Genomic DNA, 87254 nt, shown 5'->3' with positions numbered 1-87254 from the left:
GAATACTGTCCAATTTTATTGTTGTGCTTCCACCAGTAGAGCCGGATAACCTCCATGCTACCGTCCGGCCTTGCGGCAGAGCTGTCGTTGATGAACAGGGTGCGCAGACATTGCTTGATTGTTTCGGCGTCCTCTTCGGTGAAGCCCGTCTTCTCAGCCAGCTGCACGTTGATGGCACCCTTGATTTTATACAACCCGAACTCCACCATATGCTTGGCACCCATGGTGTCGGAGCTCTTTTTACCGTCATCGGTCGGTTCGCTGTTGACACTTTTGGTAATCTGCATGCTGTTGATATCCACGGGCGACACACTAATCGCCTGATGAATGGATACCGGCCCCCGAACGCCCACCGATACGCCGTCCTTGTCCTTGCCTTTTTTATAGGCGAAAACTTGACCGAAAGCTCTAACATCAAACCACTGCGCGCAGGCCTGTGCGGCGTATTCATCCTTAGAGGCGTAGGAGGTGATAGTTTGGGAGGCACGTTCGCTTAAGCTGCCGAAACCGTCATCGCGGCGCTCATCAGACTGGACGAAAATCTGCTCGCCCATGTCCTGAAGCCGATTGCGCAGCTTCCTTTTAATGCAAACGTCGGAAATTTCGCCGTTTCCGGTGTAGGTGGTGCGCGGACGGTTACCGTTTAGGGGGTCTCCATTTGGGTTAGCGTTAACGACGGATACAAGCACGACAAAGTCAATTTTATTTTCAAGCGCTTTCATAATTATTGTTCCTCCTTATTATTTTCATCCATATTATTTTCATCCTTGCTTTTGTAGTGGTTAAGCGCCGCCCGTTGCAGATAGTAGCCAATGAGATAGAGCTCTTCGAGCGGACGGTTGAGCTCCTCGGGTTTGTACTGCGCCCCGAGCTTTACCACTATTTCGGACAGAATATCTTTGTAATATTTTCTTGAGCCGGGCTTCATCCGCTGAAAATACGGGTTTAGATTGCCCTCAAGTATTTGCCATGTGCTCATAGGGTGGTTGACATAGGCGCTTTGCAGGCGGATGGCATTAGGCTCGCGTGTTTCGCCCACCGTATAGGTGGAGCGTTCCGCCTTTTCGAGCACGGCCAGCAGCCTGCCAAAAAGGTAGCTTCTATCGTTGTTATCATAGTCCAGCGTCATGTTGATGCTCACTCCTTTTGCTCTGTCATGGTGATATTTCGCGATTAGCGCACAGGTCGTTGAAAGAATTTGCTCGCGGTTGCCGCGGGAATAGGCCAGCGGTGTGGAGGCACGCAGCACCGCCGCATGCATAATATCGCGCGGGAGAGGTTTTTTATCCAGCATGCAGTACAAAATGCGTTGGTATTGTTCTTTCATGACCTTATCATCGGTCTCAAGAAAGTTATTCCGCTCGGTGCCAAACGCACAGCGCACAATCTGTTTGTTCAGCGGCGTCAGTTCTGTTGTGTAGGGCTTTTTGTCAAGCGTAAAGCGCGTAAAGTACCAGGAGCAGGTCAGCCCCCAGTCGGTAAGGCGATCGTAAAAATCTGAGGCCTTCAGCTCGTTATAGTAGATGATTGAAAGCCGCCCGGTCGTCGCGGCATCCAGCCCGATGACGACAATATCGTCGTTGCTGTCCAGTTCACCACGAAAGCCGTTTATCGCTTTTTTCAGCCGCACTTTATATCCTTCTTCGGTGTAGGAACTCGGCTCACTGTCGTCCTCAAGTGCCAGAGGACCGTCGAGGTTGACGACCTTTTTGCCGTTGGGGTTCCAGCAGATGTAGGTGCGTTTGTCCTGCGTGCCCGCAACGATGCCCTGCCGGGCAGCCAGCCACGACAGCGCATTGTGCGCTTTTTGGGTAGCTTCATAGCCGACGGCGCTGGCCTGATCGGCTGTTGCAAACCGTCCGCGGAAAGTAAAGTTGGCGTTATCGTTCGCCGAAATCAGCTTTGCGCCGTAATTGGCGGCAACAATGCCCTTCGGGTGATTGGTTGATATCGCATCTGCCTTGCCGGTTAGGTAGCAGATATCCTTTTCGCCGTCTTGCAACGCAGCATAGTACTGGATGTAGCTGTTAAACAGTGTTTCATCCTGCCAAACAGCATTGGGCTGGCTGTCAATCACCCGAAAACACACAAGCGCCTTTTCATAGACAGTACCGGATATCTTTTTATCCAGCAGTTTTCCTTCGGCAGTTTCCAAAATTCCTGCGGCAATCAGATCCTGCGTCATTTGCTTTTTGGAAATATAGGCATAAACGGCCTGCACCTTCGGGTGGGTATACGGCGATTGTGTCCAGCTTTGCAGCGCGGCGAGGTGCTTTTCAAATTTTCGGGCTGCCTTATCGGCGGCTTTTTCGTCCGAAAGATACTGTGCGAAATCCCCTGCGACATAGGAGAGCGTATCGCACAAAGCGTGCGGCGCATCACCGCTTGAACGCGAAGCCGACGCCTCCGTAACCGGTATAATGACTTTGCCGTTTTCTTTTTTTAGCTCGACGGCGCCGCAAAAGCAGCCTTCCTGATTAATCGAAATTTCAATCTGTGCATTGGCGGTCATGTGTGCCACCAGCGACAGCGGCACGCCCTCCACCGGCCTTCCGGCCATCTGGGCATTTGCCTCATAGGTTTGATACAGCTTGGACATCCATGCCATTTAAACCACCTCCGACTCTACCGGCGCAAAATTACCGAACGTTTCGCCAAACGGCTTGATCTCCATCTCCCGCACTGACCGATGGATGCACTGCTCCGGCGGGATAAACGCAACGATGCCCTGCTTCATGACTGCGCGCCACAGCCGTACTGTCATTTTGTCGCGCGTTTCATCGGAATAGGCCTCATCGGCGTAGGTGATGCCATGGTACATCACGCCGAAGTCGAGCTGCGGCGTGTTTTCATAAAAGCTTTCGCCCTCCCCGAAACGGCAGGGCTCAACATAGGCCTGACATTCCCGCGTGCCTAAAAAAACATCCCGCCGCCCGCCGCGTTCAATCATGCGTGTGGCAATGTTGTGGTGCTTGTGCTCGTTGCGGTCATCCTGCAATTCTGGTCGGTTATCGTTCCAAATAAAATGCGCCCGCACCTGATAGCGGCAGTCTTTCAAATAGGTGTAATAAGACAGGTCGTTTCCGCCGCCGGTGTACTTAATCGGGCGAATGCCCTTGGTTTCGGTCTGTATCTGATTCATGACGCGAACCGAATCAATGATCCAGATGAGCGTCGGTTTCCAGTAGATACTTTGCAAAACGCCCTTTACCGCCTCATAGGTGGGGATTTGGTAGGTGAATTTTTCGCCTCCCACGCGTGTGATGGGGTCGGAAAACAAGGCGTAATCTCCGCTGACTTCAAATTCCACGATATTGTTGTGCTGCAACTTGAATGCCTCCTTTCAAAAAATAAAATTTTCAATGGTTAAGCCGGTTTCGGCATGATAACACTGCTTGTCCAACACAATGAAGCGTCTTCCATCGTCCGGTGATAGCATCCCCTACTCTCGCAGTTTTTTGTGCTGATATTCAAAAATCTGCACGGTGTAAGGTTTTGCCTTTTCGATACAGGTTTTTAGAAAGCCAAAATCATAGGCTGCCTTTTGAGAAAACAGGTCGGCGATGATTTCATCCGCCTGTGCATTGTAGGGCACGATTATTTCGGTAGTGCTTTCGTCAAAGACCTCAAAAAGCTCTCCGGCGGTTTTAAACGCCTGATTTAAAAAATATCGGCCTTTAAACTCCGGACGTTCGAGATGCCTGAGATTATCCGCGAGAAGATCGAACAAATTTTCGGTTGTTCCGATGGGCAGCTTTTTCGGAAAATCAAATTTGCCCTTGATGTCATGGTCGCTAAATAGCAGCCGATAGTATTGCGCAATGCTTTTTTCACTGAGCAGGTCGCTGTCATAGGCTTTTGGGTTCTGCGCAAACTGCTGCAAAAGCTGATTGGCACACCGCTGCGCCGTCGCAATTTCCTGAAGCATCCCTAGCTTTTCCGCATCCTGTCTAAGCTTGACGATGTAAACGCGGCATATGCCGCTAAAGTCGAAGCTGCGGTTGCAGCGTCCGGCCGCCTGTGCGATATTATCCAGCCCCGCCGCTATGCGTATCACACTTTCGAAAGAAAAATCCACTCCTGACTCTACCAGCTGGGTTGAGACGCAGAGTATCTTTTCTCGGCGCTTTAAGGTACTGTTAATGGACGCAAGTGCTTCGGCCCGGTGCGCTGGGCACATGGCGGCTGAAAGGTGAAAAATCGTGCAGTCGCCGCAGCGCTGTTTTAACTCTGTGTACAGCTTTAGGGCGCTTTCTTTAGTGTTGCAGACAATTAGCAGAGAGGAGACGTCTTCCAACAAACCGGCCGAAAAATCGGCCAGATCTTCCACCGACATGCCGTAGGGAGTGGTCTTGTCGATGACAGTGGCTCGCTGAAACACATCGAAGAGTGCTGGGTCATAGGGCACAATATCCGCCGATTCGGAATACCGAATTGGCTTGGCGGTCTCATCAAAGCAGGGCTGTGTCGCTGAGGAGAGGACAATGGTCGCGCCGCAGCCATAGGCCAGAAAATTCAGCGCCATCGTGAACATACTGGTCGCCTTTTTGGGCAGCGACTGAATTTCATCAATGACGATCACAGCGTCAGCCAATGCGCTCATGCGGCGCACGGCAGTGGTTTTACCCGAGAACAGCGTGTTCAAAAGCTGAACCAGCGTGGTAATAATAATCGGCGATTCCCACGTTTCGGTGAGCAGTTCATAGCTGTCCAGCCTTTCGGGCTCTTCAAAAGTTTTAATGATATTGGAATGATGCTCGGTCAAGATGCTCTCATCCTGTATGTAGCTGCGGATAACGGCACTGTTCTGCTCCAAAATGCTTAAAAGCGGAATGGCAAAGATAATTCGCCTTTTGCCGTGCGCCTTTGCATGGTGCAGTGCATACCGCAGTGCCGAAAGCGTTTTGCCCGCGCCAGTCGGTAGCGTCAGCCGGTAAATGCCGTCGCCGTGCTTTGCAGCAAAATCCCGGCACAGGTCTGAGAAGCGGCTGCGCGCCCGGTTAATAGGCGTTTGTGCATTAAAACCCGCAAGCTTTTGTTCAAAGAAATCGATCTGTGCCGCCCACAGGTCTTGAGAGCCGCCGCGGTAACAAAGCTTTGTGCCGCTCATAAACTCCGCCGTGTCCCGCCGATCGCCGTCAATGACGGCTGATAAAATCATTCGCGCCGTCAATCCCGCCAAAAAGTGGACTTGGGACTTCTTTTTTTCAAAGCGGACTGAAAAGGCTTTGAGTAACGTGGTAATCTCGTCTTGCGCCAGAGAGAACAACCGGTCAATTTCGTCGCTTGAGGCACATTCTGACAGGAAGCTTTTCACTGCCTCGTCATAGCCGATTTCAGCTGCGTCCGTGTTTAGGCGGTGCTCAAAGCCGCTGGTGTTTTCAAGCGTGACGCAGTCAAACTGCCCGTGGTGCGCGCCAATTGCGTATACAAGAATCTCGCAGGTCATGGTGTCAAAGCCCTGTGGCCTGCCGGTGTGATATCTTTCAAGCAAATAAATACAGCCGCAGAAGGTGTGGTTCACGCTGCCGCGAACAACATCTTCTCCACGGGCTGCGCGTTTTAGATAATCCTGATATTTGGCAGTACATTTTCCCATATCATGCAAAAGTCCGGCAAGGTACGCTGTGTGGTAGAGATTTATGCACCCGAGTTTGTTTGCCGCATAATCCGCCACATGGAAGGAGTGGCTCGCGATTGACTGCACCATTTCCTCGCCGTTGATTTCAGTAATATGCGCCAGATTCTTGACCATACAATCACGTTCCTTACTTAATTTATCTTAAATAAATTATTGCAGCCAATAATCTAATGGGGCGTATTTTAGTCGAACAGCAAAATCCCAACATCTCTAAATTGTTATTTGTACCATAATTGACAGTTCGGTTATAACCATAATCCGCGCTTAGTTTAGGCTTCTTATTGCGGCTCTAGGCTGATGTTGAGCGAGCTTTGCCCAATTGCTATAACCAGCAGTTGAGAATTCCGCGTTATTGTTAATATCTTAATCAGATTTTATGATACGCAAAGGTTTCGTCTCAGCAAAAGTATGCATAATACAACTATAGCATCTACCCACCCCCAAGTAAATGTCTTATCTTCCAAATATATACAACGAAATTCCACATGTAACGCTGAAGAAATAGAGAAGGTAAACATTGCTTTCTCTTTTTTTTTCCCATTAAATTTCAGTTATATTCCATACCAAACAGTTTCCTTCTGCTCTGGGCTGGCTGCGCCCTATGCAGTTTGAAATACAAAGCTTTTAAATGCCTAACTTGGTATCCAGTTTTTCTTGACCTTTTCAACACCTTAATATATTACATTGACTATTGAATGGGTATATGATATTATGAATGCAAATTTAATAAAGTGTATGATTTTCTGAGGAAAAACCGAAGGAAATTAAAAGGGAATCCGGTTCGAATCCGGAGCAGCTCCCACTACTGTATTTGATGAAGAAAAGCAAAACCATTGGATTTAATCTGAGAAGGTGCTTTTTCACTGCACAGGCATTGCTGTGTATAAGTCATAAGTCAGGAGACCTGTCATACACATAACGATTGCCGTTGTCTGGGAGAGGGAAGGCGCAGCCGTTATATAATTGTTGTATATTGGTACAATGTTCAGTTGCTTCTTTGCCTGCCATACCACAAATTATCATAACCTATCAATTAAACTCTCGTTTTTACGGGAGTTTTTTAATGTAAAAAACAAATTAGCTTTTTTGATTTTACAAAAAACACTACAAGAAAGAGGAAAAAACATGAGAAAAACAAAGCTTAGCCTATTGCTGCTTGCGTGCATTTTGGCAATTACCGTATTTACAGGCTGCCAGAAATCTGCTGACAATAACAGCGATACTTTTGCGGTTGTCGATATGACAGGACGCGAAATTAGCCTTGATGCACCTGCGACTAAAATTGTAGCACTCTCCCCTTCCGACTGTGAAATTATATATGCGCTCAATGCCGGTGAAACCATTGTGGGTCGCGGAGAATACTGCAATTATCCCCAAGAAGTGAGCAACGCCCCCATTGTACAGTCCGGCTCTGAAACAAATGTTGAAGAAATTATTGCACTTAAGCCGCAGGTCGTAGTCATGAGCAACATGGCACAAACCGACGAGCAGGTAAAGGCACTTGAGAATGCTGGAATTCAGGTGGTTATCAGCGATGCTCAGGATATAAACGGTGTTTACACCGCCATCGAGCTGATGGGCAAGGTTGTTGGAAACGAAAAAGAAGCCGCAGCACTTATTTCGGATATGAAGAAATCTTTCAAAGAAATTACGGACAAGGTTACCGAAAACTCAGGTAAAACTGTATACTTTGAAGTATCGCCTCTGGAATATGGGCTGTGGGCTGCCGGTAAGGGTACGTTTATGGATGAAATAGCCACAATGCTTGGTGTTACCAATGCCTTTGCAGACGTTGAAGGCTGGGCAGAGATTTCAGAGGAGCAGATTATTGAACGCAGCCCCGATTATATCGTAACAATCACAATGTACTTTGGCGAAGGTACCCCTCCCGTTGATGAAATTAAAAATCGTAAGGGCTGGGGCAGCATAAAAGCCATTGCAAACGATAAGGTGCTTAACGCAGATTCCGACAAAATATCAAGACCGGGCCCTCGTCTTGCAGATGCAGCAAAGGAGCTCTATGAATTTGTCTATGAAGAATAAGCGTGAAGGCTTTGGTGTGCTCCATTATATCATTATGGCAGCAGTGTCATTTGCTGTATTCATATTGTGTGTGTGCGTCGGCAGTGTCACCATACCCGCCGGGGATACGCTCACCGCAATTATCAACACAATATTTGGTCTGCCGATACCGGAGGGGATTTCCGGCCCGATTATTCTATTCGTTCGGCTGCCGCGCGTGTTAAATGTAGCCCTTGTGGGCGCCTCGCTTTCGCTTTGCGGGGGTGCCATGCAGGGGCTGCTCAGAAATCCGCTTGCAGACGGCTCCACGCTTGGTGTGTCATCGGGTGCCTCACTTGGCGCAGTGCTTGCGATTGCACTGGGGCTGACCATTCCCGGTTTTACCGGCGGCGGTATTATGCTGATGGCGATACTTTTTGCATTTGGTTCGCTTATGCTGATGCTGTCGTTGGCACATAAGCTTGATTACTCGCTTTCTACCAACACCATCATACTGATTGGTACTGTTTTCTCTATGTTTGCTCACAGCCTCATCAGCTTGATTATTGCCTTTTCGGGCGAAAAGGTTAAAACCATTACGTTTTGGACAATGGGGTCGCTGGCAAACACAGGTTATATCAACGTTATTGTGCTGCTCGCCGCACTGATACTATTCGGTGCGCTTATTTTACGTTATTGCCGTGAACTGAACGCATTTGCCGTAGGGGAAGATAATGCGCGCCATGTGGGCGTAAATGTAAAAAAAGTAAAGCTTGTTGTTCTGGTTGCCGTGTCGGTACTGATTGGAGTTTGCGTTTCAATCGGTGGTACAATCGGCTTTGTTGGTTTAATTGTTCCGCACATGACCCGTATGGTAGCCGGCCCCAACCATAAACGTCTGCTGCCGGCATGCATGTTTTCGGGAGCGGTGTTTTTAATGCTTGCCGATTTAATCAGCCGCACCATTCTAAGCCCTATCGAACTGCCGATTGGTGTTGTAACCTCATTTGTCGGCTCGGTTGTATTTGTCTATATTTTTTACAAGTCGAAGAAGGTGAACTAGATGCTTGAAGTGAAAAATGTTACCGTTAAATACGGTTCTCTTACCATTATCGACGATGTCAGCTTCACGCTCGGGGAAAACCAGTGGCTGATGATAGTAGGCCCCAACGGTGCGGGGAAAAGTACCGTTATCAATGCAATTTCACAAGGTGCGCCCTATACGGGAACCATACTTTTTAACGGCACAGACATATCACAATGTAAGCCATCAAAGCTGGCAAGAAATATTGGTGTTTTAATGCAAAACCATTATGTAGGTTATTCCTTTACCGTTGGTGAAATTGTTCGGCTTGGAAGATATGCCTATTCGTCGGGAATTTTCGGATCGACCTCAGATGAGGATGACGACCTGATAAAAGATGCGCTTGAGCTGACCGGTATGAGCAAACTGGCCGACAAATCGGTTCTGACGCTTTCGGGCGGCGAACTTCAGCGCACTTTTCTGGCGCAGCTGTTTGCACAAAACCCGCAAATTCTTTTGCTTGACGAGCCCACCAATCACCTCGACCTTGTGTACCAGAAGCTGGTGTTTGGGCTGATACGTGACTGGATTGATAGAACGGGGCGCTCGGTTATATCGGTTGTTCATGACTTAAGCCTCGCACGCGCATATGGCACCAATGCAGTTTTGATGGATTGCGGTAAAATTGTTGCATCGGGCACCGCCGAAGAAGTAATAAACCAGCCGCACCTCAACGATGTATATGCAATGGATGTTGGCAGTTGGATGCGCAGTATGCTTGCCCAGTGGCAGTGAGAGGTACGGTGAATATGATTTTACATACCTTTGAAAACGGTGATATACTGCAAAGACGAGGCGATGCCATCATAGCCAAGCTCAACGGTATGCGCAAGGTGCTCAGCACTGCGCCGCATAACGGGGGGTATAAAAGCTCCCTAAAATACATATTCAATCATGGCCTTGAAACGTCGGGTGAAATGAAAGCGCCTACTTATGCGGAGCATATTGCCGCTATTGCAAGCGAGCTTTCGCTTGACCCTTTCTATACCTGTGGAATGAGCACCGCCGCAGACGTTGAAAATCTTTCACTCATAACAGAAAGCTTTGAAGATTTGAGTGTTACTGCTGCAGTAACGGGCGGAATAGACATCAATGCGGGACGTGCCGGAGACCCCGCATTTTGGAACGAAAGCAGCGGTATATTCACATATGTGGCGGGTACCATTAACATCCTGCTGTTTATCAATAAAAACCTAACAGACGGCGCACTTGCACGTTCTCTGGTCACCTGTACCGAGGCAAAAACTGCGGCAATCGGTGAGCTGCTGCTGCCCAGCTGCTATTCAAGCGGGCTTGCAACAGGTTCAGGGACAGACGGTACCGCCATAATTGCAGATGCGGAGTCTGCTATAACCCTAACAGATGCAGGAAAACATACCAAGCTCGGTGAAATGATTGGAAAATCCGTAAAAAGTGCCGTAAAAGAGGCATTATATCTGCAAACCGGAGCCTGCCCATCGCGCCAGTTTGATGTTTTTCGCAGAATAGACCGATTTGGAATAACAGCTAAAAACACAAAGCTTAAAATGGATGTTCAAAATAAGCGTGAACTGGTCGTCTTCACCTCGCTTTATGTTCATCTGCTCGACCAGCTTTCGTGGGGGCTTATCAATGAGCAGGATGCTTTATCTGCGGCAGAAAAGCTTCTTTTGCTGATGGGGATATGCCCGCAAAGACTTAGTGATTCCCATGCTGTTGGCGGTGCCATGCAAAAAATGCTTGAGGCCTATAAAGCAGGAATTGAAAATGATCTAGACTCATCTATGCCGTTATAAACAAGGTCCTCCCTTTGCTATTTTTTGTGCAGTTAGCAGACCGCACTTTTATTATAGCAAAGGGAGTTTTTTTGCCCTCCTCTCCGCTTAAGCTTTTTGAACCACTCGCCTAGCGAGTGGTTTTACTATACAAAAAAGTGCCATCGTAATCGATGGCACTTAAGCAACAAAATATAAATAGCCTCCCACAAGTGATTACAGTTTTAACCATAACACGTAATTTTCTTGCATTGAATTTTACTACACGCAATGTTCATACCTAGATATTATTCTACTTCTCTCAAGCGTTCTACTATGCTCTGTTTAACAAGGCTCTTATATCCTAGATGCGGAACAACATAAGAAATGAACAACATAAACGGTATACAAATCAAAATGGGTAACACCGTTAATCGATATGAAAAAAACCAAAAAACACTTTCAAAGGCGGCACCTAAAAGTGGACCTGTTGCTAAGCTCAGTATCAGGCATAGCGCCACGGCGCCTATGGTGTAATACAGACTTTCCCATATCAGCATAATTTTCAACTGTTTACCAGTCATTCCGATGGATTGCAGCATTGCGAATTCCTTTCTGCGGGCAATGATGCTGGTTAAAACTGCATTTAGGAAATTCAAAATACCAACTAGACCAATCACAAAGCTGAGAACACTTCCAAGAAGTAGAAACATATTACGGAAGCTCTCAAATTCAGCCCTATAGGTTTCCTTACTCTCATAATCATACTGTGCTCCCTCACTTTGGGTATATTCAGATAAAAACTTCTCCATTGCAGGGATAGATTCTTCAGTGGTGTCAAAAGCATAATACATGGTGGTATTGGAGCCTGTATCCCTGGTGAAGATTTCTGCGCCCAAAACAAATGCATCTGCACCGTAATATCGATAGCTTAAGCTATGCGGTATTACCACCAGCGCTGCAACTTCATATTCAACATCACGGTATTCCAAAATTCGCTCCTTAAAGTCAGCACCTTCCGGAATAATACTCTCATATACTTCCCCTGTATTGGGATTATAGTATTCCATTTTATCAATATGTCGAATTGTTACTTTATCCCCTAGCTTTGCCCAATGGCTGTCAAGCAGTGGATTTCCGTAATCATCCTCAGAATAAACAGCTGCGATATAGTTTCCCGATGAGTCGTTTAGCTTTTTAATGTCCCCATTAAGGGTAGTGATTTTTTTCAAAATAAAATCTTCCATACCATACAACTGTATACGGTCTGATATTTTTCCATCGGGCAGCCTTTCCGCCCGCTTAATAAGCAAATCCAGGTTTTCCGGTGTAGAATACACTCCGTTTTTCTCTCGGTAATACTCTTCTGGTGAAAACTCAAGCATGGGCGAAACTTGGCCGTAGACGCGCCCTCCATCTACAATTTCTCCTTGGCTCTGGAGCAGTGAAATGGTATCCTCCTCCACTGCCACGCCTCTCCAGCCCTGTGTTACCTGAAAATATCCTGCCTCGGATACAGTAAAATCCACTACAACATTACGAAGATATTTATCCATATCGAAGCCATTCGTAAAAGTGAATGTAAGGTTTAGTAAGATAATGGCCAAAGACAGCGAAATAACGGTAATTACTGTTTTTACGCGGCTGCGGCCCAAATTTGCAAGCGCCATTTTTGTTAGAGAAATGCCTGCGGTGCTTTTACGGGTACCCCTTTTACTCTTTGTTCCCTCTGCATACCGAACAGCTTCAATGGGTGACACATTGGCTGCTATCTTTCCCGGCTTAGTGCAGGAGAGAAAGACCGTCAGCAGTGCAAACAGCGCAGAGCCAATAAAAATCAGTGGGCTTGCACTCTTTGTATTCACAGTTACACCGTTTAGCTGTGCAAAAATTACCGGTGTGAGCGTAACGCCAACCAAATACCCTAAAAGCAGTCCAATGGGAATTCCAACTGCAGAAAGAGCAAGTGCCTGCTTTCGGATAATCCGTTTAAGCTGCTTGGGTGTCGTCCCAATAGTCTTCAAAAGTCCATAGAAGCGAATATCCCCGGCTACCGAGATCTGGAATACATTGTAGATAATCAAATACCCGGTAAAGATAATCAGCAGAATCAGCACTGCAATACCTGCCACCGTTACAGGGTCTATGCTATCAGCAAGCTGTGCACCGGTATATCCCCAGTTTACCCCTGTGGCAATATAGTTGGGTTGGCTCTGGTCTTGGTCCTGATAACCGTGATTTGCCAACACTTTTTGGACATTACCCTCGATGTTCATGGAGTTTTTGAACATCACATCCATATTCCACGTGCCGGTCATGCCATCTTTACCGATAGTTCCCAGATTTTTAAATATTTCTTCCACACGACTTTGCGGAATCAACACGTGATTGGCAACAATGGCCTCATCATATTCCCAGAAGCCACTAAGGGTAAAGGTTTCGGTCGTTTCCTTTCCATCTACATCAAAGGTCATGGCAAACTGCGTGCCAACCACAGGCTCGATTCCTAGCAAAGATAATACCTTGGTGTCGGTGGCAGCCTCATTGGTACCCTCCTTAGGAAAATTGCCCTGGATGGGATCTAGATACATCCACTTTCTTTGATTCTCATCCGAGTAGCCTACCTCTACATGGGATTTGTTAAAAGGAACGTCGGATGGCATTCCTACAAAACGGCGTAGCCCGTATTCTTTGATCAGAGGATCATCCTTAAACTCATGAAACTGCTCCTCAGTGAGATACTTAAAGCTGCCGTGAGCATATCCACCAGCCTGACGAAAGTTTGCCTGCTGAAAAGCCTCGTTAAAGGACATCCCTATGGTAAAAACAGTTGTAAAAAGCATAGCGGTTAAGGCGACAGCAATAACAGCAATGACATTGCGTAGGCGATTTGCCTTTAAGGCTTTTATTGCAATACGATGAACTGTTTTTTTGTTTTTCACCTTATGCATGGGGGCCACCTACAATCTGTCCATCCTCGATGCGGATAATGCGGTCTGCAAGCTGGGCAATTTCCTCATTATGAGTGATCATCACAATGGTTTGCTTAAACTTTTGTCCTGTGACCTTCAGTAAGCTTAAAACATCCTGACTGGTTTTGCTGTCAAGGTTGCCTGTCGGTTCGTCCGCTAAGATGATCGCCGGCTTAGAAGCAAGAGCACGAGCAATAGCAACACGTTGCTGCTGCCCACCGGAAAGGTTATTGGGCAAGTTTTGCAGCTTGGCTTCCAGTCCAAGAGTTTTGATGATGTCGGTGACATATTCGCTGTCTACCGTATTGCCGTCAAGCTGAACGGGCAGAACAATATTCTCGTAGACATTCAGCACCGGTACAAGATTGTAGCTTTGAAACACAAATCCAATCTTTCTTCGGCGGAAGATGGTCAGTGCCTCGTCCTTCAGGCTAAAAATATCCTGACCGTCCACAACTACATTGCCCGAGGTGGGGCGGTCAAGCCCTCCCAGCATATGCAGCAGTGTAGATTTACCGCTACCTGATGTACCTACGATAGCGACAAACTCCCCATTTCCCACAGTCATGGTTACCCCATCCAAAGCATGAACGGCAGTGTCGCCGCTGCCATATATTTTCTTTAAATCTCTGGTTTCAAGAATAGTCATATTAATATCCTCCATGAAAATAGTCTGTATCATGTTTGCATAATACAGACTATACACGATAAATCTTTCGAGAGCCTTTCTAAACTTCTCTCAAATCTAACAGTTTTGAAAGATTTTAGCTTTCAAGAGGAAGGAAAACGGAAAAGGTGCTGCCCTTGCCAAGCTCGGATTGCACTTTTAGATACCCACCCTCATCGGAGAGGATTTTTCTTGCAAGATATAGCCCTATGCCCACGCCTTCCTCGTCACCGACTGTTGGAGAGCGATAGAAGCGGGTAAATATTTTTGCTGTTTCTTCTTCGCTGATACCAATACCCGTGTCTTTAATGTCAATTCTGGCAAACAACTCATAAACAGCTACGCTAATACAAATACTGCCACCCTGCGGGGTGTATTTGACAGCGTTATCTACAATGTTATAAATAGCCTCTGCCGTCCATTTTGGGTCAAATGCAGCATATGCTTCCCTGTTCTCGCAGGCGAGAGCAATACCCTTACACTGAGCCTTCGGTAATGCTTGGCGCATCACTTCATCCAAAAGCGACTGTATATCGCTTCGCTTAGGCGACACTGCAATGATTCCCGTTTCCAGCCGTGATGTTTTCACCAAAGAAGCGATGAGAAAGTTCAGCTTTTCTGCCTGCCCTACTAGGGACTGCACACATTGTCTTTCTTTCTCGGGAAGAACACTTTCCTCTAAAATTTGAGCATAGAGCAGAATATTAGCGATAGGTGTTTTAGTCTGGTGTGAGATATCCGAAATCAGTTCATTTATCTTTGCTTTTTCCTCGGCCAGCTGAGCTTTAGTCGCACTATTTGCTGCAAGATAATGGGATAGCTTTGTTTCCAATGCCGACGTTTTTGTTTCATCAAATCCATTTTCAATTGGTTTTCCCTCTATAGCGTTGTCGATCATCTGATTTAGGCGGCTTATGGTTTTGTCCGTCTTAAATATGCTCATTCACTTCACCGCCCATGTATAACCGATTCCATAAACGGTTTTGATATACTGGGGCTTTGCAGGGGTGTCCTCCAGCTTACCACGGAGCCGCTTAATTGTGACAGATAGAGCATTTTCATCTACATATTCGGCACCATCTGTCCAAATGCGATCGACTAATAAACTCCTCTCAAGGGTGCTGCCCCTGTTATCCACAAGTACACGAAGAAGTTTTTGCTCTGTTTTGCTCAACTCAATAGGAACGCTTTCTTTAACAAACTCCATTTTATCAAAATTAAAGGCAAAGCCGTCCTGCTGGAAGCAGTTTGTATTGGCTACTGTTTGCTTTCGCAGCTGGGTATTCACCCTCGCACGAAGCACAGCAAGGCTAAAGGGCTTCGTGATATAGTCGTCGGCACCCATTTCAAGGCCTGTGACAATATCGGTTTCCATATCATTTGCTGTCAGCAAAACAACAGGGATATTACTGCTTTTCTTAACTTCACACAGTAAATCCAATCCACTTCCATCTGGTAGGTTAATGTCTAAAATCAGCAAATCCACGATGTCTTTTGCAAGGCTGCTTCTTGCCGTTTTAATATTGTGGTATTGCAAAGTATTAATCTCATTATTTTGTAATGCAAGCGCAATCCCGTTAGACAATGCCTTGTCGTCTTCGACTATCATAATTTGTTTCAAAAGCACAACTCCTTCAAGTGTAGTCTCCATAAACAGCTTGTCCACATAACTTTTTTATCGCGTTGTGGTGTGAAATAAACACACCAGCTAGCTCTGTAAATATTATAAATCAAAATGTTCAGCTAGAAAAGGGTATAGCAAATAAACCAGGCCATTACTTCTCCTATTGTAAAATAATGCTTGCACTCTATTTGTACTATAATACACCACAATACTATCTTTGCCAAATTGCTAAACTTCGCATTATCTATGTAACAAGCCCTGGGCCCCTAGGCTTTTCCTTTGTTGGAGGAGGCACCATACAGTGCCCAGCGGGCTTAAAAAAAGGTGAAGGCACGCTGTATCTGTCAGTTATCCGTGGCCTGTTTGATGGCAGTATCGTTGTCTATCGCACCAGCACGCTTCAAAATTGCAAACTGGTGTTTGATGGCTTTCCATATTCTTCTGCCAATTCTTTTCTTGTAGCACCTGCTTTGTGCCACGCTAGTCTATCATCTAATATCATGTAACCATTGCAAATAGTTAAGCATAGAATACTAAGGAGATGTAGCCCGAAATATACTCTCTCTAAATTAACTAAAAGGAGAACAAAAATGAATCTCATAAAGACCGATGAAGAAGTTGTTCTGCAAGCAGCACCAACCTGTAGTACAGGGCTGAACCCGAATTGCGGAGAGTGCTGTAGCATCTTTACAGATACCGCAAAAAGAGCTGCTTTTGGATATCAATTGGAGGCCGCTGCTTGCGAGTGCCATGATATTTGTGTCGAGGATGTTAGAGATATCTGTGTAAAAACCAGAACACTAACGTCTTGCATACCTTGTAATCCTGATGGAACCGCAGGTTGCAGGGGAGGATTCTTACCGGATGGACCACCGACCGTACAAAGTTTCCGCGTTTTGTGCGCGGAGGAGCGCCTAAGCCCTGCTACCGGCTGTGACCGTATCATTAATGACGTTGAGTTTGAAGTAGTATTGCGGTTTGGAAGCACCTTTGTTGTGGTTACTCCAAAAGATACCTTCAATTGCTTCTTTAATGAATTTGCCAGATTCCCAAGTGGTACGTTCTTCCCCAATGACAATACTGGGCTCAATCAATTTAGAAATGAGCTGGCCCTTATTGATGGTTCTTGCAAAGTAATTATCATTGATAATGTAAGAGTAGCCACATCAGGAAATGATTGCTTACTGGTAATTGACTATAAAGTAGTCGATAAATTGTGGAAGCATGAAAACCTCCTGGTATCGGCAATCAAACCTTATGCAGAAAACGTTACAGTTAAGCAAGAATTCGCCCAAGGTCATACAATCGGCGCTTGCACAGGCAGCGGCCCTTGCACGGGAATCGTCGTATAATAAGCTTAAATAAAGCTGTTTGAATATTTCTTTGAATTGTCATTTTCTTTGCCACCCTATTCTTCTTTGATGGATATTGCAAACAGTAGGAGGCTCCCCTAAAGGGAGCCTCCTACTTGCTTTTACTTTTCTAATAAAGCTTCAATTTTGGTCAGCTTTTCTTCTATTCTTTGAAGGCACTCAATCATTTCTTTTTGATGAGACTCCTGTTTTACTTCATCCATAGTAGTGGCTTGCTGATGCCAATACGTGCTTTTTTTATATGTTTGGTAATTAGGGTCTCCCAATTTCTGGTTTAAACCTTTTATTTCTTCTAAAATATTAACGTTTTGCTCAGCGGCTGTGGCTTCCTGCTCCACAGGCAATTCATCAGGCTCTACATTATTAACGCGATCATCCATCTCTCTTCGTTCCCCTTCATAATTTAATAAAAAATAACAACAATTCCTTTATGCAGCATCCATATAACTTAATTGCTGTAACACAATATGTATTTTAAAAATATTATATGATTAGATGAAGGCGTAGGCTTGCCATAAAATGAACTTATTTGCAATAACTAAAAAAGAAAAATCGAAAAAACTTTATATGGAAGAAGCAACTATTTATAACTTATATCAGAGGTTACATAAATTAGAAAATGAAGCCGAACCATTAAAATAAGCTTTATATTCTACAAAAACAATAAATAGCACGGGTAAACAGCTTATAATTATCCGCGCTTTTTATTTTTCACTCGGGCTAATATGCAACATTTTTGACAGCTATTTAGCTTATTGGACAGGCTTATACGCTTAATAACGTTTTATAGAAACTGACATATATTATAGAGAGAGGAGAGGGCTAAAAAACGGCATTTCTCACCAAAGTCAAATTAAAACATCAACAATGATTCATCAGTTATTTTTGATTCATAATTATAAAAGGAGCATTTAGTAAGTATGTTAGAACATCAAGCACAATCATTAGGCATAGCCCTTAAACCATTTGAAAACAGTGCAACAGCGTCTGGTTTTATAGTTGTAAATACCGGTGAAGACCCCTGCCCTATCCAGGTTACCAGTAATGTTATTACTACAGATGTTGTTAAGGTAATCATTGATAACACTTCGGATAAGGAGTTTGCTGAGGCTGGTGATAAGATTAAATATACCGTTAAACTTATCAATAATTCTTCTGTTGACATATACGGAGTTAAAATCGTAGATACAATATCGCCTAAAACTATTTTAGTCCAGGACTCAATTGTTCCCGTTCCGCAGTCCGACGAAACGTTAGAAACAGGCGTTACTGTAACCAGTTCCGGTGAGGTTACGGTTGGCAGTGTACCCAAAGGGAAAGCAGCAACATTGGAGTACAAGGTAACTGTAAGCGAAGGAGCAACCGGAGATATTATTAACAGTGGATTTGCTACACTTAAGTTTAGAGATTACAAAGGAAATGAGTATTCAGGCAGTACCGATCCAAGCACGGCAATTACTAGTGTTGCTGCAGCGGGCCTACAAATTGTACAATCGGCAGATAAGACCTTCGTAGCAGAAAATAATGAAGATGTTTTATATACCCTTATCATTAAAAACACCGGTACCATCAAAATTGCTGATATTACAGTAACAAACGCTATTCCAGAAGGAATGAGCTACAAGCAGAACTCAACATTAAAGAATGAAATACTTCCATTGACGGATGAAAATCCTGCTGATGGTATCTACATTGGGGATCTTAACCCCGCAGAAACATATAAACTTCAATTTAGTTTGACTGCATCGTTATAAACCAGATTTATTCTTAAATAGATTTACTCCAGGGAGATGTTAGATTGACAGAATTTATAAATGTGGCCCATGCACAGGGTGTGTATAGTGGCAAACCAATTCGTGCAATAAGCAATCCGTGGAAAATAACAGTACAACGTAAGCGCTACTGTGTTTGTAAGTGTATACACCAAACTTTCTACGTGAGTGATTTGTTTTGTAATACTAAATGTTATGTATATTACAATGGTGTACGACCGTTTCAATTGAATGGCAGGTCTTATATTCGGGTCGGGTATGGAGTCTGTATAAAATATAAAGATTGTGATGGAACTAAGAAAAACGTAACCAGAGAGGGCAGCGTATTGTTTTTCGAACCCACGAAACCGTATAGTGGTAACTATACGGTACATATTCCCAACCTGCCTTGTTTTAAGATTTGTGGAAAAACAATTACAGCAGACTTCTCCATTGTATTGCACGATTAAGTATTATGTTCATATTGCAGAATAAATTCAAGAACGATAAAGCTCAGATAATACTATCCTAGAATAGGATAGTATTATCCTTTCAGTTGCAGTAAAGTAGGTAACTGCCCCTCGGCTTTTATAAAAATGGCGGGTACATCAAAGTACCCGCCATTCAACTTATATTTCTTAAAATTATAGATCTCCATTAATGAGTTTGTTATATGAATCGGTTCGTTACCGCGGTGTGGAATAGCAGCGCCATGACGGAAGTTTTCTATTATGGCAAAAAGAATTGCAGCGTTATTAAATCATATTTTACTTGTCTTTTTCATTATCTAAATCTCGGCATCCTCACAAAATACTCGTATGATATCAGGATCAAATTGTGTTCCGGCACACCTTCTTAATTCATTAAAAGCATCTTCTTTGCTTATCGTTTTCCTATAAGTTCGCTCAGCTGTCATTGCTTCATACGCATCTGCTATAGTGATAATTCTTGCGACAAGTGGGATTTCTTTGCCTTTTATGCCCCGTGGATATCCGGCCCCATCCCAGCGTTCGTGATGGGCTAACACATAATCTGAAATGCTCGAATATGCATCTGCCGATTTTAATATGTAGTATCCGATTTCTGTATGTCTTTTTACCACTTCATATTCAGAATTTGTCAGCTTGTCAGGTTTATTAAGCAGATTGTTATCAATAGCAATTTTTCCTATATCATGTAAAAGGCCTGCCATCTCAACTTCGTGCAAAAGCTCCTGATCAAAATTTAGTGCTTCACCAATTTCCCTGCTTATCTTGCTCACATTTTCAGAATGAATTCGTTCCCTTTGATTTGTTTCATTTAAAGTTTTTAGGATAACCTGAATGGTTTTATTTCTCATGCTTTGGCTTTCAATAAGTTTTTTCCGATACATACTTTCTTCAGCCTTTGCATAAATCTCCATAATATTTTGTTCATTGGAATTCTTGGTTTCCCATCCAGCAGAGACAGAAATAACAATTTCATTAAGGCTGATTTGTTCAAACTTACGATAAATGCGTTTTACTATAGTCTCGGTCTCTATATAACTTGTTTTTGGCAAAAGCACGACAAACTCATCGCCACCTATACGTGATAGAATGTCATCCTCTCTGCAGCTATTTTTTATCGTTTCTGCAACAATCTGCAAAAGTTTATCTCCCATCTGGTGGCCAAAGGCATCATTCGTTAGCTTCAAGCCATTTACATCGAACATAGCCAACGACAAGGGTAAGTAGTGCTTTGTATCCAGTCTTTTTAATTCCTCTTCAAAAAAATGCCGATTGTACAACCCTGTTAATGGATCATGATAGCTTAAATATGAAATCTCTGCCTGCTTTTGCTTTTTATCTGTATAATCCCTAAATACGATTACTGCACCCGTTATGTTCCCTTCGCTATCTAAAATTGGAGCAGTACTGTCTTCAATTGGTATCTCGTCTCCATTTTTGCTTATCAACACCGTATAATCATCTAGCTCATTGATTTTACCATTTTCAAAAGATTTTTTTATCGGACTTGGGCACTTTTCACGGGTAAACTCATTGATAATATTAAAAACAGTTTCAAACGGCAATCCGTGCGCATCATTACTCGTCCATCCAGTTAAGTTTTCTGCCACCTCATTCATAATTTGTACATTACCGTTTTGATCTGTCGATATTACACCGTCACCGAGAGAATGAAGTGTTGTTTCGAATAATAACCGCTCCGAATTTATTACTTCTTTGGCATTGAGCAATTCTCGATTCTTTTCTTTCAACTTTGAAATATAACTTGAAATGTGATTTAACATAAGAGTAATTCCTTTAGACAGAATTCCAATTTCATCATTTCTTTCTAAATACCTTTGTGGCAAAGAAATAGAAATATTGTTGCTATAATCCTCCATTTCTTTACAAATTTTAATTAAAGGGTCAGAAATACGGGCACTTACAATATATGTTATCACTACCCCAATCACACCGGCGCCCAGAACAAATACCCAGAGCATCTTGCTAAGTGTACGGACATTCCCCAGAGCCTCAGCCTCCTCAAGTCCGTAAGCAACAATCCACTGTGTGTCTGCGATGGGTGCATAGCCCACAATTTTTTTAACCCCATTATAGGTATATGTACCGCTGCCAACCGCACGGGTGGTCATGCTCTTGGTAAGCTCCCCAAGCTCGCGTAGGGACTCATCGGTTTTCATGTTTTCGATATCATTATCCTGTGCCAAGACCAGATCGGTGTTCTTATGTGCCACCGTAACACCCTGATTATTGACCATGTAGGCATAGCCTGTTTGCTTGTAGCTTACTTCGCTTATAATCTCGCTCAGCGCATGTCCATTCCTTCTGCCGTAGATGACCCCTACCACTGCTCCCTGCTTATAAACGGGTGCAGCAAAGATAAGCACCAGTTCCCTGGTGGCACTGCTGATAATTAAGTCTGAAACTGCTGGCTCACCATTTAAGGCGGTTTGAAAATAATCGCGGGAACTGATATTAGTGGTTTCACGCTTGGCATTAAAAACAATGGCATCACCGTTTTTATCGGCAAATGCAAAAGCGAGATAACCTGTTCTTTTGGCCTCTGCTTCAAAAAAAGCTGTTTTTTCCTTCAAATGTCATACTTTCGTCCAGTAAAATTGGGTTTTGGGCAAGAGAGCTGATGTAGGTTAGGCGCTCGTTCACCTTTGCATGGATATACTGTGCTTCCTGCTGCGCCATATCCATTAAGTCTTCGTGGGTATCTTGCGTAATATCCCCCGTGACTCTAAATATGAATAGTCCGCCCAACCCTGTCAACATGGCAAGAATCACTGAGGTAAATATCAGTACCAGCCTGCTTTTAATTGATTTCATGATTTACCTCCTCCTTTACAATTGACCAATATAAGGATATGCGCACCTTGACCATAATCACGCAGTTTGAATCTTAATTGTAGTTACATTTTAACATAAATACACTTAAAATAGAAGATATTTTGTAGAATTTTGTAGAATTTTTAATGTAGATAGCACTGCTTTAATCTCTTTTCAGCTCACGAAAAGGTCTACCGCATGATACTGTTGCCTACCACCAAAGTGGAAAGTACCGTTATTGCGGCACCGGAACACAATACGTACAGGCCCCGAATGAAGCAAACCCCTTTTTGTCAACCTGTAATTGGCAGCAAGGCACATACTTTACAGATTGTTGTACCTTAGTTGACATTTTGTGTTATAATTGTACACAATCATACGCATAGGGGGAGGAGCAAGCCATGGCGGAGCAACTCAAACACCAAAAGAGCAAATTCCAGCTGCAGCTTGAAAAAGAGGCAATCAAGAACCTGCTCGTGCTGGTTACCGTCGGTTGCGCCTGCTTTTCGATCGCCATCTTTGGCGTTAACCTCCTCAACGCCAAACTAAACGCCGAACGACACCTTGAGGCCATGAACCACACTGTGGAGTCGGTGTACGAGTCGGTGCAGGGCTACCTTGACGATGAGGCGAACCGCTCAATCCTTGTACGGGCAGTCACAGAGCGTCAAGGCGGCCGGGAGGTGCAGTATTCGCTTAACCGGTACAACGTCTCCGCGCCAACCACGCTCGAAATAATCCTGAGCGACGCTGATAACCGGGTTGTTTTCACCAGCCTGGCACAGGAGGCGCTCAACCCCCACCGGCTTGCCTTTAACCGTATTGTCAGCGATAACGCCCTGCGCGGCGGCGAGGGGATATACAACACGGTTTATTACTTTTCGGGTACACGTTCCGAGTATGTTTTTGCCATGCCTCTTTATCAGGATGGCAAGCTATGCGGCTTTGTCCAGCTCTACCTTGACTCGGCCGGGTGGGCGCAGCTGCTGGACAACTACCAGTACGATGCCATCATCACCGCGCAAAATGGAGCGGTCATCTATTGTTCAAGCGCCCGCTTCCTGCCCGAGCGCAGCAGTAACCGCTTTCGCGGCAATCAGAACACCCACATGATCTCGCTGCGCGGCGTACGGTATCTTGTGTCGTCGCGTTCCTTGCGGGAGCGCGGCATCATCCTCTATTCGTTCATCTACTACCCCAAGAACTATCTTTACGTTGGCATCGGCGTACTCATCATTATTCTGCTAGGCGGCGTATGGTTCAGCCTGTCACTCAGGATGTCCGGCGACATGGCGGCCAAAAACGCCCGCTCGGTCAACCTGCTTGTCGATGAGATGCGCATTATCAATCACGGAGACAGCGGGCACATCATCGTGTTGGATACAGGAGACGAGTTCGAGGAGATTGCCAACAGAATCAACGGCATGGTGCGCAGCCTGGGAGAGCTGCATGGGCGCAACACCGAGCTGATACGCCTAAACAGCAGTATCGAGATGCGCAACCTGCAGGCGCAGCTCAACCCACACTTTATCTACAACACGCTGGAAACGATTAAGTTCCTCATCTTCAGCGCACCTGACAAGTCCGCGCATCTCATCGAAACCTTTACACATATTCTGCGTTACAGCATCAACAACACCAAGCAGGATGTCCTGCTACGCGAGGATATGATCTATATCAACGACTACCTGTACATACAAAGCACCCGTTTTGCCGACAGGTTCATCTGCACCACAGATATTGAGGAGCAATGCTACGGCTGTATGGTGCCCAAGCTGCTATTACAGCCGTTGGTAGAGAATAGCATCAAGTATGGTTTTATGGGCCGCATGGAGGTAACGGTCAGGATACGTGGCTGGATGGAGGAGGGCTATCTGATGCTTACCGTAGAGGACAACGGCATGGGCGTATCTGCGCCTGAGCTGGAAATCTTGCGGCGAATTATCTCCGATTCGGGGGTGGAGACTGAGCACAACGGCTTGCAGAATGTCGCGCGGCGCATCGCCTTGCAGTACGAGGCAGACAGCAGGCTGACCATCGACAGTGTGTCGGGGCAGCATTTCAGAGTCAACATCAAGTTGTATGCCAAGGGAGGGAAATCATGTACACCGCAATTATTGTAGAGGACGAGGATATTATACGCAGTGGGATACGGCACTCGGTGCCATGGGAGCAATCCATGGTGACGATTGTCGGGGAGGCGCGCAACGGTGAGGAGGGTATCGCCCTAATCGAGGAGCTTAACCCCGATATTGTGGTCACCGATATCAATATGCCGATTGTGGACGGTTTGAAGATGATTGCCCAAACCAAATACCGCTATGACTATGTGGCGATTATTCTGACCGGCTACTCCGACTTCCAGTACGCACGCGAGGCAATCAAGAACGGTGTCTCGGACTATGTGATGAAGCCGTTGTGCATCGGGGAGATGCAGGAGGCGCTGGAACGCGCGGTGCTAGAGTGCAGGAATATACGCATCCTGCGTCGGCGCAACGAGACTGTACAGGAGCTTCGCAGTATATCGCTGCTGACCGAGGATGTTGACAAAGAGCAGCTCGACCCGGTCGCTGAACAAATTATGGACTACATCACACGCAACTACGCCAGCAAGATAACCCTTGCCGACTTTGAGGAGGCGCTGCACTACTCAGAACGCCACATGAACCAGCGGTTCCAAAAGGCGATGGGCACAACCATCATCGAGTACCTCAACCGCTACCGTATTCAGAAAGCGCTTGCCATGCTGTGCCAGCTTAAGGATTTTTCGATTACCGACATCGCCGCAAGCTGCGGGATAGGAGACTATAAATACTTCAATCAGGTCTTTCGCAAGTATATGGGCTGCTCCCCCAAGGAGTACCGCATCAACATCAGTGGGTAGCAATGGAGAAAATCCCGAGCAAGGAGTTCGGGATTCTCTCCATTTGTTCGTTTATATGGGTATTTTTTTTATTAATATTTGCTAAAATTTAAGTAAGCATTATGCAATATACAACTGTAAAAGGAGGATTTGTAAAAATGAAAAAGATTTTGGCTACTTTACTGGCTCTGACAATGGTAACCATGGCAGGCTGCGGCGGTGCGCCGGCGGCACCCGCCTCCGAGGCACCCAAGCAAGGAAGCGACAAGCTGGTCGTCTACTCCCCGAACTCCGAGGGACTTATCAACGCGACGATACCGCTCTTTGAGGAAAAGTATGGCATCAAGGTAGAGCTGATTCAGGCAGGTACGGGCGAGCTTGTCAAGAGAATCCAATCCGAGAAAGACGCTCCCTACGCGGACGTACTTTTTGGCGGCTCATGGTCGCTGATGTACGACAACAAGGATTTGTGGGAGCCCTATGTATCGGCAAATGATGCGGGCGTTTTCGATGCGTACAAGAACACCTGCGGCTTTATCACTGGCAACGTTCTGGACGGCAGCTGCATTATCATCAACACCAATCTGATTGGCGATATTAAGGTCGAAGGCTACGGCGACCTGCTCAACCCCGCGCTTAAGGGTAAGATTGTAACCGCCGACCCGGCAAACTCCTCCTCAGCCTTTGCGCAACTGACCAATATGCTGCTGGCAATGGGCGGTTACGAGAACGAGACTGCGTGGAAGTATGTCGAGGATTTGTTTACAAACATTGACGGCAAGATCGTGGAGAGCTCCTCCAAGGTTTACAAGGGCGTTGCCGACGGCGAGTATCTGGTTGGTCTGTCCTACGAGGATCCCTGCGCGCAGCTGGTACGCGACGGCGCTCCCGTCAAGATTATCTACCCCAAGGAAGGTGCCGTTTACCTGCCCGCTTCGGCGACCATCATCAAGGGCGCCAAGAACATGGATAATGCCAAGCTGTTCATGGACTTCATCCTCAGCGAAGAGGTTCAGAACATCTGGGGCACCACCCTTACCAACCGTCCTGTCCTCAAAGGCGCCAAGACCAGCGACTTCATGCTGCCCATGAGCGATATCAAGGTGATTGAGGAAGATATCCCTTATGTCAGCGCCCACAAGAAGGATCTGGTTGCCAAGTACACCGATATCTATACCGATATTGCTTCCAAATAGTCATTTCAAACGACAATAATTAGGTTGATGGAGGATAAAGATGAGTAGAATATCTGTTAAGGACGCTGTAAAAAAGTATGATAATGTCACGGTCATCCATAACCTCAACGTCGAGATTAAGGACGGAGAGCTCTTTACCCTTCTTGGACCCTCTGGCTGCGGTAAAACTACTCTGCTGCGCATGATTGCGGGCTTCAATTCCATTGAAGCCGGCGACATCTGCTTCAACGACATTCGCATTAACGACATGGACCCCAGTAAGCGCAACATCGGCATGGTTTTTCAAAATTATGCGATTTTCCCCAATATGACGGTGCGCGGTAACGTTGCCTTCGGGCTTAAAAACCGCAAGCTTGACAAGGTGACTATCCAGACCGAGACTGACAAGTACCTGAACCTCATGCAGATTATGCAGTATGCCGAAAGAATGCCCAGCCAGCTTTCGGGCGGACAGCAGCAACGTATCGCGTTGGCGCGCGCACTGGTCATTACTCCCGATGTACTGCTCATGGACGAACCGCTCAGCAACCTGGACGCCAAGCTGCGCCTTGAAATGCGCTCGGTCATCCGTCGCACCCAAAAAGACGTGGGCATCACAACCGTATACGTCACGCACGATCAGGAAGAAGCCATGGCAATCAGCGATACCATCGCTGTTATGAAGGACGGCGTCATTCAGCATATCGGCACGCCCAAGGATATTTATCAGCGCCCCCGCAATGTGTTTGTCGCAACCTTTATCGGGCGCACCAACATCCTGCCCGCGCAGGTCGAGAATGGCGAGGTGGTGTTCCCCAACGGCTACCGTATCGGGATAGAGACGCTTGCATCGGTTCCGAATCAGGAAGTGCAGTGCTCGGTGCGTCCCGAGGAGTTTGTGATCACAACAAGCGACAGCAACGGCATAAAGGGCGTCGTCAGGGAGTGCACCTATCTGGGGCTGAATACCCACTACAATGTCGAGATTGATAACGCCGCCACCGTCGAGATTGTATCGGAATCCACCATTTATGATGAACTGCGCCCCGGCCAGCAGGTTAAGTTGCAGGTCAAGCGCGAGAAGATCAATGTTTTCGACAAGAACGGCGACAACAACCTAGTGCGAGGTGAGCGCAATGAAGGATAACAGCAAGTTCCGTCTGGACATATGGGGAATTATCACACTCGGTGTGATTGCCGTGTACGTGCTGTTCCTTATCTATCCCATGGCGCACCTTATTCGTCAATCGGTGATGGATCCCGATACAGGGGCGTTCACCCTGGATTACTTCAGCAAGTTTTTCTCCAAGAGATACTATTCCGATACGCTTATCAACAGCTTCAAGATATCCTTTGTATCAACGCTGGTGTCTATAGCAATCGGCACGCCTCTGGCGTACCTCTTTTCCATCTACAAGATTAAGGGCAAATCGGTGCTCAATATTCTGATCATCGTGGCATCGATGTCCGCGCCTTTTATCGGAGCCTATTCGTGGATACTGCTGCTGGGACGCAGCGGCGTCATCACTACATTCTTCAAAAACATCGGCATCGCTATACCCGATATCTACGGCTTCACCGGTATCGTGCTGGTTATGTCGCTGCAGCTGTTCCCGTTGGTATTCCTCTATGTCAGGGGCGCGCTTAAAAATATTGACAACTCGCTGATCGAGGCTGCAAACAATCTGGGCTGCGCGGGTGTCCGCTGCTTCTTCAAGGTTGTTGTCCCGCTGATCATGCCCACGCTACTTGCGGCAGCGCTGTTGGTGTTCATGCGCAGCTTTGCCGACTTCGGCACGCCCATGCTCATTGGCGAAGGCTTCCGTACCTTCCCGGTGGTACTGTACACCGAGTTTATCAACGAGGTCGGGGGCAACGACGGCTTTGCCGCTGCAATTGCCGTTATCGCCATCCTTGTGACCACTGTCGTTTTCCTTGCGCAGAAGTACGTCTCCAATAAGAACACCTTTTCGCTGAACGCGCTGCATCCCATTGAGGAAAAAGAACCCAAGGGTGTCGCCAAGGTGTTTACCTACCTTGTCAGCTATCTGATTATTGGTGTGGCGATCTTACCGCAGGTGTACATCATCTACACCTCCTTCAAAAAGACCGAAGGAAAGCTCTTTAAAGACGGCTACTCGCTGAATAGCTATGCCTCGGCTTTTGGTAAGCTGGGCAGCAGCATCCAGAATACAATCATCATCCCCATGCTTGCACTGATTGTTATCGTCCTGCTTGCGGTGCTCATTGCCTATCTGGTTGTGCGCCGTAGGAACGGCCTCACCAACACAGTGGATATCCTCTCGATGATACCCTACATCGTCCCCGGTACCGTGCTTGGTATCGCGTTGCTCACCGGCTTCAACAAGCCTCCGCTGCTGCTCTCCGGCGGTATGCTGATCATGGTTATCGCATTGGTTATCCGCCGTCTGCCCTACACCATTCGTTCCTCAGTTGCCATCCTGCAGCAGATTCCCATGAGCATTGAGGAAGCTGCCATATCACTGGGTGCCAGCAAGATGAAGACTTTCTTCAAGGTTACGGTACCAATGATGACGGCGGGAATTGTCTCTGGCGCAATTCTAAGCTGGGTCACAATGATCAGCGAGCTCTCGACCGCCATCATCCTGTTTACGGGACGCACCAAGACGCTGACCGTCGCGGTATATACTGAGGTCGTACGCGGCAACTACGGCATAGCCGCAGCATTATCCACCATACTTACCATACTTACAGTGCTCTCGCTGCTAGTGTTTAACAAAGTCAATGGCAGCAAGGAGTTTAGCCTCTGATTCACGCATAAAAACGACGGTATGAGATCTGAACATTTTTATTGAAATGTCCAGAATCATACCGTCGTTTTTATGCAAGTTTTTACATTATTTACTTTGGAGATAACAGTATTTGTTAAAATAAAATAATCTTACCGCTAGCACATGGGCACCTCCTATGAGAGATCGCCCTTTCTGTTCATACGAAATAATGGAGGTACATTTAGAGCCGGTTGGCTGCATATGTTCTTTGTGATATAAGCTCTATCCGTGCAGACGGCATGCCCGTGAATAACAAGAGAGGCATGGTGTTTATTTTTATATTTTATGGAAGCACATCCTTCAACCGTTTCAGCTCCTTAATTTTATTGACGTCTTTCATTGTTTATCAAAACCTCGGCAATACCATTTCAGCCTATGCAAAACGACCGGAAAAGTAACTTAAACAGATCTGAAAATGATATAACAGAAATAGTCGTTTGTAGTATATTAACAATATTTTAATAAACTGTTGAAATAATATACACAAGTGCTATAATGCTGCTATAGGAATCTAACGAAATGGGGAAGAAAATCATGAATCCAGCGGATAGCAAGTATAAAAACTACTTGCAAATATTAAGAGAGGAGCTCGTACCCGCCATGGGGTGCACAGAGCCGATTGCGATTGCCTACGGAGCTGCCAAGGCAAGAGATACTCTGGGCGGTATTCCTGACCGTGTGCGGGTAGAGGCAAGCGGCAATATCATTAAAAACGTAAAGAGTGTAATCGTGCCGAACACTAATCATTTAAAAGGAATTGAAGCGGCGGTCGCTGCCGGTATTGTAGCGGGAAAATCCGAAAAAATTTTGGAAGTGATTGCCGATGTCAGCGAGGAACAAAAGCTGGACATAGCCAGGTACATAAAAGACCACAACATTGAAGTTACAAATGCGAACACCGGTCTTATTTTTGATATTATCATTACTTTGTACAAGGGCACGGAATATGTAAAGCTACGAATCAGCCATTACCATACCAACATTTCACTTGTAGAAAAAAACGGGAAAATTCTGTTCCAAGTCGGCGATGTGGCTGCCAAAGAGGAAGGGCTTGCCGATCGAAGCCAACTCAATATCGAGGATATCATTGATTTTGCCGACACGGTGCTACTGGAAGACGTAGATAAGCTGATTGGGCGGCAGATCGATTATAATTATGCCATTGCCCAAGAGGGTTTGCGGGGTAATTATGGTGCCAATATCGGCCGTGTGATGCTGAATACCTATGGAAACGATATTAAAAATCGCGCAAAAGCGATGGCAGCGGCCGGGTCGGATGCCCGCATGGGCGGATGTGAACTGCCGGTTATTATTGTTTCTGGCAGCGGCAACCAAGGTATGGCGGCTTCTCTCCCGGTAATTGAGTATGCGAAAGAGCTGAATGTCGGTCGGGAAAAGATGATCCGGGCGGTGCTGCTTTCCGATTTAGTTACAATTCATCAAAAAACAGGAATTGGGCGGCTTTCGGCTTATTGCGGCGCAGTGAGTGCCGGATGTGCCAGCGCTACAGGCATTGCCTATCTGATGGGCGGACGGTATGATGAGATTGCTCATACACTGGTGAATTCGCTGGCGATTGTTTCAGGAATTGTATGTGACGGTGCAAAGGCTTCCTGTGCGGCCAAAATCGTTTCAGCGGTTGATGCGGGAATTTTGGGCTATTATATGTATGAAAACGGGCAACAGTTCTATGTAGGCGACGGAATCGTTACAAAGGGGGTGGAGAATACCTTACGCAATATTGGACGGCTTGGAAAGGAGGGCATGAAGGAAACCGATAAGGAGATTATCAAAATCATGATTGGAGAGTAAAACAGAAATTCCAACTAGCGATGCGATTATTAAATGTGGCTGGCTAAATCAGTCGAGCCCGACAGAGGAGTTTTAGTATGAAAAAAATTTTATCAAGTTTGCCTTTTAAGCTATTGGTAGGTGTTGTTCTTGGTATTGTGATTGGCCTTGTGGCCAACGAAGGCTTTATGAATTTTATAGTGGCCATAAAATACATACTGGGGCAGGTTATTTTCTTCTGCGTACCGCTAATTGTAATAGGCTTTATCGCGCCATCAATCACCAAGCTTGGAAGCAGCGCTTCGCGGATTCTGGGTGTGGCGCTGGTTCTGGCATATGTTTCGTCGATTGGCGCGGCAATCTTCTCTATGTTTGCGGGATACGCACTGATTCCCAACCTTTCGATTGTTTCTCAGGTCGAAGGGCTCAAGGAGTTGCCGGAGCTTATTTTCGAACTAAATATTCCGCAAATCATGCCGGTCATGAGCGCGCTTGTGCTTTCTGTTTTGCTCGGTCTCGCCGTTACCTGGACAAAATCGAAAACATGGATATCCATTTTAGATGAATTCCAAAAAATCGTATTGATGATTGTCACCAAAGTCGTTATTCCTATTCTGCCTGTGTTTATCGCAACCACCTTCTGCGGCTTGGCCTATGAGGGGACAATTACCAAACAACTGCCGGTCTTTTTAAAGGTCGTCTTAATTGTCATGGTTGGGCATTATATCTGGATGGCTTTGCTCTATGCACTTGCCGGCGCATATTCCGGTAAAAACCCGATGAATGTCATAAAGCATTATGGCCCAGCGTATATTACCGCTGTTGGCACCATGTCATCGGCGGCTACCTTGGCCGTTGCATTGCGTTGTGCTAAAAAATCCGATGTACTACGCGGAGATATGGTAGATTTCGGCATACCGCTTTTTGCGAATATCCATCTGTGCGGGTCAGTTCTTACCGAGGTCTTTTTTGTAATGACGATATCACAAATCCTATATGGCAGTCTGCCTTCAATCGGTACAATGATTATGTTCTGCCTTTTCCTTGGGGTTTTTGCTATTGGTGCACCGGGCGTTCCAGGTGGCACGGTTATGGCTTCGCTCGGCCTGATTGTCGGGGTGTTGGGTTTTGACGCTACCGGAACGGCCTTGATGCTGACAATTTTTGCCCTTCAGGATAGCTTTGGCACAGCTTGTAATGTAACCGGAGACGGTGCGCTTACACTTATGCTGACCGGGTATGTGGAAAAGCATAAAATTCAGGATCAGGTTCACGCGATTGACTTATAGGTACTAACGTTTTCTCTGTTAGATCAAAGAAGTGGTCGCCATGAAAACGAACCAATTGACCGATTTCTATTTGATGTTTATTGCCAACATCTAGTTTTGCTCAAGTAGAGAAAACCGGCAGATCAACGACATGCCGAAGTGATTGAGCGAAACCAATTATGCGGCCTTCATTGTCCAATTGCAAAAGATATTGGGGATATACCCGTTCAATGGCTACGCATATTTACCAATTCCCTCAAAATGCAAATACAATATTACTTAACCAAACCCTCGTTCGGATGTATACTGAACGAGGGTTTGGTCGTTTAAAGCGTGAACCGGTCGATGATAGTTGAAATAATAAACATATCGCTTAAGGACATTGGCCCCGCAACTTGAATCACGCAATCCAAAATCGAGAAACCGCTCTTCTTTCATCCAACCATTCGTTTGAGTGTTTCTATTAGATTATATGAATTATCGGAAGTTCATCTAAGACTTTGAGCATCTCATTATGCTCACAACAGGTAATTATGCCTGCCCATTAAATTGGAATTTATCAGACGACTAACATTTCAAATGGTTGTATCTCGGGAATCAGGTCAGTTCTTTGCACACTATAAAGAGGAACAGGTGTCTTAATCAGACAACTGTTCCTCTTGTTTATTCGCAATGAGATAAGCATTATATTTGGCATATCTGCCTTTTAACATTTTCATCTTCAAACCCTATGGTGACAAACCAAGGAAGAGCAATATGGGGGGTAGCATAAACATCAAAATCAAATATTATATAGCTTTTCAAGTGATTTAGGTGTCCTGTTGGCAATGGACGGTACTTCTGTACTCCTGTGGGGTTAAGCCTGCGTTCTTTTTAAAAACAATACAGAAATATTGTGGAGTGGTAAACCCAAGGTTTTTTGCTATATCGCCTAGCTTCATTGGTGTATCTTTAAGGAGAACTTTTGCACGTTCTATCTTTTTTTCAACAATATACTGCATAAGATTTTTGCCGGTCTGCTCTTTAAATATTCTAGAAAGATAGCCCTTGTGCACCTTCATTTTATCTGCAATGTCGCATAGTGAAATATCTTTTTCATAGTTTTTTCCCACATGTTTTTTTGTTCTTTCGACCAAGCTGCCAGCATCCTCTTCCATTTGACTCTCACAATTAAGAAGATACTGAAAAACTTGAGTAAAAAGCGCCTGCATTTCTTGCACTGTCTCCAGTGATTCCATCGTTTCAAAATCCAAATTTGCGCCTATAGTAGCTGCCTCAAATTGCTCCGCATAACCTTGTGCCAAACTAAATAGACGGTTGTTCAAATATTTAAAATAGTTAATTTCCATAAAACCATCCATTAAATTAATTGAATAAAGACTATTAATGAGAGGCAGGCATTGCTCATCTCTTGCGTACAGTAATTGTTTGATGCGTTTAATCTTTTTTTCTAAAATCTGTTTGTCAAAAATCTTCACTTTATTTGCAATAGTGCTGTAGGAGATATTGCGGTTTAAACCAATTAACACACGCATTGAACAAGCTTTTGTTGCTTGCTCAAACAGGTCGGAGATCGGCTGTAATTTTTTACTGGGGTTGGATATCCCTATGCTTACGGATGAGATACCGACCTTTTTTGACAGCATTCGGATAAAATTAGCCTGCTGCACCATGCTATTAAGCATATTTAGCGTGCTATAGCTGTTTTCAATTTGCGTAACCACCAAAAAACTGCCTGCACGCACGCTAACTGCGGGCAAATCATTCTTGCGCAGCTCCTGCAGAAAATTGTCTATCATCGCAAGCCATTGGTAGGTGCCTTTTGATGCCTTGTGCTTGCTATAATTCATTTTCCCCTCACCTTTGCATTATATCTGTGAATGTATTCTCCTAATGCAATTACATTTTCGATGCTGCCATTCGCAGGTAGAATGTCACCTACATTTAAGATGGCACGCCCGCCAAATGCCTTTATAATTCTGTCTGCGTAACTGTAAAGCGCCTCGACAGGTGTACCGTCGCAAAATAGTGCGGAAGGTACGCCCACAAACGCCACCATGTTTTCACCCAAACTGTTCGCAAGCTCTTCCGGCTCATAATTAAACATTGGTGCAGGGGTACAGCCATCGAGCACATCAAAGCCGGTATCTTTCATTAGTGGTAACAGGCTTTTCAGGTTTCCGTCCACATGAGTAGAAATCATTTTGCCTGCTTTTCGCAGTTTGTCACCTGCTGCTTGATAGAACGGAATGCAATACTTCTCATACCATTCGGGCGAAAACAGGGTAGAATCGGCATGGTCGCAAATAAGTACCAAAGAACACGATGATTGGCATGCGAGCTCAATCAGTTCCATATCTTTTGCTGTTTGAATCTTTTCATATTGCCGATAAGCGTCCTCATCGTCATACAAAAAATAAGTTGTATTTTCAAAACCCAGATGCTCGTGCAAAAGCTTTCCGAACGGAGAACGGTTTACCACTATATCCGCCTGTCCTTGTTCCCCGATTGCTTTAATCACCCTTTGGATATTATCATCTCTTAAGCGAAAATGTGTTGCTTTTAAGACTTCAAACAAAATTTCCATCTGCTCCACATCATCCAGCATATAATCTACTGAGCACCAACTTCCATCAGCGGCAAGCCTGTAAGTTCTTCTTAATACGCCTTTTGAAGTTGTAAAGGTAACGGTTTTTGTGTCTTTTGCAATTTGCTCATCATAGGTTACTCCATCTGAATAATACTCTTCGTACCAATCCCGAATGTGGGCATGCATCCCCCAGTTGTATTTTTTATAAAGATCCATTAGACTCAGCCCGTAAAACTTATCGGGAATACCGATTCCTCTTTCTAATTTGATCGGGTCATCGTCAGGGATGTAGACGCCCGGGCCATACTTCAGTGACTCACCTGGGTTGCGATGTTGGCCTAAGTACCAGTCGGTCACATCCGGAGCAAATGGTATCTGCTGTGGGTGCTTCAAGTTACACACATCAAAAAAAAGCTGCCTATGTGTCATATCTATCATCCTTTTTAATCATAAGGTTCTGCCTTTTTTATTTTTCGGACTGATTTTATTTCCAATATCTTTGGTTGCGACCGTCATGGTTTCACATCAACTTTACCTTCCGCAATGCTTTTTGCAGACGCGTTTGTAAAAAGGGCACAAGGGCGATTGCAACCAAAAATGTTGCGCCTATCACTGCCTACTGTCACAGACGTTATATTATGGAGAACCTATATCACAAGCTGGTATAGGTTCTCCGTTTACATTATTCGGTCTATTCAGCTTGATCCTTCATGATTTCTTTGTAAACATCTTTGGTTACCATTACAGCGGGAGTTCTGAAGTCCGCGGGAATTTCTTTGCCATTTACCAGATATTCCATCATATTCTGTGCCGAGTAGGCACCGACATCCTCATAGTTGATAAAAGCGGTGGCTTTGAATGCGGAGCCTTCCGGCTTTGCAAATTCAAGCTTTGCAAGATATCCGCCAATTCCGCAGACAACAGCGTCTTTCTCTAAGCCTGCTTGCTCCAGTGCACGTGTGGCACCTGCTGCTCCTTCATCATTAATTGCCATAACAACCCACTTTTTAATTTTTGGGTTAGCAGTAAATGTAGCAGAAGCAGCATCAAAGGCTTTTTCCTGAGGGCCGTTGTAATCTACACGAAACATTCTTTCTGCCGGCCAGTCAGGAAATGCTTCCATCCATTTTTCTTTTGCTCCGTCTGTTCTGGGTACACAGCTGGAAATTTGATCTGCAGCCAACAGCAGCACACCAACGTCTGTGTCAGTCATGTTATTATCTTTTGCATATGTGGCTGTCCATTCTCCACAGGCCTGCCCAATTGCAAGTGCATCAATACCTACGAACGGAGCGATAAACTTGCCGCTTTCATCCATCAGTGGGTCATCACAAGCAATAACAGGGATACCCGCATCCTGGCATTTCTGAACAGTTATTGCAGAGAGCTTTTGGTCGGGTACACACACAAGAATACCGCTGGCGCCCTGTGTAATGGCATTGTCTATTGCTTGCAAGTAAAGGTCGGGGTTCATTTTAGCATCAATAAACATAAAATCTTTCGCGCCCATTTCAAGACATTTTTGCTTTGCTGCTTCACCCTCACCGATAAACCACTGCTGATCGCCAGATTTATAAATACCCGCAATCGTAATGTCTTTTTTGGGTGTAGCCTCCGGCGCAGACGCTACAGCAGAATCTGCTGGTGAAGAGGCCGCACTGGATTCAGCCGGTTTTGAAGCGCATCCGAACATGCTCAAAGCAATTGCCGCAGAAAGTACAAGTGTCAATGCTTTTTTCATTTGAAAATCCTCCTAATAATTGATTATTGAATCAGGCTCCTGCCTAACAGAAAACAATTATAAATATGCCGGATAGTAGTTAACGCAGTTCTATTTGCGCGCTTTCTGGAACGCAGATAATCGAACGACAATGCCAGAAGCAGCAACGCGCCTTTTGCAACATTTTGCCAGAAAGACTGAACATTGAGCATGATAAGACCGTTGTTAAAGCCTTGTAGAATAAACAGGCCAATGAACGCACCAAAGATAGAACCAAAACCACCACTCATAGCAACACCGCCTAAAATTGCCGCGGTGATTCCATCAAATTCCAAGTTTGTGCAAGCCTGAGGTTGTCCTGTGTTCATACGTGCCGCCAGTATCATACCGCCCACTGAAGCAAGTACGCTCATATTGACGAAAAGCTTGTAGGTCGTTTTCTTAGTGGAGATGCCCGCCAGCCTCGCCGCGGTTGGGTTGCCGCCAACTATGTAAATTTCTCTGCCAAAGCGGGTCTTTTTCAGCACAATGCCAAACACCACAAAAATTAGCAGCATAAAAAAAATAGGAAAGGTTAAAAAGCGTACACCAAATATTTTTAATGTTCCCATTTTCAAAAACATAGAGTTGGTAATCAGTACACCTTCACCGTTTGAAATAATAAAGGCGAATCCACGCACTATGGACTGCAACGCCAGCGTTGCAATAAATGCACTGATTTTAAGCTGTGTAATAAAAAATGCATTACAGCATCCAATAAACACGCCCATTAGTATAATAAGCAAAATAGTTATTGGTGCAGGAATCCCTGCCTGTAGCAGTAGTGCAGCCGCTACCCCTGCAAAAGCAGCAGTAGAACCAGGGGATAAATCCATGTATCCTCCAATAAGCAGCATCGACTCACCCACACAAATCAAACCGGTAAGCGACGCGGATGTTAGGATATTCACCATGTTTCGGTCGGAAAAATAGTTTGGGTTTAAAATAGAGAACACTAGGACGATGGCAAAAAACGCAATGATCAAACCAATGTTTTCTGACTTCATCATACGTTTTAGGCCTAAGGTAAACTTTGAATTCTCTTTCTCAATTGTTTGGGTTGGCATTAAATAGCCACCTCCTTTTTAATTTTATGCTCATCCACCATAGCAAAGCTTAGGATGCCCTGTTCGGTAGCATCTTCACGTTTGATGTTGGCTCTAACTTCTCCGTCCTTCAATACTATTATCCTATCGGATATCCCGATGACCTCGGGTAACTCGGAAGAAATCATGATAACTGCAACACCTTGTTTTGCGGCGTTACACATCATTTGATAAATTTCAGATTTCGCACCGACATCAATGCCTTTTGTTGGCTCGTCAAAAATAATTAATTTAGGTGTCATGGCCATCCATCGTGCCAGAATAATCTTTTGCTGGTTGCCACCCGACAAGTTAATTGCTTTTTGCTCCATATGAGGTGTTTTAATGTTAAAGTTTTTGATAGCAGTCTTGGTGAATTCCCGCTCTTTTTTAAAATTTACAAATCCGGCTTTGCACAAGTCATCTAAAATTGCAAGAGACGTATTCTCTCGTACCGGACGAATAAGTGAAAGCCCCTCCAATTTGCGATCTTCCGGACAAAGCGCCACTCCCATATTCATTGCATGACGCGGGCTTTTCGGTGCAAATGTGTTTCCGTTTAATAGCATTTCTCCCGAGCTGATTCGATCTACGCCAAACACGGCACGAGCTATCTCTGTTCTGCCTGCACCTGCAAGGCCGGACAAACCAACAATCTCACCTGCATGCACCTTTAGACTAATATTTTTCAGGTAATCTGTGTTAATGTCCTTTAATTCCAGTACAACATCACCGATTTTATCATTTCTTGACAGCGAATTGAACACATCACCCAAATCTCTGCCCACCATTAGTTGAATTAATTCTTTGGTATCAGTTTCCACCGTCTTTTTTACAGCCATCAGCCTGCCGTCTTTAAACACCACTACCCGATCGGTAATTTCAAAAATTTCATTCATACGATGTGAGACATAGATAACGACCTTACCTTCGTCCCGCAGCTTTTTAATAATTTTAAATAAAATTTTGATTTCCGATTCGGTAAGCGGAGCAGTGGGTTCATCAAAACAGATGATTTGGGCATTTCGGTTGTACGCCTTCATAATTTCCACCATCTGCTGGTATGCAACCGATATGTCTTTCACCTGAACATTCGGTTCGATGGGCAGCCCAAATTCATCAATAATAGCCTTTGCTTTTCGGTTGAGCTCCTTAAAATCAATAAACCCATTTTTCAGCGGCGGATTCCCCATGAAAATATTTTCGGCCACTGAAAGATACAATGCCAGCTGTCTTTCCTGATAGATGACACTGATCCCCGCCTTGATTGCCTCATTTGGGCTATGGAAGGCCACCTCATTGCCATTTATAAAAATTTTACCGCCTGTATGATGATAATCTCCATTCAATATCTTGAGCAAAGTCGATTTCCCCGCTCCGTTCTCGCCAAGAAACGCTACAATTTCTCCTTTATCCACACCAAAGCTCATATCGTCCAGTGCTTTCACGCCCGGAAATTCCATACATATTTTTTCAAATTGCAGGTATTCCGACATTTTAATCCCCCCTTATTACTTTAAAACATTTTTCAAGACCTGCATAAAACCAAATCTGTTTACGTTTTACGCTTTCCCTTCGCTTCATACATTATAAACTGCTTCGAACTCTCTGGGAGTTATAAAATTTTCACTTTTCATTATAAAATATTAACTATTGCCTTGTCGATGTTATCATCTCCTCTTGCTTTTTTGACAGCCTAATACAAAGCATTGCGGAGAATTCAACGATTATTTTGTTTTACTGCTTCCCCTTCTGGAGCACCGCTTATCCGGGCGTAGGAGATGTGCTTGGTACTGTAATCATACGACAATGCATTAATAGAATTTTTTTTGCACGTTAAAAAAAGAGCACGTTCAGGATGCCAATTATGGCAATCCTCAACAAGCTCGGATGATTATTTTCAAGTATATTGAAACCTATTATAGCACCAAACGCTTTCATTATGGCCGGATTTAGGGGGCAGGTCACCTTCAAATCGCTTTTTAATTCGCAATTACAGGTATAAAAAATTAAAAAATGTTAAAGCCCCCGAATTCTCATTTGGAGAGTCCGGGGGCTGAGGATTAAAAAACTATTCACTGATTTCTTCTATGCACTTGGCATACTTAATCTTTGTACTCAAGAGCTCGGTTTTAACCTCATGAGTTCATCTTCGACTTATATAGGTGATGGATAAATAATATGGGCTAAAACTAAATAACAAAAAAGCGGAGCTGTTCAGCTCCGCTTTTTATTAAATTCTTTCTATCGTGGCTTTACTAGCCGTATCTAAATCAACTTTTGCATCCATTTTTAGAATAAAGATAGCTATACAGGATTCCATGTCTAATTTCATCTGTAATGATTTCTGTTAGCATGTTAATATGGGTACGATTTTGCATAGCATAAAGAATCTTACGATATTTCTGTACGGCATTTTGTTCGCCCATCAATGCACGACTTAATCCTTCACAATAGGTGTTGGGCGGAGTGAATTCTTCTCCCTGTGCCTGAGGAATCATATTACCAGTTAGTTCATGATATAGTTGCCGAAATAAACCATAATGGCCAATTTCATCGTCCCGTATTCCCATTATAATTTGACTATCCTCATAGGAAGGCGATTTTTCAATTAACCAAGAATAAAACAATCTGTCCTCATTTTCTCCGGTAATGGCCTGTTGTATTAGCATAAGTGCATTTGGCAGATTTTGTGGATATATAAAAATATTATTATTTTGCACTGATGGAGCTGCCATTGTTGGCACAGCCATCATTTGCCGTACATACGGATTACCTTGCATATAAGTATTAAAGTATCCGCTATCATCGCGAAAGCTATTGTTCATTGCATCATCTCCAGAATAGTATTCTCTATATTATATGAACCTTTTGCCAACTTGCTCCTGAAATTACATATGAAAAAGCGAAGCCGAAGCTTCGCTCTTATTATGCGCCACCTCTGTGGTAGTGCCTGCACTTCCAAACGCACCCTTTGGATAAAACTGCATACACTTTCCACAGATGATACATTTTTCAAGGTCAATCAGATAGCGGGACATTAGTGATTTTGTGGATTCTTACTTTCATTCACCGCAATAGTGTTCCTTAATAGCTCCAATCAAGGCTACCACGCGCTCATCCAGAATTTGGTAAACCACGTTCATGCCCTGCTTCTCGGAATCCAGAATTCCCGCTATTTTTAGCTGGTTCAAATGCTGAGATAATGCAGAGGCCGTGATATTCGGAGTGAATTTATGGATTTCCCCCACGGTAAGCGGCCTCTGAATCAAGGCGCACAGGATGAGCAGCCGGTGTTCGTTGGCTAACATTTTAAGCAATCCTGCTATCTTCTTTGCCTGTTCTTCCACAGCCGACGCACTCCTTTCCTTGTTTGAGTTTACAAATCCCCTGTGTCATCGTTCCCATCGGGCAGTAAACGCACCACGACCGGGGACGGAACAGCACCATCGTGGCAAGGCCCAGCACAGTGGATGTCAGCATCACGCCGAAAAAGCCGAAAGCAAACTGTGCAATCCAAGGGGCGACCATGCCAACCTCAGCCCATTGCCAGGGCAGCTTAAACATCCACAGAAGCGTTACCGTCTGCCGCAGCGGTGCTCCGGTAAAAACTTGATAAGTACTGAACAGCATTAGGCCGAACATAGCCATGAAAAAAGTCATAAAGCCATAGCGGAACCAGCGGCTGCGCAGAAATTTTGGGGGCGGTACGTTGCGGGATAGCTTTAGTTTGCCGCCCAGCACACCGAACAGTTGCCCGCGTCCGCAATAGCGGTTGCAGTACGCCTTGCTGCCACCGATGACAGCCACCAACAGAGGAATCACAAAAAACAGCATCCCCATCCATGCGAAAAGGATATTGCAGAGACCAAGCGTCAAATAGAGCAGCTCGGCGATCCAAAGATAGTCGTACCAGCGTTTTTTCATACCGCCGCCCTCCGTTCCACGACTGTGATCACAGCGGCGGGACATACCTTGGCACATTTACCGCAGCCAATACACGTTTTGGCATCAATACGGGCGATCACGCCTGATTCTATTCGGATTGCTGCTTTTGGGCAGACTGATACGCAGCACCCGCAGGCCACGCATTCTCTGCCGACTTGTGCAACTCTAAATATTGCTTTCATAGATACCTCCAACAATAAAGCATTTAAGATGTTACTAATATACTTCATTATTGTGTGCTTGTCAAGGTATCACCGATCAAAGAAAAAGCGACGAATCGGAGTGAGTGTTCCTGCTCACAGATTCGTCGCTTTTTCTCTATCGGTTTTTACATTATGGCATCACGGTGCTTCAGCCTCTTCGCCAGTTTCACCAGCTCATACCAAAGCACCGAAACCGCTGCGAGGCCCAGCGCCGTCAATAGTATGGGCAGGGGCAGCGCGACCAGCTTCAAAACACCGGACAGCGGCGTGTAGAGGATAAACCCCAACAGCGCCAGTGTACCCAGGTTGACCGCCCACATCACACCGTCCTTGGCGAGGCGGCGGGCAGACTGAAAGACAAAGTCATGGTCGGAGCTATTGACCTGCACTAAAAACAGGTTTGCCAGCATAATAACGGCAAGCCCCATAGAACGGGCCACAGATGCGTTGGCGGGATTACCCGCTAACATCGTGAAATAAGCCCCAAAGGAAGCCACGAACACGGCCAGCCCCTGCAAAACGCTCTTGCCCAGCAGCCCGGCGGTGAGCAGCTTTTCCTTGGGGTCACGGGGGTGGCGCTCCATGATGTCACTCTCGGCTGGCTGGCGCTCCAGCACGATGGAACAGGTAGGGTCAATCAGCACCTCCAGCAGCACCACATGGAGCGGCAGGAGCAGCAGCGCGGTGGGCGCGATGCCTAGGAACGGAGCCAACAGGGATGCCAAGGCGATAGGGATATGAATGGTAAAAACGTAACCCACCGCCTTACGGATATTATCGTAAATACGGCGACCATCCTTGACAGTTTCCACGATGGTGGTAAAGTTATCATCCATCAGGATGAGGTCGGCGGCTTCGCGGCTGACCTCGCTGCCCCGCTTGCCCATGGCGATGCCAATGTCGGCGTATTTGAGGGCGGGCGCGTCGTTGACTCCGTCGCCGGTCATGGCGACGATTTCGCCGTTTTCCTTAAATGCCTTGACGATGCGCATTTTATGCTCTGGTACCACACGAGAGAAGATGAAAACATGCTTGACAGCCTCCCGCAGTTCCTCGTCGCTCATGGCATTCAGCATATCGCCGGTAATAATTTCATCCCCGTGGGGCAGGCCAATCTTCTTTGCTATTGCCGACGCCGTGATGCCGTTGTCGCCAGTAATCATGACCACACGGATGCCCGCCCGATTGCAGACGGCAATATCAGCTTTCACACTCTCGCGCGGGGGATCCGCCAGACCCACAAGCCCCAGCAGTGTCAGACGGCAATCTGTAATGGAGGCCGGAACCTCCGCTTCACTCTTCGGCTTGGCCACGGCGACGGCGATCACCCGCAATCCTTGCCCGGAGAGCTCCAAATTTTTGTGCTCCGCTTTCGCACGTTGTTCGTCGGTCAGTTCACATACGGTGAAGATACGTTCCGGGCTGCCCTTGGCCGCAATGAGAATTTCCCCGTCGTGATGCCAGACGTGGCCCATCATTTTCAGCTCGTTGGTAAATGCATACTCCGTCAGAAATCCACTCTCCTCAAAAAGGTGACTGTGCGTGATACCATGGCGTTCGCAACAGGAGAGCATCGCCTTTTCCATGGGGTCATAGGTATCGGTTTCACAACCAAGGCCCATCGTCTCCACCATCGACTGCTCGTCACCGGAGGCCACCCACAACTCCTGGACGGACATCTGATTCATGGTGATGGTGCCGGTCTTATCCACGCAGAGGATGCTCACCGCACCCAAGGTTTCCACGCTGGGAAAATTGCGCACCAGCGAGTGCTTTTTGGCAAGCCGCCACGCGCCCATAGAGAGGAACACCGTAAGGATGACGGGGAATTCCTCCGGTATCATAGCCATGGCCAACGTCACGCCGGAGAGGATACTCTCCACCAACCGATCCATAAAATTATGGTTGGGAATATCCATCCAAGTGAATACACCCACCAGCACGAACAGTACACCCGCGATGATGGCGCAGGTTTTGACCAGCTTGCCGGTCTGCTTCTGGAGGGGGGTCTCTTCCTGGGGCGCGGCGGCTACGTTCTGGCCGATTTTGCCGTATTCTGTGGCCGCGCCGATTTTATCCACCCGCACGGTAGCGGTGCCCTGGGTCACCAGCGTTCCAGCATAGCAGTAGTCCTTTCGCCAGTAGTCGCCCATCGGCTCGGCGTTTTTTTCCGGCACCTTCCAGACGCCTTCGGCTTCGCCGGTGAGGGAACTTTCGTCCACACACAGGTCGGCGCACTTGGCTACCACGCCGTCGGCGGGAATCTTCACGCCCTCACAGATCATCATCAGGTCGCCGGGGACGAGATCGGCGCTGGCAATGGTCTGCTCTGTGCCGTCCCGGATCACGGTGATATGGGGCGCGGATAAATCTTTCAGAGCGTTCAAGGTCTTGTCGGTTTTCCACTCCTGGACGACATCGATGCTGATGATGCCGACCACAAAAACCAACATGATAAGGCCATCCCGCGGCTCGCCCAGCACGAAGTAGATGGTTGCCGCCACCAGCAGCAGCAAAAACATGGGCTCGCATAGAATATGGAGTACCTTTTTAAAAAAGCGCTCCTTTTTTTGTGGCGTCAGCTCATTTCGACCGTACTGCTCTTGGAGGCGCTTAGCCTCCCCGGCGGTCAGCCCGGTCAGATTTGTGGATGTGTTTGTCATAAAAGAATCCTCCGTTTCCTGCCGCGCAGTGCGACAGTGTCTTGATTTCTCCTATGGCACTCCATTTCAAAAGTCGGCTGCTCCGTCAGGGTATAAAAAAACACACCTGCGGAACATACCACTGTCCCACAGATGTGTCGATACTCCATCTGCTGCCGCCTGCAAAAGCGGCCCGGCCCCACGCCCTTTCGGGCATCGCCTGCTCAGTTTGTACTGTTGATCTTGCATCCCGTATCGGAATGTAATGCAGTGCAAAGAGATTGTATTAAATTATATGCAGCTATGGGCGATTTGTCAACTGACATTTTGAAGGATTGTGACTAATACATTCTTTTATTATTAACGATACTATCTATTATCATTAGATAGAGGTGACAATATGGACAATAAATTTATTTGTGATAGAATCAGTGAGTTGCGTGTGCAGAAAATTATAGCCAATTGTCTTTATGCTGGAGGCACTTATTCTTTCGAATGCTCATCTTAGTTGCAACGGCAATTTCGTAAATCATTCTTTTTTCATAACTGGTACAGTCCTCTACAAGCTGTATCAGTTCTGTCTTATATTCTGCAGGATCGTTTTCCTGATTACCGTTTAACAGCTGATCTACTGTTATTCCAAGAGCATCCGCAATCCTTATCAGTGTTTCTAAACTTGCGTGCTTTTTAGCCGTCTCGATATGACTTATGTATGTCATCGACATATCGATCCATTCTGCTAAAACTGCCTGGGAGATTTGCTTTTGCAAACGGATTTCCCTTACCCTTTGGCCGATAATTATAAAATTTAACGCCATAAATTACCCTCCTATTATGTAGAATACTGTCATATTTTACATAATAGGCTATTGCCTGCCATTTCATCTATATCTCCGGTGATTTGTATTGCCAGAAGGTTAACATCTAATAATAATTGAATTATTTTGCTTTGAAAATGAACCACAGGTCTACCTGTTGACCTGTGGTTCATTTTCTTTTTGCCCTATACCTTATATAATTTTTTAAATACCATATTTACAGGAGAGATAGGCAATGAGAGAAAACGAAGCACATCTAACGGACAGTGAAAGCCAAAAAGCACGAATACGTGCACGATATAAAGGAATTGATCTGGAGGAACTTGATATCATCCCAGCTGCACCAAAAGATAATTTCTATGAGGACACAGCTGAAAAGAGAGTGGCCATATATGCACGAGTCTCTACGAATGATCCGCATCAGACATCTTCCTATGAACTTCAAAAAAACCATTATACATATGTTGTCAACTGTCATCCAGGCTGGAATCTAGTCAATATTTATGCTGATGAGGGTATCTCTGGCACATCACTCCAACATCGTGACGCATTCGTAAATATGATAACCGATTGCCAAAATGGAAAAATAGATCTGATTGTCACGAAAACAGTAGCGCGTTTTGCACGAAATATACTGGATTGCATTGGCTGTGTACGTCAGTTGGCCGCCATGCAGCCGCCCGTCGGTGTCTTCTTTGAGACGGAAAATATCTACACCCTTAACAGCGACAGTGAAATGCTTTTATCCTTTATGGCCACAATGGCTCAGGAAGAATCACATAATAAAAGTGAAATTATGAATTCCTCTATCGATATGCGGTTCCGCAGAGGCATCTTCCTGACTCCTCCACTGCTTGGCTATGATCAGGATGAAGAAGGAAATCTTATTATTAACGAAGCCGAAGCCGAAACAGTACGCTTAATCTTCTTCATGTACCTCTATGGATATACATGCGCTCAAATCGCCGATACCTTGACCAAGCTTGGACGCCTCACCAAGAAAAACTATTCATCATGGTCGCCAGGCTCTATTCTGCAGGTTCTGCAGAACGAGCGGCATTGCGGCGATGTCCTTGCACGAAAAACATGGACGCCGAATTACCTTGACCATAAATCCAAGAAAAATAAGCAGGATAGAAATCAGTACCGTAAACGAAAAATTATCATGAAGCCATCATTTCCAGAGATGATTTCATCGCAGTTCAGCGCCTAATCAGCAATGCTCGCTACGGCAATAAGGGAATTCTTCCTGAACTGAAAGTCATCCCTGAAGGTGCCTTAAAGGGTTTTGTATCCGTAAATCCCCGATGGGCGGCCTTTTCTGCTAATGACTACATATCTGCATCTGAGAGTGTTTATGAAAACAGAGATCAGCTGCCAGCAGAGGGGCTTCTGATTAAAGTACAGTCCGGCGATTTTGATCTGTGCGGATTTGAAATTGCACGTTCTCAATTCTTTGACACTGCAAGAAAACTATGCGTCACTTTTTCTGCTGACGGTATTGTATTCAGTACAGAATGCATCCGGAAATTCGAAAAGACACTGTACATAGAAATGCTTATTCATCCAGGCGATCATCTACTCGTAGTCCGCCCTTGCACAAAAGAAACCAGAAATGCTGTGCGCTGCGCGAATCTCAATGAAGGGCAATATTATTCCCGCCCCGTCAGCTGTGCGGCATATATAAAAACACTGTATGATCTTTTCGGCTGGAAATCAGGCTGTAAATATCGTATGAGAGGCATCCACCGACGTAAAGACAATGAGACGGTCGTAATCTTTGATATAAAGGAAACGGAAATATTTATACCGCAGGATACATAAAAACACACTGCATTCCATCGGTGATCCTGAGCATGTATTGCTGCTGGTAAATCCAGAAGAACGAACACTTGCGGTTCTTCGCAGTGACAACTCTGATACACGGGCTCAAAAAATTACACAGACATCACCATCGAATCAAAAATCAATTGAACTGTACAGCCGGTCTCTTGTTAAAAACCTGCGTGATTTGTGCAACTGTTGGCAGGAGAATCAATCATATCGCCTGTATGGCGAAATAATTCCTAATGAAGGAGCAGCTCAGTTTCACATGGACGAATCCGTCCTGATCGATCGGGCTAAATCATAATACCATGGGAGAACAATGTATATATAAATTAAAAATCGACTCATTTTTCAAACAACTGATTCCGCCGCTGCCGACGGAAGGACTTCTGTGCCTGGAAGAAAGTATTATTCGCGATGGATGCCGTGACCCGCTGCTTGTTTGGAACAGCACTATTCCGGATGGCCATAACCGTTATGAAATATGTACAAGCCTTACATTAACCATCCCATCCTGGATCAGCTCTATTAATCGTACCCGTTCTGCGTCCGATTTCAATGATGTCACTGATAATGCGTGCCGTAAGCAGTTGAAAACTTTGATTTACATCAAATCAACCCCGTAAAAGTCAGCCGCCGCAATGGCATTAACTATGTTTTTAATGGCCAGCATACGATAGAAATTATTGCAATCGTATCCGGAACACGCGAAATTCCGGTTTGGTGTATGATTTATAATGATCTGGAATATACCCAGGAGGCAGATATATTTGCGAACCAGTTAAAGTATGTAAAACCGCTGTTGCCCTATGAAATCTTCATGGCAAATGTTGAAGCCGGCAACGATGACCAGCTTATCATCAAATCTCTGGTAGAATCATACGGTTCATTTATTTCAAATAATAAAGTTCCCGGAGGTATTTGTGCGGCTTGGAGTACATTTATCGAAAGTTTGGATTCCACGTGTTAGACCGTACTCTGCGTCTTTGTATTGGAACATGGGAAGGTGACTACAATTCACTTTCTTCAAATATGCTGAAAGGAATTGCTCAGTTGATTGTTGCTTTTGGTGACCTCCTTAAAGACGATATTTTCAAGAAAAAAGTCGGTGTTTTTTTCGCAAAAGACATTGGGCGGACAGCAAGGGAAAGAAAAGCAGGTTCTCTTGGTTATTCCGAATCAATGCTTCTTGCATATAACAAAAAAATGAAAGCTCCGCTAAAGTGGTCAAAATTATATACAGCCAAATCAGCTATGGCTGATGACGGCTATGACACAGCAGAAGATGAAGTCCGCCTTGGCGAAGACGAACCCATAGATAAAAATTGAACAGGAATATGCCAATTGATGTTTCAAAAGTCTTGTACAAAGGTGAATAAATCCCGCCAATAATAGAAGAACAGGCGGTACATTTTGTACCGCCTGCTTCTGCTTTAATGGTTTGCCTCTCCGGTGTTGTCGGAATCACGGTTTCGGGTTCTGTTGATCCCTGCACTTCAATGTTCTGTAAAAATAGCAATCCACAGAAGGATACCGCCCCGGATGCGTTCTCCTAATCGTTGGCCATTTATCTAAGTCATAGGAGCTATAAAATAGCTGTTACTGTATTTGATAATTGCTCAAATCCACATTCTGAAATTCCACGCGGGTATATTTTTCCGCCCGCGGCAGCGGACAGGTGCAGTCGAATCCCATCTTGGCAGCCATTCCATCCTTTACAACAGGGTTCAACTCGTGGCCGAACGCATTGGGAATGATGATAATATCCTTTGCGGGATCACAGCGGGTTACCATCGCCCGTTCCACATCTTCGGTGTCATAAAGATTCACATCACTGTTGACGACGGTTACCATCTGCAAAGCGGGAAAAGCTGCAAATGCAGCCAGAATAGCGTTTTTGGCCATGCCGTTCTGTGGCGGATCCATCTGAAGGATGGCATGATAATGGCTACCGCCATGGCTGAGATACACCTTTTTTAGCCCCGATACCTGCTTGCCTACCGATTGGAAAATACCCGCCTCCGCAGTAAGTCCCACTGAATTCCAGACCTCTTTGCCGGGATGCAGCATATGGATCACAGGATCTTTCTGCATGGTGATCTCCTTAATCTTCACCACCCACCGGTCATCCTGCGACGCATAGTACCCGCTCACCTCGCCGAACGGTCCTTCCGGCTCGCGGATATGGGGCAGAACTTCCCCTTCCATAATCAACTGGGCATCTGCGATTCCCTCGGGCGCCACCGTGTGGCTGCAGCAGAGGCGCGCCGGCTCTCCCAAAAGGTGGGAAGCAACTGCCAACTCGTCAACCTCAAGCGGCGCGGCTGAGCTGGGCGTGGTTGCTGCCACGTAATAAGCCGGATGTACACCATTGTTGATGGTAATTTCCAGAGCCTCTCCCCGTTCCTGCGCCCGTTCGTAATAATTACGCAGGTGCCGCCCGGTGTCCATCAGGATACCAAGCCGATCCTTTCCAGTCACCATGAGGCGGTGAATCGAGGTGTTTCTCACACCGGTATCCGGGTCTTTCGCAATGATGATGCAGTTGGAGAAATAGGGACCGCCATCCAGTAGCGCCAGCGTGGGAATCGGCAGCTGTGTCAGATCGGGCTGTTTCATCCGTTCCTGCTGCGCGGGCGCGTCTTCCACCACCACAGGTGCCACCGGCGCGGAACTCATGCTTTTTACCGCGTCTGAAAACAGAAACGGCAGCTTTTCCGCAGTGGTGTCAAAAATGGCGGCGAGGTTATCTCGGTTCCACCACATCCCGCTCACCACAGGATATTTCTGGCCTTTCAGCCGATCGAACTGGAGCACCTGTTTTCCTTCCAGTTTGGCACAGATACCAGCCATCTCGTGCTTGAGATCAACCTCTGTTATGACATGCGCCAGCCGCCCCGCCTGTTCGAGCTTATTAAGACATGCTTTTAAATCCATTGCCATCGTATCTTCCTCATTTCATCTTATCTTGGTCTGCCTGTATTCCGATAAGCAGCGTTTCAAAAACCTTTTGTGCATTTTCTTGCAGCCACAGCAGGTCATCATTCCGCGGCTGGTCGATATGGATTCCCATCGTAACACAGACGACACAGTTCAGCTGTTTCGCAGCCGCTATCGCAAATTTGCGTGCAAGCAGATCATCCCGGTGTCCCGGTGCGGTCAGGGTTCCTGCGCTTGCAAGCCCGTTAACAGCCGAAGGCAGGCCGAGCGCACTCGCTCCGATATGCGGCGCCTCTCCCCCATAAATTGCCATAAGCAGATCATTCCCAATAAAGGCAGCCTGGCCAGAGATCTGAAAACGTCCTGTTCCCACGTGGTGCGAAAGAAATTTCATTATGCGCCTTCCTTTCCGGCTGAAACGGTTCCCTTCCATGCTTGAAAACCCTGCGGATGCAGGCCGAACTGCAGCAGCGCCTTGCCGAGCACATGATCCACCTGATCCTCTAGCGTCTGCGGAGTGTTGTAGAAGGTAAGCATCGGGGGAACGATCGTACAGCCCAGCTCGTTTGCCGTGAGCAAATTTCGCAGATGCACCTTCCCCAGCGGCATCTCGCGCGGCACCAGAACAACCCTCCGGTTCTCCTTGAGACATACATCCGCCGCACGCAGCAGCAGATTGTCCGCGTATCCGCAGGCAATCCCGGCCAGAGATTTCATGCTGCACGGTGCGACGATCATTCCATCGGTTATGAAGGAGCCGCTAGCAATCAGCGCGCCCATATTCTGCGGATCATACGAGTAATGCGCAAGAGAGGTCACATCATCAACCGATAGCTCCGTTTCTATCCTCAGGTTGCACACCGCGCTGTCGGTCATGACCAGATGCGTTTCTACTTTTGGGAAAGTCCTAAGGATTTGCAGCAGACGGTAACCAATCCATACGCCACTTGCGCCGGAAATTCCCACAATAATACGCTTCACCGATGCCAGCCTCCTTTTTGAATATAAAACCGGCCGGTACCTGCCGCGGGTCGCCAGTTGCGGCTCGCAGCCAGATCCGGCCGGTTGGTTTGTATTGTTATTCGGTAAGCCCGATTGAAGCATCCAGAATCTGCACCTGATCCTCATAACAGATGATCGGGTTAATATCCAGCTCCTGCACCTCCGGGTGCTCCGCCAGATAGTGGGAAACAGCAGATACGATGGAAGATAATTCCTTCAGATTAACCGGGGTGCGGCCTCTTGCGCCGTCAAGCATCGGAAATCCCTTGATTGAACGAATCATACGCAGTGCTTCCGCCTCGTCGATCGGCGCCATGCGGAACTTGATGTCTTTGAATATCTCGACAAACACGCCGCCGATTCCAAACATCACCACTGGGCCGAACTGCCGATCCTGCAGACCACCGATGATGCATTCGGTACCGTTTGGCACCATGGGGGAGATTAGAATGCCATCAATCACTGCATTGGCGTTATACGCTTTCGCATTGGCCAAAAGCTGGTCATAAGCGTCCTTTACTTCATCGGCGTTCATGATTCCCAGTTTGATTCCCTTGGCTTCGGTTTTATGGATGATCTGGTCGGAGACGATCTTCATGACCACGGGATAACCGTATCCCTCGGCGGCTTCCACCGCCTGCTGCTGCGATGTGGCAAGGGTGAAATCTCCGGTTGGTAAGCCGTAAGCCTGCAGCTTCTTTTTGGATTGGTATTCATTCAGAAACTTAGACATTCTGCAGCCCTCCTGTTTCCTGCTCCTGCAAAAATTTCAGGCGCGATATCACATTTACCATTGCCTTGGCCGCTCTCTGCGGCATCTCAAAGGTCGGGATTCCCGCATTTTCCAGCATACCGCAGGCTTCTCTGACCCAGTTCCCGGCCATGAAACAGGAGTAGACGGGCTTGCCCAGCTCGCGGGCGATCGGCATCTTTTCACAAACCACACGCGCAATCTCATTGGGCACTAGGAAGGTGGGGGGCACGCTGAACAGTAACACCGCGTCAACATTCTCGTCTCGCAGAATTGCTTCAAGCGCATCCGCATGCTGCGGGCCGTCCGCTCCGGCGGTCATATCCACATATCCGTCGGGATGGGAGATTAGTGCCATGGGCGGCAAGATCTCCCGCAGCTTCGCTTTGGTTTCTTCGGAGAAGTGTGCCAGCTGCGCGATTCCGCCCGAATTGCCGATGACATCCATCGAGATGACACCCGGGCCGCCCGCCTCGGTCAGGATGGCGATTCGGTTGCCCTTGGGCATCTGTGCCATCGAAAATGCCTTTGAGGTATCAACCATCTCCTCGATTGTATCTGCACGGATGATGCCTACTTGCTCAAACGTGCCATCAAAAATATTGTCGGAACCGGCCAGCGAGCCGGTGTGAGAAGCGGCCGCCACCGCACCAATATCGCTGCGTCCCACCTTGAGGACGATCATCGGCTTTTTCTTCACGACATCCTTCGCAGTTTCAAAAAAATCACGTGCGTTGGTCATTCCCTCCATATACATAGCGATAACCTCAGTGCTCAGATCGTCCTTGTAATAACGCAGAATCTCCTCGGTGGTAACGTCACTCATGTTGCCGACATGTCCCCACTTGTTAAAGCCCATTGGAACCGGCTGGTCGCACACAAAGCTGAGCAGTGAAGCGCCGACCGAGCCGCTTTGTGAGATAACACTCATGCCACCCGGACGCTGCGCAATATCCGCCGCGAAGGTGGTGTCAAGATGATTCTCGGTGTTCATTACACCGACGCAGTTGGGCCCGATCACCCGAATACCGGCGCGTTTTGCGATCTCGAGCATCTTGCGTTCCATTTCGATGTTTTCCGGAATTTTTGTCTCGCTAAAGCCGGACGCCATGACGATGGCAGCTTTGACATCGCCGCGCTTTTCTGCCTGCTCAAAAATCTCCACGCAACCCTTGGCCGGAATGGAAATTTCGATCAGCTCCACCGGCTCGGGAATGTCTAGCAGCGATTTGTAGACGGGTTGGCCTAAAATTTCGGTCTCCTTGGGGTTAACGAAAAACACCTTTCCCTCAAACCCCAGCCGAATCATATTGTTAGCAACCTGGCAGCCCGCTTTGTAGATGTTGTTGGACGCGCCAATAATTGCAATGCTTTTGGGATAATAAAAGCTATCTAAAGACATTCAATCTCCCCCAGTTTCATTAGAGTTTCATATCGTTTTTTCGCCGCTTCGGTGATGGACGCGATCGTCTCGGGATTAATACGGTTAAACCTTTTCTGCATTCCGATATAAGTCGAGACTGCACCCCAGTCGGTCGGTTTTTGATTGATGGTAATCTTTCCGTCTTCCCGCTCAAACTGCAGCCACATACCGCATTTAACTGCCAGCTTAGCGACCTGAATCGCCTGCTCGGTTGGGAATTTCCAGCCGGACGGACAAGGCGTCATGATATGTATAAAGCTTGGCCCGTCCTTCGCGGCCGCTTTCGCGATCTTGCGCTTTAGATCTTTCATATTGGCGACAGAAGCGGTGGCCTGATAGGCCAGCGGCGTGTGCAGCAGCATAAAGTCAATATCTTTGGCCACTTCCTTTTTGCCGGTGGGGGTCGTTTTTGTCGCAGCACCCAGTGTGGTCGCGCTTGAACGCTGGTTTCCGGTGTTCATATACGCCTCATTGTTATAGCAGATAAACAGTGCCTTGTGGCCGCGCTCAATAGCGCCGGAAAGCGCTTGCAGACCAATGTCGAAGGTACCTCCGTCGCCGGCAAGCCCCATCACAGTAACATCATTTTTACCCTGAATTTTAAGCGCCTCTGATACGCCCGACGCAAACGCGGGCAGACTCATAAGAACGGTCTGAACAGAAGGGATACCCCATCCAGTTTCATCGCCGCTTCCGGTTAAAATTGCTGAACAGCTGGGCGGCGTCATGGTGATGGTTTTTGGTCCCAGCACCTCCATGGCCGCGCGTCCGATCAGTTCCAGCGGACACCCCTGACAAGTGGTTAATCCTTTGCTTAACAGATCCAGCTCAGGCATTCTCAGCACCTTCTTCCTTTAAGTCAATCCAGATGGGATTACAACAAGGCACACCCTGCGCCGACAGTTCTTCTGCCTTCGCAAATACATCTTCTACCGTTTTCTCCCAGATATCGCGTCCACCTAATCCAGCGACAAAATTATAGGTGTTGGCGTTGTTGCCGCTCATCTTCATGCAGGCCAGCACCTCTTCAAACAGCGGACCAAACGAGCCCATTGCGGAAACACGGTCGATTACCGCCACATTTTTAATGCCTTTCAGTGCGTTTGCCATTTCCTCCTTGGGGAACGGGCGAAACGCTACTACACGCACTATGCCGACCTTTTTGCCCTGTGCACGCAACTCGCGCACCACATGCTGCACGGTTCCGGCCATCGAGCCCATACAGACGATTACCGTGTCGGCATCTTGTGTGGTATCGCACATGACGCGGCCGTAGCTGCGTCCGAACACCTGTGCAAATTCCGCGAACCGTTCGTCCAGCACAGCAGCTGAGGCTTCCATCCCCTGCGCCTGCGAATGCTTCAGTTCGGTAAAGATAGCCGGAGAAGTAAGGTTATCCATCGCGTAAGGATAATCGGTGTCTAGATGTAAGTTAACTGGCTGGAAGGTACCAATAAAACGCTCGGCTTCCTCCGGGTCAGGCACATCCACCGGTTCGGTCAGGTGAGAGCAGAAAAATCCGTCAATATCTACCATAGTAGGGGTCAGCGAGCGCTCGTCCTCGCTGGTGCGGTAGGCGATCATTATAAAGTCCAGCGCTTCCTGCGGGCTTTTGGCAAACAGCTGAATCCAGCCTTGATCTCGCTGGGTCATGATGTCCGAATGGTCGCACCACAGGCACATCGGGCCGGGGATTGCGCGGCTGACGACCGCCATTACCACCGGCAAACGAGAGGCAGAGGTGACGCCGGTGACCTCGTGCATCAGCGCGAGGCCGTGGGATGCGCTGGCGGTAAAGGTACGTACACCGGTGGAAGCCGCACCGATCACAGCGCTGAGCGCCGAATGTTCCGATTCCACGTTGATGTAGGTCGCGTCGTACTGCTTGGTATCAATCAGGGAGGAGATCGTCTCTACAATTGGGGTCTGCGGGGTGATGGGATAGGCGGCGACCAACTGCACCTTAGAGCGCATAACTCCATAGGCGATGGCGGCGTTGCCGTCAAGCGCTTTTATCGTTCCCATTACTTCTTCTCCTCCTTATAATCAGATTCAAGAACAAAATCAATCGTTTTCTTGGGACACTCCACCGTACAGATGCCGCAACCTTTACAGTAGGTGTAGTCGATGACCATTTTGCCATCCCGCTTTTCCACAACGCCGCAGGGGCAATATTCCGCACAGATGCCGCACAAAATGCAACCTTCCTGCCGGATAACAGGGCGGCGATAACGCCAGGTTCCGGTTTTTACATCGGAAATTTTAATAGAGTAGGGACCCACCAACTTGGGATGGTTTTCAAGCATTTTCATACGCTGCTTTACAAGTTCTTGCATTCAATTCCCCTGCCTTTCCTGGAATTCTCATTTGAATCGCTTTGGTTAGGCTTTCAATGGAAACACAGCCCGTGGCCTTAGCCAAAGCACCCAACATCGCCATATTCGGCGGAACCTCGCCCACCATCTCATGGGTGATTTTATCCGCATCTACGAATACGAGGGTGGAGAAGTTCTCATGCTCCAGACATTTTTCAGGGGAGTTTGCCACCAGAACGGAATTCGGGCGAATCCCTTCGGTGACATTAATACCCAGATCGCCCAAGCTGGGGTCAAAGCAAACCACGCAATTCGGATGGTAAACATAAGATTTGACGTCGATCGTGGTATCCGCAATGCGTGCGTAAGTATAGACGGGCGCGCCCTTTCTTTCCTGCCCGTAAGAGGGGATAGCCTGTCCGAATTTCCCCTCCAAGATCGCGGCATTAATTAGTATTTTCGCGGCGGTGACAGCGCCCTGTCCCCCGCGGGAATAAAACTTAAATTCCCACATTTGTTTATTTGCCTCCTTACAAGGAGATCAACTTCTAATCTCCGTCACTGTATCTGGCAAGGTAGGAATTGGTTTTGTACTGTCTGATGAGGATATGTGACTGAATACTTTTGACGCCGTCGATGGAATAGATATTCTCCTCCAGATATTGAGAGAGATTTCCGATGCTGTCGATGTAAGCGTGTACATGAAGTCCGGTCAGCCCGGTATGCTGCGAAACGATGGCGATTTCTTTCATTTCTACCAGTTGTCTCGCAACACTGTGTAGCTTGTTCGGCTCCACCTCGACATCCAAAAAGATGGATGCAAATTTCTGATATGCTTTGGCGTCGATCACAACAGTAAATCCGCGGATGATGCCGCTTTTCTTCATGCCGATGATCCGCTCCCGGACAGCTACCCGAGACAGGTGAACCTGCTCGGCGATGTCCGAATAGGAGCTTCTGCCGTCCGCTTTCAAAATCTCTAAAATCTCGTAATCTGTTTTATCCATCTGATACATTGAGATACCCCTCTTTCATATGAACACTGGTTTCGCCCAGATTAAGTATCTACAGTATACCTTTCTTCATCAGCAAAAAGCAATTCTCCTTACCTTTGTCTTGTAGTTTTCGATTAACCAAGCAATCCCATTCCCGCAACCATTGTAATCCACAGGGTGCTGACAACAATATATCCAACCGTAATGATCACGCCGCTTCCCATCATGTCCTTAATCCTCCAGTAACCACCCGAATAGGTGGTGTAACAGGTGGGGTCGATGGGGATCAGCATCAGCATGCTGGTGGACATACACACCGGCATAGCAACCACAATGGGATTGAGCCCTAACTCGATTGCCAGCGCCCCCACCACTGGCAGACAGAGTCCGACCAGAGAGACGCCCTGCGGCATGGGATAGTGTCCGACCGCCATCATAATATTGATCACCAGCAGCAGCACCATCAGCCCCATTCCGGCCACTTCGGATAGGAACAGATTCGCCAGAATACCGCTCAGCCATTCACCCGAACCCAGATTGGAGACCACGGCTGCGAGTGCAGTGGCCGCACCGCAGATTAAAACGGTCGACCAGTCGATGTTTCCGTTAATCTCTTTCCAGTCCACCATATCCATTCCCGGCATAGACATTACAAAGATGCCCGCCCACGCGGTCATATACATATTGATACCAGTGTATTTTGGAATGAACCAAAGAATCACCATAACGATAAAAACAATCGTGAACTTCAGCTCTCTTCCACGCATAGGGCCAATGCTTTTTCTGTCCTCTTTCAGAGCATCCAAGCCCTTAACTACATCAATTTCTGATTTGTAAAACGCAGTCAGAAACAGCCATGCCAAAACGGTGCTTACAATCGCTACCGGAACGCCGACCACCGACCATTGGGTAAACGTAATCTCCACCCCGCAGATGCTTTTCAGCAGCGACATGGTGATTGCGTTCATGCCGCTTCCGGCGGGTGTTCCAATTCCGCCCAGGGCGGATGCAATTGGAATCCCCAACATCAATGCTCGCCCATACTTGGATTGCCCCGGCACGCAGCCGTTTTGCTCCAAAAGGGGTGCACAGATGCCGAAAAAGATGAGTGCGGTCGGAATATCAGCCAAGAACATTGAGACGATACAGGTGCCCAGCATAACGCTGAGCAGTACCATGTTCGCTTTGTTTCCCAGTAGCGGCAGTATGTAGAGGGAAATACGCTTGCCCAGCCCGGCTTTGGTAAAAATCTGGCCGATAATCATAGCCGCTAGCAGGAAGAATACACCGGTACCGGAGAATCCGGACAGAATCTTTTCCTGACTCTCCACCCCCATCCATGCCGCAAAAAACAGCACAAACACAGAGGTAACCGCCATCGGAACGGCTTCGGTCAGCCAAAGGAAAACTGCTACGAATAGAACCAGAAATCCATCCCAGCTTGCCTGGTCCAGCCCACTGGGCACAAAATTGTGCATGATTGCAAACCCGCCAAAAATCAGGATCAAATAGATAATTCGCTTGAGATTCATCACCTTGGGAGTAGTTTTTGTTATCATTGTTATGACCCCCTATCTTATATTTGGGTGCCTTTTTGTTTGTTCCGCTGTTATGTGCGGTGCCTTGAAAGAATGCGCGGTCCTTTCAAAACGTCACCTTGAAACTTTAAAACCCGATATCGCGACATTTGGATTTAGTGTTATCAGTATAGCATATCAATCTCTTTCATTGTGGATGCAATCTGTGCAAAAAAACAACAAAACGAATTTAGAGGAAAATTCACCAGACTGTATAGACTACTTGATCGCGATATATCCATTTCTTACAAAACAAGAAGGTTTTATAAAAGGAAATACCAGCAGATATGCTGTTTATTTGTACTTCATGCTGTTTCACATATAAAAGAAGTTGCAGTCAAAACTTCCGCTTCGGAATCTTCGGGTGTGTAAGAATGTGATTTAGGGGTACACTCGTAATATATTTGCTACATATCAAAGGTGTTGCAAAATGGTTATTGCATAAATAGCTTGGTGTATGGATGGGGCAATGCCAACAAAGGTAGCTAGCTTTTTCAGCTCTGGGAATCGGGATATATCACCAATTTTGCCGAGAATCGAAACACCCAAAACTTTCCCCACTTGAATAAATGGCACAAAAGCAGCTGTAGAGCTAATATGTGCTATTAAGCACTTGGCTTAAATCTACAGCAGTAATTCTTCCACTGTAGCAAGCACTGTAACCTGCTGATCTCATCTCCCTTAAATAGTTTATACAGGTTAATGTAAACATGTTTGATCCCAAATTTTCGCCACGTAGAGGAAACAACATCACCTTGCCGTTTTACTTTTTATACGCATATTATTGTTTATGCTGCCTCCTCTGTATGTCTATATTGAAATTATCGTAGTAGATAATCTCTCCCACTAAAATCTTTATCCTTAAGCTGGATAATAATTTCCGGTAAGGCCTCCCTCGGTCTGGCTATCTACCACCCATTGGCTGCCCATACCTTCGCATCCGTTTTCTTTTGCGTAGCTGTATACTGCATCCTTTAAATCGGGGCGTGTGGGCATAAATGTACAGGTCACGGCACGCACGACAAGCTTTTTGCGGTGGTGCAAAATTTTCAAATCGCCTTCGAACTGAAAGTTGTAACCCTTTCGGTATGCCTTTTCCTCCTAGGAAGCGTCAATTCTATTTTTTTCTATATAGTTATTGACAAAGGCTGCATATAGGTAATATAATACCTATATAGGGAATATATTACTTATCATGGAGGGGCGCCGGTGTACGATTTTGATACGATGGATAAAAGACTAATAGTATTTGGGTATCTGTTTCGCGTTGCTAATCGTCTTCAAAGCAAAATGGATTCGCAGATGAAAGACCTAACTGCCAAGCAATGGTTTGTAATTTTGGTATTGGGATTATTTGAGCAGCCACCCACGCTAAAACAACTTGCAGCAGCTTGCGATACTTCTCACCAAAACACAAAGCAACTTGTTGTGAAGCTGGCCGAAAAAGGCTTTGTGACAGTCCATAACGACGAGAAAGACGGCAGAGCCATGCGGATAACAGCAAGCGATCAATGCGAGCAGTGGGACAAAGATAATGAACAAATTGCAACGCAGTTTATTGACAGCATGTTCTCTGGCATGAGCATGGATGAAATTACTGATTTAAGCGGTTCGTTAATGAAAATATTTGAGAATTTAGATAACATAAACGGAGGGACAGCGAATGCCTAAAAAGATTTTAGTGGCGTACACATCAAAGTACGGCTCAACTCGCAAGTATGCTGAATGGATTGCTTCGGCACTGAATGCAGATTTATTTGCAGCTCAAACGGTTAAACCAAAAATTCTAAGTCAATACGATGCAGGTGGTATCGCAGGTGTAAAACTGGTTACTCAAAATCCCTGTAAAAACCATATTGTATTTACCGTTGGATTAGCCGATCCCAACTCAACAGACTACAGTGCAATCATAAACAAAAACTTTACGCCGGAGCTTTTCGCAAAAACGAAATTTTTTCATCTACGCGGGGGGATAGACTACAAAAAACTTGGTCCTGTCCATAAAGTCATGATGGCTATGATGAAAGGTATGATTCAAAGAAAGCCTGAATCTGAGCGAGAAGCTGATGACAAAGAGTTTCTCGATACTTATAATTCAAAAGTGAATTTTGAAGATAAGCGAACCATAGATTCGATAATCGCCTATGTGAAGGGCTTATAAAAAGGGGCTACTCAGTACGGGGCAACCGCGTCATCATAGTCTTTTTAATTTGTGCCCTACCCTGTAGCCGCTGTCATCAACCCCGAGGGATTATCAGCACAAATTGCATCACATGACGGCTACACTTATGTATAAATGTGGCCGGATCGATATCCGATCTCTGCGAAAAATTCTCGGCCATGAAAGCATTGAGGCAATAGAAATATATACACATGTAGATGACGGTCAGTTGCAGGCTGCAGTTAATGCAAATTCTTTAGCCATGATGTTCAGCTGAGCATCATGGCTAGTCCTTTTTAACATTATAGAAAATCAATCTACTACAGCTAATGCTCATTTTGTTCTTCATAAGTTTGATTAGAGTTATCTAAGCTCATGTATATTACATAGGTATACGAGTATATCAGCGTCCAAGCCAGCTATTGATATATCTCCGATATAATAACCTCTGCCGCGAATCCATAAAATTTATTTTTTAGAATGTATTAGGGTGTCATGGTTAGACACTATCGAATAATATGACTATAGTTAATCATTTTAATAAATATAATATAAAGGTGGAGATGGAATGGTATTTTCCATGTCAAATGCAGTAAATAACAGCATTGTTGCTATTAAGCGAGATATGACGGGAATGCTATCCGATGCTGAAGTCTATATGACACATGGTAATGGTACTGGCGAACCAACTGTAGATCCTTTAGGGTCTCAAGGATCGGTTATCCTATCAGGCGATGGTCGCTTTTTATTTGCTGTAAATGCAGGTAGCAATAATATCAGCAGCTTCCTTGTGCAACAAGACAGACTTATGCTCGTTGATGTAGCCTATTCTGGGGGAATCCGTCCAAACAGTCTTGCCGCAATTGACAATTTTCTTTATGTGACCAATTCCGGTGATGCTACCCACCCTTCCAATGTAACCGGTTTTCAGGTAAGCGCAGATGGTCATCTAAGCCAGATAAGTGGTGGGACTATGCCACTGAGCGCAGCGAATGCTGGCCCCGCATGTGTTGTTATCAGCAATTTGGGGCATAAGCTCGTTGTCAGTGAAAAGACAACCAATGCTCTCAGCATCTATCAAGTACAAAGTGATGGCACATTATTGAGTCTGAAAATATACCGTTCTATCGGTACAGTCCCCTTTGGCTCTGCTTTCCTCAATAATAATCTTTTGTTCGTCAGTGAAGCAGGTCCCAATGCTTTGTCATCTTATAATGTTGCAGCAGACGGAGTTCTCACTGTTATCAGTGGTTCTGTATTAAATCATCAAAAGGCGACCTGTTGGGTTTCAGTTGATTCAAAGGGAAAACGCGCATATACATCAAACGCAGGCAGCGGGACAATAACAAATTACTTAATTAGTAATGACGGAAGTCTCACTGTTGATGGAAGTATTCCAAGTACTCGGCAAGGAACAGGCGCTCCACTGGATAGCGCAATTGATAGATCGGGCCAAAATTTTTATGTTCTAAATGGCAATGAAGGCTCAATAAGCGTATTTGAAACTAGGAATGGGCATTTATCTCTATTGCAGGTCTATAAGGATACAAAACTACCACAGGTAGGCGCTCAAGGACTGGCCGTATTATAGCAATTTATTAATTTTCGGCACATACAAAATTATTGCTCTTAGGCACATCTCGAATAAATGAGTTCATCTTCGACTTATTTAGGTGATGAGATAAATAATATAGGTAAAAATCTAATACTGTCTAAGTTTTAAGCGTGAATAAACATATCCGGCATTAAAAATAGCATACTAAATACGGAAAAGTGTGTAATATTGAGTAACATACGGTAAATTAAGATCAAGATGAAAAAAGATAGATGAGATAAGCTCGCCTATCTTTTTTTGTTATGTGCAACAGCATATAATCTGTTTCGTAATCGTTAAAACACTGATTTGAGATGAGAGGATGACCAGCCTTGTCCAATACACATGCTGTTCCCATAGCAGCCGCATAACTATTTTGAGGAATACCTTTTATCTATGCCACGTAACAAATTATAAACTACTTGCCCAATAGTAGCACAAGCTCCTGCAAAAACAAGTGTTTTCCACCATGCAAAGCCACTACGATTCCTAAAAACCAACCAACTGAAATCGTTGTCAGTGCGACCAAACCCTTAACTAGTGTTTTCATAAAAAGTCCCCTTGCACGTTCGATTATGCAAAGCATTTTTTAAGTATGATACAGTAACGGCAACACAGATAATCGAAAGGCAGGAAATCATTATGAAAATGATCGCAGTTGGAGATAATGTAACGGATTGCTATATTGACCAAAAAATATACTATCCCGGAGGTAACGCAGTAAATGTGGCGGTAAACTGCAAGCGCAACGGATTTGATGAGGTTGCTTATATCGGCGTGTTCGGCAACGATGAGAACGCTACCCATATCAAATGGGCACTCGACCAAGAGCAGGTCAGGTACAATCATTCGAGAACTATTTGCGCACAAAGTGGAAAGCCGGAGGTTTCTCTCAATGAGGAAGGCGACCGTATATTTATAGGAGGACCCAAAAATACCGCGCAGCATATTGTACGCCTCCTTCTCACGCCGGAAGATCTCCTCTACATCCAAGGCTTTGACGTATGCCATACAAGCTGTTTTTCCAGTATTGAGCCGGAGCTTGCCAAGATGCAGAAGCACTGTCAGATTTCATTTGATTTTTCGGAGAGAAAAGATATAAATTATTTAAAAACTGTTTGCCCGCATATTCGTTTCGCCTTTTTTTCAGGCTCGGACATGACAGAAAACGAGGTGTACGCTTTAATGGATACCTGTCACCAGCTTGGCACTGAAATCGTTGGTGTAACACAAGGTAAACAGGGTGCAGTGTTTTCCCACCAGGGAGTACGTTTTCATCAAGGCATTAAGGATACTACGGTTGTAGATACTATGGGTGCGGGGGACAGCTTTATTGCCGGGTTTCTTACTGAGTTTGTCCGCAGTGAGAAAATGACTCAAGCACTGGATTTTGCAGCAGAATGCTCCGCAAAAACCTGCACTTTCTATGGTGGCTTCGGGTATCCCCATCAAATGTAGAACAAGCCTACAAAAAGGTTTTCAATTACCATAATCTGTGTATTTCTTCATTGACAAACGATAAGAATATGTTAAGCTAAGAATAGAAATTGGTAGCCGTTGCTATTACAATATTGTAAAATTATAAACGTCTTGTCAAAGGAGACCACTATGCTAGAAGCTAACCATGCGACTCCACTTTATGAACAACTTCAAATAGCCATTAAAAATGATATTATGAGCGGAGTCTATTCTCTTGGCGAACGAATGCCGAGCGAAGCAGAGTTGGGAGAGCATTATGGTATCAGCCGGATTACGGTTCGGCGCGCTGTTCAAGAGCTGGAAAAAGAAGGCATGCTAGAACGCAAACAAGGGAAAGGTACTTTCGTAAAACATAGTAAATTCGAGAATAAAATAGATTCTATTTTAGGATTCACTGACACATTGAACCGGATGGGGCGTAAAGTAGTCCGAGTGATTCACTCAAAGAAGATTGTTCCTGCAGAAGACTGGGTTGCTGATGCACTAAAGATTGAAAAGGATTCTTCCATCATAGAGTTGAAACGCACCATGTATGACGACAATCAGCCAATCCTGTACGATGAGTGCTATTATCCGTGTGAACGCTTTCCTGGAATGTTTGATATGATAAGTGAAAATATCTCTACCTATCAACTGATTAAAGAGGTATATGGTGTGCACTTACCTCGTGCCCATAAACGCTTTAACGTAGAAATTGCTGATGTGATGGTCAGCCAGCGTTTACACTGTTCACCAGGTGATCCGCTGTTTTCCATTTTTAAGCTCACTTTTGATGAAAAAGACAAGCCAGTTCAGATTTCCAAAAGTTTGGTACTTGCTAGCCGGGCGACCTATATTTTAGAAGTTGATGAACGGAAGAAAACTTCTTCTCTGCATTTACAAATGAAAGAGAGCAATAGTAACTTGGATTGAAGTACCAAAAACGGACAGAGACAAAAGGGGTCTCCTATCGTAGAATCGAAACTATGATAGGAGGCCCTTGCTATGCATAGACAAAAAGGAACGGCTCATACGTCCCAAAGCATTATAGCTAAAATTGCGGAGCGACACCGTCAAGGAATTACAATTAAGCAGCTATTGTAAGAATACGGTAAATCATTCAAAATGATAAAAAACCTGTGTACAAGAGAAGGCAATAAAGTACGAGGAAGAGAAGCTCATCTGCTACCGAAGATATGCGGATAAAAACCAGCGGCTATATTGCAGGAATACAAATATGAGACCAAGCGGTTAAAGATAATAGAAAACTAATAAATTGCTTTAAAGGGTTTGTCTATCTTTGTGTGCATTATGATTTTAGTTAAACAGCAAAAACTCAAATCTTTTTCAGGCACGCTCTAATAATATACCTTCTTGTTCAACTAAAAAATAAGCCGGCACCGCCTTGTTGCGGTGCCGGCTTATTTAATCGAGTGGCTCCGTATTAAAGAGTGTCAATTAGCCTATTTGCAGCGAAGATGCAGTGCAAATCCGCCTACCTCTTCTTTAAAGTAGATGGCAATCAACTTACCTGCCGCGCCGCGCACTGCGGTGCTGTGGTCGATCTCCACGCCGTTGCGCTCAAAATAAGCGACTGCACGGTCAATATCGTTGGTTTGAATGGCAATATGCCCCATTGCACCGAGGAATTTACCCTTAACCACTTCGGCTGTGCTGCCCGCAAAATAGGCGCCTGGGAACTCCTTCACCTCTTGGAGGAAGAGGTCGCCCAAACGGTGTGCCACCGTGCAGGCATCGTCTGCATCCTTGGTGTTGATACCGACGTGAAGCAACTGGAAGCCCATCTGTTTTTTCACCGTCTCTTTACACAGGGCGGTAATCTCATCCCATTTCTTAGAAGCAACCAGCTTGTAGGGGGCCATAAAGCTGCCGCCAACTGCAATTACGTTAGGCAGCGAAAGGTAATCGTTCATGTTATCGGCCGAAACACCGCCAGTAGGCATAAACTTAATGCCCGCATAGGGGCCTGCCAGGGACTCTAATGTTTTTATGCCGCCATATGCTTCTGCGGGGAAGAATTTGCAGATCGAAAGGCCAAAACCCATTGCCTGCTCCACTTCTGCCGGTGATATAACACCGGGCACCACGTCGACTTTATTGTCTACACACCAGCCCACAACCTCGGGGTTGAAGCCGGGGGTAACTACAAACTTAGCACCGGCAATGACGGCCTCTTTTGCCTGCTGCACCGTATGTACCGTACCTGCGCCCACAAGCACTTCGGGTACCTCTTTGGCAATCTTCTCTATGATTTCTTTTGCCGCCGCAGTACGAAAGGTGACCTCTGCCACCGGTATGCCGCCGGCCTCCAGAGCTTTTGCAAACGGCACCGCGTCTGCGGCATCCTCTAGCACGATAAGCGGCACAAAACCGATATCACTTATTTTTTTCATATTATCTGTCATCAAATAATCCTCCTTTTTGCCCTTACAGCGTCTGTAGACCCATAAATTTGGCAAGCGCTTCACGGCCTGGCAGGCCGTCGTTGTCGCCACGGCTCATCACCTGAATCGCGCCTACCGCGTTGCCGCGAAGCACCGCATCCTTCAGTTTTTTACCTTCCATCAATGCACTGATGGTGCCAGCCGCGAAGCCGTCACCCGCGCCAACGGTATCGATTACTTTTTCGACCTTAAAGCCCGGCACCATGATACGCTCTGCTGCAGTTGCAACAAATGCCCCCTTGCTGCCCACTTTGGTTACAACTGCCTTTGCACCGAGACGCAGATAGAAGTCACTGATGGCCTCAGGGTCACGGCTACCGCAAAGAATTTCACCCTCTGCTTCACCGGGAAATACAATGTCTGCTTTTGCAGCCAGCTTGTTAATCACTTCAACCATCTTCTCTTTGCTCTCCCAGAGCTGAGGGCGCAGATTTGGGTCAAACGAAACAGACAGACCGTTTTCACGCGCCTTTTCCACAAGGTAGAAAGTCGCCTCACGGGTGGACGGGGTGAGTGCGGGGAGAATACCGGTCAGATGTAAAAAGCTGTAGTTGCTGAAATCCACTGCGTCCACATCCTCTTTCGAAAGGGTGGAAGCCGCGGAATTTTTACGAAAATAGAAGATTTCAGGATCGCCCTCGCTTACCATGCTCTTAAGCATAAAGCCGGTCGAGCGTTCATTCGAATAACGAACAAACTCGCTACCAATCTTGTTTTGGCCCAGCACGCTAACAATCAACTTACCGAATGGGTCGTTGCCGAGCTTTGTGAGATAGGTAACGCCGTGCTCAAGCCGAGCAAGCCCCACCGCTACATTGAACTCTGCCCCTGCAACAGCCAGTGAATAGCCTGTTACCTGCTCCAGCGCGCCCTCGCTCTGTGCAATAAACAGCCCCATCGGCTCGCCTACCAGCATAACTCCTTTTGACATATACAACACATTCTTTCTATGGTTTTATAGCTTTTTCAGTAACGAATTAAAAAACAGGCGTTGGCGACCGCCGTGCAAACGGCTTTCCCAAACCAATATCGTACAAGGCGAAAGCGGGTTTTTAAACCCGCTTTCTTTTGCTGATAATCCGGCTCAATTAGCCAACGATGGTTTTAACATAAGCCGCAAGAGCCTCGTCTTTGCAGTTTGCAAAGAACAGCTCTTTGAACTGTGCACCACCCAGTGCACCTTTCAGCAGCTCTTGATCAATACCTTTGAGGCAGGTGATGAGATCCTTGAAGTTGTTGGCACGTACTACGTCAAGAATTTGTTTGTTTTGGCGCTCTACCTGCTGCTTCTCTTTTGGGTAGCCGCCGCCGCTCTCACAACCAAACAGTTTTTCAAAAACATATTCGAGGTTGCACTCGGCGCCCCACCCAAAGCCCTTGGCAAAAGGCATAGAAATAGCGTTACCGTCGTTGATCTGAGCAAACATAAAGGCATCGCTCGGGTCGACAACAAGGCCGCAGACTACGCCGGGGAAGCTGTTGAGGGCAATCATAGCGCCTTCACCGGTGCCGCAGCCGGTAATAACATAGTCCGCCGCACCGCTGTTGAGCAGTACTGCTGCCAGAATACCGTTCTGTACATAGGTGAGCCATTCTTTATCTTGCGCGGTGTACATACCGTAGTTGTATACGGTGTGACCCATCGGCTCTACTACTTTCTTCAGTACACTGCAAATCAGCTCATTTTTAGATGCCTGACTGTTTTCATTAATTAATGCAATTTTCATGGTAATATCTCCTTATTTATACCCTGCCATGCTTATAAAGGCGCCGACAAGGATTATTTGTTACAATATGGTACGGATGCTGTTCAGCACTGAATTGGTATCAAGGCCGTATTCAATCAGCAGATCCTCCGGCTTACCAGACTGGCCGAACCTGTCTTGCACGCCAATTTTTTTGAAGGTAAAATCGCCTTTGCCAATCAGCACGTCGGCGACTGCATCGCCTAGCCCGCCAATGACGCTGTGCTCTTCGATAGTGACTACCTTTTTGCAGTGTTTTGCATGTTTCAGCACACACTCCGCATCGATGGGCTTAATGGTATGCACGTTGATTACCGCGACCGACACGCCTGATTTTTCCAGTTCATCGGCGCACTCAAGTGCAGTGCCCACCATAATGCCGCAGGCAAACAGCACAACATCGTTGCCCTCGCGCAGCACATTTGCCTTGCCGATTTCAAACGGCATTTCATGTTCGAATACAGGTGTAGCGAGGCGCGCAAGCCGTAAATAAGCGGGTCCCTTCATTTCAGCCACCGCGTTTACCGCACGGCGGGTCTCGTTTGCGTCACAGGGGACGATCACGGTCATGCCGGGGATCACGCGCATCAGCGCGATATCCTCGATGGCCTGATGGCTGCCGCCGTCCTCACCAAGGGTAACGCCCGCGTGAGTCATACCGAATTTAACATTGAAATTGGGGTACGCCACGCTGTTGCGCACCTGCTCGTAGGCACGCCCTGCGCCAAACACTGCAAAGGTGCTGCAGAATGGGACATAACCCATGGTGGAAAGGCCGGCTGCCATCGATACCATGTTTGCTTCGGCAATGCCGGAATTAAAAAAACGTTCGGGATATTTTTCTGCAAATCCCTGGGTCATGGTTGCGTGGGCGAGGTCAGCATCCAGCACCACAATTTTATCGTTTCTGCCGCCGAGTTCTACCAGTGCTTCACCGTAGGCGGCGCGTATTGCTTTTACTTTACTCATTGCCTCAGCCCTCCAATTCTTTCAGCGCGGCATCCCGGTCAGCAGAGGATGGTGCTTTGCCGTGCCAGCCCACCTGATTTTCCATAAATGAGACACCTTTCCCCTTAACGGTATGGGCAAGAATGCATTTTGGTTTACCGGGCGTTACAGGGCGTTCCAAGGCAGCAATAACCTGATCGAGGTCGTTGCCGTCTGCAAGCTCAATTACATCAAGGCCGAATGCTGTGAACCGTGCATGCAGGTCACCCAGTGACATGACCTCGTCATTCGAGCCGTCGATCTGAAGGCCGTTGTTGTCAATCATAATAGTGAGGTTGTCCAGTTTATAGTGGGCAGCTGCGGTGCAGGCCTCCCACACCTGCCCCTCCTGCAACTCACCGTCGCCGAGAATGGTGTATACTTTTATATCGCTTTTCGCGGTTTTTGCACCCAGTGCCATACCAACCGCAATCGAGACACCCTGCCCGAGCGAGCCGGTGGAAGCATCGATGCCCGGTACCTTTTTTGCGTCGGGGTGCCCTTGTAAAATGCTGTGCAGCTGGCGGAAGTTTTTAAACTCTGCCTTATCAAAAAAGCCTAGCTCGCCGAGTACTGCGTAGTAGCAGGGAGCTGCATGCCCTTTACTAAGCACAAACCGGTCCCGTGCGGGATCCTCTGGGTTTTTCGGGTCGACCCGCATCTGGGTGTAATACGTTGCGGCAATCAGTTCTACCATTGAGAGCGAGCCGCCCGGGTGACCGCTGCCGGCCCCTGCAATCATTTCGATAATATCACGGCGTAATTGTTTGCATTTTACCGCGAGTTGCTGTCTATCCATCTGTTTTCTCCTTTAACAGGGCTGATTGTTTACTTTTTCAGGGAACGTGCCTTTTTCAGGTAGTCGATGTAAACTGCACCCAGAATAACAATACCTTTGACTACAAACTGCCAGTAGCTGTTGACTTTAAGAAGGTTCATACCGTTGTTGAGCACACCAATAATGAGCACACCGATGATGGTGCCGCCAAGGGTACCGATACCACCGTTGAAGCTGGTGCCACCGAGAACAGAAGCCGCAATAGCGTCACGTTCAAAGCCCTCACCAACAGCCGGCTGACCGGAATAAAGGCGTGCTGCGAGCACAACGCCGGCCAACGCAGCCATCACACCACTGATCATAAAGACACGCATCTGCACCCATTTTGTGTTAACACCGGCATATTTTGCCGCTTCTCTATTACCACCGATTGCATAAACATGGCGGCCGAAGGAGCTACGGTTCATGATGAAATACAGAATAACCATCACGAACATTACCAAGATTACCGGAATGGGGATGGCAAACAAGCTGCCGGTGCCCAAATAGTTGAAAGCCTCATTGTTACATTGAGTAGGCTGTCCGCCGGTGAGCACATAGCTGATACCGCGTACAATGATCTGAGTTGAAAGGGTAACAATGAAGGGGGGCAGGGTGGTATGCGAAATTACATAACCGTTGAATAGGCCAAGCAGTGCACCGAACGCAAGCGCAACCGCAATGCAGATGAGCACCGGCAGCCCGAAGTTTGCAAGACGAACCGCGATAACGCCCGCCGCAGCCACTACCGAGCCGACTGAAAGGTCGATACCGCCCGAGATAAGTACACAGGTAATACCGAATGCGATAAAGGCGTTTACACAAACCTGACGCAGCACGCTGAGCAGGTTTTTAGAAGCCATAAAGGTATCGGTTGTCAGTGTGAGCACCACGCACAGAAATGCCAGCGCGATGACGGCTGCCAAATTGCGTTTAATCCAGATCAAAAGGGGATTTGTCTCCCAAACAATTTTATTTTCCGCGGTTGCGGTTGGACTTTTTGGTTTTGCCATTATTCATTTCCTCCCTCTACTGCATAGGACATAATAATTTCCTGCGAGATTTCGTCCACGTCAGGATCCAGTATCTTAACAAGCCGACCTTCGCTCATAACCGCGATGCGGCTGGAGTTGTTGATGATTTCAGGTAGTTCGGACGAGATCATAATGATTGAGACACCCTCTTTGGTGAGGTCGTTCATCAACTTGTAGATCTCAGCCTTCGCGCCAACATCGATACCGCGGGTGGGTTCATCCAAAATCAGTACCTTCGGCTTGGCTGCCAACCATTTTGAAATAACGATCTTCTGCTGGTTACCGCCGGAAAGCTCACCCGCAAGTTGTTCTACAGACGCCATACGGATGGAAAGCTTATTCTGATATTCGCTAATCAGTCCGCTTTCTTTTTTGCGGTCAATCTTTAAATTATGAATAAACTCGGGCAGCACCTGGAAGGTGAGGTTGGTTGCAATGCTGTGGCTAAGGAATAACCCCTGCCCTTTGCGGTCTTCCGGAACCAGCGCAATACCTGCGCGGATTGCATCTGCGGGGCAGTGAATCGACACCCTCTGACCATCGATGCATATCTCGCCCGAATAAATCTTGTCGATACCAAACAGTGCGAGCGCTGTCTCGGTGCGCCCTGCACCAACAAGGCCCGCAAAGCCGAGTATTTCACCCTTTTTGAGATCGAATGTAACATCTTTAACCGCTTTACTGGTTAGGTTCTTCACCTGCATTACGGTTTCGCCGCCAATGGTGCGCTCATTGCCGTACATACTTTCGAACTCGCGGCCTACCATCATGCTGATCAGCTCTTTGTCGGTAGTTTCTGCGGTGTTTTTCGTACCGATAAACTTGCCGTCTCGCAGTACGGTTACCGAATCACAAATGCGGAAGGTTTCCTCCATGCGGTGAGATATATAGATAATGGCTACATTTTTTTCTTTTAGCAGTTTGACCTGACGAAATAGGTCATCTACCTCGGCATTTGCCAGTGAGGCAGTGGGTTCATCCATGATGATGATTTTTGCATTCTCGTTAATTGCACGGGCAATTTCAAGCATTTGCTGTTTTGCAATGGAAAGACCATCAATCAGCCTTGTAGTGGGCAGTTTAATGCCCAGCACATCCAGTGCGGCCCGGGCTTCACGGTGCATGCGTCCGGTATCCACAAGGCCCAATCTGTTTTTTGGCTCACGGCCAAGAAAAAAGTTTTCGGCAATGTTCATGCTCGGAACATTACTGATTTCTTGATGAATAAAGCTGATGCCGTAACGGCGCGCGTCATCCACCGAATTAATTTGTACCGGTTCGCCGTCAATCTTGATGCTGCCCCCGTCAGCGTGGTAGATACCACCGAGAATCTTCATCAGGGTTGACTTGCCGGCACCGTTTTCTCCCATCAGAGCGCGTACCTCGCCCGGCTTGACCGCAATCGTCACGCCCTCCAGAACATTATTGAGTGCAAAGGATTTGACGATATCGTTCATTTCCAAGATATACTCAGCTGGCATTAAATCACTTCCTTTTATTACCTGCCGCTCTATGGGCGGCGTTTGTAATGGTGGGCAACAAAACCCTCCATAAAAGAATAAACGGAGCAGAGCAGAGCTCTGCCCCGTTTGTTTGTGTCACAGATTAACCGTCAACGTTGCTGGAGTCGATGATGGACATCGGGATAATGACGTCCTTTTCTACTGTTTCGCCGGCAAGCAACTTGTAAGCAGTCTCAACAGTGGTGCGGCCGATGCGCTCAGGATCCTGTGCAGCGGAAGCAACCATCTCGCCTGCGCGGATAAAGTCTTTACCCTCATCAGAGCCGTCAACAGAAACAACTTTTACTTTATCGATCAAATTTGCTTCTTTCAGTGCAGCGATGGCACCGCGAGCGGTGGGGTCGTTGATGGTGAAGACACCGTCGATTTGGGGGTTAGCGTTAATAAAGTCGACCATAATGGGCTGTGAGTAGTCAGATGTTGCTTTCTCTACGTCTTTGGCCTGAATGATTTCAATGTCGGGGTAGTTTGCTTTAATCTCATCCTCAAAGCCCTTCTGGCGAGCGTAGCAAGTGGTGGTGGTGCTGAAGGTAATTTCAACAACTTTACCTTTGCCGCCCAGTGCCTCAGCCAAAGCTTTTGCGCACATATGGCCGGACTCTTCGTTATCGGAAACAATTGTAGAAGCGACGAGCTCGGGATTCTTTACGCCGACATTGAAGGCAATAACCGGAACGCCGGCCTCTTTGCATGCCTCAAGAGTAGCGCGTACACCATCGGAGTTAATGGGAGACAAGCCGATGACATTGCAGCCCTGGCTGATCATGTCGGCAACGTCGTTCATCTGTTTGTTCTGGTCGCCGTTTGCGTCCATAATAACAACCTCGTCATTGGGACCAGTGAGAGCTTCTTCAATACCCGCTTTGATTTGCAGGAAGAAAACGTTGGTCATGTTGGGAACCGAGATTCCAATTTTCAGCGGCTTTGCATCAGCAGAGCTGCCCGATGTTGCAGGGGTGCTGCCTGCCTGAGAAGAGGAGGTACCGCCGCAAGCGGCCAGAGAAAGAACCATCGCTAGAACTAAGACAATTGCTCCAATTTTTTTCATCATTTTTCTCCTTTTAATTTCTTTTTATCCTTTCAGTGCCTTATGGCCTGAAATACAAGATTTGGAGGGGTATTAGCAGCCTAAATAGCCGCCGTCCACGGGAATGACTGCACCGCTTAGGTAATCAGACGCATGGGAGGCCAGAAAAACCGTGACCCCTTTAAGATCCTCCGGAGTGCCCCAGCGACGGGCCGGAATACGGTTTGTAATCTCGGCGTTGCGGGCCTCGTCCTCAAGAATTTTGGTGTTCATGCTGGTAGCCATATAGCCCGGGGCAATTGCGTTGACATTGATACCCTCGCGTGCCCACTCGTTAGAAAGAGCCTTAGTCAACTGAGAAACGCCACCCTTGCTGGCCGCGTAGGCCGGTACGGTGTAGCCGCCAAAAAAGCTGAGCATTGACGCGATATTGATGATCTTACCGCTTTTCTGCTTGAGCATCTCGCGTCCGGCGAGCTGGCAAAGCAAGAATACAGCAGAAAGGTTGATGTTAAGTACTGCGTCCCAATCCTCAAGTGTAAACTCTTCAGACTTATTGCGGCGCTGTATGCCGGCTGCCGGCACCAGAATGTCAATTTTTCCGCCCAGTTTTTTGAGCGCTTCGTTAAATGCACGGACCAGTTCAGTACGGTCACCGAGGTTGGCGCGCACGCCGTGAGCTTTAAAGCCGCGGCTGCAAAACTCTATTGCGGCCGCCTCAGTGTTTGCCGAAATGTCGATGATAACGACCTCGGCGCCTGCCTCCATAAGGCCCTCGGCTATGCCATGGGAAAGACCCGAGGCAGCACCTGTGACAATTGCTTTTTTGCCTGTCAGATCAAATGGATTCATGTTGGTTCCTTCTTTCTTTTGCTATAAGGTTGGACTATTGTATCGTAATCCGATTATTTGTTGACAACATTCCGCAGGGGCTGATCCAGAGCACCGCGTGCAGCCTCTTCTGCTACTTTACGCTCCAGCTCCAGTGCGGATTCTTCCGAATACCAGGCAATGTGCGGTGTGGCAAGAAAGTTATCAAGCTTCAGCAGCGGGCTGTCTTTCGCAACAGGCTCAGGGCTAAACACGTCGCAGGCGGCTCCTGCAATTTCACCGTTTACAAGCGCCTCGTACAGGTCTGCTTCATTGATGATGCCTCCACGGGAAACGTTGACAAGATAAGCATTTTTCTTCATCTTCTTCAGCTGGGGTGCTGCAATTAGGTCGCGGTTGCCATCCAGTGGGCAGTGAACCGAAATGATATCGGAGCGCTCAAGCAGCTCGTCAAGGCTTACCATTTCCATATAGTCCTGAGTTTTACCCGCTTTTTGTGCATATTCGTCATACGCCAGCACCTTCAGGCCAAAAGCTTTTGCACGCTCGGCAAATGCAGTGCCGATACGGCCAACTCCGATGACGCCCACTGTCTGGGTAGAGAGACGGTAGATAGGAACCGACTCCTGATAGTTCCAAATACCGCTTTTCACCTTATCGTTGGTGAATACAATTTTACGAGCAAGTGCGAGAACCAGTGCCATCGCGTGGTCGGCTACCTCATACATACCGTAGTCGGGCACGTTGCAAACCTTTACGCCATGTTTAGTGGCGGCCGCAAGGTCGACGTTGTCTACACCTACGCCATAACGTACAATTACCTTAAGGTCAGGCAGTGCCTCAAAAACCTTTGCGGTAAAGGGCGCATACTGGTTGATGACAGATTTAAAGCCTTTGCAATCCCGGATGAGATCATCGTCGGTTTTACAGTTAAACCAAGGAGCCTCCAGCCCAGAGGCTGCCAATACGCCAGCCTCTACATTAATATCGTCATGATCACAGTCTGTGATCGCTACAAGATTTCGGTTCATTTTTGTTTCTCTCCTGCCATAAATTAAATTTTAAATTTAAAATCTCTTGCTTTATTATAAGAAATGACGTAAAATTAATCAATAGTATTAATTACTGATAAAATTTAAAAATTGTGTACATTATTGCTAAAAATATTGTGAATATATAAACAAATTGCTATTTGTATTTTTATTAAACCCTGATTAAGGTTTGTAATATTTCTCAAGGCATATGCAATTTTTATAGTTTTCCGTCTTGCGTCTTAACTTTTTAAGGAGGTATTTATAATGAGAGAAAGGCCAGTATCCCTCTTGGAATGGGCGTATAATGAGATAAAGCAACAGCTTTTTATCGGCAAGCTGCAGCCGGGGGAGAAAATTATTGTAGGGCAGCTTGCTGAAAGTTTGTCCATCAGCCCAACTCCGGTGAAAGAAGCGCTCAATCGCCTGGTTGCAGAGGGGCTTATGATCACATTGCCCAGACGTGGCTTTATGGTAAAGCAGCTTACGATGAAAGAGATCCATGATATCATGAACTGCCGTATTATGCTGGAAGTCTTTGCTGTTAAACAAGCCGTGCACAACTTTCCAAAACACCCTGAGATTAAAAAGAATATGCTTGACGTCTTAAAAAAGCTGGAGAATATTCAGACTCACGATTATGTTGAGGCTACCCAGTTGGAACAGGTTTACCATGGTGCTTTTATTCAGCTGACTGAAAACCAAAAACTGATTGAGTTGTACAACATGCTCTTTGGCGTTGGTTTTGCATTCTATGTCTATTCTTCCTCCAATCACCCGATGGAACGCCACCGTATCGCCTTAAACGAACATAAGCTGATGTATGAGTATTTAGAAAAAGGTAATAGCGACGCACTTGAAAAGCTGCTGCGAACTCATTTAGAAAAGACCATGGAGTTTTACGAGACGTTTTTGCCTGCCTTCGCACTAGATGGAGAGCAAGCATAAAAGTAAATATTGTTTTAGAACGTAAAAGGAGACAATCATGAAACTTGCCGAAAATATTACCGGAATTCAGCATATTGGTATTCCCACTGCGAGTGTGGAGGAGAGTGTGCATTTTTACGAGGACCTTGGCTTTGTAGAGGTACTGCGTGAGAAAGGCCTCCGTGGCCCTGTCGTTTTTATGCAGTTGAAGAGCCTTGTGATTGAGTTTTACGTACCGGAGGCCTGTGCGGGCAGAGCAGGTGCGGTGGATCACTTTGCACTGGATGTGCAAGACATTGAGGCGGCGTTTGCCGAGGCCAAGAAAAACGGTTACCATCTGCTAGATGCGGAGATCGTTTCCCGTCCATTCTGGGAAAATGGTATGCGCTTTTTCAACATAGAGGGACCGAATGCTGAAAAGATTGAATTCTCACAGAAGCTATGATTTGCAGCTATTCCCGATTGGTTCGACATGTGCCGTTGTGTGTAGCTGTTTTACGCTTCTATTTTAGGCATGAAAAGATATTTAGATGCAAATCTGTGGGTTGAAATAAGATTAATGATCAATGGGAAACGAAAAGATGTAGCTTTTGCAATTAAGCAAAAGCTACATCTTTTTTCATGTACTGGATAGATATGGGGAAGAATGGCGAATGCCTAACGCTGTTGCGGAAAACTCATTGCGGTCAGATATCTCTCTTGCGCACCTGCCCAGTTGACCACTTTAAACCAGTTATCAATATATGTTTCAAGTTGCGCGGGATAATTTAACCAATATGCAGGTTCCCACACACCCAAAGCTAAAATACTACTTACATTACGAAAAGTTAATAAATTGCTTTAAAGGGTTTGTTTATCTCGCGTGCATTATGATTTTAGTCAAATAGCATAAACTCAGATTTTTTTCAGACACGCTCTAAGTAAAGCAACTATTGGAGATACCAAAAGAGCCATGAAGAGTAACCATTATATCAGCCTATCTAAACTCACGTTACTGATCGGTTGAGAAGCATCTCCTGGGATCAGCAAAATCATACTTATATTCCAAATTATGTCTTATGCTGCCTCCCCTGTACGTCTATATTGGAATTATCGTAGTAGATAATCTCTCCAACTGTCTTAAAACGATAGCCTTTGTCCTTAAGCAGTACAATAATTTCCGGCAAAGCTTGTACAGTGTTCTTCTTTCCCACATGAAACAGCGTAATGCTGCCGTTTTGCACACTGCTCACCATCTTCTTTGTCATCTCATCGGCAGGCGGGTCTTTCCAGTCACGGGAGTCACTATCCCATACAAAGTCCAACTGTTATAAACTTTATAAACCCAATGATATCGTTATTAATCTGTTCTCCCAACTTGGAATCATATATTTAATAATTGAAAGCACAGAAAATTTAATATAAGCATCCCACGTTAAATAGCACCACTTCTGCTAGTGCAGAGGCGGTGCTATTGCCTCTACAAGCTTGTCGCCTGTTTCGGGGTTAGTTGCTGTTACTTGCTATCGCATTCACTGCCTCCGCAATTGGGCTTTCGCTGAGGATGTAATCGGAGCAATAAGTGATTGTGAATATCACCCAATCGTTTTCATCCACCTTGACCCCCTACTGTCCCTCTTCCATTCGGTTTTACGCCGCGCCAAAGTAGTAGAGATTCAGCGTTTCGCCTGCTTTGCCGGCGACTAGAATACGCATTGTCACCTTGCCTGAAAGCTCGACATGGTAGTTGAAGTGCAGCGTGGTTACTTCCACTCCACCAGTGAGATTCGTAATTTTTTCGGCATCCGGCGAGCTATTGCTGATGGTGGTATCAAACCGCACGATGCTCGGCATGTCATTAAGCATTTCCGTGCCTTCAAATATCCATTAGTACCAACCACTGTCCAAGGTGATAGTCTAATCCTTGTTTTCTAGCAAGATATAGAGGGACCTTGTGGGCATTTTATTTTCTTCCTCCACATTAACACTAACTGTGCCGTTTTCAGGCGCACTTTCAATATTATCTCTTGTATTGGAAGCCCCTATTGCAAAAAAGAATAACCGGCATCCTTCAGAATGACTGTGCTGCCATATTCTTTTGTGATGTAACTCAGTGTAATCATTTACTTATCTTCCGTTTTCAATGAGGCCATTGTAACAGTAAGGGCATAAAATCCATGTTAACGCAAAATCATTTTCTTAAAAAAGATTTTATCCGGGTATGCTATAATAACCTTAAAAATATCGAAGTTTTTATTTTGTCCATAGCTTAAGCTTTTTCATCTCCACCAGCAGAGCTGGTGGTTGATCTGTAAAATACATAAGCAGGCGGTCAAAAATGTACCGCCTGCTTATACAAAGAAAAAAACTGATGGATTATCCGCGTGTATATGGAAAAACTTAATAATCCTTTAAACACTGTAACTATTCTATTTTAGTACTTATTACATCTGAATTGCCTGTGCCAATACGGATTCCGTAATTTCATCACCGCGGTCACGTCGCAGCTCTGCTGAAACTTTACCCTCTCGAATTATCAGCACACGATCGCACAACCGTTCAAGCTCATCCATCTCTGAAGAAACCAATACGACACCGCTACCACCATCGGCAATATCACGAATCAGCCGGGCAATACCCGCTTTTGCCTCAACATCAATTCCCACTGTGGGGTCATCCAGCAGCAAAATTTCCGGGTTTGTGAGCATGCTCTTTCCAAACACCACTTTTTGCTGATTGCCACCTGAAAGGCTCTCTAGTTCCTGCTCAATGCTTGTACATTTGATATTGAGCTTTTCACTCATTTCGGTGGCGAGTGCCATAGATTTTTTCTCATCGACGAGCATTCCTTTTTTCATCTTTTTCCAAATAGGAATAAGCATGTTCATCTTAATAGAATGGATTCCGATAATTCCGCTTTTTCTACGGTTTTCCGGTACAAACATAATACCTTTTTCGATTGATTCCCATGGCTTCCCATATGGTATGGGGGTTCCCTTTAATGTTATTTTTCCGCTGTCAGGTTGGAGAAGCCCATAAATACATTTCATCAGCTCGGTGCGCCCGCTACCTAATAGCCCCGCAATTCCTAAAACCTCACGCGGAAAAATTTGAAACGACACGTCATTGACTTTATTTTCCCATTTTAAATTGTTAACTTCAAGCAGTGGTTTATCGTAGATAATTGGCTGCTTAGATGCAATATAATCACTGGAGAGCTTTCGTCCAATCATCGCCTGTACCATGATAGGTATTGACATTTTATCAATAGTTTCATTCATCTCTACAGTACCGTTACGTAATATGACAACCCGGTCACAAATCTGCATAATTTCCTGCATGTGATGAGAAATAAGAAATACTGCAATATTTTGTTTTTTTAAACGGTGGATAAATAAAAATAGCAGCTCAATTTCTCTATGGGTGAGTGAAGCGGTCGGCTCGTCTAGGATAAGCACTGAAGGTTTTTGCATGAGGGCTTTGACAATTTCAACCAACTGCTGGTTTCCGATGGACAGATCCTCCAACACTGCGTTTGGGTCAATATCAATACCAAATTCGCGCAGAGCCTCCTGCGCTTGGCGATAGCACTCTTTATCATCAATTAAACCATTTTTCTTAATCTCTCTGCCTAAAAATAAGTTTTGCATCACAGTAAGTGTTGGAATTACAGAGAACTCCTGATAAACCATTGCAATGCCATGTTTTCTTGCATCCAGTGCATCTTTTAAAAAGACATCGTTACCATTAATGCGAATCTTCCCGCTATCCAGCCGATAGACACCGTTGACAATTTTCATTACAGTAGATTTTCCTGCACCGTTTGAGCCAAGCAGCCCCAGCACCTCGCCCTTTTCAATTCCAAAGGATACTCCTTTTAGAACCGGATTGTTAAAAAACGCCTTGTGAATATCAACAACCTCCAGGGAATAGTTACTCTCGTTTACCATTCCGGCCACCCCACAGTCCTTCCATCCGTCGAAAATATGCCTTCAACCTTTGGTTTTTTGCTGTGAATACCACTAATGGGTACCATGTAAGCGCGCGTAACAAAAGCTTGTGTACGAAAGCCAAATACCACACTATCTCCCACCTTGACGCTATGTCTGGTCTCCGGCTGCAAAATACCGTAGTAATCAATTGCTGCGGGTGATGGAATATCACAGGGAATGCGCTGCGCAAGGGCCTGCTCTGCTGTGGAACCAACACAAGCCTTTACTTCATAACGGTCAAACACAGGGTCGATATACATCCCACCGCCAAAACAATAGGGTTTGCCGCCATATATGTGAGAAACCTCCGAGATATATGCAATTGCCGGTTCTTCTGCAAGGTCTCTAAATGCATGCAACGGCGTAGTACCTGTAAGCCCATGCCCCGGTTCCACCTGTGTAACCCCGGACGCTGCAAGTTCTTCGAATAGCATGCTGGAAGTGGTACCCGGTGCGTTGACCTCAACCTCACTGTAACCTGCTTTGCGTAGAACTTCCGCTGTTTTTAGTAGGGTTTGATAGTTATGTGTATGCTCAACCGACATCGTTTTATAGTTGAAAAGCTGCGCAGGAAAGGTGGCAATGCCCGCAAATTCAATGCCTTTAAGCCCGTTCAACTCATTGACAGTCTGTAAAATATGCTCCGCTGAAAATCCACCTTCGTGCCCTTTATAAAAGCTATCACCTTCACCATAAATACGTGCCATAACTTTTTGCACTTTCCCCTCGGGCATTGCTTTGGAAATTGCCTGTGCTTTTTCAAGATTATAAACCATCCAATAAAGAGGATTCATTTTAATAGCAGCCTCTGTCTCAGCAGTTGGCACCTGAACCAGATGGCCCAAATGACCAATCTTCAAACCATTCGCATGAACAGGGCGTGCATCGTTCATATCCACACAAACACAAGAATCAATGCCGACTGATTTTAGTGCCTTAAGTGCAGCAGGGTTTCGCCCGATCTGCTTGGTCATGGCAAATACTTTTAAATTGTTGCGCTTGCCTGCCTCTGCGATCACTCTCGCATTTTTAGTGAAAGTATCCATATCAATCACATAACTGTTCGCAGGAATTTTCCCCTGCTGATGCAATTCGACTGAAGCCTCAATCAATGCTTTATTTCTTTCAAGAATCTTATTTAAAAACATTGCGTATTCTCCTTTCTACCTTTTATCAATTAATCATTTCTTGATTGTCTTAGACTTAGCGATACCGCAAGAATGATGATAATGCCTCGTGCTATCATCTGCTCAGATACGGAAAGGCCCATCAGCAGTAAGCCATTGTTTAGCATACCAATAACGATAGAGCCTATAATCGTTCCTATAATTGTTCCCTTACCGCCCGTAAAGCTGGTACCACCGATTACAACAGCGGCGATGACAGACATATTATCATTTTCACCAAGTGTATACCGTGCCCCATGCAAGCGGCCGGCGTACAGTATGCCTGCAAAAGATGCCGCAAGTGCGCTGATTGCCATAGCTGCAATTTTAATGCGTTCAACTTTGATACCAGAAAAACGTGCTGCAGATTCATTTCCGCCAACAGCAAGCACCGCCCGTCCGAATGGAGTTTTACGGTAGAATACATGGCCGATGAGCATTACTACAATCGTCCAAATAAATAATGTTGAGATAGGTCCGATGTCACCGGCGCCAAAAATAAAGTTGAATTCAGGATTTGTTATCGGTACCGCCTCAAGGTTCGTCATAGTTCTGGCAATACCTGCAAATACACTGCTGGTGCCCAATGTGACCAAGAACGCGGGGATACGTACTTTTGCAACAATAATGCCATTGATAAGGCCGCATATCAAACCAACTCCCAATCCCGAAAACAACGCCGGCAGCCAACCTGCATTGCGCAGTACTATAGAAGCGGTAAGTGCAGACATTGCCACCACAGCACCTGTGGAGAGGTCGATTAATCCTGCAGAAATTGCAAAAGTCATACCGACTGCCGTAACCGAAATCATTGCAGTCTGCCGTAAGATGTTCATCATATTACTGTAAGATAAGAAGCCCTTGTCTTTTAGAATAATTGAAAAAATAATCAGAACCATCAAAAAACTGATATACACTATATATTTTTTATAATCGATTTTTTTAATTTTATTACTCATGATTTTTTCCTCCTTTTCGGTTGTAGCTGATCAAAATCTGAAAATAAGATATGATACTTCGCAGTCTGTTCGGAGGATCATATCCGACTTCCAGACAGCTTGTTTGGAAAAAAGCGCGGTGCCCACAAGAAAAGCGGGCACCGCACCATTTACCCCCAATTTATAAAACTCATTTATCCAGTGCCTTGAGCACATTTGCATCGGGATCTTTATTCAGAGACGCTCTCCAAGCTTCTGCCATGTTTTCTTTTGTCATTTCAACTGTTCCGCTTACCACATAAGCCGGCGTCTTTTCACCAAGGATATTTAAAGCCGCCAGTTTTGCCATGGTCGCACCAATTTGATATGGCATATCTGCTACTTTGCCATATACGTTGCCACCCTGCGCCATATCAAGATCATTGTTGCCTCCAAGATCGATTGTCACTACTTTAACATCTTTTTTACCGGCTGCACGAAGCTCTGCAACTACGGGCTCTGCTGCAACATCCCATGCAACATAAATTCCATCCAGATCGGGGTGTTGAGTGAGCATGGTTGCTGCCACATCACCTGTTGCACTCTCTTCAGAGAACCCGGTGATCGCAGCTATTTCAATATCGGGGTAGTTTTTCTTAATTGTTCTAACGAACTCATTATCGCGGTTATTGGTGACAAGGAAATCAACATCATAGAAGATAACGCCAATTTTACCTTTACCGCCGATGGATTCTGCCATCAACTCGGCTGCCGCTCGTCCCATTCCATATTGGTCACCTGTCACAATAGAAACATATTGTTCATCCGCCTTATAAGAATTAACACCGTTATCAGCAAATACAATTTTGGTACCTGCATCAACAGCAGGCTGGTAAGCTCTGGTACCGGAAACTGGATCTACCGGCAAAGAAAGTAGGATGTCGGGTTTAACTGCCATTGTAGTTTCGATGTCGGTTGCCTGCTTGGCCGGGTCAAACTGTGCGTCGGAGATTGCAACGATCTCAATGCCCATTTTTTCAAACTCAGCTTTTGCTCCATCAGTCATTGCATTGTACCATTCGCTCGCACCCGCCCATAGCATTGCTGCTTTAAGTTTTTTCTCTTTGATCTGCGCATATTGCTCCTCTGTGATGGTGACTGTATCTGCGCTCACCGCAGTTTCTCCATTTGGGCCTTTTGCGAATTCACCCTGCTCATTTGCATATCCCGGGATTGTAGTCAATACAGGGTCTTCTGTCGGTGTCTCATTGGATGAACTTTCAGAAGATGCTGAAATATCTGAAGGTTGAACCGAGGGAGCATTGTTTGCCTTGCATGCAGTTAGTGACATCGCCAAAATAAGTGAGAGTATAAAGCTAACAGTTCTTTTCATAATAGCCTCCTAAAATATTTAGATAAAGCAATTTGCTTTATTTCAAACTTTGGATCATTGTAGAAATTTATCTTTTGCCAAACGAATACCGCTCTCGGCGGGGCTTTCATTAAGTGTTGAAAACTTTAAATTGTTCTTTGATACACCTGCCTTTATATTGTTTTGAAAAGCATCTGAAAATGCGTTGTTACCAAAGATACCTCCGGTGGTAACCACTGTGACGCTTTCCTCCTTCGCAAAATTCAACTTTCTATATACCGCTGTAGCAATTTCTGCTACATGTGCCGCAGCCCGTAGAGTTATCCCCTTACAGAACAAATCTCCCGCCTCTGCTTCGGTCATTACTATGACAGCTGAAGAGGCAACCTCTGCATTGTTGAGATTTGCAATTTGAAACGGCATCTCTTCAAAGCTTTCTGCTTGAAAGAATACGCGTAGTTTTTCATAAACTGGTTGGAACTCGCCATGTTTGTCACAGTAACGAATCAGAGATTTGAGCACCTGCGCCCCAATCCAATATCCAGAGCCCTCGTCACTTAGTGGGCTGCCCCAGCCTCCACAACGTATTGTCTCGCCATTTTTTGTAAATCCCACTGCAATAGAGCCTGTACCGGATACTACGCAAATACCGGGAGGATTTGCTATTGAATAAAAAGCAAGCTCAGAATCATTGCATATGTAAACCTTCTGCTGCGGGATATTCATAGTTTCTATAATGGAACGGTAAGTTTTGTAATCTTCCGGGGCATCGCAGCCTGAAAGCCCCAGTACCAAGCCGATAATTTCCTCTACTCCAATATTCATCTCACTACAGATGCTATGAAATGAATCTACTATATTAAAAACAGCTTTTTGCATTCCTGTCACTTTATAATTAGTACTTCCAAATACAAAACATCTTGTTTCTTTGCTTTCCAAATTCAGCACACAGAACTCAGTTCGGGTCCCTCCCCCGTCAACCGAGATTAAATATCCTTTTCGCATTCATTCTACTCCTTTGTTAAACTCCCTTTTCCACCACAAAATGTTTTCGTACAGAAATATTAGATAGGCACATGCTGATAATACCACTGATTCCATAATCATCACTATTACAATAAATAAGTTGTGGTATGCTTTCTCTGGGAATATATTCACTTAAAATACATCTGATTTTTTCAAGACTCTGTTCCGTAATAGCTGTTCCTCGCAAAACAATGATATCAGGATTAAGCACCACAATAAAGTTTGCCATAGCGCAGGCTACCAGCATATCATAACGGCTTTGCAGGGCTTCGAGTTCATTTTCGGCACAACTATTTAGCCTTTGAACAAGGGATTGGATTTCAAGTTCCAACCAACCGCCTTTACTCGCGTAATGTCCAGGTTTATCCGAATCCACCTTATTATCAAGCGTTAAATATCCCAGTTCGCCTGCAAAACTGCTAAACCCCTTGAGTAGACGCTGATTTATGATGACCCCAGACCCAAGCCCTTTTCCAATATAAAAGTAAACCATATTATCATATTTTTCTTTCAGATTCGTGTGATAATAGCCGATTGTAGTTAGCTTAACATCGTTTTCTACATAGGTACTCACTCCATAGCGCTGCTCTACTAGCTGTTTAAGGTTTATGTTCTCCCACTCTGCAATGTTTGGGATACTGGTTATACGGTCATCTTGCATGACAACCCCCGGTACTCCAATACCAATTGCTTTAACCTGAGCATTGGAAAGGTTTATCATATGGTCGATAGCATGAAATGTTGAATCGAGTGCTGCCTGCGACGTCGTACCGGTTTCAACCGGAAACGTTTTAGATTTAATAATATTTCCCAAAATATCTACTAAACAACATCTATAGCTATCATTTAAAAAATAAAGCGCGATAATATTTCCTAAATTATTGTTACCGATGTACATCTTTGCTTTGCGTCCAACGCCGTTATCCGTGGAACCCTGCTGCTTGATCACACCATCGTTTTCTAAAATATCCACGATCTTATTGACGGTAGGCAGGCTAAGATTTGTAATTTTTGAAAGTTTAGGCTTAGAAATAGGGCCTCTTTCAAAAATCAACTTATGAATAATATCAATGTTTACTTCTTTGATCAACTGCGGTTGACCTACCATCATATTTATCGGATCCTTTCAGATTGGCTTTCAAACTAATTTATTAATAAAGTTTCTTAATTAATATATTATATAGTATATTTGAAAAAGTCAATTAAAATTCAGCAAAATACTACATAAAACTACATTATTGTTTTTGTCAGGAATGTATATTGACAAATAGAGAAGCCACTTTTTGCAAAACTTTTCACCAAATTTGGCAAAAAACTTTAATGTTTGATCAACTAATTCAACAAACACAGGCATAATACTTTTGAAGTATTATGCCTGTGTTTTCTTATTTCTATTGTGCTTCATTCAAAGCTTTTAGCGTTGCTTTGATAACCTCAGCTTCTTTCTCTGTTATTACCCTAAAAAACACCCATCGTCTTCGCCCAGAGCAATCAGATTTCCAAGCTCCCTATAGAACAAGTTCGAATAGATTGAACAGACAAATAATATTATTATGAAAATTGGAAATATAGTACCGGCATTTCTATTTAAAAAATGTAATAAGCTTTGTATGTCATTCATGACAAAGCCTCCTATGTTTTTGATGCGGTTGGCAAACCTGCTTCAATTTTAACATAGGAGGTTTTCTTGTATCTAAAAATTTCTATCCTCACCGGCATAGCCAATGGTTATTGCACGCTAAAGCATTCAAGTCAAAATGCCCCCAGACATTACCGGGGGCATTTTGAAGCTTAATAATCTTGCAGTTATTCTTTAAAATATTTTCGCTTTAGAAAAATGCCTGCTGAAACAACAGTAACAAGTAAAACAATACTCACCCATATCACTGTGCTTGCACCGCTATTTTTAGGTACATCTTTTATACTAACACTGGATTTCTCTTTTGCCTCAGTTTCAACAGCCTGCTCTGTTTTTTGCTGTGTTTGTATAAGAACTCCACCTGTTTCAGGGTTTGCATTTTCTTGAGATGTAGCCGCAATCGCACCTGTAATTTCTTTTTCGCTAAGGATGTAATCGGAACAATGGGTAATGATAAAATCCACCCAGCCGTCCTCATTCGCTTTTAATCCGGACTGAATCAGCTCAAATTTGTTTTTACCTGTATTAAAGTAGTACAGGTAGAATGTTTTGTTTGCCTTGTCTGCTAATTTTACTCTTATCTTGGTTTTGCCCGGCAGTTCACCATGATAATAGAAGTAAAGGTTTGTGACCTCTATGCCACCGACCAGCTTCGCGATTGCTTCTGCATTTGGCGATTCTTTGGCGATTCGCGTATCGAACCAAATGGTACCAGGCATATCGTTTTCTATATTCTTACTCTCAAAAATCCAACTATACCAGTCGCCATTTAAGGTCACTGTTTTATCTTTGTTTGACATTAGCTTACTTAGAAAACTCGTACCTATCTTATAATTGTTTCGAACGCTGATGCTAACGTCCTTATCGGATTCAGCAATCTTATCACTTAGGTCAGAAGAAGATACCAAATTTGGCTCAATATACTTTGTATGTGTAGCACTGTTTGGCTTCCCAGGATCAGGGTCTGCTGGGTCACTTACTTTAACCAATGCATCAATTGCTGATTGCAGTACTGCTATTGCATCTGTAATTTCTTTCTCTGTTGATTTTACATTGTCTGCAACTGATTGTGCTGCTTGAATAGCTTTAGCGAGGGCAGTCCTACTGTCTTGTGTATACTTGCTGTCCTCAGTCTTTTCTTTAGCAACATTGATTAATCCTAGCAAAGCATCCTTGCTAGGTGGAATTGGTTTGTCTTTTACCCGCACGGTCACCATAATCTCTGCAGTCAAACCTTTGCTGTTGATGATGCCACCCGACAGCACCAGTCTACCAGTTATAGAGTAGTCTCCCGATGTGTTGCCGTCATAGTTACTGGTATTCCAATCAACGTTAATCTGTTGTTTGCTGTTGTCTTCCAACGTAACAGTTACAGTTGCAGGCAAGTCAAGTTTGCTTACATCTGTATCATATGCTACTGTTTTCGCTTCCGGGTTACTTATACCTATAATTTCTTTATCGGTAGGCTTCAGCTCAATCTTAACCTGAACAGCCTTGGCCGGCATAGTAAAACTGTATCGCAAGGTTCCTTCGGGAACACCTGTGGTTACCTGCGTTACTGTAATCTCTGCTGCCGCTTCATCTGCTTCCTGTGCAGTAATGGTTTTAA

General features: G+C 45.7%; 80 protein-coding genes, 1 pseudogene and 2 riboswitches. Of the genes and pseudogenes, 25 read left to right on the top strand and 56 right to left on the bottom strand.

All coding sequences use genetic code 11. The annotated features are described in order from the left end of the window. The 4 genes from cas7c to cas3 all read right to left on the bottom strand — a co-directional run. Positions 1 to 722 (bottom strand): type I-C CRISPR-associated protein Cas7/Csd2 (cas7c, locus tag RTV33_RS02470; RefSeq protein ID WP_312641193.1); only part of this gene is annotated, 722 nt, incomplete at its 3' end. 2 nt (positions 723 to 724) lie between these two features. Continuing rightward, entirely contained in the window at positions 725 to 2608 is a 1884-nt protein-coding gene (gene cas8c / locus RTV33_RS02465) for a type I-C CRISPR-associated protein Cas8c/Csd1 (protein ID WP_312641191.1), read from the bottom strand. Next, a complete protein-coding gene (gene cas5c / locus RTV33_RS02460) occupies positions 2609 to 3328 on the bottom strand; it encodes a type I-C CRISPR-associated protein Cas5c (protein WP_312641189.1) in 720 nt (239 codons plus the stop codon). A gap of 114 nt (positions 3329 to 3442) precedes the next feature. After that, the gene (gene cas3, locus RTV33_RS02455; RefSeq protein ID WP_312641187.1) at positions 3443 to 5755 is read right to left on the bottom strand and encodes a CRISPR-associated helicase Cas3'; all 2313 of its coding nucleotides are present in this window, start codon (positions 5753 to 5755) and stop codon (positions 3443 to 3445) included. Between the two features lie 605 nt (positions 5756 to 6360). Then, positions 6361 to 6568: riboswitch (cobalamin riboswitch) on the top strand. Positions 6569 to 6766: 198 nt separating this feature from the next. On the opposite strand from cas3, the gene RTV33_RS02450 reads away from it, so the two are divergent. From RTV33_RS02450 to RTV33_RS02435, 4 genes are read left to right on the top strand one after another with little or no spacing between them, the layout of a single operon-like run. Further along, positions 6767 to 7684, top strand: coding sequence for an ABC transporter substrate-binding protein (locus RTV33_RS02450; protein WP_312641185.1), 918 nt, complete (start codon positions 6767 to 6769; stop codon positions 7682 to 7684). Beyond that, positions 7674 to 8705, top strand: coding sequence for an iron ABC transporter permease (locus RTV33_RS02445; protein ID WP_312641350.1), 1032 nt, complete (start codon positions 7674 to 7676; stop codon positions 8703 to 8705). The genes RTV33_RS02450 and RTV33_RS02445 overlap by 11 nt, the downstream gene beginning before the upstream one ends. Further along, positions 8706 to 9461, top strand: a complete 756-nt coding sequence (locus tag RTV33_RS02440) for an ABC transporter ATP-binding protein (RefSeq protein ID WP_312641183.1) — start codon at positions 8706 to 8708, stop codon at positions 9459 to 9461. 14 nt (positions 9462 to 9475) lie between these two features. Then, positions 9476 to 10501, top strand: coding sequence for an adenosylcobinamide amidohydrolase (locus RTV33_RS02435; RefSeq protein WP_312641181.1), 1026 nt, complete (start codon positions 9476 to 9478; stop codon positions 10499 to 10501). 266 nt (positions 10502 to 10767) lie between these two features. On the opposite strand, the gene RTV33_RS02430 is transcribed toward RTV33_RS02435, so the two are convergent. The 4 genes from RTV33_RS02430 to RTV33_RS02415 form a co-directional block, all read right to left on the bottom strand. Then, on the bottom strand, positions 10768 to 13410 hold the full coding sequence (locus RTV33_RS02430) for an FtsX-like permease family protein (protein ID WP_312641179.1): 2643 nt from the start codon (positions 13408 to 13410) through the stop codon (positions 10768 to 10770). After that, positions 13403 to 14080: an ABC transporter ATP-binding protein gene (locus RTV33_RS02425; RefSeq protein WP_312641177.1), complete on the bottom strand. Its 678-nt coding sequence runs from the start codon at positions 14078 to 14080 to the stop codon at positions 13403 to 13405. The genes RTV33_RS02430 and RTV33_RS02425 overlap by 8 nt, the downstream gene beginning before the upstream one ends. Positions 14081 to 14195: 115 nt before the next feature. Continuing rightward, positions 14196 to 15041 (bottom strand): HAMP domain-containing sensor histidine kinase, encoded by an 846-nt coding sequence (locus RTV33_RS02420; RefSeq protein WP_312641175.1) that lies wholly within the window; start codon positions 15039 to 15041, stop codon positions 14196 to 14198. Further along, a complete protein-coding gene (locus tag RTV33_RS02415; RefSeq protein WP_312641173.1) occupies positions 15042 to 15719 on the bottom strand; it encodes a response regulator transcription factor in 678 nt (225 codons plus the stop codon). A 593-nt stretch (positions 15720 to 16312) separates the two neighbouring features. Here RTV33_RS02415 and RTV33_RS02410 point away from each other — a divergent pair. Beyond that, positions 16313 to 17074, top strand: coding sequence for a hypothetical protein (locus tag RTV33_RS02410; RefSeq protein WP_312641171.1), 762 nt, complete (start codon positions 16313 to 16315; stop codon positions 17072 to 17074). 122 nt (positions 17075 to 17196) lie between these two features. Here RTV33_RS02410 and RTV33_RS02405 read toward each other — a convergent pair whose 3' ends face one another. After that, positions 17197 to 17475 (bottom strand): hypothetical protein, encoded by a 279-nt coding sequence (locus RTV33_RS02405; RefSeq protein WP_312641170.1) that lies wholly within the window; start codon positions 17473 to 17475, stop codon positions 17197 to 17199. Between the two features lie 540 nt (positions 17476 to 18015). Between RTV33_RS02405 and RTV33_RS02400 the strand changes: the two genes are divergently transcribed. Continuing rightward, the gene (locus RTV33_RS02400) at positions 18016 to 18849 is read left to right on the top strand and encodes a hypothetical protein (protein WP_312641168.1); all 834 of its coding nucleotides are present in this window, start codon (positions 18016 to 18018) and stop codon (positions 18847 to 18849) included. Between the two features lie 784 nt (positions 18850 to 19633). On the opposite strand, the gene RTV33_RS02395 is transcribed toward RTV33_RS02400, so the two are convergent. Both RTV33_RS02395 and RTV33_RS02390 read right to left on the bottom strand, forming a co-directional pair. Continuing rightward, on the bottom strand, positions 19634 to 21928 hold the full coding sequence (locus tag RTV33_RS02395) for an HD domain-containing phosphohydrolase (protein WP_312641166.1): 2295 nt from the start codon (positions 21926 to 21928) through the stop codon (positions 19634 to 19636). Further along, positions 21903 to 22169 (bottom strand): hypothetical protein, encoded by a 267-nt coding sequence (locus RTV33_RS02390; RefSeq protein WP_312641164.1) that lies wholly within the window; start codon positions 22167 to 22169, stop codon positions 21903 to 21905. The genes RTV33_RS02395 and RTV33_RS02390 overlap by 26 nt, the downstream gene beginning before the upstream one ends. Before the next feature lie 401 nt (positions 22170 to 22570). Between RTV33_RS02390 and RTV33_RS02385 the strand changes: the two genes are divergently transcribed. From RTV33_RS02385 to RTV33_RS02355, 7 genes are all read left to right on the top strand, one after another. Next, positions 22571 to 24292, top strand: coding sequence for a histidine kinase (locus RTV33_RS02385; protein WP_312641162.1), 1722 nt, complete (start codon positions 22571 to 22573; stop codon positions 24290 to 24292). Further along, positions 24271 to 25053 (top strand): helix-turn-helix domain-containing protein, encoded by a 783-nt coding sequence (locus tag RTV33_RS02380; protein WP_312641160.1) that lies wholly within the window; start codon positions 24271 to 24273, stop codon positions 25051 to 25053. The genes RTV33_RS02385 and RTV33_RS02380 overlap by 22 nt, the downstream gene beginning before the upstream one ends. 137 nt (positions 25054 to 25190) lie before the next feature. Then, the gene (locus RTV33_RS02375) at positions 25191 to 26228 is read left to right on the top strand and encodes an ABC transporter substrate-binding protein (protein WP_312641158.1); all 1038 of its coding nucleotides are present in this window, start codon (positions 25191 to 25193) and stop codon (positions 26226 to 26228) included. A gap of 40 nt (positions 26229 to 26268) precedes the next feature. Continuing rightward, entirely contained in the window at positions 26269 to 27354 is a 1086-nt protein-coding gene (locus RTV33_RS02370; protein ID WP_312641156.1) for an ABC transporter ATP-binding protein, read from the top strand. Continuing rightward, the gene (locus RTV33_RS02365) at positions 27344 to 28999 is read left to right on the top strand and encodes an iron ABC transporter permease (protein WP_312641154.1); all 1656 of its coding nucleotides are present in this window, start codon (positions 27344 to 27346) and stop codon (positions 28997 to 28999) included. Before RTV33_RS02370 ends, RTV33_RS02365 begins: the two co-directional genes overlap by 11 nt. A 555-nt stretch (positions 29000 to 29554) precedes the next feature. Beyond that, positions 29555 to 30832, top strand: a complete 1278-nt coding sequence (locus tag RTV33_RS02360; protein WP_312641152.1) for an L-serine ammonia-lyase, iron-sulfur-dependent, subunit alpha — start codon at positions 29555 to 29557, stop codon at positions 30830 to 30832. 77 nt (positions 30833 to 30909) lie between these two features. Then, entirely contained in the window at positions 30910 to 32100 is a 1191-nt protein-coding gene (locus RTV33_RS02355; protein WP_312641150.1) for a dicarboxylate/amino acid:cation symporter, read from the top strand. Between the two features lie 788 nt (positions 32101 to 32888). Here RTV33_RS02355 and RTV33_RS02350 read toward each other — a convergent pair. The 5 genes from RTV33_RS02350 to RTV33_RS02330 all read right to left on the bottom strand — a co-directional run bounded on the left by RTV33_RS02350 (position 32889) and on the right by RTV33_RS02330 (position 39009). Further along, positions 32889 to 33929 (bottom strand): AraC family transcriptional regulator, encoded by a 1041-nt coding sequence (locus RTV33_RS02350; RefSeq protein WP_312641148.1) that lies wholly within the window; start codon positions 33927 to 33929, stop codon positions 32889 to 32891. Beyond that, positions 33926 to 35098 carry a uroporphyrinogen decarboxylase family protein gene (locus RTV33_RS02345; protein WP_312641146.1) on the bottom strand — a complete coding sequence of 391 codons (1173 nt, stop codon included), beginning with the start codon at positions 35096 to 35098 and terminating at the stop codon, positions 33926 to 33928. Before RTV33_RS02345 ends, RTV33_RS02350 begins: the two co-directional genes overlap by 4 nt. 262 nt (positions 35099 to 35360) lie before the next feature. Further along, positions 35361 to 36410: an arabinose ABC transporter substrate-binding protein gene (locus RTV33_RS02340; protein WP_312641144.1), complete on the bottom strand. Its 1050-nt coding sequence runs from the start codon at positions 36408 to 36410 to the stop codon at positions 35361 to 35363. A 23-nt stretch (positions 36411 to 36433) separates the two neighbouring features. Further along, positions 36434 to 37495: an ABC transporter permease gene (locus RTV33_RS02335; protein ID WP_312641142.1), complete on the bottom strand. Its 1062-nt coding sequence runs from the start codon at positions 37493 to 37495 to the stop codon at positions 36434 to 36436. Next, the gene (locus RTV33_RS02330) at positions 37495 to 39009 is read right to left on the bottom strand and encodes a sugar ABC transporter ATP-binding protein (protein ID WP_312641140.1); all 1515 of its coding nucleotides are present in this window, start codon (positions 39007 to 39009) and stop codon (positions 37495 to 37497) included. The genes RTV33_RS02335 and RTV33_RS02330 overlap by 1 nt, the downstream gene beginning before the upstream one ends. Positions 39010 to 39346: 337 nt before the next feature. On the opposite strand from RTV33_RS02330, the pseudogene RTV33_RS15645 reads away from it, so the two are divergent. After that, positions 39347 to 39469: pseudogene (locus tag RTV33_RS15645) on the top strand (hypothetical protein); the annotation flags it as partial. Between the two features lie 317 nt (positions 39470 to 39786). Here the strand turns inward: RTV33_RS15645 and RTV33_RS02325 are convergent. The 6 genes from RTV33_RS02325 to RTV33_RS02300 form a co-directional block, all read right to left on the bottom strand. Continuing rightward, a complete protein-coding gene (locus tag RTV33_RS02325; RefSeq protein ID WP_312641138.1) occupies positions 39787 to 40341 on the bottom strand; it encodes a ferritin-like domain-containing protein in 555 nt (184 codons plus the stop codon). A gap of 237 nt (positions 40342 to 40578) precedes the next feature. After that, positions 40579 to 40824: an ArsR/SmtB family transcription factor gene (locus RTV33_RS02320; protein ID WP_396327205.1), complete on the bottom strand. Its 246-nt coding sequence runs from the start codon at positions 40822 to 40824 to the stop codon at positions 40579 to 40581. Between the two features lies 1 nt (position 40825). After that, entirely contained in the window at positions 40826 to 41440 is a 615-nt protein-coding gene (locus tag RTV33_RS02315; protein ID WP_312641134.1) for a 4Fe-4S binding protein, read from the bottom strand. Beyond that, entirely contained in the window at positions 41437 to 41643 is a 207-nt protein-coding gene (locus RTV33_RS02310; RefSeq protein ID WP_312641133.1) for a 4Fe-4S dicluster domain-containing protein, read from the bottom strand. Before RTV33_RS02310 ends, RTV33_RS02315 begins: the two co-directional genes overlap by 4 nt. Before the next feature lie 146 nt (positions 41644 to 41789). After that, a complete protein-coding gene (locus RTV33_RS02305) occupies positions 41790 to 44327 on the bottom strand; it encodes a cation-translocating P-type ATPase (protein ID WP_312641132.1) in 2538 nt (845 codons plus the stop codon). A gap of 119 nt (positions 44328 to 44446) precedes the next feature. Then, positions 44447 to 44544, bottom strand: a riboswitch (NiCo riboswitch). A gap of 214 nt (positions 44545 to 44758) precedes the next feature. Continuing rightward, a complete protein-coding gene (locus RTV33_RS02300; protein ID WP_312641130.1) occupies positions 44759 to 45124 on the bottom strand; it encodes a helix-turn-helix transcriptional regulator in 366 nt (121 codons plus the stop codon). A gap of 235 nt (positions 45125 to 45359) precedes the next feature. On the opposite strand from RTV33_RS02300, the gene RTV33_RS02295 reads away from it, so the two are divergent. The 3 genes from RTV33_RS02295 to RTV33_RS15635 all read left to right on the top strand — a co-directional run bounded on the left by RTV33_RS02295 (position 45360) and on the right by RTV33_RS15635 (position 48280). Next, positions 45360 to 46337: a recombinase family protein gene (locus tag RTV33_RS02295; RefSeq protein ID WP_312641128.1), complete on the top strand. Its 978-nt coding sequence runs from the start codon at positions 45360 to 45362 to the stop codon at positions 46335 to 46337. Between the two features lie 1227 nt (positions 46338 to 47564). Further along, positions 47565 to 47921 carry a DUF6551 family protein gene (locus tag RTV33_RS15640; protein ID WP_396327210.1) on the top strand — a complete coding sequence of 119 codons (357 nt, stop codon included), beginning with the start codon at positions 47565 to 47567 and terminating at the stop codon, positions 47919 to 47921. Next, on the top strand, positions 47882 to 48280 hold the full coding sequence (locus RTV33_RS15635; protein ID WP_396327204.1) for a hypothetical protein: 399 nt from the start codon (positions 47882 to 47884) through the stop codon (positions 48278 to 48280). Before RTV33_RS15640 ends, RTV33_RS15635 begins: the two co-directional genes overlap by 40 nt. Positions 48281 to 48550: 270 nt before the next feature. Here RTV33_RS15635 and RTV33_RS02285 read toward each other — a convergent pair whose 3' ends face one another. The 13 genes from RTV33_RS02285 to RTV33_RS02230 form a co-directional block, all read right to left on the bottom strand. Further along, the gene (locus tag RTV33_RS02285) at positions 48551 to 49894 is read right to left on the bottom strand and encodes a UbiD family decarboxylase (RefSeq protein WP_312641126.1); all 1344 of its coding nucleotides are present in this window, start codon (positions 49892 to 49894) and stop codon (positions 48551 to 48553) included. Between the two features lie 10 nt (positions 49895 to 49904). Continuing rightward, the gene (locus RTV33_RS02280) at positions 49905 to 50285 is read right to left on the bottom strand and encodes a hypothetical protein (RefSeq protein WP_312641124.1); all 381 of its coding nucleotides are present in this window, start codon (positions 50283 to 50285) and stop codon (positions 49905 to 49907) included. Then, a complete protein-coding gene (locus tag RTV33_RS02275; RefSeq protein WP_312641122.1) occupies positions 50285 to 50872 on the bottom strand; it encodes a UbiX family flavin prenyltransferase in 588 nt (195 codons plus the stop codon). Before RTV33_RS02275 ends, RTV33_RS02280 begins: the two co-directional genes overlap by 1 nt. A gap of 97 nt (positions 50873 to 50969) precedes the next feature. Beyond that, positions 50970 to 51626, bottom strand: coding sequence for an acetate--CoA ligase family protein (locus RTV33_RS02270; protein WP_312641120.1), 657 nt, complete (start codon positions 51624 to 51626; stop codon positions 50970 to 50972). Beyond that, on the bottom strand, positions 51619 to 53046 hold the full coding sequence (locus tag RTV33_RS02265) for a CoA-binding protein (protein WP_312641118.1): 1428 nt from the start codon (positions 53044 to 53046) through the stop codon (positions 51619 to 51621). The genes RTV33_RS02270 and RTV33_RS02265 overlap by 8 nt, the downstream gene beginning before the upstream one ends. Continuing rightward, on the bottom strand, positions 53037 to 53825 hold the full coding sequence (locus RTV33_RS02260; protein WP_312641117.1) for a thiamine pyrophosphate-dependent enzyme: 789 nt from the start codon (positions 53823 to 53825) through the stop codon (positions 53037 to 53039). The genes RTV33_RS02265 and RTV33_RS02260 overlap by 10 nt, the downstream gene beginning before the upstream one ends. Before the next feature lie 70 nt (positions 53826 to 53895). After that, positions 53896 to 55092 (bottom strand): transketolase C-terminal domain-containing protein, encoded by a 1197-nt coding sequence (locus RTV33_RS02255; protein WP_312641114.1) that lies wholly within the window; start codon positions 55090 to 55092, stop codon positions 53896 to 53898. Beyond that, positions 55092 to 55403, bottom strand: a complete 312-nt coding sequence (locus RTV33_RS02250; protein ID WP_312641112.1) for a 4Fe-4S binding protein — start codon at positions 55401 to 55403, stop codon at positions 55092 to 55094. Before RTV33_RS02250 ends, RTV33_RS02255 begins: the two co-directional genes overlap by 1 nt. Continuing rightward, on the bottom strand, positions 55366 to 55896 hold the full coding sequence (locus RTV33_RS02245; RefSeq protein ID WP_312641110.1) for a 2-oxoacid:acceptor oxidoreductase family protein: 531 nt from the start codon (positions 55894 to 55896) through the stop codon (positions 55366 to 55368). The genes RTV33_RS02250 and RTV33_RS02245 overlap by 38 nt, the downstream gene beginning before the upstream one ends. Before the next feature lie 34 nt (positions 55897 to 55930). Further along, positions 55931 to 56398: an Lrp/AsnC family transcriptional regulator gene (locus RTV33_RS02240; protein WP_312641108.1), complete on the bottom strand. Its 468-nt coding sequence runs from the start codon at positions 56396 to 56398 to the stop codon at positions 55931 to 55933. Between the two features lie 113 nt (positions 56399 to 56511). Next, the gene (locus RTV33_RS02235) at positions 56512 to 57936 is read right to left on the bottom strand and encodes a DASS family sodium-coupled anion symporter (protein ID WP_312641106.1); all 1425 of its coding nucleotides are present in this window, start codon (positions 57934 to 57936) and stop codon (positions 56512 to 56514) included. Between the two features lie 432 nt (positions 57937 to 58368). Continuing rightward, a complete protein-coding gene (locus RTV33_RS15630) occupies positions 58369 to 58515 on the bottom strand; it encodes a transposase (protein ID WP_396327209.1) in 147 nt (48 codons plus the stop codon). Between the two features lie 300 nt (positions 58516 to 58815). Beyond that, positions 58816 to 59007: a hypothetical protein gene (locus RTV33_RS02230; RefSeq protein WP_312641104.1), complete on the bottom strand. Its 192-nt coding sequence runs from the start codon at positions 59005 to 59007 to the stop codon at positions 58816 to 58818. 156 nt (positions 59008 to 59163) lie between these two features. Here RTV33_RS02230 and RTV33_RS02225 point away from each other — a divergent pair, with 156 nt between their 5' ends. From RTV33_RS02225 to RTV33_RS02210, 4 genes are all read left to right on the top strand, one after another. Further along, a complete protein-coding gene (locus tag RTV33_RS02225; protein ID WP_312641102.1) occupies positions 59164 to 59625 on the top strand; it encodes a MarR family transcriptional regulator in 462 nt (153 codons plus the stop codon). Then, positions 59618 to 60115 carry a flavodoxin domain-containing protein gene (locus RTV33_RS02220; protein WP_312641100.1) on the top strand — a complete coding sequence of 166 codons (498 nt, stop codon included), beginning with the start codon at positions 59618 to 59620 and terminating at the stop codon, positions 60113 to 60115. The genes RTV33_RS02225 and RTV33_RS02220 overlap by 8 nt, the downstream gene beginning before the upstream one ends. A 112-nt stretch (positions 60116 to 60227) precedes the next feature. After that, positions 60228 to 60392: a hypothetical protein gene (locus tag RTV33_RS02215; RefSeq protein ID WP_312641098.1), complete on the top strand. Its 165-nt coding sequence runs from the start codon at positions 60228 to 60230 to the stop codon at positions 60390 to 60392. 291 nt (positions 60393 to 60683) lie between these two features. Next, positions 60684 to 61706, top strand: a complete 1023-nt coding sequence (locus tag RTV33_RS02210) for a beta-propeller fold lactonase family protein (protein ID WP_312641096.1) — start codon at positions 60684 to 60686, stop codon at positions 61704 to 61706. Positions 61707 to 62127: 421 nt separating this feature from the next. Here the strand turns inward: RTV33_RS02210 and RTV33_RS02205 are convergent, their stop codons facing one another. Beyond that, positions 62128 to 62259 carry a hypothetical protein gene (locus RTV33_RS02205; protein WP_312641094.1) on the bottom strand — a complete coding sequence of 44 codons (132 nt, stop codon included), beginning with the start codon at positions 62257 to 62259 and terminating at the stop codon, positions 62128 to 62130. A 92-nt stretch (positions 62260 to 62351) separates the two neighbouring features. On the opposite strand from RTV33_RS02205, the gene RTV33_RS02200 reads away from it, so the two are divergent. Both RTV33_RS02200 and RTV33_RS02195 read left to right on the top strand, forming a co-directional pair. Beyond that, complete coding sequence (locus RTV33_RS02200; protein WP_312641092.1) at positions 62352 to 63167, top strand: PfkB family carbohydrate kinase; 816 nt, start codon at positions 62352 to 62354, stop codon at positions 63165 to 63167. A gap of 150 nt (positions 63168 to 63317) precedes the next feature. Further along, complete coding sequence (locus RTV33_RS02195) at positions 63318 to 64100, top strand: GntR family transcriptional regulator (protein ID WP_312641089.1); 783 nt, start codon at positions 63318 to 63320, stop codon at positions 64098 to 64100. 530 nt (positions 64101 to 64630) lie between these two features. Here RTV33_RS02195 and eda read toward each other — a convergent pair. The 10 genes from eda to RTV33_RS02145 form a co-directional block, all read right to left on the bottom strand. Continuing rightward, on the bottom strand, positions 64631 to 65593 hold the full coding sequence (eda, locus tag RTV33_RS02190; protein WP_312641087.1) for a bifunctional 4-hydroxy-2-oxoglutarate aldolase/2-dehydro-3-deoxy-phosphogluconate aldolase: 963 nt from the start codon (positions 65591 to 65593) through the stop codon (positions 64631 to 64633). Positions 65594 to 65615: 22 nt separating this feature from the next. Beyond that, positions 65616 to 66563 (bottom strand): sugar kinase, encoded by a 948-nt coding sequence (locus RTV33_RS02185; RefSeq protein WP_312641085.1) that lies wholly within the window; start codon positions 66561 to 66563, stop codon positions 65616 to 65618. Between the two features lie 157 nt (positions 66564 to 66720). Beyond that, the gene (locus tag RTV33_RS02180; RefSeq protein WP_312641083.1) at positions 66721 to 67359 is read right to left on the bottom strand and encodes an RpiB/LacA/LacB family sugar-phosphate isomerase; all 639 of its coding nucleotides are present in this window, start codon (positions 67357 to 67359) and stop codon (positions 66721 to 66723) included. A 60-nt stretch (positions 67360 to 67419) separates the two neighbouring features. After that, positions 67420 to 68346 carry a transketolase family protein gene (locus tag RTV33_RS02175; RefSeq protein ID WP_312641081.1) on the bottom strand — a complete coding sequence of 309 codons (927 nt, stop codon included), beginning with the start codon at positions 68344 to 68346 and terminating at the stop codon, positions 67420 to 67422. Between the two features lie 4 nt (positions 68347 to 68350). Beyond that, positions 68351 to 69163, bottom strand: coding sequence for a transketolase (locus tag RTV33_RS02170; protein WP_312641079.1), 813 nt, complete (start codon positions 69161 to 69163; stop codon positions 68351 to 68353). 29 nt (positions 69164 to 69192) lie between these two features. After that, the gene (locus RTV33_RS02165; protein ID WP_312641077.1) at positions 69193 to 70194 is read right to left on the bottom strand and encodes an ABC transporter permease; all 1002 of its coding nucleotides are present in this window, start codon (positions 70192 to 70194) and stop codon (positions 69193 to 69195) included. Beyond that, entirely contained in the window at positions 70194 to 71696 is a 1503-nt protein-coding gene (locus tag RTV33_RS02160; RefSeq protein ID WP_312641075.1) for a sugar ABC transporter ATP-binding protein, read from the bottom strand. Before RTV33_RS02160 ends, RTV33_RS02165 begins: the two co-directional genes overlap by 1 nt. Before the next feature lie 124 nt (positions 71697 to 71820). Then, the gene (locus tag RTV33_RS02155; RefSeq protein ID WP_312641073.1) at positions 71821 to 72786 is read right to left on the bottom strand and encodes a sugar ABC transporter substrate-binding protein; all 966 of its coding nucleotides are present in this window, start codon (positions 72784 to 72786) and stop codon (positions 71821 to 71823) included. A 72-nt stretch (positions 72787 to 72858) separates the two neighbouring features. Continuing rightward, on the bottom strand, positions 72859 to 73617 hold the full coding sequence (locus tag RTV33_RS02150; protein WP_312641071.1) for an SDR family oxidoreductase: 759 nt from the start codon (positions 73615 to 73617) through the stop codon (positions 72859 to 72861). Between the two features lie 53 nt (positions 73618 to 73670). After that, the gene (locus RTV33_RS02145; protein ID WP_312641069.1) at positions 73671 to 74627 is read right to left on the bottom strand and encodes a C-terminal binding protein; all 957 of its coding nucleotides are present in this window, start codon (positions 74625 to 74627) and stop codon (positions 73671 to 73673) included. 267 nt (positions 74628 to 74894) lie between these two features. Here RTV33_RS02145 and RTV33_RS02140 point away from each other — a divergent pair, with 267 nt between their 5' ends. Continuing rightward, positions 74895 to 75575 (top strand): GntR family transcriptional regulator, encoded by a 681-nt coding sequence (locus RTV33_RS02140; RefSeq protein ID WP_312641067.1) that lies wholly within the window; start codon positions 74895 to 74897, stop codon positions 75573 to 75575. A 37-nt stretch (positions 75576 to 75612) separates the two neighbouring features. Beyond that, positions 75613 to 75999, top strand: a complete 387-nt coding sequence (locus RTV33_RS02135) for a VOC family protein (RefSeq protein WP_312641065.1) — start codon at positions 75613 to 75615, stop codon at positions 75997 to 75999. A gap of 212 nt (positions 76000 to 76211) precedes the next feature. On the opposite strand, the gene RTV33_RS15625 is transcribed toward RTV33_RS02135, so the two are convergent. From RTV33_RS15625 to RTV33_RS02090, 10 genes are all read right to left on the bottom strand, one after another. Further along, positions 76212 to 76361: a Fe-Mn family superoxide dismutase gene (locus RTV33_RS15625; protein ID WP_396327208.1), complete on the bottom strand. Its 150-nt coding sequence runs from the start codon at positions 76359 to 76361 to the stop codon at positions 76212 to 76214. Positions 76362 to 76603: 242 nt separating this feature from the next. After that, positions 76604 to 76858 (bottom strand): hypothetical protein, encoded by a 255-nt coding sequence (locus tag RTV33_RS02130; protein ID WP_312641063.1) that lies wholly within the window; start codon positions 76856 to 76858, stop codon positions 76604 to 76606. Between the two features lie 325 nt (positions 76859 to 77183). Next, positions 77184 to 77387, bottom strand: a complete 204-nt coding sequence (locus tag RTV33_RS02125) for a hypothetical protein (protein WP_312641061.1) — start codon at positions 77385 to 77387, stop codon at positions 77184 to 77186. A gap of 590 nt (positions 77388 to 77977) precedes the next feature. Then, on the bottom strand, positions 77978 to 79483 hold the full coding sequence (locus tag RTV33_RS02120; RefSeq protein ID WP_312641059.1) for a sugar ABC transporter ATP-binding protein: 1506 nt from the start codon (positions 79481 to 79483) through the stop codon (positions 77978 to 77980). Further along, positions 79477 to 80673 carry an alanine racemase gene (locus RTV33_RS02115; RefSeq protein WP_312641057.1) on the bottom strand — a complete coding sequence of 399 codons (1197 nt, stop codon included), beginning with the start codon at positions 80671 to 80673 and terminating at the stop codon, positions 79477 to 79479. Before RTV33_RS02115 ends, RTV33_RS02120 begins: the two co-directional genes overlap by 7 nt. Before the next feature lie 29 nt (positions 80674 to 80702). Continuing rightward, a complete protein-coding gene (locus RTV33_RS02110; protein ID WP_312641055.1) occupies positions 80703 to 81650 on the bottom strand; it encodes an ABC transporter permease in 948 nt (315 codons plus the stop codon). A gap of 169 nt (positions 81651 to 81819) precedes the next feature. Beyond that, entirely contained in the window at positions 81820 to 83001 is a 1182-nt protein-coding gene (locus RTV33_RS02105; protein WP_312641053.1) for a substrate-binding domain-containing protein, read from the bottom strand. A 54-nt stretch (positions 83002 to 83055) separates the two neighbouring features. Continuing rightward, positions 83056 to 83985 (bottom strand): BadF/BadG/BcrA/BcrD ATPase family protein, encoded by a 930-nt coding sequence (locus RTV33_RS02100; protein WP_312641051.1) that lies wholly within the window; start codon positions 83983 to 83985, stop codon positions 83056 to 83058. Positions 83986 to 84001: 16 nt separating this feature from the next. Continuing rightward, the gene (locus RTV33_RS02095) at positions 84002 to 85117 is read right to left on the bottom strand and encodes an ROK family transcriptional regulator (protein ID WP_312641049.1); all 1116 of its coding nucleotides are present in this window, start codon (positions 85115 to 85117) and stop codon (positions 84002 to 84004) included. Positions 85118 to 85812: 695 nt separating this feature from the next. Continuing rightward, positions 85813 to 87254, bottom strand: a 1442-nt coding sequence (locus RTV33_RS02090; protein ID WP_312641047.1) for an Ig-like domain-containing protein, incomplete at its 5' end; no start/stop codon positions are given.

Origin of the sequence: Hydrogenoanaerobacterium sp. (genome assembly GCF_032017025.1) — a bacterium.
GTDB lineage: Bacteria > Bacillota > Clostridia > Oscillospirales > Ruminococcaceae > Hydrogenoanaerobacterium.
The sequence above is the reverse complement of the archived record's forward strand: the minus strand, read 5'-3'. Positions and strand labels throughout refer to the sequence as shown.

Excerpts from the sequence above, each read along its gene's own strand:
- RTV33_RS02435 (WP_312641181.1), top strand. The coding sequence starts at position 9,476 with ATGATTTTACATACCTTTGAAAACGGTGATATACTGCAAAGACGAGGC.
- RTV33_RS02260 (WP_312641117.1), bottom strand. The coding sequence starts at position 53,825 with ATGGAGGTGCTGGGACCAAAAACCATCACCATGACGCCGCCCAGCTGT.
- RTV33_RS02115 (WP_312641057.1), bottom strand. The coding sequence starts at position 80,673 with ATGTTTTTAAATAAGATTCTTGAAAGAAATAAAGCATTGATTGAGGCT.
- RTV33_RS02355 (WP_312641150.1), top strand. The coding sequence starts at position 30,910 with ATGAAAAAAATTTTATCAAGTTTGCCTTTTAAGCTATTGGTAGGTGTT.
- RTV33_RS02100 (WP_312641051.1), bottom strand. The coding sequence starts at position 83,985 with ATGCGAAAAGGATATTTAATCTCGGTTGACGGGGGAGGGACCCGAACT.
- RTV33_RS02140 (WP_312641067.1), top strand. The coding sequence starts at position 74,895 with ATGAGAGAAAGGCCAGTATCCCTCTTGGAATGGGCGTATAATGAGATA.
- RTV33_RS02445 (WP_312641350.1), top strand. The coding sequence starts at position 7,674 with ATGAAGAATAAGCGTGAAGGCTTTGGTGTGCTCCATTATATCATTATG.
- RTV33_RS02270 (WP_312641120.1), bottom strand. The coding sequence starts at position 51,626 with ATGTCTAAGTTTCTGAATGAATACCAATCCAAAAAGAAGCTGCAGGCT.
- RTV33_RS02420 (WP_312641175.1), bottom strand. The coding sequence starts at position 15,041 with ATGAGCATATTTAAGACGGACAAAACCATAAGCCGCCTAAATCAGATG.
- RTV33_RS02305 (WP_312641132.1), bottom strand. The coding sequence starts at position 44,327 with ATGACAAACACATCCACAAATCTGACCGGGCTGACCGCCGGGGAGGCT.
- RTV33_RS02335 (WP_312641142.1), bottom strand. The coding sequence starts at position 37,495 with ATGCCAACCCAAACAATTGAGAAAGAGAATTCAAAGTTTACCTTAGGC.
- RTV33_RS02150 (WP_312641071.1), bottom strand. The coding sequence starts at position 73,617 with ATGAATCCATTTGATCTGACAGGCAAAAAAGCAATTGTCACAGGTGCT.
- RTV33_RS02320 (WP_396327205.1), bottom strand. The coding sequence starts at position 40,824 with ATGTTAGCCAACGAACACCGGCTGCTCATCCTGTGCGCCTTGATTCAG.
- RTV33_RS02300 (WP_312641130.1), bottom strand. The coding sequence starts at position 45,124 with ATGGCGTTAAATTTTATAATTATCGGCCAAAGGGTAAGGGAAATCCGT.
- cas3 (WP_312641187.1), bottom strand. The coding sequence starts at position 5,755 with ATGGTCAAGAATCTGGCGCATATTACTGAAATCAACGGCGAGGAAATG.
- RTV33_RS02175 (WP_312641081.1), bottom strand. The coding sequence starts at position 68,346 with ATGAGTAAAGTAAAAGCAATACGCGCCGCCTACGGTGAAGCACTGGTA.
- RTV33_RS02135 (WP_312641065.1), top strand. The coding sequence starts at position 75,613 with ATGAAACTTGCCGAAAATATTACCGGAATTCAGCATATTGGTATTCCC.
- RTV33_RS02120 (WP_312641059.1), bottom strand. The coding sequence starts at position 79,483 with ATGGTAAACGAGAGTAACTATTCCCTGGAGGTTGTTGATATTCACAAG.
- RTV33_RS02145 (WP_312641069.1), bottom strand. The coding sequence starts at position 74,627 with ATGAACCGAAATCTTGTAGCGATCACAGACTGTGATCATGACGATATT.
- RTV33_RS02110 (WP_312641055.1), bottom strand. The coding sequence starts at position 81,650 with ATGAGTAATAAAATTAAAAAAATCGATTATAAAAAATATATAGTGTAT.
- RTV33_RS02240 (WP_312641108.1), bottom strand. The coding sequence starts at position 56,398 with ATGTATCAGATGGATAAAACAGATTACGAGATTTTAGAGATTTTGAAA.
- RTV33_RS02180 (WP_312641083.1), bottom strand. The coding sequence starts at position 67,359 with ATGAAAATTGCATTAATTAATGAAAACAGTCAGGCATCTAAAAATGAG.
- RTV33_RS02245 (WP_312641110.1), bottom strand. The coding sequence starts at position 55,896 with ATGTGGGAATTTAAGTTTTATTCCCGCGGGGGACAGGGCGCTGTCACC.
- RTV33_RS02430 (WP_312641179.1), bottom strand. The coding sequence starts at position 13,410 with ATGCATAAGGTGAAAAACAAAAAAACAGTTCATCGTATTGCAATAAAA.
- RTV33_RS02350 (WP_312641148.1), bottom strand. The coding sequence starts at position 33,929 with ATGAATTATAGCAAGCACAAGGCATCAAAAGGCACCTACCAATGGCTT.
- eda (WP_312641087.1), bottom strand. The coding sequence starts at position 65,593 with ATGACAGATAATATGAAAAAAATAAGTGATATCGGTTTTGTGCCGCTT.
- RTV33_RS02095 (WP_312641049.1), bottom strand. The coding sequence starts at position 85,117 with ATGATGGTAGGTCAACCGCAGTTGATCAAAGAAGTAAACATTGATATT.
- RTV33_RS02220 (WP_312641100.1), top strand. The coding sequence starts at position 59,618 with ATGCCTAAAAAGATTTTAGTGGCGTACACATCAAAGTACGGCTCAACT.
- RTV33_RS02280 (WP_312641124.1), bottom strand. The coding sequence starts at position 50,285 with ATGAAATTTCTTTCGCACCACGTGGGAACAGGACGTTTTCAGATCTCT.
- RTV33_RS02330 (WP_312641140.1), bottom strand. The coding sequence starts at position 39,009 with ATGTCGGAATACCTGCAATTTGAAAAAATATGTATGGAATTTCCGGGC.
- RTV33_RS02125 (WP_312641061.1), bottom strand. The coding sequence starts at position 77,387 with ATGCCGAGCATCGTGCGGTTTGATACCACCATCAGCAATAGCTCGCCG.
- RTV33_RS02170 (WP_312641079.1), bottom strand. The coding sequence starts at position 69,163 with ATGGATAGACAGCAACTCGCGGTAAAATGCAAACAATTACGCCGTGAT.
- RTV33_RS02165 (WP_312641077.1), bottom strand. The coding sequence starts at position 70,194 with ATGGCAAAACCAAAAAGTCCAACCGCAACCGCGGAAAATAAAATTGTT.
- RTV33_RS02450 (WP_312641185.1), top strand. The coding sequence starts at position 6,767 with ATGAGAAAAACAAAGCTTAGCCTATTGCTGCTTGCGTGCATTTTGGCA.
- RTV33_RS02310 (WP_312641133.1), bottom strand. The coding sequence starts at position 41,643 with ATGAAAGCAATATTTAGAGTTGCACAAGTCGGCAGAGAATGCGTGGCC.
- RTV33_RS02315 (WP_312641134.1), bottom strand. The coding sequence starts at position 41,440 with ATGAAAAAACGCTGGTACGACTATCTTTGGATCGCCGAGCTGCTCTAT.
- RTV33_RS02370 (WP_312641156.1), top strand. The coding sequence starts at position 26,269 with ATGAGTAGAATATCTGTTAAGGACGCTGTAAAAAAGTATGATAATGTC.
- RTV33_RS02410 (WP_312641171.1), top strand. The coding sequence starts at position 16,313 with ATGAATCTCATAAAGACCGATGAAGAAGTTGTTCTGCAAGCAGCACCA.
- RTV33_RS02375 (WP_312641158.1), top strand. The coding sequence starts at position 25,191 with ATGAAAAAGATTTTGGCTACTTTACTGGCTCTGACAATGGTAACCATG.
- RTV33_RS02360 (WP_312641152.1), top strand. The coding sequence starts at position 29,555 with ATGAATCCAGCGGATAGCAAGTATAAAAACTACTTGCAAATATTAAGA.
- RTV33_RS02185 (WP_312641085.1), bottom strand. The coding sequence starts at position 66,563 with ATGTCAAAAGGAGTTATGCTGGTAGGCGAGCCGATGGGGCTGTTTATT.
- RTV33_RS02440 (WP_312641183.1), top strand. The coding sequence starts at position 8,706 with ATGCTTGAAGTGAAAAATGTTACCGTTAAATACGGTTCTCTTACCATT.
- RTV33_RS02400 (WP_312641168.1), top strand. The coding sequence starts at position 18,016 with ATGTTAGAACATCAAGCACAATCATTAGGCATAGCCCTTAAACCATTT.
- RTV33_RS02295 (WP_312641128.1), top strand. The coding sequence starts at position 45,360 with ATGAGAGAAAACGAAGCACATCTAACGGACAGTGAAAGCCAAAAAGCA.
- RTV33_RS02385 (WP_312641162.1), top strand. The coding sequence starts at position 22,571 with ATGGCGGAGCAACTCAAACACCAAAAGAGCAAATTCCAGCTGCAGCTT.
- RTV33_RS02235 (WP_312641106.1), bottom strand. The coding sequence starts at position 57,936 with ATGATAACAAAAACTACTCCCAAGGTGATGAATCTCAAGCGAATTATC.
- RTV33_RS02425 (WP_312641177.1), bottom strand. The coding sequence starts at position 14,080 with ATGACTATTCTTGAAACCAGAGATTTAAAGAAAATATATGGCAGCGGC.
- cas8c (WP_312641191.1), bottom strand. The coding sequence starts at position 2,608 with ATGGCATGGATGTCCAAGCTGTATCAAACCTATGAGGCAAATGCCCAG.
- RTV33_RS02210 (WP_312641096.1), top strand. The coding sequence starts at position 60,684 with ATGGTATTTTCCATGTCAAATGCAGTAAATAACAGCATTGTTGCTATT.
- RTV33_RS02340 (WP_312641144.1), bottom strand. The coding sequence starts at position 36,410 with ATGAAAAAAGCATTGACACTTGTACTTTCTGCGGCAATTGCTTTGAGC.
- RTV33_RS02155 (WP_312641073.1), bottom strand. The coding sequence starts at position 72,786 with ATGAAAAAAATTGGAGCAATTGTCTTAGTTCTAGCGATGGTTCTTTCT.
- RTV33_RS02265 (WP_312641118.1), bottom strand. The coding sequence starts at position 53,046 with ATGTCTTTAGATAGCTTTTATTATCCCAAAAGCATTGCAATTATTGGC.
- RTV33_RS02195 (WP_312641089.1), top strand. The coding sequence starts at position 63,318 with ATGCTAGAAGCTAACCATGCGACTCCACTTTATGAACAACTTCAAATA.
- RTV33_RS02200 (WP_312641092.1), top strand. The coding sequence starts at position 62,352 with ATGAAAATGATCGCAGTTGGAGATAATGTAACGGATTGCTATATTGAC.
- RTV33_RS02215 (WP_312641098.1), top strand. The coding sequence starts at position 60,228 with ATGACGGCTACACTTATGTATAAATGTGGCCGGATCGATATCCGATCT.
- RTV33_RS02205 (WP_312641094.1), bottom strand. The coding sequence starts at position 62,259 with ATGAAAACACTAGTTAAGGGTTTGGTCGCACTGACAACGATTTCAGTT.
- RTV33_RS02250 (WP_312641112.1), bottom strand. The coding sequence starts at position 55,403 with ATGCAAGAACTTGTAAAGCAGCGTATGAAAATGCTTGAAAACCATCCC.
- RTV33_RS02255 (WP_312641114.1), bottom strand. The coding sequence starts at position 55,092 with ATGGGAACGATAAAAGCGCTTGACGGCAACGCCGCCATCGCCTATGGA.
- RTV33_RS02365 (WP_312641154.1), top strand. The coding sequence starts at position 27,344 with ATGAAGGATAACAGCAAGTTCCGTCTGGACATATGGGGAATTATCACA.
- RTV33_RS02390 (WP_312641164.1), bottom strand. The coding sequence starts at position 22,169 with ATGAAATCAATTAAAAGCAGGCTGGTACTGATATTTACCTCAGTGATT.
- RTV33_RS02160 (WP_312641075.1), bottom strand. The coding sequence starts at position 71,696 with ATGCCAGCTGAGTATATCTTGGAAATGAACGATATCGTCAAATCCTTT.
- RTV33_RS02325 (WP_312641138.1), bottom strand. The coding sequence starts at position 40,341 with ATGAACAATAGCTTTCGCGATGATAGCGGATACTTTAATACTTATATG.
- RTV33_RS02405 (WP_312641170.1), bottom strand. The coding sequence starts at position 17,475 with ATGGATGATCGCGTTAATAATGTAGAGCCTGATGAATTGCCTGTGGAG.
- RTV33_RS02345 (WP_312641146.1), bottom strand. The coding sequence starts at position 35,098 with ATGACACATAGGCAGCTTTTTTTTGATGTGTGTAACTTGAAGCACCCA.
- RTV33_RS02380 (WP_312641160.1), top strand. The coding sequence starts at position 24,271 with ATGTACACCGCAATTATTGTAGAGGACGAGGATATTATACGCAGTGGG.
- RTV33_RS02285 (WP_312641126.1), bottom strand. The coding sequence starts at position 49,894 with ATGGCAATGGATTTAAAAGCATGTCTTAATAAGCTCGAACAGGCGGGG.
- RTV33_RS02105 (WP_312641053.1), bottom strand. The coding sequence starts at position 83,001 with ATGAAAAGAACTGTTAGCTTTATACTCTCACTTATTTTGGCGATGTCA.